Source organism: Xanthomonas vasicola pv. musacearum NCPPB 4379, from assembly GCF_000277895.2.
GTDB classification, from domain to species: Bacteria; Pseudomonadota; Gammaproteobacteria; order Xanthomonadales; family Xanthomonadaceae; genus Xanthomonas; species Xanthomonas vasicola.
Window position 1 is genome coordinate 4,333,626 of sequence record NZ_CP034655.1, and the last position, 115,343, is coordinate 4,448,968.

At 62.4% G+C, this 115,343-nt stretch carries 107 protein-coding genes, 2 other RNA genes and 3 pseudogenes (2 of these 112 cut by a window edge); 50 read left to right on the forward strand and 62 right to left on the reverse strand.

Translation table 11 applies throughout. The annotated features are described in order from the left end of the window. Positions 1-515: the 3' portion of a rhamnan synthesis F family protein gene (locus KWO_RS19920; protein ID WP_017113712.1), read on the forward strand. Its footprint begins 2,221 nt before the window's first position; 515 of the gene's 2,736 nt are visible here — the last part of the coding sequence; its start codon lies beyond the left edge, outside the window; it ends in the stop codon at positions 513-515. 23 nt (positions 516-538) lie between these two features. Here the strand turns inward: KWO_RS19920 and KWO_RS19925 are convergent, their stop codons facing one another. Both KWO_RS19925 and KWO_RS19930 read right to left on the reverse strand, forming a co-directional pair. Continuing rightward, entirely contained in the window at positions 539-1,177 is a 639-nt protein-coding gene (locus tag KWO_RS19925; protein WP_010365618.1) for a CoA transferase subunit B, read from the reverse strand. Next, the gene (locus tag KWO_RS19930) at positions 1,177-1,908 is read right to left on the reverse strand and encodes a CoA transferase subunit A (protein WP_010365620.1); all 732 of its coding nucleotides are present in this window, start codon (positions 1,906-1,908) and stop codon (positions 1,177-1,179) included. Before KWO_RS19930 ends, KWO_RS19925 begins: the two co-directional genes overlap by 1 nt. Positions 1,909-2,041: 133 nt before the next feature. On the opposite strand from KWO_RS19930, the gene KWO_RS19935 reads away from it, so the two are divergent. After that, a complete protein-coding gene (locus KWO_RS19935) occupies positions 2,042-3,388 on the forward strand; it encodes a phosphohexomutase domain-containing protein (protein ID WP_010377790.1) in 1,347 nt (448 codons plus the stop codon). Between the two features lie 45 nt (positions 3,389-3,433). Continuing rightward, positions 3,434-4,837 (forward strand): mannose-1-phosphate guanylyltransferase/mannose-6-phosphate isomerase, encoded by a 1,404-nt coding sequence (locus tag KWO_RS19940; protein WP_010365623.1) that lies wholly within the window; start codon positions 3,434-3,436, stop codon positions 4,835-4,837. A gap of 117 nt (positions 4,838-4,954) precedes the next feature. Here the strand turns inward: KWO_RS19940 and rfbD are convergent, their stop codons facing one another. From rfbD to rfbB, 4 genes are read right to left on the reverse strand one after another with little or no spacing between them, the layout of a single operon-like run. Further along, positions 4,955-5,863, reverse strand: coding sequence for a dTDP-4-dehydrorhamnose reductase (rfbD, locus tag KWO_RS19945; protein WP_010365625.1), 909 nt, complete (start codon positions 5,861-5,863; stop codon positions 4,955-4,957). Further along, entirely contained in the window at positions 5,860-6,417 is a 558-nt protein-coding gene (rfbC, locus tag KWO_RS19950; RefSeq protein ID WP_010377788.1) for a dTDP-4-dehydrorhamnose 3,5-epimerase, read from the reverse strand. Before rfbC ends, rfbD begins: the two co-directional genes overlap by 4 nt. Beyond that, positions 6,414-7,301 (reverse strand): glucose-1-phosphate thymidylyltransferase RfbA, encoded by an 888-nt coding sequence (gene rfbA / locus KWO_RS19955; RefSeq protein ID WP_010377786.1) that lies wholly within the window; start codon positions 7,299-7,301, stop codon positions 6,414-6,416. The genes rfbC and rfbA overlap by 4 nt, the downstream gene beginning before the upstream one ends. Before the next feature lie 53 nt (positions 7,302-7,354). Next, entirely contained in the window at positions 7,355-8,410 is a 1,056-nt protein-coding gene (gene rfbB / locus KWO_RS19960) for a dTDP-glucose 4,6-dehydratase (RefSeq protein ID WP_010377784.1), read from the reverse strand. A gap of 226 nt (positions 8,411-8,636) precedes the next feature. Here rfbB and KWO_RS19965 point away from each other — a divergent pair, with 226 nt between their 5' ends. The 11 genes from KWO_RS19965 (at position 8,637) to KWO_RS20015 (ending at position 21,829) form a co-directional block, all read left to right on the forward strand. Further along, complete coding sequence (locus KWO_RS19965) at positions 8,637-9,383, forward strand: electron transfer flavoprotein subunit beta/FixA family protein (RefSeq protein ID WP_010377782.1); 747 nt, start codon at positions 8,637-8,639, stop codon at positions 9,381-9,383. Next, on the forward strand, positions 9,383-10,327 hold the full coding sequence (locus KWO_RS19970) for an electron transfer flavoprotein subunit alpha/FixB family protein (RefSeq protein ID WP_010377779.1): 945 nt from the start codon (positions 9,383-9,385) through the stop codon (positions 10,325-10,327). The genes KWO_RS19965 and KWO_RS19970 overlap by 1 nt, the downstream gene beginning before the upstream one ends. A gap of 15 nt (positions 10,328-10,342) precedes the next feature. Further along, positions 10,343-11,329: a lysylphosphatidylglycerol synthase transmembrane domain-containing protein gene (locus tag KWO_RS19975; RefSeq protein ID WP_010377776.1), complete on the forward strand. Its 987-nt coding sequence runs from the start codon at positions 10,343-10,345 to the stop codon at positions 11,327-11,329. 102 nt (positions 11,330-11,431) lie between these two features. Then, positions 11,432-12,820 (forward strand): UbiA family prenyltransferase, encoded by a 1,389-nt coding sequence (locus KWO_RS19980; protein WP_010377774.1) that lies wholly within the window; start codon positions 11,432-11,434, stop codon positions 12,818-12,820. Next, complete coding sequence (locus KWO_RS19985) at positions 12,820-14,121, forward strand: FAD-binding oxidoreductase (protein WP_010377772.1); 1,302 nt, start codon at positions 12,820-12,822, stop codon at positions 14,119-14,121. The genes KWO_RS19980 and KWO_RS19985 overlap by 1 nt, the downstream gene beginning before the upstream one ends. Before the next feature lie 2 nt (positions 14,122-14,123). Continuing rightward, the gene (locus KWO_RS19990; protein ID WP_010377771.1) at positions 14,124-14,852 is read left to right on the forward strand and encodes an SDR family oxidoreductase; all 729 of its coding nucleotides are present in this window, start codon (positions 14,124-14,126) and stop codon (positions 14,850-14,852) included. A 154-nt stretch (positions 14,853-15,006) separates the two neighbouring features. After that, entirely contained in the window at positions 15,007-17,247 is a 2,241-nt protein-coding gene (locus KWO_RS19995; RefSeq protein WP_026113131.1) for a hypothetical protein, read from the forward strand. 191 nt (positions 17,248-17,438) lie between these two features. After that, positions 17,439-18,383 (forward strand): NAD-dependent epimerase/dehydratase family protein, encoded by a 945-nt coding sequence (locus KWO_RS20000; protein WP_010377766.1) that lies wholly within the window; start codon positions 17,439-17,441, stop codon positions 18,381-18,383. Between the two features lie 22 nt (positions 18,384-18,405). Further along, positions 18,406-19,692: an NAD(P)/FAD-dependent oxidoreductase gene (locus KWO_RS20005; protein ID WP_010377764.1), complete on the forward strand. Its 1,287-nt coding sequence runs from the start codon at positions 18,406-18,408 to the stop codon at positions 19,690-19,692. Next, positions 19,689-20,087 carry a GtrA family protein gene (locus tag KWO_RS20010; protein WP_010377761.1) on the forward strand — a complete coding sequence of 133 codons (399 nt, stop codon included), beginning with the start codon at positions 19,689-19,691 and terminating at the stop codon, positions 20,085-20,087. Before KWO_RS20005 ends, KWO_RS20010 begins: the two co-directional genes overlap by 4 nt. A gap of 65 nt (positions 20,088-20,152) precedes the next feature. Further along, complete coding sequence (locus KWO_RS20015) at positions 20,153-21,829, forward strand: hypothetical protein (protein ID WP_026113132.1); 1,677 nt, start codon at positions 20,153-20,155, stop codon at positions 21,827-21,829. Positions 21,830-22,088: 259 nt separating this feature from the next. On the opposite strand, the gene KWO_RS20020 is transcribed toward KWO_RS20015, so the two are convergent. The 11 genes from KWO_RS20020 to KWO_RS20070 form a co-directional block, all read right to left on the reverse strand. Further along, positions 22,089-22,940: a phytanoyl-CoA dioxygenase family protein gene (locus KWO_RS20020; protein ID WP_010377758.1), complete on the reverse strand. Its 852-nt coding sequence runs from the start codon at positions 22,938-22,940 to the stop codon at positions 22,089-22,091. A 49-nt stretch (positions 22,941-22,989) separates the two neighbouring features. Then, positions 22,990-24,192 carry a rhamnosyltransferase WsaF family glycosyltransferase gene (locus tag KWO_RS20025; protein ID WP_017112313.1) on the reverse strand — a complete coding sequence of 401 codons (1,203 nt, stop codon included), beginning with the start codon at positions 24,190-24,192 and terminating at the stop codon, positions 22,990-22,992. Between the two features lie 58 nt (positions 24,193-24,250). Continuing rightward, positions 24,251-25,903 carry a glycosyltransferase family 2 protein gene (locus KWO_RS20030; RefSeq protein ID WP_017112312.1) on the reverse strand — a complete coding sequence of 551 codons (1,653 nt, stop codon included), beginning with the start codon at positions 25,901-25,903 and terminating at the stop codon, positions 24,251-24,253. A 232-nt stretch (positions 25,904-26,135) separates the two neighbouring features. Next, a complete protein-coding gene (locus tag KWO_RS20035) occupies positions 26,136-27,791 on the reverse strand; it encodes a class I SAM-dependent methyltransferase (RefSeq protein ID WP_010377751.1) in 1,656 nt (551 codons plus the stop codon). Then, positions 27,781-29,010 (reverse strand): ATP-binding cassette domain-containing protein, encoded by a 1,230-nt coding sequence (locus KWO_RS20040; protein WP_010377749.1) that lies wholly within the window; start codon positions 29,008-29,010, stop codon positions 27,781-27,783. Before KWO_RS20040 ends, KWO_RS20035 begins: the two co-directional genes overlap by 11 nt. Continuing rightward, positions 29,007-29,789, reverse strand: a complete 783-nt coding sequence (locus KWO_RS20045; protein WP_010377747.1) for an ABC transporter permease — start codon at positions 29,787-29,789, stop codon at positions 29,007-29,009. Before KWO_RS20045 ends, KWO_RS20040 begins: the two co-directional genes overlap by 4 nt. After that, positions 29,789-30,985 (reverse strand): cystathionine gamma-synthase, encoded by a 1,197-nt coding sequence (locus KWO_RS20050; protein ID WP_010377745.1) that lies wholly within the window; start codon positions 30,983-30,985, stop codon positions 29,789-29,791. Before KWO_RS20050 ends, KWO_RS20045 begins: the two co-directional genes overlap by 1 nt. Positions 30,986-31,073: 88 nt before the next feature. After that, on the reverse strand, positions 31,074-32,444 hold the full coding sequence (locus KWO_RS20055; protein ID WP_010371860.1) for a pyridoxal-phosphate dependent enzyme: 1,371 nt from the start codon (positions 32,442-32,444) through the stop codon (positions 31,074-31,076). A 239-nt stretch (positions 32,445-32,683) separates the two neighbouring features. After that, positions 32,684-32,902 carry an HP1242/YdcH family protein gene (locus tag KWO_RS20060; RefSeq protein WP_003484103.1) on the reverse strand — a complete coding sequence of 73 codons (219 nt, stop codon included), beginning with the start codon at positions 32,900-32,902 and terminating at the stop codon, positions 32,684-32,686. A 343-nt stretch (positions 32,903-33,245) separates the two neighbouring features. Beyond that, positions 33,246-34,136 carry a membrane protein gene (locus tag KWO_RS20065; protein ID WP_010371886.1) on the reverse strand — a complete coding sequence of 297 codons (891 nt, stop codon included), beginning with the start codon at positions 34,134-34,136 and terminating at the stop codon, positions 33,246-33,248. Continuing rightward, positions 34,133-34,516, reverse strand: coding sequence for a DUF4398 domain-containing protein (locus KWO_RS20070; RefSeq protein WP_010371890.1), 384 nt, complete (start codon positions 34,514-34,516; stop codon positions 34,133-34,135). Before KWO_RS20070 ends, KWO_RS20065 begins: the two co-directional genes overlap by 4 nt. Positions 34,517-34,614: 98 nt before the next feature. On the opposite strand from KWO_RS20070, the gene KWO_RS20075 reads away from it, so the two are divergent. Next, on the forward strand, positions 34,615-35,748 hold the full coding sequence (locus KWO_RS20075; RefSeq protein ID WP_010377742.1) for a PilT/PilU family type 4a pilus ATPase: 1,134 nt from the start codon (positions 34,615-34,617) through the stop codon (positions 35,746-35,748). A 337-nt stretch (positions 35,749-36,085) separates the two neighbouring features. On the opposite strand, the gene maiA is transcribed toward KWO_RS20075, so the two are convergent. Together maiA and KWO_RS20085 are read right to left on the reverse strand one after the other, a co-directional pair. Then, on the reverse strand, positions 36,086-36,748 hold the full coding sequence (maiA, locus tag KWO_RS20080) for a maleylacetoacetate isomerase (protein WP_010377740.1): 663 nt from the start codon (positions 36,746-36,748) through the stop codon (positions 36,086-36,088). A gap of 43 nt (positions 36,749-36,791) precedes the next feature. Further along, on the reverse strand, positions 36,792-37,781 hold the full coding sequence (locus tag KWO_RS20085; protein ID WP_010371899.1) for a fumarylacetoacetate hydrolase family protein: 990 nt from the start codon (positions 37,779-37,781) through the stop codon (positions 36,792-36,794). A gap of 376 nt (positions 37,782-38,157) precedes the next feature. Between KWO_RS20085 and KWO_RS20095 the strand changes: the two genes are divergently transcribed. From KWO_RS20095 to KWO_RS20110, 3 genes are all read left to right on the forward strand, one after another. Further along, positions 38,158-39,540, forward strand: a complete 1,383-nt coding sequence (locus KWO_RS20095; protein WP_010377737.1) for a DEAD/DEAH box helicase — start codon at positions 38,158-38,160, stop codon at positions 39,538-39,540. Positions 39,541-39,853: 313 nt separating this feature from the next. Further along, a complete protein-coding gene (queD, locus tag KWO_RS20105; RefSeq protein ID WP_010371905.1) occupies positions 39,854-40,207 on the forward strand; it encodes a 6-carboxytetrahydropterin synthase QueD in 354 nt (117 codons plus the stop codon). Positions 40,208-40,399: 192 nt separating this feature from the next. Continuing rightward, entirely contained in the window at positions 40,400-40,735 is a 336-nt protein-coding gene (locus tag KWO_RS20110; protein ID WP_008576902.1) for a phasin family protein, read from the forward strand. 112 nt (positions 40,736-40,847) lie between these two features. Here the strand turns inward: KWO_RS20110 and bioD are convergent, their stop codons facing one another. Next, on the reverse strand, positions 40,848-41,522 hold the full coding sequence (gene bioD, locus KWO_RS20115; protein ID WP_019768485.1) for a dethiobiotin synthase: 675 nt from the start codon (positions 41,520-41,522) through the stop codon (positions 40,848-40,850). Positions 41,523-41,753: 231 nt separating this feature from the next. Here bioD and KWO_RS20120 point away from each other — a divergent pair, with 231 nt between their 5' ends. Together KWO_RS20120 and KWO_RS20125 are read left to right on the forward strand one after the other, a co-directional pair. Further along, positions 41,754-42,236, forward strand: a complete 483-nt coding sequence (locus tag KWO_RS20120) for a GAF domain-containing protein (RefSeq protein WP_010371915.1) — start codon at positions 41,754-41,756, stop codon at positions 42,234-42,236. Continuing rightward, positions 42,233-42,631: a TfoX/Sxy family protein gene (locus tag KWO_RS20125; RefSeq protein ID WP_010377728.1), complete on the forward strand. Its 399-nt coding sequence runs from the start codon at positions 42,233-42,235 to the stop codon at positions 42,629-42,631. The genes KWO_RS20120 and KWO_RS20125 overlap by 4 nt, the downstream gene beginning before the upstream one ends. Before the next feature lie 334 nt (positions 42,632-42,965). On the opposite strand, the gene gph is transcribed toward KWO_RS20125, so the two are convergent. Both gph and dinB read right to left on the reverse strand, forming a co-directional pair. Then, a complete protein-coding gene (gph, locus tag KWO_RS20130) occupies positions 42,966-43,616 on the reverse strand; it encodes a phosphoglycolate phosphatase (protein ID WP_010377725.1) in 651 nt (216 codons plus the stop codon). Positions 43,617-43,758: 142 nt separating this feature from the next. Next, positions 43,759-44,838, reverse strand: coding sequence for a DNA polymerase IV (gene dinB / locus KWO_RS20135; protein ID WP_010371921.1), 1,080 nt, complete (start codon positions 44,836-44,838; stop codon positions 43,759-43,761). Between the two features lie 344 nt (positions 44,839-45,182). Between dinB and fabA the strand changes: the two genes are divergently transcribed. Beyond that, positions 45,183-45,698: a 3-hydroxyacyl-[acyl-carrier-protein] dehydratase FabA gene (fabA, locus tag KWO_RS20140; RefSeq protein WP_010371924.1), complete on the forward strand. Its 516-nt coding sequence runs from the start codon at positions 45,183-45,185 to the stop codon at positions 45,696-45,698. After that, complete coding sequence (fabB, locus tag KWO_RS20145) at positions 45,698-46,906, forward strand: beta-ketoacyl-ACP synthase I (protein WP_017112833.1); 1,209 nt, start codon at positions 45,698-45,700, stop codon at positions 46,904-46,906. The genes fabA and fabB overlap by 1 nt, the downstream gene beginning before the upstream one ends. Positions 46,907-46,988: 82 nt before the next feature. On the opposite strand, the gene KWO_RS20150 is transcribed toward fabB, so the two are convergent. The 4 genes and pseudogenes from KWO_RS20150 to KWO_RS20165 form a co-directional block, all read right to left on the reverse strand. Further along, positions 46,989-47,804 (reverse strand): hypothetical protein, encoded by an 816-nt coding sequence (locus KWO_RS20150; protein WP_227479736.1) that lies wholly within the window; start codon positions 47,802-47,804, stop codon positions 46,989-46,991. Positions 47,805-48,142: 338 nt separating this feature from the next. After that, positions 48,143-49,143: pseudogene (locus tag KWO_RS20155) on the reverse strand (IS30 family transposase). Between the two features lie 146 nt (positions 49,144-49,289). Continuing rightward, the gene (locus KWO_RS20160; RefSeq protein ID WP_010371933.1) at positions 49,290-51,314 is read right to left on the reverse strand and encodes a M3 family metallopeptidase; all 2,025 of its coding nucleotides are present in this window, start codon (positions 51,312-51,314) and stop codon (positions 49,290-49,292) included. Positions 51,315-51,358: 44 nt separating this feature from the next. After that, entirely contained in the window at positions 51,359-52,462 is a 1,104-nt protein-coding gene (locus tag KWO_RS20165; protein WP_010371935.1) for a PLP-dependent cysteine synthase family protein, read from the reverse strand. A gap of 100 nt (positions 52,463-52,562) precedes the next feature. On the opposite strand from KWO_RS20165, the gene KWO_RS20170 reads away from it, so the two are divergent. From KWO_RS20170 to KWO_RS20195, 6 genes are all read left to right on the forward strand, one after another. Further along, positions 52,563-53,018, forward strand: coding sequence for a CopL family metal-binding regulatory protein (locus tag KWO_RS20170; RefSeq protein WP_026112184.1), 456 nt, complete (start codon positions 52,563-52,565; stop codon positions 53,016-53,018). Between the two features lie 107 nt (positions 53,019-53,125). After that, positions 53,126-54,943 (forward strand): copper resistance system multicopper oxidase, encoded by a 1,818-nt coding sequence (locus KWO_RS20175; RefSeq protein ID WP_010371939.1) that lies wholly within the window; start codon positions 53,126-53,128, stop codon positions 54,941-54,943. After that, positions 54,940-55,986: a copper resistance protein B gene (locus tag KWO_RS20180; protein ID WP_010377714.1), complete on the forward strand. Its 1,047-nt coding sequence runs from the start codon at positions 54,940-54,942 to the stop codon at positions 55,984-55,986. Before KWO_RS20175 ends, KWO_RS20180 begins: the two co-directional genes overlap by 4 nt. Positions 55,987-56,144: 158 nt before the next feature. After that, positions 56,145-56,669, forward strand: coding sequence for a lactoylglutathione lyase (gene gloA, locus KWO_RS20185; RefSeq protein WP_010371945.1), 525 nt, complete (start codon positions 56,145-56,147; stop codon positions 56,667-56,669). 347 nt (positions 56,670-57,016) lie between these two features. Then, complete coding sequence (locus KWO_RS20190; protein WP_010377713.1) at positions 57,017-57,775, forward strand: hypothetical protein; 759 nt, start codon at positions 57,017-57,019, stop codon at positions 57,773-57,775. Between the two features lie 106 nt (positions 57,776-57,881). Then, complete coding sequence (locus tag KWO_RS20195) at positions 57,882-59,732, forward strand: peptidoglycan-binding protein (protein WP_010377712.1); 1,851 nt, start codon at positions 57,882-57,884, stop codon at positions 59,730-59,732. 132 nt (positions 59,733-59,864) lie between these two features. Here the strand turns inward: KWO_RS20195 and KWO_RS20200 are convergent. From KWO_RS20200 to glmS, 3 genes and pseudogenes are all read right to left on the reverse strand, one after another. After that, positions 59,865-61,005: pseudogene (locus tag KWO_RS20200) on the reverse strand (hypothetical protein). A 231-nt stretch (positions 61,006-61,236) separates the two neighbouring features. Next, complete coding sequence (locus KWO_RS20205; RefSeq protein WP_010371959.1) at positions 61,237-61,710, reverse strand: hypothetical protein; 474 nt, start codon at positions 61,708-61,710, stop codon at positions 61,237-61,239. Between the two features lie 352 nt (positions 61,711-62,062). Further along, a complete protein-coding gene (gene glmS, locus KWO_RS20210) occupies positions 62,063-63,892 on the reverse strand; it encodes a glutamine--fructose-6-phosphate transaminase (isomerizing) (protein ID WP_010371960.1) in 1,830 nt (609 codons plus the stop codon). Between the two features lie 205 nt (positions 63,893-64,097). On the opposite strand from glmS, the gene KWO_RS20215 reads away from it, so the two are divergent. The 6 genes from KWO_RS20215 to KWO_RS20240 all read left to right on the forward strand — a co-directional run bounded on the left by KWO_RS20215 (position 64,098) and on the right by KWO_RS20240 (position 71,670). Beyond that, entirely contained in the window at positions 64,098-65,369 is a 1,272-nt protein-coding gene (locus KWO_RS20215) for an efflux RND transporter periplasmic adaptor subunit (protein ID WP_010377709.1), read from the forward strand. 48 nt (positions 65,370-65,417) lie between these two features. Next, positions 65,418-66,137, forward strand: coding sequence for an ABC transporter ATP-binding protein (locus tag KWO_RS20220; protein WP_010371966.1), 720 nt, complete (start codon positions 65,418-65,420; stop codon positions 66,135-66,137). Positions 66,138-66,148: 11 nt separating this feature from the next. Next, a complete protein-coding gene (locus KWO_RS20225; protein WP_010377708.1) occupies positions 66,149-67,450 on the forward strand; it encodes an ABC transporter permease in 1,302 nt (433 codons plus the stop codon). Positions 67,451-67,505: 55 nt separating this feature from the next. Next, entirely contained in the window at positions 67,506-68,738 is a 1,233-nt protein-coding gene (locus KWO_RS20230; protein ID WP_010377705.1) for an ABC transporter permease, read from the forward strand. 233 nt (positions 68,739-68,971) lie between these two features. Further along, positions 68,972-70,315: a sigma-54-dependent transcriptional regulator gene (locus KWO_RS20235; RefSeq protein ID WP_010377702.1), complete on the forward strand. Its 1,344-nt coding sequence runs from the start codon at positions 68,972-68,974 to the stop codon at positions 70,313-70,315. An 8-nt stretch (positions 70,316-70,323) separates the two neighbouring features. Continuing rightward, the gene (locus KWO_RS20240; protein ID WP_026112186.1) at positions 70,324-71,670 is read left to right on the forward strand and encodes a sensor histidine kinase; all 1,347 of its coding nucleotides are present in this window, start codon (positions 70,324-70,326) and stop codon (positions 71,668-71,670) included. A 335-nt stretch (positions 71,671-72,005) separates the two neighbouring features. On the opposite strand, the gene glmU is transcribed toward KWO_RS20240, so the two are convergent. Then, entirely contained in the window at positions 72,006-73,370 is a 1,365-nt protein-coding gene (gene glmU, locus KWO_RS20245) for a bifunctional UDP-N-acetylglucosamine diphosphorylase/glucosamine-1-phosphate N-acetyltransferase GlmU (RefSeq protein ID WP_010371982.1), read from the reverse strand. A gap of 144 nt (positions 73,371-73,514) precedes the next feature. On the opposite strand from glmU, the gene KWO_RS20250 reads away from it, so the two are divergent. Together KWO_RS20250 and KWO_RS20260 are read left to right on the forward strand one after the other, a co-directional pair. Continuing rightward, the gene (locus tag KWO_RS20250) at positions 73,515-73,898 is read left to right on the forward strand and encodes a GtrA family protein (protein ID WP_010371983.1); all 384 of its coding nucleotides are present in this window, start codon (positions 73,515-73,517) and stop codon (positions 73,896-73,898) included. A 414-nt stretch (positions 73,899-74,312) separates the two neighbouring features. After that, a non-coding RNA gene (locus KWO_RS20260) (sX9 sRNA) lies at positions 74,313-74,387 on the forward strand. A gap of 47 nt (positions 74,388-74,434) precedes the next feature. Here KWO_RS20260 and KWO_RS20265 read toward each other — a convergent pair. The 10 genes from KWO_RS20265 to KWO_RS20310 form a co-directional block, all read right to left on the reverse strand. Then, a complete protein-coding gene (locus tag KWO_RS20265; RefSeq protein ID WP_010377696.1) occupies positions 74,435-75,004 on the reverse strand; it encodes a chorismate mutase in 570 nt (189 codons plus the stop codon). 232 nt (positions 75,005-75,236) lie between these two features. Then, positions 75,237-75,659, reverse strand: coding sequence for a F0F1 ATP synthase subunit epsilon (locus tag KWO_RS20270; protein ID WP_010377694.1), 423 nt, complete (start codon positions 75,657-75,659; stop codon positions 75,237-75,239). Positions 75,660-75,828: 169 nt separating this feature from the next. Further along, entirely contained in the window at positions 75,829-77,235 is a 1,407-nt protein-coding gene (gene atpD / locus KWO_RS20275; protein ID WP_010371991.1) for a F0F1 ATP synthase subunit beta, read from the reverse strand. Between the two features lie 144 nt (positions 77,236-77,379). Next, positions 77,380-78,243, reverse strand: a complete 864-nt coding sequence (gene atpG / locus KWO_RS20280) for a F0F1 ATP synthase subunit gamma (protein WP_010371995.1) — start codon at positions 78,241-78,243, stop codon at positions 77,380-77,382. Between the two features lie 197 nt (positions 78,244-78,440). Then, complete coding sequence (atpA, locus tag KWO_RS20285; protein WP_010377692.1) at positions 78,441-79,988, reverse strand: F0F1 ATP synthase subunit alpha; 1,548 nt, start codon at positions 79,986-79,988, stop codon at positions 78,441-78,443. A 47-nt stretch (positions 79,989-80,035) separates the two neighbouring features. Next, positions 80,036-80,563, reverse strand: a complete 528-nt coding sequence (locus KWO_RS20290; RefSeq protein ID WP_010377690.1) for a F0F1 ATP synthase subunit delta — start codon at positions 80,561-80,563, stop codon at positions 80,036-80,038. A 3-nt stretch (positions 80,564-80,566) separates the two neighbouring features. Next, complete coding sequence (locus KWO_RS20295; protein WP_010372001.1) at positions 80,567-81,037, reverse strand: F0F1 ATP synthase subunit B; 471 nt, start codon at positions 81,035-81,037, stop codon at positions 80,567-80,569. Between the two features lie 114 nt (positions 81,038-81,151). Continuing rightward, positions 81,152-81,457 carry a F0F1 ATP synthase subunit C gene (gene atpE / locus KWO_RS20300; RefSeq protein WP_010372004.1) on the reverse strand — a complete coding sequence of 102 codons (306 nt, stop codon included), beginning with the start codon at positions 81,455-81,457 and terminating at the stop codon, positions 81,152-81,154. 72 nt (positions 81,458-81,529) lie between these two features. Further along, positions 81,530-82,330: a F0F1 ATP synthase subunit A gene (gene atpB, locus KWO_RS20305; protein WP_010372010.1), complete on the reverse strand. Its 801-nt coding sequence runs from the start codon at positions 82,328-82,330 to the stop codon at positions 81,530-81,532. Between the two features lie 25 nt (positions 82,331-82,355). Continuing rightward, positions 82,356-82,721 (reverse strand): hypothetical protein, encoded by a 366-nt coding sequence (locus KWO_RS20310; RefSeq protein ID WP_017114484.1) that lies wholly within the window; start codon positions 82,719-82,721, stop codon positions 82,356-82,358. A 513-nt stretch (positions 82,722-83,234) separates the two neighbouring features. On the opposite strand from KWO_RS20310, the gene KWO_RS20315 reads away from it, so the two are divergent. Continuing rightward, a complete protein-coding gene (locus KWO_RS20315) occupies positions 83,235-84,047 on the forward strand; it encodes a hypothetical protein (RefSeq protein ID WP_010372015.1) in 813 nt (270 codons plus the stop codon). 136 nt (positions 84,048-84,183) lie between these two features. Here the strand turns inward: KWO_RS20315 and KWO_RS20320 are convergent, their stop codons facing one another. The 6 genes and pseudogenes from KWO_RS20320 to KWO_RS20345 all read right to left on the reverse strand — a co-directional run bounded on the left by KWO_RS20320 (position 84,184) and on the right by KWO_RS20345 (position 90,453). After that, positions 84,184-84,471, reverse strand: a complete 288-nt coding sequence (locus KWO_RS20320; RefSeq protein WP_010377686.1) for a hypothetical protein — start codon at positions 84,469-84,471, stop codon at positions 84,184-84,186. A 58-nt stretch (positions 84,472-84,529) separates the two neighbouring features. Next, the gene (gene lpdA, locus KWO_RS20325; RefSeq protein ID WP_010377683.1) at positions 84,530-86,353 is read right to left on the reverse strand and encodes a dihydrolipoyl dehydrogenase; all 1,824 of its coding nucleotides are present in this window, start codon (positions 86,351-86,353) and stop codon (positions 84,530-84,532) included. Between the two features lie 16 nt (positions 86,354-86,369). Then, the gene (locus KWO_RS20330; RefSeq protein ID WP_010372025.1) at positions 86,370-87,017 is read right to left on the reverse strand and encodes a hypothetical protein; all 648 of its coding nucleotides are present in this window, start codon (positions 87,015-87,017) and stop codon (positions 86,370-86,372) included. Continuing rightward, a complete protein-coding gene (locus KWO_RS20335) occupies positions 87,014-88,774 on the reverse strand; it encodes a dihydrolipoyllysine-residue acetyltransferase (protein WP_010372028.1) in 1,761 nt (586 codons plus the stop codon). Before KWO_RS20335 ends, KWO_RS20330 begins: the two co-directional genes overlap by 4 nt. A gap of 129 nt (positions 88,775-88,903) precedes the next feature. Beyond that, positions 88,904-89,665, reverse strand: a pseudogene (locus KWO_RS20340) (DUF2884 family protein). Positions 89,666-89,892: 227 nt separating this feature from the next. Beyond that, a complete protein-coding gene (locus tag KWO_RS20345) occupies positions 89,893-90,453 on the reverse strand; it encodes a DNA-deoxyinosine glycosylase (RefSeq protein WP_010377681.1) in 561 nt (186 codons plus the stop codon). A 140-nt stretch (positions 90,454-90,593) separates the two neighbouring features. Here KWO_RS20345 and KWO_RS20350 point away from each other — a divergent pair, with 140 nt between their 5' ends. The 3 genes from KWO_RS20350 to KWO_RS20360 all read left to right on the forward strand — a co-directional run bounded on the left by KWO_RS20350 (position 90,594) and on the right by KWO_RS20360 (position 92,664). Beyond that, positions 90,594-91,280: an OmpW/AlkL family protein gene (locus KWO_RS20350; RefSeq protein ID WP_010377679.1), complete on the forward strand. Its 687-nt coding sequence runs from the start codon at positions 90,594-90,596 to the stop codon at positions 91,278-91,280. A gap of 162 nt (positions 91,281-91,442) precedes the next feature. After that, a complete protein-coding gene (locus KWO_RS20355; protein ID WP_080762950.1) occupies positions 91,443-92,051 on the forward strand; it encodes a hypothetical protein in 609 nt (202 codons plus the stop codon). After that, positions 92,035-92,664 carry a hypothetical protein gene (locus KWO_RS20360; protein ID WP_113623574.1) on the forward strand — a complete coding sequence of 210 codons (630 nt, stop codon included), beginning with the start codon at positions 92,035-92,037 and terminating at the stop codon, positions 92,662-92,664. Before KWO_RS20355 ends, KWO_RS20360 begins: the two co-directional genes overlap by 17 nt. Positions 92,665-92,675: 11 nt before the next feature. Here KWO_RS20360 and KWO_RS20365 read toward each other — a convergent pair whose 3' ends face one another. Both KWO_RS20365 and KWO_RS22700 read right to left on the reverse strand, forming a co-directional pair. Then, complete coding sequence (locus KWO_RS20365; protein ID WP_010377677.1) at positions 92,676-93,275, reverse strand: CcdC protein domain-containing protein; 600 nt, start codon at positions 93,273-93,275, stop codon at positions 92,676-92,678. Positions 93,276-93,588: 313 nt separating this feature from the next. Beyond that, positions 93,589-93,744 carry a hypothetical protein gene (locus KWO_RS22700; protein WP_159102197.1) on the reverse strand — a complete coding sequence of 52 codons (156 nt, stop codon included), beginning with the start codon at positions 93,742-93,744 and terminating at the stop codon, positions 93,589-93,591. Positions 93,745-93,868: 124 nt separating this feature from the next. Between KWO_RS22700 and xopAK the strand changes: the two genes are divergently transcribed. Then, complete coding sequence (gene xopAK / locus KWO_RS23205; protein ID WP_010377671.1) at positions 93,869-94,531, forward strand: XopAK family type III secretion system effector; 663 nt, start codon at positions 93,869-93,871, stop codon at positions 94,529-94,531. 29 nt (positions 94,532-94,560) lie between these two features. On the opposite strand, the gene KWO_RS20375 is transcribed toward xopAK, so the two are convergent. From KWO_RS20375 to KWO_RS20390, 4 genes are all read right to left on the reverse strand, one after another. Continuing rightward, positions 94,561-95,361 (reverse strand): MetQ/NlpA family ABC transporter substrate-binding protein, encoded by an 801-nt coding sequence (locus KWO_RS20375; protein ID WP_010377669.1) that lies wholly within the window; start codon positions 95,359-95,361, stop codon positions 94,561-94,563. Positions 95,362-95,512: 151 nt separating this feature from the next. Next, positions 95,513-96,208 carry a methionine ABC transporter permease gene (locus KWO_RS20380; protein ID WP_010372057.1) on the reverse strand — a complete coding sequence of 232 codons (696 nt, stop codon included), beginning with the start codon at positions 96,206-96,208 and terminating at the stop codon, positions 95,513-95,515. Beyond that, the gene (locus KWO_RS20385; protein ID WP_010372060.1) at positions 96,205-97,212 is read right to left on the reverse strand and encodes a methionine ABC transporter ATP-binding protein; all 1,008 of its coding nucleotides are present in this window, start codon (positions 97,210-97,212) and stop codon (positions 96,205-96,207) included. The genes KWO_RS20380 and KWO_RS20385 overlap by 4 nt, the downstream gene beginning before the upstream one ends. A 136-nt stretch (positions 97,213-97,348) precedes the next feature. Beyond that, positions 97,349-98,245 (reverse strand): DMT family transporter, encoded by an 897-nt coding sequence (locus KWO_RS20390; RefSeq protein ID WP_017112823.1) that lies wholly within the window; start codon positions 98,243-98,245, stop codon positions 97,349-97,351. Positions 98,246-98,352: 107 nt separating this feature from the next. On the opposite strand from KWO_RS20390, the gene KWO_RS20395 reads away from it, so the two are divergent. The 6 genes from KWO_RS20395 to KWO_RS20420 all read left to right on the forward strand — a co-directional run bounded on the left by KWO_RS20395 (position 98,353) and on the right by KWO_RS20420 (position 103,962). Then, entirely contained in the window at positions 98,353-98,838 is a 486-nt protein-coding gene (locus tag KWO_RS20395) for a YajQ family cyclic di-GMP-binding protein (RefSeq protein ID WP_010377662.1), read from the forward strand. A gap of 145 nt (positions 98,839-98,983) precedes the next feature. Continuing rightward, positions 98,984-99,445 (forward strand): hypothetical protein, encoded by a 462-nt coding sequence (locus KWO_RS20400; RefSeq protein ID WP_010377660.1) that lies wholly within the window; start codon positions 98,984-98,986, stop codon positions 99,443-99,445. After that, complete coding sequence (locus tag KWO_RS20405; protein WP_010377658.1) at positions 99,438-101,174, forward strand: ATP-binding response regulator; 1,737 nt, start codon at positions 99,438-99,440, stop codon at positions 101,172-101,174. The genes KWO_RS20400 and KWO_RS20405 overlap by 8 nt, the downstream gene beginning before the upstream one ends. Further along, positions 101,161-101,988, forward strand: coding sequence for an alpha/beta hydrolase (locus KWO_RS20410; RefSeq protein WP_010372078.1), 828 nt, complete (start codon positions 101,161-101,163; stop codon positions 101,986-101,988). The genes KWO_RS20405 and KWO_RS20410 overlap by 14 nt, the downstream gene beginning before the upstream one ends. Positions 101,989-102,154: 166 nt before the next feature. After that, on the forward strand, positions 102,155-102,715 hold the full coding sequence (locus KWO_RS20415; RefSeq protein ID WP_010372080.1) for a DUF1415 domain-containing protein: 561 nt from the start codon (positions 102,155-102,157) through the stop codon (positions 102,713-102,715). 440 nt (positions 102,716-103,155) lie between these two features. Further along, positions 103,156-103,962: an SDR family oxidoreductase gene (locus KWO_RS20420; RefSeq protein WP_010377656.1), complete on the forward strand. Its 807-nt coding sequence runs from the start codon at positions 103,156-103,158 to the stop codon at positions 103,960-103,962. Between the two features lie 296 nt (positions 103,963-104,258). Here KWO_RS20420 and KWO_RS20425 read toward each other — a convergent pair whose 3' ends face one another. Genes KWO_RS20425 through KWO_RS20435 form a run of 3 tightly spaced genes read right to left on the reverse strand, consistent with a single transcriptional unit; the run spans position 104,259 to position 106,719 of the window. Then, positions 104,259-104,939, reverse strand: coding sequence for an HAD family hydrolase (locus KWO_RS20425; RefSeq protein WP_010377654.1), 681 nt, complete (start codon positions 104,937-104,939; stop codon positions 104,259-104,261). Then, positions 104,936-105,649 (reverse strand): pseudouridine synthase, encoded by a 714-nt coding sequence (locus KWO_RS20430; RefSeq protein WP_010372086.1) that lies wholly within the window; start codon positions 105,647-105,649, stop codon positions 104,936-104,938. The genes KWO_RS20425 and KWO_RS20430 overlap by 4 nt, the downstream gene beginning before the upstream one ends. Beyond that, the gene (locus KWO_RS20435) at positions 105,646-106,719 is read right to left on the reverse strand and encodes a class I SAM-dependent methyltransferase (protein ID WP_010377653.1); all 1,074 of its coding nucleotides are present in this window, start codon (positions 106,717-106,719) and stop codon (positions 105,646-105,648) included. Before KWO_RS20435 ends, KWO_RS20430 begins: the two co-directional genes overlap by 4 nt. Positions 106,720-107,094: 375 nt before the next feature. Between KWO_RS20435 and KWO_RS20440 the strand changes: the two genes are divergently transcribed. Further along, positions 107,095-107,523 (forward strand): hypothetical protein, encoded by a 429-nt coding sequence (locus tag KWO_RS20440; protein ID WP_227254344.1) that lies wholly within the window; start codon positions 107,095-107,097, stop codon positions 107,521-107,523. A 284-nt stretch (positions 107,524-107,807) separates the two neighbouring features. Continuing rightward, complete coding sequence (locus KWO_RS20445) at positions 107,808-108,071, forward strand: hypothetical protein (protein ID WP_010372091.1); 264 nt, start codon at positions 107,808-107,810, stop codon at positions 108,069-108,071. 38 nt (positions 108,072-108,109) lie between these two features. Here the strand turns inward: KWO_RS20445 and KWO_RS20450 are convergent, their stop codons facing one another. The 6 genes from KWO_RS20450 to KWO_RS20475 form a co-directional block, all read right to left on the reverse strand. Further along, positions 108,110-109,447 carry a PQQ-dependent sugar dehydrogenase gene (locus tag KWO_RS20450; protein WP_010377649.1) on the reverse strand — a complete coding sequence of 446 codons (1,338 nt, stop codon included), beginning with the start codon at positions 109,445-109,447 and terminating at the stop codon, positions 108,110-108,112. Positions 109,448-109,535: 88 nt separating this feature from the next. Further along, entirely contained in the window at positions 109,536-109,844 is a 309-nt protein-coding gene (locus KWO_RS20455; protein ID WP_010372097.1) for a DUF3247 family protein, read from the reverse strand. A gap of 133 nt (positions 109,845-109,977) precedes the next feature. Continuing rightward, a non-coding RNA gene (locus KWO_RS20460) (sX9 sRNA) lies at positions 109,978-110,050 on the reverse strand. A 274-nt stretch (positions 110,051-110,324) separates the two neighbouring features. Next, positions 110,325-112,361, reverse strand: a complete 2,037-nt coding sequence (locus tag KWO_RS20465; RefSeq protein ID WP_017114486.1) for a PAS domain-containing hybrid sensor histidine kinase/response regulator — start codon at positions 112,359-112,361, stop codon at positions 110,325-110,327. A 105-nt stretch (positions 112,362-112,466) separates the two neighbouring features. Beyond that, positions 112,467-112,757: a hypothetical protein gene (locus KWO_RS20470; protein ID WP_010377645.1), complete on the reverse strand. Its 291-nt coding sequence runs from the start codon at positions 112,755-112,757 to the stop codon at positions 112,467-112,469. Beyond that, positions 112,744-113,190: a hypothetical protein gene (locus KWO_RS20475; protein ID WP_010372107.1), complete on the reverse strand. Its 447-nt coding sequence runs from the start codon at positions 113,188-113,190 to the stop codon at positions 112,744-112,746. Before KWO_RS20475 ends, KWO_RS20470 begins: the two co-directional genes overlap by 14 nt. A gap of 248 nt (positions 113,191-113,438) precedes the next feature. Here KWO_RS20475 and KWO_RS20480 point away from each other — a divergent pair, with 248 nt between their 5' ends. Then, positions 113,439-114,014, forward strand: coding sequence for a DUF3016 domain-containing protein (locus KWO_RS20480; RefSeq protein ID WP_010377644.1), 576 nt, complete (start codon positions 113,439-113,441; stop codon positions 114,012-114,014). A 325-nt stretch (positions 114,015-114,339) separates the two neighbouring features. On the opposite strand, the gene alr is transcribed toward KWO_RS20480, so the two are convergent. Continuing rightward, a protein-coding gene (gene alr / locus KWO_RS20485; RefSeq protein ID WP_010377641.1) for an alanine racemase crosses the window boundary here: on the reverse strand, positions 114,340-115,343 show its 3' portion. The gene runs 97 nt beyond the window's last position; the window shows 1,004 of its 1,101 coding nt (coding positions 98-1,101); its start codon lies beyond the right edge, outside the window — the gene reads right to left on this strand; the stop codon is at positions 114,340-114,342.

Consider the following 115,343-nt stretch of genomic DNA (forward strand, 5'->3'; position numbering starts at 1 on the left):
CGGACATAGGGTATTCGGGCAGCATCCAGGCCAACCTCGCACGGTTAACCCGGCAGCCGCTGGGTGGCGCTTATTTTGCATTGAACGCGCGTGCTACAAAGATCACTGATCAGAGTTGGGCTGCTGCCCGCTACTTCGATGAACGTACCGAAGGTGATGCGGATCAATCGACGATCCTGCGCCACGATTTGCTGCTGGAAACACTACTCACAGCTCCCTCGCCGCAGTTTTCCTACTTCGCGAGCACCTCCGAGGTTCCAACTGCGGTCTACGCCAATCCAGAGCTATCGCCAACGCAATGGGCAACACTCGCGCAGGTACATGAAGGCGCGCTAGCTTTTATTGCAGACGTTTGCAGAGTTACCCAAGACGAAAGCTATCTATTGGACTTCGACCGCGCTTCGATCCAGATCCCGCTGCAGTGCGTCGGTTCCGCGCGCTGGCAGGCGCCATGGTTGGCGGACCTACAACTCGACGATCGCTTTACCGGACGCGGATTGATTCAAGCCGGATGACCCAACGACCATCCGGCTTCTCCTCACGGCTGAGACGTCAAGATCTCCACACCGGTCTTCTGGCGCAACTCTTCCAGCGCCACACCTTCTGCAGCCTCCACCAGCACCAACCCATCTGCAGTGACATCGAACACCGCCAGGTCGGTAATGATGCGATCCACCACGCCGACGCCGGTCAGTGGCAGGTCGCATTCGCGCAGGATCTTGTGGCTGCCGTCTTTGGCGACGTGTTCCATCAGCACTACCACGCGCTTGACGCCGGCCACCAGGTCCATTGCGCCGCCCATGCCCTTGACCATCTTGCCGGGCACCATCCAGTTGGCCAGGTCACCGCGCTCGGTGACCTGCATTGCGCCGAGAATGGCCAGGTCGATATGCCCGCCACGGATCATCGCGAACGAATCGTGGCTACCGAAATAACTGGCACCCGCACGCGCGGTCACGGTCTGTTTGCCTGCGTTGATCAGGTCTGCGTCCACCTCGTCTTCGGTAGGAAACGGGCCAATGCCGAGCAGGCCGTTCTCCGATTGCAGCCACACATCCACACCGTCGGGGATGTGATTGGCTACCAACGTCGGCAAGCCGATGCCCAGGTTGACACAAGCGCCATCGGTCAGTTCGCGTGCCGCGCGTGCGGCCATCTGGTCTCTGGTCCAGGCCATTACTGCTGTCCTTGGCGCACGGTGCGCTGTTCGATGCGTTTTTCCGGCGAGGCGTTGAGCACCAGGCGGTCCACGTAAATACCAGGCAGATGCACCTGATCCGGGTCGATCACGCCCAGCTCCACGATTTCCTCCACCTCAGCAATGCACACGCGCCCGGCCATGGCGCAGGCCGGATTGAAATTGCGCGCCGTCTTGCGAAACACCAGATTGCCCGCGGTATCGGCGCGCCATGCCTTGACCAGCGCCACATCGGCGTGCAACGCAGTTTCCAGCACATAGTGCTTGCCGTCGAATTCGCGCGTTTCCTTGCCCTCGGCCACAATCGTGCCGTAGCCAGTGGCCGTGTAAAACGCAGGAATGCCCGCCCCAGCCGCACGTAAACGCTCGGCCAGGGTGCCTTGCGGATTGAACTCCAGCTCAAGTTCGCCGGCCAGGTATTGGCGCTCGAACTCCTTGTTTTCGCCCACATAGGACGAAATCATCTTGCGGATCTGCCGGGTGGCCAATAATTGACCAAGCCCGAAACCGTCGACGCCAGCGTTGTTGGAGATCACGGTCAAACCGCCGATCCCACTGTCGCGCACGGCTGCAATCAATGCCTCCGGAATGCCACACAACCCAAAGCCGCCCACTGCCAGGGTTTGACCATCGGCCAGCACCCCATCCAGCGCTGCTTTGGCATCGGCATAGCGTTTGCCGCTTGCCCCATCGCTCACTTCATTGCGCATCACCGCCCTCACCCGCTGATGTGAAGCGCTCATTCTATCCGCTGACTGTTCCCTGTCCCCGGTCGCAATTCCGCCACACCCAAGACACGGCCCAGCCGCTAAACTCGGGTGTCCCCCACTTCAGGATTTGTCCATGACGCTACCCGCCTTCAAGGCCTACGACATTCGCGGCCGTGTGCCGGATGAACTCAACGAGGACTTGGCCCGCCGCATCGGTGTGGCGCTGGCGGCGCAGCTGGATCAGGGGCCCGTGGTCCTGGGCCACGATGTGCGCCTGGCGAGCCCGGCGTTGCAGGAAGCGCTCTCGGCTGGTCTGCGCGCCAGCGGCCGTGAAGTGATCGATATCGGCCTGTGCGGCACCGAGGAGGTCTATTTCCAGACCGATTACCTCAAGGCCGCCGGCGGGGTGATGGTTACCGCCAGTCACAACCCGATGGACTACAACGGCATGAAGCTGGTCCGCGAGCAAGCGCGGCCGATCAGCTCGGACACCGGCCTGTTTGCCATTCGCGACACGGTCGCGGCCGATACCGCTGCGCCGGGCGAACCTACCGCGGGTGAGCAGAGCCGCACCGACAAGACTGCTTACCTGGAGCACCTGCTCAGCTACGTGGACCGCAGCACGCTCAAGCCGCTCAAGCTGGTGGTCAACGCCGGCAACGGCGGCGCCGGGCTGATCGTCGATCTGCTCGCGCCGCATCTGCCGTTCGAATTCGTGCGCGTGTTCCATGAGCCCGATGGCAACTTCCCCAACGGCATCCCCAATCCGCTGCTACCGGAAAACCGTGACGCCACGGCCAAGGCAGTGAAGGACCACGGCGCCGATTTCGGCATCGCGTGGGACGGCGACTTCGATCGCTGCTTCTTCTTCGATCACACCGGCCGCTTCATCGAAGGCTATTACCTGGTCGGCCTGCTCGCGCAAGCCATCCTGGCCAAGCAGCCGGGCGGCAAGGTCGTGCACGACCCGCGCCTGACCTGGAACACGGTTGAGCAGGTTGAAGAAGCCGGCGGTATTCCGGTGCTGTGCAAGAGCGGCCATGCCTTCATCAAGGAAAAAATGCGCAGCGAAAATGCCGTCTATGGCGGCGAAATGAGCGCGCACCACTATTTCCGTGAGTTCGCCTACGCCGACTCCGGCATGATTCCGTGGTTGCTGATCGCAGAGTTGGTGTCGCAGTCGGGCCGCTCGCTGGCCGATCTGGTCGAAGCGCGCATGCAGAAATTTCCCTGCAGCGGCGAGATCAACTTCAAGGTGGCCGATGCCAAGGCCTCGGTCGCCCGCGTGATGGAGCATTACGCGTCGCTGTCGCCGGAGCTCGACTACACCGATGGCATCAGCGCCGATTTTGGCGAATGGCGTTTCAACCTGCGCAGCTCCAACACCGAGCCGCTGCTGCGTCTGAACGTGGAAACGCGCGGCGATGCCGCACTGCTGGAAAGCCGCACGCAGGAAATTTCCAATCTGCTGCGCGGCTGATTGACCCCTCTCCCATCTAGACGCACTTTGGAGTTTCCCCCGCCCATGAGCGACGTCCTACCCATTATTTTGTCCGGCGGCTCCGGCACGCGCCTATGGCCGCTGTCGCGCGAGTCCTATCCGAAGCAGTTCCTGCCGCTGGTCGGCGACAAGAGCATGCTGCAGTCCACCTGGCTACGTGCAGCTCCTGTTGCAGGCCACGCCCCCATCGTGGTTGCCAATGAAGAACACCGCTTCATGGCGGCTGAGCAGTTGCAGCAGTTGGGCGTGAAGCCATCGGCGATCTTGTTGGAGCCGAAGGGACGTAATACGGCCCCGGCGATTGCGGTTGCCGCACTCGAAGCGACCCGCGACGGTGCCGACCCGTTGCTACTGGTGCTGCCTTCGGATCATGTCATCGGTAACGAGGCGGCATTCCAGGCAGCGGTGAAGGTTGCGGCCGAAGCGGCCGCACAGGGCAAACTGGTCACCTTCGGCATCAAGCCGACTGCACCTGAAACCGGCTACGGCTACATCAAGGCCGGTGCTGGCACTGGTGTGAGCGCGGTCGAGCGCTTCGTCGAGAAGCCCGATCTGGCGACTGCGCAAGGCTACCTGGCAAGCGGCGAGTACTACTGGAACAGCGGCATGTTCCTGTTCCGCGCGTCGCGTTACCTGGAAGAATTGCGCAAGTTTCATCCTGCCATCGCCGATGCGTGTCAGAAGGCGTGGGAAGGTGGCAAGCGCGATGCTGATTTCACCCGTCTGGACAAGGACGCTTTCGCTGCCAGCCCGTCGGATTCGATTGACTATGCGGTGATGGAAAAGACCGCCGACGCGGTTGTGGTGCCATTGGATGCCGGCTGGAACGATGTCGGTTCGTGGTCCTCGCTGCTGGATGTCTCCACGCAGGATGCGCAAGGCAACGCGCATCATGGCGATGTGATCCAGCTGGATTGCCAGAACACCTATGCATACGGTTCGCGCCTGATCGCAATGGTCGGGCTGGAGGATGTGGTGGTCGTCGAGACGCCGGATGCCGTACTGGTCGGTCACCGCGACCGCATCCAGGAGGTCAAGGACGTGGTCAGCCAGATCAAGACGGCCGGCCGTTCCGAGGCAACCTGGCACCGCAAGGTCTATCGTCCTTGGGGTGCTTACGATTCCATCGACATGGGCCAGCGTCATCAGGTCAAGCGCATCACCGTCAAACCCGGTGCGGTGCTGAGCCTGCAGATGCATCACCACCGTGCCGAGCACTGGATCGTGGTGAGTGGCACTGCCGAAGTGACGCGCGGTGAAGAAGTGCTGCTGCTGACCGAAAACCAGAGTACCTACATCCCGCTGGGCGTCACCCATCGCCTGCGCAATCCGGGCAAGTTGCCGCTGGAATTGATTGAAGTACAGTCCGGCAGCTATCTGGGCGAAGACGATATCGTGCGCTTTGAAGACACCTACGGCCGGGCGTGATCGGTCGTTTGTAAAAGGTTGCGCCGTATAAGCAAACAGCCGGGAATTCCCGGCTGTTTGCCTTTCGGAGGGTGGGCATTAGGCGTGAATGCCGCCCGTCTTCGACTTGCTATCGAACTACTTCTTCGCCGCAGACAACTCGGCAATCACACGCTGCAGGCCAATGCGCCACTCGGGCAATTCGATGCCGAAGTCGCTCTGCAATTTATCGATGGACAACCGCGAATACGCAGGACGCTTGGCCGGTGTCGGGTAGTCGGCCGTCGTAATCGGCACCACGCGCGGTGCACGCTCGAGCAGACCGGCACTGACCGCTTCTTCGAAGATGGCCTCGGCAAAGCCATGCCAGCTGGTCTGGCCAGCTGCGGTGAGATGCCAGGTACCGGATGTGTCGGGTGTGCGCTGACGCAGCAACTGCGCAGTGACATCGGCGATCAAAGCAGCTGGTGTCGGTGTTCCAATCTGATCGGCCACCACACGCAGCTCGTCGCGCTCTGCACCCACCCGCAACATCGTGCGCAGGAAGTTCGCGCCATGCGAGGCGTACACCCAAGCAGTGCGCAGGATCAGATGCTGCGCGCCGGAGGCACGAATGGCCTGCTCGCCAGCAAGCTTGGTTTCGCCGTACACGCCGAGTGGCGAGGTGTGTGCGTCCTCACGATATGGCGCTGTACCCTGGCCGTCGAAAACGTAATCGGTGGAGTAATGCACAAGCGGCACACGATTGGACGCGCACCAGGCTGCGATGACGCCGGGCGCCGTCGCATTGGCACGGACCGCACTTTCGCGATCCTGCTCGGCACCATCCACCGCCGTGTAAGCGGCGGCATTGACTACGCGCGATGGTCTGACCCTATCCAGCAAGGCGCTCAGCGTCTCAGGTGCATTGAAGTCTGCTGTTTCGCACGTACTGCCGTCAGGCAACTGACCACTACGGGTAGTGGCCTGAACTGGGCCATCGACTGCCAGCGCACGTAGCAATTCCGTACCCACCTGCCCATTTGCACCAAGAACCAGCGTGGTCACGGCGTATACACCGGCAAGCGTTCGGCGGGCACATCGGCCAGGAACGGCGCAGCGGCGTCCTTTGCAGAAAGCAACGGATTGCTGATCGGCCAATCGATACCAATCGCCGCATCATCCCAGCGCACGCCGGCATCGGCCTCTTTCACGTAGACGTCGGTGCATAGGTAGCTGAACACTGCTCGCTCCGACAGCACTGCAAAGCCGTGGGCAAACCCTTCTGGAATCCAGAACTGCTTTTTATTTTCTGCACTTAGCACCACCGCTGCCCACTGCCCGAAGTTGGGCGAGCCATGGCGGACATCGACCGCCACATCGTAGACCTCACCTTCCAGCACGCTGACCAGCTTGCCCTGAGGACGCGGCCACTGGTAATGCAAACCACGCAGCACGCCTTTGGCCGACGTTGAGACATTGCTCTGCACGAACTGCGTCGGCAGGCCATGTTGCCCGAAGCGCTCGGCATTCCACGTTTCAAAGAAATATCCACGCTCATCGCCGAACACTGCCGGCTCGATGACGACACAACCTGGTAAACGCGTTTCGACGATTTTCACGGTACTACTCCTCGCACAGCCAATTCGTGCAAATATTTGCCATAGTCGTTTTTCAGCAACGGAGCGGCAAGGCGCTCCAATTGCTCCGCATCGATCCAGCCCTGACCGAATGCAATTTCTTCGGGGCAGCACACCTGCAGGCCCTGACGCATCTGGATGGTCTCGATGAAGTTGGCCGCTTCGTGCAGCGATTGGTGCGTGCCGGTATCCAGCCATGCATACCCTCGCCCCAGCGGCTCAAGATGCAGGTCGCCTGCATCGAGATAGCAGCGATTGAGATCGGTAATCTCCAGCTCTCCACGCGGCGAGGGTTTCAAGGCAGCAGCATACTCGCTGGCTTTTCCATCGTAGAAATACAGACCGGTGACTGCATAATTGGAACGAGGCTTCTCCGGCTTTTCGGCGATATCGATGACTTTGCCTTGCTGATCGAATTCGGCCACGCCATAGCGCTCAGGATCGTTGACCCAATAGCCGAAGACGGTTGCTCCGTGCTCACGCGCATCCGCGCGGCGTAGCGTCTCGGTCAAACCGTGGCCATGAAAAATATTGTCGCCCAAAGCCAGGCAACTTGGCTTGCCATCGACAAAGTCGCGACCGATCAAATACGCCTGCGCAAGCCCGTCCGGGCTGGGCTGTACGGCGTATTGAATATTAATTCCCCATTGAGAGCCGTCGCCCAACAAGGATTGAAATAACGCCTGCTCATGCGGCGTATTGATGATCAAGATATCGCGAATACCCGCAAGCATCAGGACGCTAAGCGGGTAATAAATCATCGGCTTGTCATACACCGGCAACAGCTGCTTGCTGACGCCTTTGGTGATCGGATACAGGCGCGTACCCGAGCCACCAGCCAAAATAATGCCTTTACGTTGTGTCATGAGATAGTTCCTTGTGAGGCCCACACAACTGCGCGGGCTCTTGCGGGGGCGCTTTACGCCGAGGCGCCGATCCGTTCCAGCCGGTAGCTGCCATCCAGCACGCCCTGTACCCATGCCTGGTTGGTCAGGTACCACTCCACAGTCTGCGCGATGCCTTGCTCGAACGTGTAGGCAGGTTCCCAACCCAGTTCCTTCTTCAGCTTCGAGGCGTCGATCGCGTAACGGCGGTCATGACCCGGGCGATCCGTCACATAGGTGATCTGGCTCGCACGCGGCTTACCATCGTCACGTGGACGATGCTGATCCAGCAGTGCGCAGATCGCCTGCACGACTTCGATATTCTGGCGTTCCGAATTGCCGCCCACGTTGTAGGTCTCGCCGACCTTGCCCTTTGCCAGCACGGTACGAATCGCCTCGCAGTGGTCGCTGACGAACAGCCAGTCGCGCACCTGCTTGCCATCGCCGTAAACCGGCAGTGGCTCGCCGGCCAGCGCTTTGGCGATGACCAACGGAATGAGCTTTTCGGGGAAGTGGTAGGGACCGTAATTGTTCGAACAATTTGTGGTCAATACCGGTAGACCGTAGGTGTGGTGGAACGCACGCACCAGATGATCCGAGGCCGCCTTGGACGCCGAATACGGCGAGTTCGGCGCGTAAGGCGTAGTTTCTGTGAACTTTCCGGTCTCACCGAGCGTTCCATAGACCTCGTCTGTGGACACGTGCAGGAAGCGGAAGGCATCGCTACGCGCAGCAGGCAGCGCCTTCCAATAGTCGCGCACTGCTTCAAGCAAGGCCAACGTCCCGACGACGTTGGTTTGAATAAACGCGCCCGGGCCTTCGATCGAGCGATCTACATGGCTCTCGGCTGCGAAATTCAGCACTGCATCGGGCTGGTGCTCCTGCAGCAGGCGAGCGACCAGAGCGCCATCGCCGATATCGCCCTTGACGAAAACGTGGTCCGGATTACCCTCCAAGGATGCCAACGTGTTCAGGTTTCCCGCATAGGTCAGCGCATCGAGATTGACCACGCGCACCCCGCGAGCCACTGCTTCAAGAACAAAGTTGCCACCGATGAAGCCGGCACCGCCGGTCACTAGCCAAGTTGCCACTGCTGATCTCCTGGTGCGCGCGAGCCGCGCTGCGTTTTCAAACCACACAGGATATACCGGTCAAAGCGCTACCGAACCTAAGCATTGTCAACCAAGGCCGCTAGGTGCTGCTCCGCAGCAACCATACGCCATCGCATGGTGCGCCGCGCCCGGTTAGAATGACCGCACTCCCGAGCCTGCCGCCGCGGCCGGGCCTTCCCGCAATAGCTGAAGGATCTCGTACACGATGAAAATCCTCGTCGCCTACAAGCGCGTGGTGGACTACAACGTCCGCATTCAGGTCAAGCCGGATGGCTCCGGCGTGGTGACCGAGGGCGTCAAGCTCTCGCCCAACCCGTTCGACGAAATCGCCCTGGAAGAAGCATTGCGCCTGCGCGATGCCGGCATCGCCACGGAAGTCGTGGTCGCCACCCTGGCGCCGGCCGATGCGGCTGCGCACCTGCGCAACGGCCTGGCCATGGGCGCCAATCGCGCAATCCATGTGGTGACCGATGCGGCTGTTCAGCCGCTGACCGCCGCGCGCGCGCTGCTCAAATTGGTCGAGAAGGAACAGCCGGATCTGGTCATCCTCGGCAAGCAGGCCATCGACGACGACGCCAATCAGACCGGCCAGATGCTCGCCACCCTCTGGGGCCGCCCGCAGGCCACCTTCGCCGGCAAGCTCGTCGTTGCCGATGGCAAGGCCACGGTGACGCGCGAGGTCGATGCCGGCCTGGAGACGCTGGAAATTGACCTGCCGGCAGTGATCACCACCGATCTGCGCCTGAACGAGCCGCGCTTCATCAAGCTGCCGGACATCATGAAGGCCAAGAGCAAGCCACTGGAAACGCTGGCGTTTGCCGACCTGGGCGTCGACGCGCATGACAGCCTGACCACCACGCACTACGCCGCGCCGTCCAAGCGCAGCCGCGGTGTGATGGTCAAGGACGCCGCCGAGCTGGTGGCCGCACTCAAGCAGAAGGGGTTGCTGTAATGGCCAAGGTTCTCGTTGTTGCCGAACATCTCAACGGTCAGCTCAATGCGGCCACCGCCAAGACCCTCAGCGCTGCGCTGGCGATCTCGGCCGACTCAATTGATGTGGTTGTGCTGGCTGCCGACCCGGCCGCGGTTGCAGCGCAGGCCGCGCAGTTAGCCGGTGTTACCCGAGTGTTGACGGTGGCGAACGCCGCAAACGAACACGCCATCGCGCAGGTGCTGGGGCCGCAGATCGCCCAGCTTGCCGGCCAGGGCTACACGCATGTCTTCGGACCCTCCACCACCTTCGGCAAGGACCTGATGCCGGTCGTGGCTGCGCTGCTGGGCGTCAACCAGATCTCCGATCTGATGTCGGTCGAAGACGCTTACACCTTCAAGCGTCCGATCTATGCAGGCAACGCCATCATCACCGTCAAGGCCCCGGCCGAGCATATCGTGGTCGCGACAGTGCGCAGCGCCTCCTGGCCGGAAGCGGCCGGCGGTGGAAGCGCGACGGTCGAGGCGGCCACGGTGGAGGCCGCGTTGCCGACCCATACCCGTTTTGTCGGTCTGGCCGCAGGCAGCTCCGATCGCCCCGACCTGCAGAGCGCAAAGCGCGTGGTCTCCGGCGGCCGCGGCGTCGGTTCTGCAGAGAACTTCAAGCACATCTACAGCCTGGCCGACAAACTCGGCGCTGCCGTGGGCGCCTCGCGCGCTGCGGTCGATGCCGGTTACGTGCCCAACGAACTGCAGGTCGGCCAGACCGGCAAGATCATCGCCCCTGAGCTGTACATGGCAATCGGCATCAGTGGCGCCATCCAGCATCTGACCGGCATCAAAGACGCCGGCACGATCGTGGCGATCAACAAGGATCCGGAGTCGCCGATCTTTGAGATTGCGGATATTGGATTGGTGGGGGATTTGTTCACGCTGCTACCGGAGCTGGAGGCTGCGCTGGGCTGAGGTCCATCTGCTGCAATGGACTCACCCTCGCCCCCTGTCATCGACGGTGTCGCAAAATTGCGGCACCGTCTGGATTATCTGGCCGCCTTTGTTGTCCTGCTCTGCGCCAGTTACGTCGCCGTCTTGGTCTGGGTGGACAACGGAAACGGAACGTTTTCGCGTCTGAGTGACGTCTGGCACCTGATGCTGCTTGCAGTCGTGCCGGTCTCGCTGACCTACCTTTTTCGGTACTGGCGCTGGCAATGGCTGCTCGGTCGCAAAGGACATCACGTACCAATAGGACTTGGCCTGGCTGGCTATTTGGCAGGCTTCGCGCTGACCGCTACTCCCGGCAAGGCAGGCGAGCTGATGCGGATCCGTTACTTCGCGCGGATGGGTATTCCGGCCGAGCGCACCTTGGGTGTCTTCGTTTTCGAGCGCGCATCCGATCTGCTGGTCATCCTGTCGCTGTCTTTGCTGGCCGCGTCGGTATTTCCTACCTTGGGCGCGCTAGCCGCAGTAGTGCTGGGATTTGTCTGCGTGCTGTTCGGTGCGGCCGCTTGGCCAGCCTTATTGGACAACTTGGCAGATTTGACCGCGCGCCTTCCCGGCCGCTGGCTGCGACGTCTCGCTCACTTTTGCCTTGCGGCAGCCTTGGAACTGCGTAGCTGCCTGGATTTGCCAGCGTTCGGGCAAAGCATGCTTGCCGGAGTCATCGCCTGGGGACTGACATCGGCAGTTTTTTTGAGTCTGTGCATCGGCATGGGCTTGCACCTGGAGCCTATTGTCGCGTTCGGTATTTACCCGCTTGCGATGCTGATCGGCGCGCTGTCGTTCGTCCCCGGTGGCGTTGGCACGACCGAATTGGCTATCATATTGATGCTCAATCGACTCGGAGTTTCTACTGCAGACGCCATTGCAGTCGCTGTCGCGGCGCGCTTGGTGACACTGTGGTACGCCATTCTCGTGGGCGCTGTGTCCGTGCTTGCCGCAGAATTCGCCATTCGCAAGAGCGCGCGGTGATCGGCAGGTATAATCGGCGCCCCGCAATGGATCGCCAGGCAGTCGATGTCCGCCCCTACCAGCAGCTCCACCCGTCCGGTTGTTTCGGGACGCGCCTTGTGCGTGGATCTGGATGGCACGCTTTTGAATTCGGACATTCTCTACGAGTCGGTGCTGGCGTTGCTGGCACGGAACCCGCTGTACCTGTTCTTGCTGCCGTTGTGGCTGCTGCGTGGTAAGGCCGCGCTAAAGCGGGAGCTTGCCTCCCGCGTCGTCCTGCCTGCAGAGACCTTGCCCTACAACCACCAAGTGCTAGAGATGTTGCGCACCACGACGCAACGTCCGCGTGTGCTGTGCACGGCGTCCGACGCACTCTTGGTGCAGCCTATTGCAGAGCATCTAGGTCTCTTCGAGCAGGTCATTGCCAGTGATGGCAAGCGCAATCTGTCTGGTCGCAACAAGGCGGATGTGCTCGTCGAGGCGTTTGGTCAAGGCAACTTTGATTACGCGGGCAACGGCAGCGTGGATTTGCACGTGTGGGACAAAGCCGGTGGCGCCTGGGTCGTCAACAACGGTGACGCACTTGCCAAAGCGGCCGCGCAGCGCACAACGGTGCATGCGCATTGGCCTACCCCGCCGCGCGCCCGTGCATGGCTGAAAGCGTTGCGCCTGCATCAATGGTTGAAGAATCTGCTGGTATTCGTTCCTCTGCTGACCGCGCACCGCTTCCTGGATCTGGAATCGGTCCTGCAATCCACGATCGCGCTGGTCGCGTTCGGGCTATGCGCCTCTGGCGTCTATGTGCTCAATGATTTGCTGGACCTGACGCCTGACCGTCAGCATCCGCGCAAGCGCAAGCGCCCGTTTGCGGCAGGTCGGCTTCCTCTTTTGCAGGGCCTGCTGGTTGCCCCTGCACTGACAGTGGCAGGCCTGCTGCTGTCGCTGGCGTGCAACATCGAATTTACCCTGGTCTTGCTTGCTTACTACGTCATGACCTTGGCGTATTCGCTGCGCTTGAAGCGGATCGTAATGATCGACGTGGTGCTGCTCGCAGCGCTCTACACCGTCCGCATCATCGGGGGGGCGGTGGCGATTGGCATCGAACTATCGTTCTGGCTGTTGGCGTTTTCGATGTTCATGTTCCTGTCGCTTGCGCTGCTCAAGCGCTACACGGAACTGCATGCCATGTTGAGCAGCGGCAAGACCAGGGCCAGTGGCCGCGCCTATTCGGTAGAGGATCTCTCGCTGTTGCAATCGATGGGCGCAGCGGCCGGCTACATTGCGGTAATGGTGATGGCGCTGTACATCAACAGCCCCGAGAGCGTGGAGCTGTACCGCAATCCCAAGCTGCTCTGGCTGGTGTGTCCGGTGTTGCTGTACTGGGTGAGCAGGGTCTGGATCATTGCGCATCGCGGGGAGATGCATGATGACCCGATCGTATTCGCTGCCACCGACCGCGTCAGCCAGATCGTTGTGGTGCTGTGCGGGTTGTTCGCCCTGAGCGCCATCTGATGGCGGCGGGGCAGTCCTGGGGCCGCTATCCCAGAGCGCAGCACACGCTGCTACCGATCAACGATCGCGCGGCAAACCTACCACCATTCGACGGCCTTGCCCTGCCGCGTGGTAACGGACGCAGTTATGGCGACAGCTGCCTAAACCCGGACGGTGCGCTGCTGTGCGCACGCGGGCTTGATCGCTTTATCGCGTTTGATCCGGCCAGTGGCGTACTTCGCTGTGAGGCAGGCGTCACGCTTAACGAGATTATCGAACTGGTTTTGCCGCAAGGCTGGTTTCTGCCAGTAACGCCCGGCACCCGCTACGTCACCGTTGCCGGCGCAATTGCCAACGATGTGCATGGCAAGAACCACCATCGCACCGGCAATTTTGGTCACCATGTGCGCGCATTCGAACTGCTGCGTAGCGACGGCGAGCGGCGCGTGTGTATGCCAAATGATGCCGACGACTGGTTTGCAGCCACCGTCGGCGGGCTGGGGCTTACGGGCCTGATCACCTGGGCTGAAATCCAGTTACGCCGCGTCGGCAGTCCCACACTGGAAGCAGAAAACATTCGCTTCGGCTCGCTCGATGAATTCTTTGAGTTATCGAAGGCATCGGCGGAAAGCCACGAGTACAGCGTGGCCTGGATCGACTGTCTGGCAAGCGGCACGTCACGCGGACGTGGGCACTTCACCCGTGCCGATCACTGCATCGGGCTTGCTCAGGAACAGCCGAAATCGCCGGGCGCAGGTTTATCCATGCCTGTCACCCCACCAATTTCGTTGGTGAACAAGTTATCCCTGCGGCCTTTCAACGCACTTTACTACTGGCGCCAGCCCGCGCCGCGCAAACGCTTCGTCAGCCACCTCTTACCGTTTTTTTACCCACTTGACGGCATCCGTGACTGGAACCGCATGTACGGACCTTCGGGCTTTCTGCAATACCAATGTGTCTTGCCGCCCGCAACCGCGCGGGACGGCGTTGACGCGCTGCTTGCCGAGATCGCGCGCAGCGGCAGCGGCTCGTTCCTGGCTGTGTTGAAAGAATTCGGCGACACACCTTCCATCGGCATGTTGTCTTTTCCAAGGCCGGGTACGACCTTGGCGTTGGACTTTCCCAACACTGGTCCTGACGTCTTCCGCCTGCTTGAGCGACTCGACCGCATCGTCGACGAGGCAGGCGGCGCTCTGTACCCTGCCAAGGACGCACGTATGGCAGCACAGTCGTTTCAGCGTGCCTATGGTCGCTGGCGCGAGTTCGGCAGCTATCTCGATCCACGTTTTTCTTCCGGCTTTTGGCGCCGGGTCACGGAGTAGACATGCAACGCGTCCTTATTATCGGGGCCACCTCGGCCATTGCCGAAGCAACCGCCCGACGCTACGCCGCACGCGGGGCGGCCATCCATCTGCTCGGCCGCCAGGCCGCGCGCCTGCAAACAATTGCGGCCGACCTCACGACCCGCGGCGCGCGAAGCAGCATCGGCGTGCTGGATGTCAACGATAGTGCACATCATGGCGACATCCTGGATGCGGCCTGGGCTGCATTGGGCGGTGTCGATGTTGTGTTGATCGCACATGGCACGCTGCCGGATCAGGCTGCGTGTAACGCATCGGTCGAACTATCGCTGCGTGAATTTGCAACCAACGGCACCTCCACGATTGCCCTGTGCGCCGCGATTGTGCCGCGACTAACGTCGGGCGCCACGCTTGCAGTGATTTCTTCCGTGGCGGGAGACCGCGGCCGAGCCAGCAACTACCTCTATGGAAGTGCCAAGGCCGCTGTAACCGCCTACCTGAGCGGTCTGGGACAGCGCCTGCGCCCGCAAGGCATCAACGTGCTCACGATCAAGCCGGGCTTCGTCGACACCCCCATGACTGCGGCGTTCAAAAAGGGCGCACTGTGGGCAAAGCCGGACCAGATTGCCAAGGGAATCCTCAGTGCAGTGGACAAGCGGCGCGCTGTGGCGTACCTGCCTAGTTTCTGGTGGGCCATCATGCTGGTGATCAAGAACATCCCGGAATTCGTTTTTCGTAGGATCAAGCTCTGACATGAGCGGTGGACACGTTTCTGCAGGGTCGAGATCTTACATGACCCGTCGACACGCCAAGCGCTGCCTCACGGCCATCCTGTACGAACAGGAAGATACCCTAGGTGCTTTTGACGGGCTTCGCAGGATCTTCGGCTCTGCAGGACGCCGTCTCATAAACGTGGCACTGCTCATCTGCTTATTGCTTCTTGGAGGCTGCGGCTTCTATCCGGACCCTGCGTTGGGAATCGATGGCGGTTGCGCCCCGACCAACTCGCCGTTCCTGAAGCAGGATGACACCGTCGCGGGCCGTATCAGCTTCTGCGAAGGCACCGACGCCTGGGTCGGAACGCTGGAGTCGCGCCCTTACCCTCCCGGCACAAAGCACATCGAGGTCCTGCTGACCGGTTATCCGGGAAATCCCGGTGTGAGCCTCAATGCGGTCACCCGCACGGGGAAAACCGCGCGGATCGCGATTCCCGAGCAACCCCGCGAGCATTGGGAACGCTTCATGCTGGTGGTTCCCGATGACATCGCGCAGGAGGGCTACCGCATCCGGATCGACGATCAATCCCGCTCTTCTTTCGGCTGGGCCGGCCTCGGCGATTCAATCACGCAGCCCGCCGTGGACTTGGCCGGAGGCATGCTGCCGATGCTGGCCGCCGTGCTGCTGGGGAATATCTGGTTGCTCGCCGTTTGCTTGTGCCTGCCCGCAGGTGCACCTCCACGTGAGCGTCTGCTCCAGGGCCTGCTTGCTGCGGGCTGCGGCTGGTTTGCGATCTTCCTGGGCTATGTGCTCTCTGCCAAGTTAGGCAGTGCGCTGGCCCTGCTGATTCTGATACTCCCCTTCCCGCTCGCGCTGATGATCGGAAGGCGTCGACACGTCTCGCTCGCCGACATCGCCGACTTGCAGAAAGGCCTGCTCCCCGCACTCCTGCTTGTCTGCCTGGTCCTGTGGATCGGATTGTTCCCGTTCCATTGGGAGGGACAACTGGATGATGGCCCGGCATTGCGCTGGCGGCATTTCCCGACCGACGCCTGGCTGCCGATGCTGTTCGGCGACATGCTTGCACGCGGCAGGCTGGACATCCCGATGGTTGGCGACTGGCTGAGCAGCGACCGTCCTCCCCTGCAGGTTGGAATGTACCTCATGCTGTACAAGCTGCTGCCGCACAACGACGTATTGGTGTACCAGGGAATTTGCAGCTGGGCGCAGGCGCTGGTTCTGCTGCCGCTGGCTTCTCTGCTCGCGCGGTTCATGAGTAAGCGGGCGCAAGCGATGGCATTGCTCGTGCTCAGCCTGTCGGCCTTGATGTTGCTCAGCACCCTTTTCGTCTGGCCCAAGCTGCTGGCCGCGGCCTTTTCGCTCATCTACTACCTGGCGCTGTTTCCGGCCGACGGTACACCCAGGCGCTGGGGGCAGGCGGGCGTCGCCGCAGCGCTGGCCATGCTGTCGCATGGCGGCGCGCTGTTCTTCACCGTCGGCGTCGCCCTCGTACACCTGTGCTGGTACAAACGCCAAGGCCTGGCAATGCTGCTGCGGACCGGGCCGCTCGCCGCCGCGCTCTACCTTCCATGGGTGGCCTATCAGCGGCTTGTCGATCCTCCAGGCGACCGGCTTATCAAGTGGCACTTTGCCGACAAGATCGACGTCAGCGACGAGAGCGCCGCGCAGGCGATTCTCCACGCCTATTCCCAGATCACGCCCGGCGAATGGCTGACCGCACGCCTGCAGAATCTCGGCGTGGTCGTCAAAGGCACACTCTCGGCACCGTATGACGCGTGGAGGATGGCGACGCGACAGGATCCCGCATTCCTTTCCCGTTTTATCGAGGACGACTTCTACCACATGTTCCATTCGATGTGGTTTGCCTCGCCCCTGTTGCTGGTCCCTTGCATTGCCGTGATGTATTTGCGCGACCGCCGTCGAGACACTCAACCGCTCAAGAAGCTGTTGCAGGCACTGACGTCTTTTGCCGTGGTCACCCTGGTGTGGGTGATCGCCATTTTCAAGGGAGGGGTAACGACGACGCACATCGGCGCCTACGCGTCTGTACTGCTGCTGCAGCTCGCCATCCTGGCCGCCATATGGCGCACCAGTGCTCCTCTTTTCTATGCGATCTGCGTGGCCAACGTCACCGTGTCTTTGTCAGCCTATGTGTTTGATCGGCAGTTCCTCCCCGGCTTGCAGTCGGCCTACGTACTGGTGAGCGCCTTGCTGTGCGGCGGGCTGGCATTGGCAACCCTGATCGCCACAGAGAGTTGCTTCGCAAGGGCGGCACACCTGCCATCGGAAGCGCATTCCGATGGCGAGGAAGCACCGGAGGCTTTTACGCAGAGTTCGGTCGTCGGCGCCTCCCTCCTTGAGATACAGGAGCCCTCCGATTACTCGGGCAAAGAGCAGGTTTCTGTATGATTTTGGACGTGCCCGTCCTGCAATTGCGCAGACCTCCTGCACTGTTGCGATCAGAATGTCGCTGATGACCCGCAGCGATCGGCGAAAATTCTTCGCTTTCTTTCACAAACAAGCATCGACGGCGGCTCGACTAGCCACTTGCATTGCGCCGACGCACCTTGACTCCATTCATCCGCTTTCGAGTTTGATTCATGGCACAGAAGAATGACAAGATTGTCCTGACCGGCGCTGCAGGGCTGGTGGGGCAGAACCTGATCGTCGAACTGAAGCGACAGGGCTATACCCGGCTGGTAGCCATCGATAAGCACGCGCACAATCTCGACATCCTGCGAGGCTTGCATGCGGATGTGGAGACGATCCTTGCGGATCTGACCGAGCCGGGCGAATGGAGCAAGGCGTTTGAAGGCGCTCAGCTCGTTGTGCAGTTGCACGCGCAGATCACCGGCAAGACCACCGACCTGTTCACCCGCAACAACCTGACCGCGACGGCGCACGTGCTCGATGCCTGCCGCGCGGCAAACGTGTCTTACATGGTGCACATCAGCTCCTCGGTGGTCAACTCGGTGGCCAAGGACGACTACACCAACACCAAGCGCGCACAGGAAGAGATGGTGGTCGCCAGCGGCCTGCGCCACTGCGTGCTGCGCCCGACCCTGATGTTCGGCTGGTTCGATCCCAAGCACCTGGGCTGGCTGTCGCGCTTCATGGCAAAGACGCCGGTGTTCCCGATTCCGGGCGACGGCCGGTTCATGCGCCAGCCGCTGTACGAACGCGACTTCTGCCGCTGCATCGCCACCTGCATCGAACGCGAGCCCGAGGGTCAGGTCTACGACATCGTCGGCGACACCCGTGTGGACTACGTCGATATCATCAAGACGATCAAGCGGGTCAAGAAACTGCACACCTTGATCGTGCATATCCCGATCGGCTTCTTCGCCTTCCTGCTGCGTGTGTATTCGCTCTTCAGTTCCAAGCCGCCGTTCACCGCCGACCAGTTGAAGGCGCTGAGCGCCGGCGACGACTTCAAGGGCGTCGATACCGAAGCGGTGTTCGGCGTACGCCAGACGCCGTTCGAAGACGCCATCCGCGAAAGCTATACCGACCCGCGCTACAGCCACATCGTGCTCAAGCGCTGAACCGTCATACGAGACTAGAACCATGAGTAGATTCGCGATCGTCGGCAGCGGCCCCATGGGCCTGATGGCTGCCATGGAACTGTTGAAAAAGGGCCACCAGGTCGACGTCTACGAACGCGACGACCGCATCGGCGGCATGTCTGCGGACTTCGATTTCGACGGCCTGCGCATCGAGCGTTACTACCACTTCATCTGCAAGACCGATTTCCCGCTGTTCAAGCTGCTCGAGGACCTGCAGCTGTCCGACCGCCTGCACTGGACGGACACCAAGATGGGGTACTACTACCAGGGCAAGCTGCACAAGTGGGGAACGCCGTTCGCGCTGCTCGGCTTCCCGCACCTGGGGCTGGTCGACAAGATCCGCTACGCTTTGCACGTCATGCACACCAAGGGCATCAGCGACTGGACTGCGCTGGACAAGGAAAATGCTCGTGACTGGATCACCCGCTGGATCGGCCCCCAGGCTTACAAGGTGATGTGGGAGAAGGCCTTCGCGCTGAAGTTCTTCGAGTACCAGAACGACCTGTCCGCCTCGTGGATCGGCACCCGCATCAAGCGCGTGGCCCTGTCGCGGCGCAACCTGTTCAACGAAAGCATGGGCTATCTGGAGGGCGGTTCGGCCGTGCTGCTGCAACGCATGGCCGCGGAAGTCACGCGCCTGGGCGGACGCATCCTGCTGTCGCAGCCCATCGAGGAAGTCGCCTCGGTCGACGGCAAGGTCGCCGGCATCCGCACCCGCGATGGCCATCATGCCTACGACGGCGTGGTGTCGACGGCACCGATCCAGTACGTACCTGGCATGGTCCCCGGCCTGCCCAAGACCTTCGCCGACCAGGTCGCCGCGATCGAGAACATCCCGGTCGCCTGCGTGATCCTGAAGCTGTCCAAGCCGGTCAGCGAGAACTTCTGGATAAACATCAGCGACGACTGCATCGCCATTCCCGGCCTGATCGAGTACAGCAACCTCAATCCCGGCAAAGGCCCGGGCGAACATATCGTGTACGCGCCCTATTACATGCCCAAGACTCATCCGAAGTGGCAGTGGAGCAATCAGCAACTGATCGACGAAGTCGTCAGCTACCTTCAGATGATTAACCCGGACTTCAAGCCGGAGTGGATTCGCGCCACTCACTGCCATCGCTACGAGTATGCGCAGACCATCTGCCCGCCGGGCTTCCAGGACATGCTGCCGCCGATGAAGACGCCGCTGCAAGGCTTCTACATGGCGGATACGGCGTATTACTACCCGGAGGATCGCTCGATCAACGAGAGCATCGCTGTCGGAGCCAAGCTGGTGGCTGATCTGTGATCGATCAGAAGTTCTTCAAGTTCCTGGTGGCGGGCGGTCTTGCGGCGCTCGTCAATTTTGGATCGAGAATCCTGCTGAACGAGTTTATGCCGTATGCGCAGGCCATCATCATTGCCTACTGCATCGGCATGCTGACTGCCTTTTTGCTGAACCGACTTTTCGTATTCAAGGAATCCAGCAACCACATCCACCAGCAGGCAGCTTGGTTCATCCTCATCAACGTGGCTGCAGCACTGCAGACGCTGCTAATCAGTTTGCTTTTCGCCAAGATTATCTTTCCGAAAATGCAGATGAACTTTTATCCTCAGGCCGTTGCTCATGCGATAGGCGTCATTGCCCCGGTTGCAATCAGCTATCTGGGCCACAAGCATTTCACTTTTCGGGGGCATCGATGAATCAGGCAGCTCAACAGGGCGCGCCATCACGGCTGCGCGACAGGACGCTGGCTGCGTTCACATTGATGGTGTCGCAGCCCGCGCTTGCGGCGATCGCCGCATTGGCCGCTCTTTATGCGCTATTGGCCGTAGTGGGTGGAATTCTCACGTTCAGCCCCGTCCCGTTCTGGGACATGTGGGATGGCGGACTGGGATTTTATGTCCGTCAGATGACCGATGTCTCGCAGTGGTGGGCGCAGCACAACGAACATCGCATCGTGCTGTCAAGAATCCTTTTCTTCCTCGACTATCGCTATTTCGATAGCAATGGCGCCGTACTGGTTGTTATCAACTACCTGCTTGCGTGCTCGACCTTTGGGCTACTCGCTTGGTGCGCCCTGCAACGCGACGCAAGTCGGAGACGGGATGGGCGCATGATCGCAGCCTTCATCTTGTGCTGTGCACTGCTGTGGACCCAAAGCAACAATCTGACATGGGCATTCCAGAGTCAGTTCTTCCTCGCGAATCTACTGCCCCTGCTCGCCCTGGTGTTGCTGCATGCCTCATGCCGCACGCGCATTCGCGGAAATGCCATCGTGTTCCTGGGAGCCCTGACCGTGGCCGCAATGGCCGCCGTCAGCATGGCAAATGGTGTATTGGCGGGGGGCGTCGTCGCTGCCGCCTGCCTGCTGGGGCGCCAAAGCTGGCGTCGCAATCTGCTGGCCTGGGCCGTGGCGATTGCCGTTCCGGCATTGTACTTCCACCATTACACGGCGCCCGCCGGACATGGCTCGATCCTCACATCGCTTCGGACTGAGCCGCTCGAAGTCATCAAGTTCTTCTTCGCGTACATCGGCAGCCCATTCGCCCACTTGGACGCGAGTGGCTCGCTCCATCTCGGCTGGGCCATCCTCGCCGGTGTTGTGCTATTGACCGCAGGAGCGATCCTGTCCTGGCGCACGATATTCAAGCGCCATGACACGGTTGATGTCGATCTTGTCGTCACCCTTTTCCTTGGATACCTCGTCGCCTCCGCATTTGCGACGGCGGGTAGCCGAGCGCTATTTGGCCTCGATGCCGCCGTGGCGAGTCGCTACACGACACCTGGCCTATTGGTGCTTGGTTGCGTCCTGATCTTGGCATCACGAAACTTCTTTCGCGATCGCGCGCTGACCATGCCTTATCAGATCGGCCTGGCGCTGATGGCGCTCGCTTTCCTGCCTTCGCAGTTGACAGCGACGCGTCCGCAACCCTATCTGGACTTCGAGTGGCGCTTCGCCGCCCTGGCGCTCGAATTGGGAGTCAAGGATGAAAAGCAGATCGGGTGGATTTTCCCCGACGCAGCTTGGGCACAGAAAATCGCCGAGCCTGCAGCGAACATGGGTATCGGCATATTCGCGAAGCCCGGGATTTACGATGCGAAACTCACCTTAGGCGGCAGCTATCCCACGTTACCGCTGCAGACCTGTAGCTTGGCGGGGCTGGAAAGCGAGGCTGTGGATGCGTCGACGAACGATTGGATCCCCTTGAAGGGCGGACTGATGAATTCCATCCTGCCTCGGAAGATATCCACCGTATTGCTGGTGGACGCAAACAACACCATCGTGGGTCGAGGCCTGCTGGCCGAGCCCAAACAGGATAGTCGAGGCGCTCCCTTCGGCGCTCCCTTCAAGGCCTACCTGATGGGACGCGCGCAATCATCCGTTTACAAGATCGTAATACCGGGGTTTTGCGCAACCACAGTCGCTCCCAAAAGCCCATAAGATTTTAGAAGTTGGACCTGGGCGGGCACAGCATCATTGCCATGGCCCGCTCGTTCCATAGGTCGGCCAGGGGCTTCTCCAAACTTTATGCTCCAACATCGCGACGGTGTCGCCTGGATCTCGCAGTAGCCCGGGGCCGGGGAAACTGCGACATTGGGATCGCGGCGCTCACCAAGGCGATCATGTGCAGCTGCCAGGGAGCAACTGGTGTAACTCACTGCCTCCAGCCAGCTGAGCCACTACCACTGACGTAGTGGCGCTAGCTATTTGGTGCGAACATCGGGCGCTCAAGCTGGAGCATGAGTCGACCACGGGTCATCGGCACCTTACGGATGTCCTTCGACGCGAAAAGACGTACGCCAAAAAACTCTTCGATGCCATACATGGTCTCCCGTTCGGGCGCACAGTGGAACACCATGCTCTTACGGGTCATACCAGCCGAAAGAATGGGGGTTCCCCCGTGAGGAAGCTCGGGATGCCAAATGAAGCAATCGCCCTTCTTGATCAGCGCAATTTCCGGCTTGATGCCTCGCTTGTGCACTTCCTCAGCCACGCGTCCAATGTAGTGGTTGAACGCCTCGCCCAATTGATCGGCACCAGTGGCCTGAATGGATTCGATCTCGATCAGATGGCCACCGGGATAGTATTGGAGCGGCCCTGCTTCGGCGTGCACATCCTCTAGCGCAAACCAGATGCCAGCAAAAATGTTGTGAGGACGCGTATGGAAAAATGGCGTATCGCGGTGGAGTGTCTGTTCGCTCGACTGTTCGAAGAAAAGAGAGGTCGCAACAAACGCTCGGTCGCCAAAGAACGCATCAAGGGTTTTCATCACCACAGGCTTCGCAATGGCAGCACGCGCCCTGTCGCTCACGAGGTGCATGTTGGTCAGGCGCGAATGACGCCCTGTCCCCATGACATGCTTATCCGCCTCCTGGCGGTGTTTCGCCACGTAGCGCGTGAAGTCGTCACAAATGGCATCGCATTCTTTGTCAGACAAGACCCCTGGCAAATGCGCATAGCCATGCTCATGCAGGGAGCTGACTGCGGCAACTGCGGCGGCGTCGCTTTCCGACGACCCGCACTCACTGTGCAACATCTTAAAAAACTTCATCACTGCGCCCCTGTATCGTAACAAACCACTCAACCCTTAACGACAACGCCTACACCCGGTCAACCTGGTTTGCACCCCACAGTATCGCCGCCTCATCCACCATCCCGGAGAATGCATCGCGCCCTTGGCACACATAGGCATTGTCCAAGGCCGCCAATCGCCCCGAAAGCATCTGCCTCGATTCGCAGACATCGATCTGTCGACTCAGCTCGGCAGCAATAGCCTCAGGTGTCATCGTCTCCAACGACACGATGTTTGCATGGCTTGATGACAAATCCTTGTTGGCGAACCGATTGGTAATCACCGACATACCGAATGCATCCATCTCCAACGGCGGATAGCTGGGATGGGGGGAAACCATCAATGAGATTCCGAGCGACGACGTAGAAAGCAGCTCGGCATACTGATCGATCGAAAGTTTGCCCAGCGCCTGCAGGACGAACGGCCCGAGATCGACGTCTGAATCCAGCTCGCCGACCGCGAGAACACGCCAGTCGGCACAGCGTGAGTCTGCCCAACCCCACTTCCTCAAGCCCTCGCACAGGAGCTCAAACGCATTACGAGGCGTACCCGGACGCGCGTACGTGAGGATCACGCGCTGGCGTGGCGTCTGCTGCGTTGAACGCACACGCTCCAGCGCCGCTTTCAGTCCATCATGAAGCACCGGTTCGAACGTCACCGCCCGCTGATAGTCGAATCCTTGGCACGCGAAATAGTCCCGCAGAAGCGACGTATTGAAAATTGCGATATCGCGATCTTTGCGGTACGTACTCATCGCGAGTGCCGACTGGCTGGACCATGCATAGAATCCCGGCTCATAGTCCTGGATCAGGTACATCACAGGTCGGTCACTTGCCTGCATCGCCGATTGCCAGGTCGCAAGACGTTGAGCCGAATAAGCCGTCCACCACGCGGTCGCCAACCAATGATCACCCGCAGCGACCGGCAACGTCTGCCCATACCTATCATTGAATGCAACGATCTGACGCGGCGCCTCGCTTTCCTCCCCGCAGTTGACGAGTTGGTGATCCCCAAACCTCGCCAGCGCCTCATCGTCGGGTGCCGAGTCGACAAGGATGATCCGCGACTCATCGAAGTAGCGGCAGAGTTCACGATAGATGAGGACCGCGGTGTGAATGCCACCGAAGTAATGCTGCTTGTTGATGGAAGGCAGTATCAAATTAAGCCTGCGATCATGCCGCTCCTCCGCCCTGGGTTCACAAGGCGTGATCTCTCCGACGCTCGTGCGCACTGGGTCGGATGCGACAACTGCTGTCCTCAACCCACGTGCGGCGCGCCGTAGCAAACGATCAAGCATCTGCCTGCGCTCCTCGCAAGGCCGGCGACGGCGACATGTAATCCAGGTTCGGGCTGTAGAACGGATCTCCGGATTCACGATAAGGCGAATAGGCCTGCGCCGATCGCACGAAATCACTCTCTGGAATTACGCGCGGATCTCGCGTCTTGGATTCGTGGTGGATAAGGATCGCCTCCGGCACATACACGGTGCGCTTGCCATTCGCTATGGCACGAAGGCACAGTTCCACGTCGCTACCGCAGACGACGAATGACTCGTCGAATCCGCCAATGGCATCGAAGTTAGCGCGCGAGATGGCGACACACGCCCCTGTCACCGCCAGTACTTCGCGGCGCAGAATCGGCGATACAAACAGGTGCTGGTGGTGGATCGGCTGCTGCCCCTTGAACACGTGATCGGCCCAGCCCCCCATGCCGACAACCACGCCCGCATGCTGGATGCTGCCATCTGCATACAGGAGCAATGCGCCACATGCGCCGACATCCGGCCTGAGCGCGTTTTCCACCAAACGTTGCAGCCAATCCGCTGAAGCGACTTCGGTGTCATTGTTCAGGAATACGAGCACTTCGCCCTCGGCGCTCGCCGCGGCAAGGTTATTGAGCGCAGACCAGTTGAACGGCACATCCGCCTGCAGCACGCGAAACCACGGCTCGTTGGACATCGCATCAAGCCATTCGAGCGTGGCAGGGTCCTTAGACCCGTTATCGACAACGATTATTTCGAAATTCGCGTAATCGGTTCTTCCCTGGATCGACTCGATGCATGGCCGCAACAGATCGAGCCCGTCCCGAGTCGGGATGATGATGCTCGCCTTCGGCGCATGCTGTGCGTAGGGGTAGCGCACGTCATAACAGAACAAGTGCGGACCGTCCTCCACCTGGGCGCCGGGATAGACCGCATCCACATGGTACTGAATCGCACGCTTGCCCGAATCATGCGCATATGGCTTTGAATCGGCGTTCGCGGCGGTGGAGCCTGCGTGCATGCGCCAGTGATACAGCACGCGCGGAACATGCCCAACCTTGGCTCCTTCCGCCACGCAACGCAGCACCAAATCATAGTCCTGCGAACCGTCGCACTCGCTACGCGTCAAGCCTACTCGCTTGATGAGATCGTGTTCGAAACTGACCAGGTGTCCCAGGTACATCTGCGCCAGGAACAAGTCGTAGTTCCAATCCGGCTTGAAGTACGGATTACGCAACCGGCCATCCTCACCCAACATGTCGTGGTCGGTATAGACGACCGCGCTTCCTGTCTTGATATGGCAATCCACTACCGCCGCCAACGCATTGCAGTCGAGCACGTCGTCGTGATCGAGGAACGTCACCCACCTTCCGCGGGCTGACGCAAGTGCTGCATTGGTGGTGGCCGCGATGCCCGAGCGCGTTTCCGACCGAGTGACCCACAGGTTGGGGATGTGCTTCTTGAACTCGGCCAGTATACGGCCCACGTGGGGCTCGTTGGACGCGTCGTCATGGATGCAAATTTCCCAGTTCTGGTAGGTTTGCGTGCGCACGCTCTCGATCGCTTCCCTGAGGAATAGCTCGGGCGTATTGCAGACAGGGATGATGACGCTGATCATCCCGCTGTCAGCGGAAACTTCCAGCTGCGGCAATGCGGCGTGCCAACTTTCGTAGGCATCCAAAGACACCTGTGGTGCGGGGGCCGATCCGCCAGAAGCATATGCCGCCATCCGCCTCGCGAAGTGCCGGGGCCCCTTTGCGCCCTCACGAAGACAGGCGCGCACGAGTTGAAAAGAGGATATCCCCTGCAGACGAGCACGACGCCACGCCCAGAGCAGCGCGCTAAGCAGGGCGCGAATTTGCCGAACTACCATGAAACCCCCCATCTCCAATACATCAAATCAATTTGGCGCTTCAATTGGCCAATAAGCGGCCAAGCATAAACGCCGCGGTCATTGCCACACACAAGGCGGTCACGCCGTATCCTATCGCCTTCAACTTGAAGCTCTTTATCGCTGCCGCGTGCTGGCGAGATTGTTCCTGCTGTGCCAAAACCGCTGCCATCAGCTTGGCTTCCAGACGTGCATGCAGATCGCACATCTCGGTTTCGACGGCCTCTCGGAGGGATTCGGAAGTATCGCGCGCAAGCAATGCCCCCCCGATCTCTTCGTCTCTGCTACGAACGGCATCCACAGAAGCACTGAGCGCCTCTTTCGTTTCCATCAATTCCCGGCGCAGCTCTTCGAGCGACTCCGGCGCAAGGGCGTGATTGCGCTGCGCCTGAGAAGTTTCGTCGCTCGCCTCGGCGACAGAAAGTTCTTGCTCTCTTTGTTCCAACTGATGCGCTAATGCCATCCGGCCCTGTTCGGCCTCCGCTGCCTTCTGTTCCGACAATCTCAGCAGCTCGGCGGTCGACTGCCATTCCCCCACAGCGACCCGCAAGTCCTCGTCCTTTTGGCGACAGGCATCTATTGTCTGCCTCCACCCTTCGGATGCATTCAAAGCGTCTTGCTGCGCGCGCTTGAATAGGGCGACCGTCTGCTCCCATTCGTGCTTGATTTCTTTGATCTGGGCCTGTAACCCCGCATTAGCTTCGGCTGTGGACTTCCATTCCGAAATGACTTTCGCAACATCTGCTTCTGCGGTCTCCAGCCGCTGGATCGTCGCGCTCCACTCCCGTGTCGCCACCTCCAGATCCTTCGCATGGCTCTTGGCAACGTCGGCGGTAGCGGCCCATTCCAGTTCTGAATTGAGCGTGCGGAGCGCGAGCTCTCTCAGGCCAGACGCCAACTGTTCCAGCAAACCTACGGCTTGATCATCCGAGGCGCCACGGGAGACCCACCAATCGCGCAGTTCCTGGGCCTTTTCCGCATTGCGAAGCCCGACGAAATAGGTTCGGTAACATGGTCCAACGCAATCGCCAGCGAACACCCGCGTGTTGTAGAGCCTGTCTGCAGCTGTTGAAAGGCCTTCTAGTTCGGGAAACTTCACCTTCATGAAGTGAACGCCCATTAGGCTTTCCCACAACGTCGCGCATCCCTGCGTCAGCACGACTACGTGCAATCCCTGACTTTCCAGGATGGAAACCACTTCTGCGGCATTCACGAGCCCGTAATCACGATGCTCCTGCAGCCACTCGTAGTCGTGGCCAAAAAGCTCTTTCCAACGATCATTGGCGGCCGCGTCGGCCTGAACCACCCACTCTTCATCCGTAGGACAGCCAATGACCAAGGCATCCCCGGCGACGCGCCCCATTTCCGACACGGCCGCTGCACGGAGTTCGCGAGGGATATGTTCAAGCACATCAAGTGACACAACGGCGCCATATTCGCCTGATTGGAAAGGCAGCGCAGTGGCGTCGGCTACGACGAAATCCTGCTCATCCCCTTCCACACGTATGTCGGTATACAGCAGGCTTGACTTCGGCAGAAATTCACCCAGCAACCGCTGCCTGTTCGCACCGACTTCGAGTATCCGGCAATCGCCGCAGCCCAGCGTGCTCAATATCGCAGAAGCCGCGCCGTAGCGCTGGTAATGATCAAACGCGATGGCTTGGAGATCAACGCCCATGGACACGCCACTCATGAGAAATATAGACCAGCCCCTCGCTGAAGTACGGCGCAGCGACGGTGAACTCATTTACCGAAGACAGGTAATCCAAGCACACCAGGCCCTTGTCAGTAAAAAGACCGACATCGATGCGATATGTGCCTGTCAACAACGGCATGGAAGGAATGTGGTACGTAATACCGTGAGTTCCACGGCTAGCAGGAATATCGATCTGCTCAAGATGCGTATTCGGGCCAAAGATGTGCTGACCATCCAGGCCTTTTATTGCAACGCCCAAGAGCAAGCCCTCGATCATGTCGTCATTGACCGCGTATTCGATCTCGACTGTCAAAGGTTCAAAGGGCGCCAACATGTCGGTAGACATCGTTGTACGCTCGATGTGAGCGGGAACCGAATCTCGTTTTGCAGGAGCCTTTTCCGCAACGGGATTCGCTTCGCCTGACGGGGGCGCCAGTCGCCCCAGTTCGTAGTCCCGAAACCGGTCCGCGACAAAACTCGCCTCGCCATGCAATTTCACGTGCCCCTGCTCGAGCCAGATTGCGGTTTGGCAGAACCGCTTCACCTGCTCCAGCGAATGCGAGACAAACAGGACGGTGGCTCCACGCGCGCGGATCTGCTCGATTCGCGCCAGACACTTCATCTGAAAGCGGATATCACCCACAGACAGTGCCTCGTCAATGATCAGCACGTCAGGCTCTGTGTGAATGGCGACGGAAAAAGCCAGCCGCACGTACATGCCGCTGGAATAGGTTTTGACCGGGCGGTCGATGAATTCACCGATATCGGCGAACTCAATGATCTTGTCCAGGCTTTGATCGACTTCCGCATGGGTCAGGCCAAGCAGAGACGCGCTGAGATAGACGTTCTCACGGCCGCTGAAGTCAGGGTTGAAGCCGGCCCCCAACTCCAGCAGTGCCGCAAAACGCCCCCGTATGCGGACGGTGCCCTTGGTCGGCGAAAGCGTGCCGCACAGGATCTGTAGAAGGGTCGATTTTCCGGCACCGTTCCGCCCGATGATGCCGACGGTTTCGCCCCTTGGTACAAGGAGGGTCACATCCTCCAGCGCACGAAAGTTGTGGGATGCACGATCACTCGATGGGCGCAACAACGAGAATAGACGCTTGAGAGGATGCCCATAGACTGGGTAGTCCTTGGTAACTCCTCGCATTTCAAGCGCAAGCTTGTTGTCTGGAATTTGGGGAAGCGCAGTGCTAGTCATAGGACGTCCGCAAAACCTCGTGATAGACGCTTGAAAAGCGCGTACGCCAGCAGCGCAGCGATGATGGAAATTACGAAATGATTTCCAAGCGACACCAAATCCAGCGCTTCATGGCCCAATGTTGCTGCACGCAACTGACTGATCGGCGTGACCAAGGGATTGAACGCAATAAGACCTGAGACAGACGCCGGCATGGCGCTGGGCGGGAAGAAAATCGGGCTCAAGAAAAGCAGAACGCTGCTCAGAATGCCGACGAACTGACCTACGTCACGCAGATAGACGCCGAGCGCTGACAGTATCCAGCCGATCGCAAGCAGCATCGGGACCATTTCAAGCAGGATGACAGGCGCCAACAGCGCCTTTGCAGACGGCGCCTCGGAAAGAAATGCCTGAGCCATCAACAGGATAAGTAGGCTGATCGCCGCCGTGACCAAGCCACCCGCCACCTTGACAACTACGAGCATGGGAAGCGGGAAGACCACCTTTTTCACGAAGTTCGGCTGCCCAACCACCAGCGTCGGCGACGTGATAAGCACTTCGGAAAGAAACGAAAACGGGATCAACCCCGCGAAGAGCATCAAGGCAAAATCGCCCGAATTCTGCGCACCAGCCCATCGGGCCTTGAAAATGCCGCTGAACACCAGCGTGTAGACGCACAGCATCAGGATTGGGAGAAGAACCAGCCAAAGCGCGCCGAGAACCGTCGTTTTATACTTTAATGCAAGTTCGCGCGCGAGCAATTGACGAAACAAGAAAATCAGATTTGCATGGCTCTGCATTACCCTTCATCTCCCGCCAAAGCAGCCTGCAAATCCGTACGCAAATCCCCCACATCCTCAATCCCCACACTCAGCCGCACCAGCGCATCGCTGATACCAAGCTGTTCACGGCGGGCAACCGGAATGGAGGCGTGCGTCATGACGGCAGGATGGTTCACCAGGCTTTCCACGCCACCAAGCGATTCGGCGAGGGTGAACAGTTCGGTCTTTTCGCAGAAACGCTTGGCTGCGTCGAAACCGCCCTTGAGCACAATGGAGACGATGCCGCCGAAGCCGGACATCTGGCGTTTTGCGAGCGCGTGCTGCGGGTGCGAGGCCAGGCCTGGGTAAATTACTTTTTCAATGGCGGGGTGCGTTTCCAGCCATTGCGCAAGCGCCAGGGCGTTGTCGCAGTGCGCGCGCATGCGCAGCGGCAGGGTCTTGAGACCGCGCAAGGCGAGGAAGCTGTCGAACGGGCCTTGTACGCCACCGATGGAGTTCTGCAGGAAGGCCATTTGCTCGGCGAGCTCGGCGTTGTCGCCGACCACGGCAATGCCGCCGACCATGTCCGAGTGGCCGTTGAGGTACTTGGTGGCCGAGTGCACGACGATGTCGGCGCCCAGCTCCAGCGGGCGCTGCAGCATCGGCGAGGCAAAGGTATTGTCGACCACGATCAGCAGGCCGTGCTTGCGCGCGATTGCGGCAATGGCGGCGATGTCGACCAGCTTGAGCATGGGGTTGGTCGGGGTTTCGATCCACACCATCTTGGTGTCGGGGCGGATCGCAGCCTCAAACGCGGACGGGTCGGTCAGGTCGACAAAGCTGAAATCCAGGCCGGCGGTGCGGCGACGCACACGCTCGAACAGGCGGAAGGTGCCGCCGTACAAGTCGTCCATCGCCACAACGTGGCTGCCGGCGTCCAGCAATTCCATCACCGTGGAAGTCGCCGCCATGCCGGAGGCGAACGCGAATGCACGCGTGCCGCCTTCCAGCGCGGCAACGCACCGCTCGTAGGCGAAGCGTGTGGGGTTGTGGGTGCGCGAATATTCGAAGCCCTGGTGCTCGCCAGGACTGGATTGCGCATAGGTGGACGTCGCGTAGATCGGCGGCATCACTGCGCCGGTGCTCGGATCTGGCGACTGCCCTCCATGGATCGCCAGCGTTGCAAGCGACAGCGCGCGCGCGCCGTCATGGCTATGAGTAGTGCGATTGGACATGGAGGTTCCCGAAAAAGTGGGCGATTGTAACAAGCAGGTCTGAATGGCCCGTGCCACGCGTCTCATCCGAGCGCGCGGCGGTGCGGGGTCACTGCACGCGGCGGCGCAGGTAATTGAGCAGGTCGATGCGGGTGATCAGGCCAAGGAACTGATTGCCGTCCATGACGATGGCGACCTGGCCGCGGTCGAACACCGGCAGCAGCGCTTCGATCGGCGATGCGACGTCCAGACGATCCAGCTTGCTGACCATGGCAGTGGAAATCGGGTCGCGGAAGCGCGCCTCGTCGCCATACACATGCAGCAGCACGTCGCTTTCGTCCACGATGCCCACCAGTTCGCCGTCGTCGATCACCGGCAACTGCGAGACGTCGTACAACTTCATGCGCTGGTAGGCGGTGGTCAGCAGATCCTTCGGGCCCACCACCACGGTGTCGCGCTTGTTGTACGGGCGCAGGATCAGGTCGCGCAGATCGCCGTGTTGCGGGCGCTCCAGGAAGCCGTTGTCGAGCATCCAGTAGTCGTTGTACATCTTGGACAGATACTTGTTGCCGGTATCGCAGACGAACACCAGCACGCGCTTGGGCGTGGTCTGCTCGCGGCAGTACTTCAGCGCCGCAGCCAGCAGGGTGCCGGTGGACGAGCCACCGAGGATGCCCTCTTTGGCCAGCAATTCGCGTGCGGTGTGGAAGCTTTCCGCATCACTGATGGAATAGGCCTTTCTGACGCGCGAGAAGTCGGAGATATCTGGCAAAAAGTCTTCGCCAATGCCTTCGACCAGCCAGCTGCCGGACTTTTCGCTGACCGTACCTTCTTCGATGTACTGGGTCAGGATCGAGCCGACCGGGTCGGCCAGCACCAGTTCGGTGTGCGGCGAGGCACTGGCGAAGGCGCGCGACAGGCCGGTCATGGTGCCGGAGCTGCCGCAGCCGAACACGATGGCGTCCAGTTGGCCATCCATCTGCGCCAGGATCTCCGGGCCGGTGCCGAATTCGTGCGCGGCCGGGTTGTCCGGGTTGCCGAACTGGTTGATGAAGTAGGCCCCCGGCGTTTCGGCAGCAATCTTGGCGGCCAGGTCCTGGTAGTACTCCGGGTGGCCCTTGGCCACGTCCGAGCGGGTCAACACCACGTTGGCGCCCATGGCCTTGAGATTGAAGATCTTCTCGCGGCTCATCTTGTCCGGCACCACCAGGATCAGCTGGTAGCCCTTCTGCTGCGCAACCAGGGCCAGGCCCAGACCCGTGTTGCCGGCAGTGCCCTCCACCAGAGTAGCGCCGGGCTTGAGATCGCCGCGCTGTTCGGCCGCTTCGATCATCGACAGACCGATGCGGTCCTTGATCGATCCGCCAGGATTATTCGCCTCCAGCTTGAGGAACAGCTCGCAGACGCCGGTGTCCAGGCGCTGGGCCTTGACGATCGGCGTGTTGCCAATCAGTTCGAGTACGGAGGAATGAATCGCCATCGGGATATCGTCGCTGCGCCACGCGGGCTAGACCGGTCATTATCCGACGAACAGCTGGGGAATGCTCATTCAGCCTTGAAACGATTGCGCGGACCTATGAACGAGCAGGCTCAGCCGCTGCAAGAATGCGCCACAAGCCCGAAGGCACAGCGGCACAAATAAAGACGCGGACGGTGGCAAGCCGACGAGGAGGCCGCCACCGCCCGCGACGGTGAACTAGTTCTAACGGTGGGGAAGGATCAGTGGGTGAGCTGGTCGTACATGCGAGTGAGCTTTTCTTTGGCCTGCAACTTCTCGCGCTTCATCTGGCCCAAGGTCACGTCGTCGATCGGGAGCACCCCGAGTTCGGCATCCATGCATTTCTTGTTCAATAGCTTGTGGCGTTGGTAGAGCTGCTTGAACTGGGGATCGGACTTCATCAATGCGTCGATTTCGGTCTGCGGTTGCCCTTCGAACATGGCGTTACCTCCTTCACTTAAAACAAGAACGCCCCGGCCAGCGAAGGCACGGGGCGCAGCTTGGGGATGGAAGACCAACGCGTTGCACAGGCCGACACACGGGCGGAACCACCAACAACCACTCCGCCATCTTGTCTCGTTGCGTGCCTCTGCATCACTGACCCGGCCCTCCGTACTTCCCCGGGCGGCGAAGTTGCTGCCGGGAGGTACGACCCTACGCCGGTCGCGGTGGGGGTTCAAGACCGAAACGGCCGCATTTGCCCTTCCTTGGCGCAACCAGTGACCGCGGTTCAACCACGCGTCATGCCCGGGTTAAAAGGCTTTAACTTCCAATCACTTGCCATCATGGAGCAACGACGACCTCGGCCGCACGTGTCTTGCTGGCCGCGCCCTTGGTGCCGGTGACCTGCAGCCGCGAGGCCGCGACGCCGCCTGCCACCAAGGCATCGCGGAGTGCTTCAGCACGCTTCTTGGCAGTGGCTGCATCGTTGTCGAAGCCGACGATATTGACCCGGCCCTTCTTGCCGATGTTCAGATATTCGGCCAAGGCCTTGGCCTGACCGGCGGCATCGCCAGACAGCGCGGCCTTGCCTCCGAAGGCAGCACTGCCCAGCGAAAACACTTCGCCGCGGCTGTCGAACGTGGCGGCCGGCAACTTGGCCCCGGCCACGAGCTCGGCTTCCTCATGCGCCAGCTGTACTGCCTTCTGCTGGGCCGCGTTGAGCTTGGCGGTCTGCTTGCCGGCCACGCTGGTCAAGGCCAACTCGGCGTCCTGGCGGGCGAGCGCCTCCTGTTCGGCGGCCTGGCGTGCCTGCTCGGCGGCCTCGGCCTGGATCTGCGCCTGCACACGCAGACGTTCGGCCTCCTGGCGCGCACGTGCGGCATCGCGGCGACTGGCTTCGATCAGCAAGTCGTTGCGGGTGCCTTCCAGGCGGTCCAGCTCACGCCGCGCCAGCGCGGTACGGGCAGTGAGTTCGGCGATCTCGACCCGGCGGTCGGCCAGAAACACCAGCTCGTCGCGGTCGCGCCGCTTGGCCTCGGCCAGCGCAGCCACGCTCTGCTGGGCCTGCAACCGTTCGAAGCGGGCCAGATCGTTGGTCTGCGGGTCGTTTTGCAGCGCGGCCAAGCGCCGGTTGAGCGCGTCGGCCTGCGGGTCGTCCTTGGCCGCCATCGCCAGCGGCGGCAACGCGGCCAAGCTCAGGACACCGAGGTAGAGCAGTGGGCGCAGTTTCATCGGCCACTTTCCCCGGTGTTGAGGGTGTTCTGCAACTGCGCCACTTCCTTCTTGCGCTGTTCCAGCTGGGCGGTGACCACCGCCTCTTCGCTGCGTGCCTTGGCCAGGTCGGCGTCGGCCGCTGCGCGTAAGGCGATCTGGGGTACCTGCTTGCGTTGGCGCTTGTCCAGTTGAGCCTGCTGAGCCTGCATCAATTCCTGGCGTGCCAGATTCACCAGATCGGGTGCGTATTGGTCGGCATCGGCCTGCGTGGCGCGTTGCACGGCCTGTTCGGCAGCAGTGAGCTCCGGCGCCACCTGGGCGGCGGCCGGAGAGGAAAGAACCATGAAACAGGCGATGCCATACAGGGATCGCCGCAAGTATGCGAAGCTAGCCGTCATTAGGGGAGCCGTAGCGAGAAGTCTCGAGCACGGCCATTGTCGGAAGCCTGCGGCGTACTTGCAACGAGACGCTGCTGTTTGTTGGGGAACCATTGCGCATGGATATCGGCTACTTCCTGAAGCTGATGACCGAAAAGAATGCCTCGGACATGTTCTTGACCACCGGCGCGCCGGTGTACATCAAGATCGAAGGCAAGCTTTACCCGCTCGGCAATACGGGGTTGCCGCCGGGGATGGTCAAGAAAATCGCTTACTCATTAATGGACGAAGGCCAAGTGCCGCAGTTCGAGCGCGAGCTCGAGCTCAACATGGCCATCGCCTTGTCCGATGCCGGCCGCTTCCGCGTGAACGTGTTCAAGCAGCGCGGCGAAGTGGGCATGGTGATCCGCGCCATCCGCAGCCGGATCCCCAGCATCGAGGAGCTCAACCTGCCGCAGGTGCTCAAGGACGTCATCATGACCCCGCGCGGGCTGGTGCTGGTGGTGGGCTCGACCGGCTCGGGCAAGTCGACCTCGCTTGCCTCGATGATCGACCACCGCAACAGCACCACCACCGGGCACATCCTCACCATCGAGGACCCGATCGAATATCTGCACAAGCACAAGATGTCGATCGTGAACCAGCGCGAGGTGGGCCTGGACACGCATGCGTTCCAAAGCGCGCTGAAGAATGCGATGCGCGAGGCGCCGGACGTAATCCTGATCGGCGAGATCCTGGACGCCGAGACCATGGAGGCAGCGATCGCCTTCGCCGAAACAGGTCACCTGTGCCTGGCCACGCTGCACTCCAACAATGCCGACCAGACCATCGAGCGCATCCTCAATTTCTTCCCGGAAAGCGCGCACAAGAACGTGCTGATGAATCTGGCGCTGAACCTGCGCGCAGTGGTGTCGCAGCGCTTGGTCAAGGGCGTGGATGGACGCCGCCGCCCGGCGACCGAAGTGCTGCTCAACACGCCGATGATTCGCGACCTGCTGCGCCGCGGCCAGGTGCACGAGGTCAAGCAGGCGATGGAAGAGTCGCTGGAAGAAGGCATGCAGACCTTCGACCAGTGCCTGTTCCGGATGGTGAAGTCGGGCGAAATCGAGCAGGAAGAAGCACTACGTGCCGCCGACTCGCGCGATGGCCTCGCCCTGAAGTTCCGCCTCTCCGAAGGTGGCTCCGGCGAGCACGACCCGTACGCGGATTACGAAACGCCGGCTGCGCCGAAGATCAGCCACGGGTTTATTTAAGCGGCCTCGTCACGGTTTTCGACCAGCGACTGGCGCCGTGGCGCTGATCGATTGACACGCTGATAGATGAGTTTGGTCGCGATTAGGTTGCAACTTGCATCCTCATCCAATACCGCATCTCTTCTTGCGCTCGCGAAGGACTCGCGAAGGAAGGGATGCGGGGACCATGCGTGCCTTCAGGCCTGCTTTGAGGCAAGCGCTAGCTCTCATCTTCAGCACGGACCCAGCAATGGGCCGACCTCGGATTGAGCAATTGCCCCGCAAGCCGCGCTTGTTTTCCGCTTACCAGGAAAGCTGCCGCGGCGCAGACGAGAGCGACTACCCTCGCCCGCCCGCCTCAAACAACTGCATCAATCTGCATTTCCGGCCGCGCCGCGTCGAATGCCGGCAGTGCCAGACAGGCCTGTTCAATGCTTTGCACCTTGGGATATGGCGCGAGATCGACCTCAAACCGGCGCGCGTTGTAGAGCTGCGGAATCAGCACGCAATCCGCCAGGCCCGGTGTGTCGCCGTGGCAGAAGCTTGCGGTGTGCGGATCGTTGGCCAGTTGCAGTTCCAGCGCCGCAAACCCTTGCTGCATCCAGTGCTGCGTCCAATACAGGCGCTGTGCGGCATCGCGTTGCCACTCTCGCTCAAGCAACTGCATCACGCGTAGGTTATTGAGCGGGTGCACATCGCATGCGATGGCTTGGGCAAGTGCGCGCACGCGGGCGCGTTCGGACGGCGCTGCCGGCAGCAGCTGCGCGCTGCCTGGAAACGCTTCTTCCAGATATTCCAGAATCGCCAGCGACTGCGGAACCACCACTGCGCCGTGGCGCAGCGCCGGAACTAGCTGCTGTGGATTGAGCTGCGCATAGGCCGGCGCATGCTGCTCGCCGCCGTCGCGCACCAGATGCACCGGGTGCGTGACGTACGCCAGCGCCTTTATGTTCAGCCCGATGCGCACGCGATAGGCCGCGCTCGAACGCCAGTACGAAAACAGCTCCAAGGGTGCGCTCATACGCCAGCCTGCCTGTGAGCGCTTACGGAAGGTGAGCAACCGGTCATGGCAGCGGTTGCCGCTCAACGCGCTGTTCGATCGCGCCGAAGATGCTGACGCCATCAGCATCGAACATCTCGATCCGCACCATGTCGCCGAACGCCATGAACGGTGTGCTCGGCTTGCCGTCTCGCAAGGTCTCCACCACGCGCTGTTCGGCAAAACACGAGGCGCCCAGCGTGGTGTCCTGATTGGCGATGGTGCCCGAGCCCACGATCGTGCCGGCCGACAACGGACGAGTTTTGGCGGCATGGGCAATCAGCTGAGCGAAGTTGAACTGCATGTCCTCGCCAGCTTCGGGCGCGCCGAACCAGGCGCCGTTGACATGGGTCACCAGCGGTAGGTGCACCTTGTTGTCGCGCCAGGCATCGTCCAGTTCGTCGGGGGTGACGAACACCGGCGACAGCGCCGAACGCGGCTTGGATTGCACAAAACCGAAGCCCTTGGCGAGCTCGGCCGGAATAAGGTTGCGCAGCGAGACGTCGTTAACCAAACCGATCAACTGGATATGCGCGGCCGCCTGCTCGGGCGAGGCGCCCATCGGTACGTCGTCGGTAATGACCACGATTTCCGCTTCCAGATCGATGCCGTGCTCCTCGCTGATCACCTTGATGGCATCGCGCGGGCCGTAGAAGCCGGCGCTGGTGGCTTGGTACATCAGCGGGTCGGTGTAGAAGCTTTCCGGCACCTCGGCATTGCGCGCGCGGCGCACCCGCTCCACGTGCGGCAGGTAGGCGCTGCCGTCGACGAACTCGTAGGCGCGCGGCAGCGGCGCGGCCAAGGCGTGCATGTCCAGGTCGAAGACGCCGTCGGCACTGCCGTCGTTGAGCGAGGCCGATAAGGCGTTCAGGCGCGGCGCCACATTGCTCCAGTCTTCCAGCGCGCGCTGCAGTGTGGGCGCGATGCCGGTGGCGCGCACGGCGGTGCGCAGGTCGCGCGAGACCACGATCAGGCTGCCGTCGCGGCCGCCTTCCTTCAGGGAACCTAGCTTCATGACCATCCTGTGCTGTGGCTGATTGGGTGATTGTACGGCCTGCCACAACAGTAGTTACACCTGAAACAACTGACCAGTACCACAACCGCAGTGACGGGATTTTGTGCAGCGCGCCAAACGCGGGTACACTTGCCGGGTCTGCATGCGGCCGTCCGTTTCCCTTAGGGACAGCCGGCGAGACCAGGATCGATCGATCCGCTCGCCCGCCCCACCCGACGCCTTTCGTGGTGCCGACAAACCCATCGCTCTTTGATCGGGTTGATCCACCATCTCGCAGCGCGGTTCACGGGAACGCTCCGAGCCTCACTTTTTGCATCTGCAATGCGTTTGCGCTCCGGGCTTGGCTTGGTGGCGACGCTTTACTTGGAGCTTCCTGATGTCTTTTGAATCCCTGGGCCTTGCGCCCTTCCTGCTGCGCGCGTTGGCCGAGCAGGGCTATGAAACCCCCACTGCGATCCAGCAGCAGGCAATTCCGCTGGTGCTGGCCGATCACGATCTGCTGGCCGGCGCGCAGACCGGCACCGGCAAGACGGCTGCGTTCGGCCTGCCGCTGCTGCAGCACCTGGGCACCTCGCCGCAGCCGGTCAACGGCCCGCGCAAGCCGCGCGCGTTGATCCTGACCCCGACCCGCGAACTTGCCACCCAGGTGCATGACAGCCTGCGGGGCTACAGCAAGTACCTACGCATCCCCAGCGCGGTGATCTACGGCGGCGTGGGCATGGGCAACCAGCTCGACGCGCTGCGTCGTGGCGTGGACCTGCTGATCGCCTGCCCGGGCCGCCTGATCGACCATATCGAGCGTCGCAGCGTGGACCTGTCCGGCATCGAAGTGCTGATCCTGGACGAAGCCGACCGCATGCTCGACATGGGCTTCTTGCCGTCGATCAAGCGCATCCTGACCAAGCTGCCGCGCCAGGACCGTCAAACCCTGCTGTTCTCGGCGACCTTCGAAGAGAACATCAAGCAGCTGGCGCTGGAGTTCATGCGCAACCCGATGCAGATCCAGGTCACCCCGAGCAACACTGTGGCCGAGAGCATCACCCACCGCGTGCACCCGGTCGATGGCGCGCGCAAGCGCGATCTGCTGCTGCACCTGCTGGCGCAGGACAGCCGCGAGCAGACCCTGGTCTTCGCGCGCACCAAGCACGGCAGCGACAAACTGGCGCTGTTTCTGGAGAAGTCCGGCATCAAGACCGCGGCGATCCACGGCAACAAGAGCCAGGGTCAGCGCATGCGTGCCTTGAGCGACTTCAAGGCCGGCCGCGTGACCGTGCTGGTGGCCACCGATATCGCCGCGCGTGGTATCGATATCGACCAGCTGCCGAAGGTCATCAACTACGACCTGCCGATGGTGGCCGAGGATTACGTGCACCGCATCGGCCGCACCGGCCGTAACGGCTCCACCGGCGAGGCGATTTCGCTGGTGGCGCAGGACGAAGCCAAGCTGCTGCGCCAGATCGTGCGCATGCTGGGCCGCGACGTGGAAATCCGCGACGTGCCGGGCTACGAGCCGCAAACCCCGATCCGTTGGGGCAATAGCGCACCGGGACGTGCCGAGCAGCCGGGTGGCGATCGCGCTCCGCGCAAGAGCCACGCCCGTCGCCCGCATGGCGATGCACCGCGTCAGGCGCATGCACATGCCGGCCCGAAGAAGCCGGGTGGCCAGCGCAGCAGTGGTCCGCGTCAGGCCAATGCCGGTGCTGGCGCAGGCCGTCGCGACGGCGGCCGCGGTGGCCAGCGTCCGAGCGGCACGCGCTAAATCCTGAGCGCCGGTACTTCCGGCGCCAGGTTGGCGTTGAACTGAAAAGCCGCCCTTTCGGGGCGGCTTTTTTGTGGGCCATGCGCGTGTGTCAGCAAACATGCTTGATCCGCGTGCGACTAGGCAGCGCAAGAGCGCGCGGCAATGCCGCACCTTGGTGACGGACGCGGGAGTCAGCGCGCCAGGCATGCGCGCTGCGCTGCATACCGGTGTGACACTCCAACTGCCACCGTGGCTTTGGAATGCCGAAAAGCACCGCAGCGTTGCGCTTGCCGTCGGCTTCAGAGGGCCCGGCGCACTTACAATGCCGCACATGGATATCTTCAAAGTCTTTACGCTTGAAGCCGCGCACCGGCTTCCCAATGTGCCGCCTGGGCACAAATGCGCGCGCCTGCACGGGCATTCGTTTCGAGTGGAGCTGCATGTCAGCGGCGAACCCGGCGCCGAGACCGGCTGGATCATGGATTTCGGCGATATCAAGGCCGCCTTTCAGCCGATCTACGACCGCCTGGATCACCACTATCTCAACGATATCGACGGGCTGGAAAATCCCACCAGCGAACGCCTGGCAATCTGGATCTGGCAGCAGCTCAAGCCAGCATTGCCGCAGCTCAGCGAGATCGTGGTGCATGAAACCTGCACCTCCGGGTGTCGCTATCGCGGTTGACCGGTAGCGCAGTCCTGTGACCTAGGGCCGCCCGCTGGGCGGCTTTTGTCATTTACGGAGCTGGCTAACCCGTTGATGACAAAGCATTTCTGCAGCCGCTTGGAAAATCTTCAGAAAACATGTTGCATCGCAGCAGCAACGGCGTATGCTGCAACGCAACAAACGGTCACGGCTTTCCCCAAGGGGTTCGCAATGTCGGCGCAGTTCGAAAACAGCTTCACCAGTCAGTTCGCGTCTGTCGCAGCACGTGCCAACCAGTTGGCCTTGGAGACGCTGGAACGCAACGTCAACGCGACCAGCAGCTTCTTCGGCGAGTTCGCGCAGGCGCGCGATCTGGGCGCCTACCAGACGCTCTGGCCGAAAGGCTTGCAGGTTGCGCGCGACAACCTGGAACGCCTGGCCTCGGTCAATCAGGAAGTGGTCGGGCTGGGATTGAAGATGTCCAGCGAGCTTGGGCAGTTTGCCAAGCAGCAGTTCGAAAACGGCAGCGACCAGGCCGGCGCATCTGGCAAGACCCGGCGTAAGTAAGCGCCAATAAATTCAGCGTCTTTGCATGGGTCCCTCCCCCCGTGCAATCCGGCCCGACAGATCCCTCCCTCTGTCGGGCTTTTTTATTGCCCGCGCGAGCGCGCCGTGCCATCTAGCGCGGCAACTCCAGCCCGTGTGCCTGGGCGACAGCGTCGGCACCCGGCCGCCACGGGATCCGGCCCCAGCACGGCATCGCCAGGCGCTGGCGCAGCATGCCGATGTTCTCTTCGATGCGCTCCATCTGCGGATCGATTTCATTGGCGATCCACCCGATGCACTGCAGCCCATCGGCGGCGATGGCCGCAGCAGTGAGCCGCGTGTGGTTGATGCAGCCCAGCCGCACGCCGACCACCAGCACCACCGGCAGCTGCAAGGCGCGCACCAGATCGGCTTGATCCAGGGTCGCGCTCAGCGGCGCGGCCCACCCGCCCACCCCTTCCACCACCACCACCTCGGCCTGCGTGCGCAATTGCGCGAACGCGTGCGCGATGGGCTCCAGCGCCAGCGTCACGCCGACATCAGCCGCCGCCAGTTCCGGTGCCAGCGGCGCCGGCAAGGCGTAGGGATTGAGCGTGGCGTAGTCCGGCTGCGGATCGCTGGCCGCCTGCAGCGCCAGCGCGTCTTCGTTACGCCAACCCTGCGGCGTGTGCTCGCAGCCGCTGGCCACCGGCTTCATGCCGACGGCGCGATGGCCGCGTGCGCGCAAGGCGTGCAACAGCGCGGTGCTGCCCATGGTCTTGCCGATGCCGGTATCGGTGCCGGTGACATAAAAAGCTGAATGCTGCATACGCCTGATCCTGCGGCCGCGCCGCCATTGCCGTGAGGGCGCGCAGCATAGCGTGCGCACTGCACGTGCGGCTGAGGACGGTTGGTTGTCGTTTGCCTGCGGGGCCACGTTGCCCCTGTGCGCGCCGCTGGCTGCCTCGGCCAATGATCGCGACTCAGTGCTGGAAAGCTCCTGCGCGTTCCTTGCCCGATCGCAACCACGCTGCAAGACGGCCACTGCTAAACTTTGCCGATGTTCGCCACCTCTTCGCTGACCGGCAGCAAGCCGGAACAATATGCCCAGCTCACCGCCCAGGCCCAGGCACTGGTGCACGGCGAGCCGGACCGGATCGCCAATGCCGCCAATCTGGCCGCGCTGATCTTCCATTCGTTGCCGTCGCTCAACTGGGCCGGCTTCTACTTCTACGACGGCCGCGAGCTGGTGGTGGGGCCGTTCCAGGGCCTGCCGGCGTGCGTGCGCATCCCGCTGGACAAGGGCGTGTGCGGTGCGGCCGCCAGTACCCGGCAGAGCCAGCGCATTGCCGATGTGGACGCGTTTCCGGGGCATATCGCCTGCGATTCGGCGTCGCGCTCGGAGCTGGTGATTCCGCTGGTCAAGGGCGATGTATTGATCGGCGTGCTGGACCTTGACAGCCCGGAGCTGGACCGCTTCGATGCCGACGACCAACGTGGCCTGGAAGCGATCGCGCAGCTGTTTGTGGACGCGCTGGCGTGACCACCGAGCGGATGCGCAACATCGGCCCGAAGAGCGCAGCGTGGCTGCGCCAGGTCGGGCTGCGCACGCAGCAGGACCTGCAGGCGGTGGGTGCGGTGGGCGCGTTCGTCAAAGTGCGCCGCGCGGGCTTCAAGCCCAGCCTCAATCTGCTGTATTCGCTGGAAGGCGCGTTGACCGATTGTCATTGGCAGGATGTGCCGGAAGCACGACGCCATGCGTTGCTGGCCGAATACGAAGCCGCCAGCGCACTGCTGCCGGTGCGCGGCCGCGCCATCGGCGGGCCGGTGGAAACCGTGCACTACGCAAGCGCCGATAACGACGATACGCACGGCGATGCAGACATTGCGTCCGACTTCGATGACGCAGCAGATGCAGACCACGCACGGGACGATTGAGTTAGCTCAAGCGATCGGTGATCGGTGATCGGTGATCGGTGATCGGTGCGGTACGCTCTTGTTTAGGTTCATGCGCGCGCTGATGCATGCAGTATCGCCTTGAACTTCGCGTGACCCGTTTAGAGCACGACGCGGCATTGACTGATCACATCACATGTTGGCTGTGGTGGCTCACCGCGGTGTGCCGATGCTGCTAGTCGCTCAGCGGAACAGGCCGGTCGGCTCAATATTCGGCTCGACATAGTGATCCGCTTCAGTGCAAACGCCTGACCTTGCGCCTGCTGCAGTCATGCACGCTGGCGCCGCATTGGTTGATGCGACGCGCAATTCCAAATTACGTCAACGCAAGCAGCTCACGCATGTCGTCCATGATGGCCACCGCACCGGAGGTCTGCACATCGAAGCCGCGCAGGTAACCGTAACGCACCATCGCCAGCGGCATATCGGCGGCGTTTGCGGCAGCAGCGTCGGTGGCCGAATCGCCGACCATCAGGCATTGCTGCGGGCTGCGCTGGAAGTGTCTGGCAAGCTGCAGCAGCGGTGCCGGGTCAGGCTTGCGCTGCGGCAAGGAATCGCCGCCCAGCACACTGCTGAAGTGCGCGGCGATGCCCAGATGTTCCAGCAACGGTGCGATAAAACGCGAGGGCTTGTTGGTGCATAACGCCAGCGTGACGCCGGCATCGCGCAAGCCCGTCAGCGCCTCGGCAACGCCGGGATACAACTGCGGATTGTGCAGCAGACTCGCTTCGTAATGGCGCATCATCACCGGCATTGCCGCATCGGCGTCGCGCGTACTGCCGGCTTCGCGCAATGCGGTGGCAAGCAACACATGCACGCCTTCGCCGATCCAACTGCGGATCGTGGCTTCGCTGAAATGCTGCAGCCCGAGCTCCTGCAAGGTGCCGTTGAGCGCCTCGGCGATATTGGGCGCGCTGTCCACGAGCGTGCCGTCCAGATCGAAGATCACCAGCGAATACGCAAACATTCGGACGGTCTCGTGTGTGGGGGAGCCGCAGTGTACGCAGTGCCGCATGCAGCGCGCGTCACCGTGAGCACTGTGGATTACTCGCTGCACACATTGATGCAGTCAGCGACACATGCCGCACGCAACGCACAGTGGCTTGCAGTCACTCCGCCTGCGGCATTTCGCCAAACAGCTGCCCCTGCACCGCACCTTCTTCGACATCGCTGAAACCGCTCAGGCCAACACCGACCAGGCGGTAGCGCGTCTGCGCAGGCATCTCCACGCGGCGGGTCAGCGACAACGCGATCTGTGCCAGCGCCTCCTGCGAGGCAGGTGGCTGCTCGGGCGTGTAGGAGCGCGTCAGGATACGAAAGTTGGAGGTCTTCAATTTCAGCACCACCGTGCGGCCGATGCGCTCGGTGCGGCGCGTGGCGAGCCAGGTTTTTCCCGCCAGCCGCAGGATGTGCGGATCCAACGCATCAAGCGGGAGATCTTCGCTGAAGGTGTCTTCCGAGGAGACCGATTGCACCTCTTGATCTGGCTCGACCGGGCGCTCGTCGATGCCACGCGCGCGGCGATACAGGCTCTGCCCGAAACTGCCGAAATGCGCCTGCAATTCTTCCAATGGCCGCAGGCGCAGATCGGCCACGGTGACGATGCCCAGTGCCGCCAGCTTGCCATCCATCACCTTGCCCACGCCGGGAATGCGATTGACCTTGAGCGGCAGCAAAAATGCGTCGATGCGACTGGGTGCGATCACGAACTGGCCATCGGGCTTGCGCCAATCCGACGCGATCTTGGCCAGGAACTTGTTCGGGGCGATGCCGGCCGATGCGGTGAGTTGGGTTTCTTCGCGAATCTGCGTGCGGATCAGCTGCGCGATCTCGGTAGCCAGTTGCATGCCGGTCTTGGCGTGCGTGACATCCAGATAGGCCTCGTCCAGCGACAATGGCTCCACCAGATCGGTATGCCGGTGGAAGATCTCGCGCACTTGCCGCGACACCGCCTTGTAGCGCGCAAAATCCGGCGGCACGAAGATCGCATCCGGGCACAGACGCTCGGCGCGCACGGCCGGCATCGCCGAGCGAATGCCGAAAGTGCGCGCTTCGTAGGAGGCCGCGCACACCACCGAGCGCGCACCGCGCCAGGCCACCACCACCGGCTTGCCGCGCAGGCTAGGGTCGTCACGTTGCTCCACGGACGCGTAGAACGCATCCATGTCCACGTGCACGATCTTGCGCATCAAACGGGTTTCTCTGTCGCAGGCCTGCGCTCATGATAGGCCAGCGCTGTCTCACACCTTGCGTCGAGATGGACCACGACCCTGCCTGAAAACAAGCGCGACCGCTCATCGAACGTCAACGGGTACGCATTGATTCTGCCAACGTCACAGCCGACCGCACACGTCCACCGTCAACCCGTCAACGCAAGCCCGAGCGTTGCGATTGCGCGCGCAGCACGACTTGCGGCACTGCGCAACCAGCTGAAAACAGCACGCATGCGTACGGATAAAACGTTTGATTGAACCGCGCGACCTCATGCACCCTTCCCGGCCTCGCCTTTCGCTCCTTGCAGGAAACGTTCGTCATGACTCGTCAAAGCACGTACTCGCGCGACCAATTGCTGGCCAGCGCGCGTGGGGAATTGTTTGCACCCGACAGCGGCCGCTTGCCCAATGATCCGATGCTGATGTTCGACCGCATCACCGAGATCAGCGACACCGGCGGTGCGCATGGCAAGGGCGTGATTCGTGCCGAACTGGATATTCGCCCGGACCTGTGGTTCTTCGGTTGCCACTTCATCGGCGACCCGGTGATGCCAGGCTGCCTGGGCCTGGATGCAATGTGGCAGCTCACCGGCTTTTTCCTCACCTGGATCGGCGCGGGGGGCCGTGGCCGCGCGTTGGGCTGCGGCGAGGTCAAGTTCACCGGCCAGGTGTTGCCGAGCGCCAAATTGGTCAGTTACGAAATCGATATCAGCCGGGTGATCAACCGCAAGCTGGTGATGGCCCAGTCCGATGCACGCATGCTGGTGGACGGGCGCGAGATCTACGTCGCCAAGGATCTGCGTGTGGGCATGTTCACTTCAACGGAGAATTTCTGATGCGTCGCGTCGTCGTCACCGGAATGGGCATCACTTCCTGCCTGGGCAATGATCTGGACACCGTCTCCAGCGCCTTGCGCGAGGGCCGCTCCGGCATCACCGCGCTCCCCGATCACGCTGAAGCAGGTCTGCGCAGCCAGGTAGGCGGTGCGGTGGCGCTGGATCTGGACAGCCTGATCGACCGCAAGCTCAAGCGCTTCATGGGCGACGCCTCGGCTTACGCCTATCTGGCAATGCGCGATGCGATCGCCGATGCCGGGCTGGACGCCGAGCAGGTCAGCGGGCTGCGCACCGGCGTGATTGCCGGCTCCGGCGGCGGCTCCAGCCAGTGGCAGGTGGAAACCGCCGATCTGCTGCGCAACCGTGGCGTGCGCAAGGTGGGCCCGTACATGGTGCCGCGTACGATGTGTTCGGCGGTGTCAGCATCGTTGGCGACCGCGTTCAAGATCCGTGGCCTGAGCTATTCGCTATCGGCTGCCTGCGCGACGTCGGCGCATTGCATCGGCGCGGCGGCGGATCTGATCCGGCATGACGCCCAAGATGTGATGTTCGCCGGTGGCGGCGAAGAATTGCACTGGACCATGAGCGTGATGTTCGATGCGATGGGCGCGCTGTCCACCGGCTTCAACGATCGCCCCGCCGTGGCCTCGCGCCCGTACGATGCGCAGCGCGATGGCTTCGTCATCGGCAGCGGCGGCGGCATGCTGGTGCTGGAAGACTACGACCACGCCATCGCGCGCGGCGCACGCATCCATGCCGAGCTGCTCGGCTATGGCGTGACCTCCGATGGTGCCGACATGGTCGCGCCCAGCGGCGAAGGTGCCGTGCGCTGCATGCACATGGCGATGCAGGGGCTGGATCGCCCAATCGATTACCTCAACACGCACGGCACCTCCACCCCACTGGGCGATGTCACCGAACTGGGCGCGGTGCGCGAGGTGTTCGGCGACAACGTACCGCCGCTGTCCTCAACCAAGGGGCTGTCCGGGCACTCGCTAGGCGCTGCCAGCGTGCACGAGGCAATCTACAGCCTGCTGATGCTGCGCGATGGCTTCATGGCCGGCTCGGCGCATATCGAAGAACTCGATCCGCGCGCCGAAGGTTCCCCGATCCTGCGGCAGACCCGGGAAGCGACGTTGAACACGGTGATGTCCAATAGCTTCGGCTTTGGCGGCACCAACGCGGCACTTGTGTTCGGCCGGGTGTAAACATCTTTCCGCCAGTACAGGACCATCACCGCTGCCAGTCATGTAGACCGCCTTGATTGCCTACATGATGGCGCTTGGATCTCTACGAATGACTGGGCGGTACGGGGACATGATCGGGCGACTCAATCGCTGCAGACGGCGCTTCACGCTGACCTGCCATCCATGCCGATCCCAATGCGGCAACCGCGCCGACCCCCCAAAGCACGGATGAAGCAGTGCCGAGATTGACCGCCTCGACCGGCGCATCCTTTTCAGCGGCCGCAGTGGCGGCAGCGGCAAGTCCGGCAGCTGCGATATTGGCTGCACCACTGACACCCTGCAGCACCCGGCTCGGCAGAACGGAAGCGGTGTCGGTGGCAGCACGCACCAAGTTGGCTCCCCCATTCAATGCCCAGGCAGACGCCGATGCATACGCCACGCGGCTGCTGTCGCTTCCAGTCATCGATGTTGCCAGAGCGCTGAGTACGCCAGCGGCAGCGCCTACCGCATTGGCGCTTGAGACCAACGAATTAGCGGGCACTTTGCCGCACTGGCTGATGGCCGCGCCAGCAGCCCACAATGCACCACTGACGATACCGGTGAGCTTGGCGGGCTGCTGCTGCGACGCGGACAATTGCGCAGCGGCCAGCGAGAGCCCGGATGCGGCCCCGTCCACCAGCGGCCCGCCATAGGTGCCCACCTGCTGCAGCAAACCTGGCGCATCAGCCTGCTGAGACTGCGCCGAAGCGTCCGCACGCGCTCGAGCCGCCGCACGGGACGGTGCACGCCCAAGTCCAGACAACGCATTTTTCCCAGGCGAGGTGGTGGACACCGATGCTGTCTGATCGGGAATATCCACTGCCGCGTCAATACCGCCGGTCGGATGCGAGGTAACGGATAAAACGTTGCCAATAACCATGGTTGTACTCCCGACTTGTTTTGATACAAGCGGACTCTAGAAATTTCTTACATAAGAAAACAGCAATTTCATAAGGTCGCAGCATAAATTCCTTGTAAGCCTGCATCGATCACTTCACTGATGATGTATCGACGCATTAAGGATCGATTAAATTTTAAATAATAAAAGTGCACTATCAAAAATAATCAGCCGATTGCATGGCGCTCACAACGACCACTGTGCACATAATTGATTATATTTAACTATCAAAGAGAGCGACCTCAATAATCAAGTGCACCGCTAACAGAATCAGATTTCTGCATGGCTTTTACAACAAAATTCGTGCACATACGGCAGTCTCAACTTGCAAGTGCGACATGTGAGTTGAATTGGGCGATCTCTTCTTCCAGCGCCTGGTTGGGCGTCTTCCAGCCAAGCGTCTGCCGTGGCCGGGCGTTCATCAGGTCGGCGACGTTGTCGAGAGACTCCTGGCTCACCTTGGACAAGTCCGCGCCTTTTGGCATGAATTGGCGCAGCAGGCCGTTGCTGTTCTCATTGCTGCCGCGCTGCCAGGGCGCATGTGGATCGGCGGACCCAAGATCGATGTTGAGCCGCTTCATCAGCTCTGGATAACACCTCATCTCGGTTCCGCGGTCATCGGTGAGACTTCCCAGCAGGAAATGCGGCAGCGTCTTCATCTGTCGCGCGAAGCCCTCCAGCGCATCTTGTGCAGTACAACCATCCATCTTGCGCGTCTTTCGCTCCACCAGCGTGCCTACGCACGAGCGGTTGAAAGCCCCGTTGATCAGGCCGCCTTCCCAGTGCCCAGGAATCAAGCGCTGTGCCACCTCTTCAGGCCGATGGACGAGACGCAGCTACTCCGGCACCCACGTGCGCTTGGCAGCGGTTGTACGGCGCAAGCCTCGCGCCGGCTTGTGCTGACCAAGCGCTTCCACAAGCTCTTTCTTCAAACCACCACGCGGATGCGCGTAGAGCGCGGAGTAGATTGTTTCCTGGCTCACGCGTTGACTTGGATCATCCGGATGCATGGCCTTGAGCTTGGCAGAAATTTGCTGGGGCGACCAACGATACAGAACCAAGTCGTCACCCACCCCCTGAAAGAGCGCACTGCTTCAACACGCCGGCGCCTTCGAACGCACGCCCTGCGGCGCAGCCGATAGTTGCTGGCTGCGCTGGTTGCCGCATAGACAGCTTCGCCCTGTCGCCTTATCTCGCGCGAGAGTGTGGACGCTCTGCGATTGAGTCGCCTTGCAAGGGAGTTTATGCTCATTCCGTTACCGAGTTCGATTTGAGGCAAAGCGCGTTCTTCGGAACCCAGGTGCCTGTACCGTGTGCCCATGCCAATACCCTACGTCAAGGCGGGGTGTTGCACTTGGACGTTGATTCTAATTACTTGATTATATTTAAATGGAAGAGAGGACGTACTGATAGAAACTCAGGTTTTCAATACAAAAGTATTGCACCTGAAACCTGAGTCGACCTCTCTCAGCCCGCCATACCGTTGTGCCGCAGCAACGCATCGATGCTCGGCGCACGCCCACGGAAGGCGCGGAAGTTATCGGCCGCACTGCGGCTGCCGCCGCGCGACAACACCTCATGGCGGAAACGTGCACCAGTGTCGGCCACCTGGTCGGGTGCTTCTTCGAACGCAGCGTAGGCATCGGCACTGAGCACTTCGGCCCATTTGTAGCTGTAATAGCCGGCTGCGTAGCCGCCCGCGAAGATGTGGCTGAACTGATGCGGGAAGCGATTCCACGCCGGAGGCCGATTGACGGCCACTTCGTCGCGCACGCGCTCAATCAGCTGCAGCACGCTGTCTTGCGTCGGGTCGAAACTGCTGTGCAGCTGCATGTCGAACAAAGCGAATTCCAGCTGGCGCACGGTGAACATGCCGCTCTGGAAATTGCGCGCCGCCAGCAAACGGTCGAACAGGTTGCGTGGCAGCGGTTCGCCGGTCTGCACATGCGCGGTCATCGCCTGCACGCGTTCCCATTCCCAGCAGAAGTTTTCCATGAACTGGCTCGGCAGCTCCACCGCATCCCACTCCACGCCGTTGATACCCGCTACGCCCAGCTCGCCGATACGTGTCAGCAACTGATGCAGGCCGTGGCCCATTTCATGGAACAGCGTGGTGACTTCGCCATGACGGAAGGTGGCCGGTGCGTCGCCGCTGCCACGGCCGAAGTTGCACACCAGATACACCAATGGCGTCTGCACGCCGTTGGCGGTTTCGCGGCGATTGCGGCAGTCGTCCATCCATGCACCACCGCGCTTGCCTTCACGCGCGTACAGGTCCAGATAGAACTGGCCAACCAGGGTGCCTTGCGCATCTTCCAGCCGGTAAAACCGCACATCCGGATGCCAGACCGGCGCGCTATCGGGTTTGACGGAGAGCCCGTACAAGCTGCGAATCACATCGAATAGGCCAGCCAGCACCTTCGGTTCGGTGAAGTACTGCTTCACTTCCTGCTCGGAGAAGCTGTAACGCGCCTGCTTGAGCTTTTCCGATGCGTACGCCAGATCCCAGGCCTGCAGTTCGTGCAGACCCAGTTCGTCGCGCGCAAAGGCTTCCAGCTCGGCACGGTCGCACTGCGCATGCGGCTTGGCACGCACGGCCAGATCGCGCAGAAAGCCCATCACTTCATCGGGGCTTTGCGCCATCTTGGTGGCGACGGAATAGTCCGCGTAACTGGCAAAGCCAAGCAGCTGCGCCAACTCGGCGCGCAAGGCCAGAATGCGATCGATGTTGGCGCTGTTGTCCAGCGCGGCATCGCCAAATTCGGACGCGCGCTCGGCATTGGCGCGATACAGCAGCGCGCGCAACTCGCGGCTGTCCGCATCACTTTGCACCGGCAGATAACACGGCATTTGCAAGGTGAATTTCCAGCCTGGCACGCCGTCCTTTTCTGCGGCAGCGCGTGCGGCGGCGACGACTTCAGCCGGCAGGCCGGAGAGCTGCGCTTCGTCTTCGGTGACGTAGGACCACGCATCGGTGGCGTCGAGCACGTTCTGCGAAAACTTGGCCGCCAATGCCGACAGTTCTTCCTGGATTTGCGCAAACCGCGCCTTGGCGTCGTCATCGAGCTCGGCACCGCCCAGGCGGAAATCGCGCAGCGCGTTTGCCAGCACCTTGCGACGCGCTTCATCGAAGTGCGCCGCTTCCGGCGATTGCGCCAGCGCCTTGTATTGCGCATACAGCGCCAGATTCTGGCCCAGCGCGCTGCCGAAGCGGCTCACCTTGGGCAGATTGCTGTTATAGGCCTCGCGCAGCTCCGGCGTGTTGACCACCGCCTGCAGATGCCCCACCTGCCCCCACGCACGCCACAGCCGCTCGGTGGCATCGTCCAACGGCGTCACGAAGCTGTCCCAGCGCACTGGGCTGACCTGTTCGGCTGCTTTCACTGCCGCCTCGGCCTCGGCGAGCAATTGGTCGATTGCCGGGCCCACGTGTTCAGGGCGGATCGCATCGAAGGACGGCAGTCCGGACAGATCGAGCAGCGGGTTGGTCATGGAGGCGCTCCGGCAGTGGACTGGGTGATTGCCCGATATGGCGGTCATTCCAGCGCCGCACAAGGCAAGGCGGGCAAATCGCCGCCGTTCACGGCCAGCGCAATGGCGGCATCGCTGTCGCTGACATCGATCTCGCGAGCCACGTACCAGGCCGGGTCGTAATAGCTGTGCGCGTACCGTTCGCCGGCATCGCACAGGATGGTGACGATGGAGCCCTGCCGCCCCTCCTCGCGCATGCGGCGGGCGGCCTGCAATACGCCGACGAAATTGGTGCCGGTGGAGCCACCGACGCGGCGGCCGAGCGTGGCGCTGACATGCCGCATCGCGGCCAGGCTCAGCGCATCGGGCACCTTGATCATCACATCCACGCAGCTGGCAATGAAGCTCGATTCCACCCGCGGGCGGCCAATGCCTTCGATGCGCGAGCCGCCGGTGATGGCCAACTCCTTCGGACACTGCCCGTCCACCGCGCGGCAATAGCCGTCGAAGAACACCGACACTTCCGGGTCCGCGCACAGGATGCGGGTGGCATGGCGTCGATAGCGCACGTAGCGACCCAAGGTGGCGCTGGTACCGCCGGTGCCGGGGCTGCAGACGATCCAGTCCGGAATCGGGTGCGGCTCTTCGGTCAGTTGCTTGAAGATCGATTCGGCGATGTTGTTGTTGGCGCGCCAGTCGGTGGCACGCTCGGCGTAGGTGAACTGGTCCATGAAGTGCCCGCCGGTCTCGTGTGCGAGCTGGTGCGAGGCGCTGTCCAGATCGCAGGCACGCTCGACCAGGTGGCAACGGCCGCCCTGGAATTCGATCGCGGCGATTTTTTCCGGCGAGGTCGAGGCTGGCATCACCGCAATGAAGGGTACGCCCAGCAAGCGCGCGAAATACGCTTCGGAAATAGCGGTGGAACCACTGGACGCCTCGATCACCGGGCGCCCGGCACGCAGCCAGCCATTGGTCAGCGCGTACAAAAACAACGAGCGCGCCAGACGGTGCTTGAGACTGCCAGTGGGGTGGCTCGATTCGTCCTTGAAGTACAGGTCGATGCCCGGATAGCCCGGCAGGTTCATCGGAATCAGGTGGGTGTCGGCCGAACGATTGAAATCGGCTTCGATCTTCTGGATGGCGGCGGCCACCCACTGGCGCTGCGACATGGCAGGACTTGGCTGCGAAAGTGGCCGCAATTCTACCGCCCTCGCCCGCGCGCCTACGCGCCCACGCCAGCTGGGTCATCGGGCGGACAGCTGGGGGCCGATGCTATGCTCGTCGTACCTGTCCACTGCCCGATCACCCGTGCTGTATCGCCTGCTCCGCTTGCTGCTGTGCCTGTGTCTGGTTGCCAATACGGCCACCGGCGCGTGGGCGTCGGTGGGCATGGCGATGCCGGCGATGGCGTCGGATGCGATGCCCGCTGCTGCGATGGCGAGTACCGCATCGATGGTTCATCAGGCGATGCCGGACGCCATGCCGTGCCATGACGCCATGCCGCCGCCCGCCACAGCGCAGTTGCCCGACAAGGCCACGCTTGCGCACGCGCATGACTGCTGCAAGCTGGGCAGCTGTGATTGCCTGCAGCACTGCAGCCTCGCCTTGCTGACCTTGCCTGCGGTGCCCGTGGGCCAGCTCGGCCACCTGGCAGTACCGGCCACCCTGGCCGAAGGGCGCAGCAGCCCGCTGCCCGACCAACCGGTGCGACCTCCCATCGCTTGAGCGCTGACGGCCTTGCCTTGGCCGTCATCGGCCCCACGCGCGTGTTGCGCGGGTTCTCTCAGCTATGCGATGCGCCCGTCTTGCCGACGGAGCGCGCCGGAGATGTCATGTCGTTCGATCCCCTGTTTTCCGATGGCTCACGCACCAACGGTCTGAGCCGGCGCCGTTTCGTGCAAGGATTGGCACTGGGCGGCATTGCCGCTGCTGGCGGGCTGTGCCGCCGCGATGCACGCGCGGCGACTCCAGCCAGCACGCCAGTGCTGCGTGGTGGCAGCCAGTCCCTGCAGATCGGCCGCATGCCGGTCAACTTCACCGGCCGCACCCGCTCCGCGATCACCGTCAACCAGAGCTTGCCTGCACCGACCCTGCGCTGGCGCGAGGGCGACACGGTGAGCGTGCGCGTGCGCAACGCGCTGACCGACCAACCCACCTCGGTGCATTGGCATGGCCTGTTGCTGCCGGCCAACATGGATGGCGTGCCGGGCATGAGTTTCGATGGCATCGCCCCGGGCCAGGAGTATCACTACCGCTTTGCGCTGCGCCAATCTGGCACTTACTGGTACCACAGCCATTCGATGTTTCAGGAGCAGGCCGGGCTGTATGGCGCCATCGTCATCGATCCGCTGACCCCGCCGCCGTATCGGCACGATCGCGAACATGTGGTGCTTCTCTCGGACTGGACCGATCTGGACCCGGCCGCGTTGTTTCGCCGTTTGAAGCAGATGCCCAGCCACGATAACTACGCGCAGCGTACCGTGGGCGATTTTCTACGCGATGCGCGCAACGACGGCCTGCGCGCCACGCGGGCCGACCGCGGCATGTGGGGGCGCATGCGCATGACGCCTACCGACCTCTCCGACGTCAACGCAAATACCTACACGTACCTGCTCAATGGTGTGACGCCGGCCGGCAACTGGACCGGGTTGTTCAAGCCGGGCGAAAAGCTGTTGCTACGTTTCATCAACGGCGCGTCGATGACTTACTTCGATATCCGCATCCCCGGCTTGCGCATGACCGTGGTGGCCGCCGATGGGCAGTACGTGCATCCGGTCAGCGTGGATGAGTTGCGCATCGCCGCGGCCGAAACCTTCGACGTGATCGTCGAACCGCTCGGCCAGGATGCGTTTACGTTATTCGCGCAGGACATGGGCCGCACCGGCTTTGCCTGCGGCACGCTGGCAGTGCAACACGGATTGCAGGCGCCGATTCCTGCGCTGGATCCGCGCGCCATTCTGACCATGCAGGACATGGGACATGGCGATGGAATGGCCCATGGCGACGACCACACGGTGCATGGCAACGGTGCGCCGCAGAGCGAGCCGCATGCGGCGCACGCGATGGCAATGCCGATGGCAGAAATGCAGTCGCATAACCATACGAGCGACGAAGCCAAGAGCAAAACACCACATCACCCCGCCAGCGAAGACGGCAACCCGTTGATCGACATGCGCAGCAATGCCACTGCACCGCGCCTGGACGACCCCGGCGTGGGCTTGCGCGGCAACGGCCGCCGCGTGCTGTGCTACGCCGACCTGCACAGCGTGTTCGACGACCCGGATGGGCGCGAACCCGGCCGTGAGATCGAGCTGCATCTGACCGGGCATATGGAAAAATTCGCGTGGTCGTTCGATGGCATTGCTTTCGCTTCCGCAAAGCCCTTGCGCCTGCAGTACGGCGAGCGACTGCGCATCGTGCTGGTCAACGACACCATGATGCAGCACCCCATCCATCTGCATGGCATGTGGAGCGATCTGGAAGATGCCGACGGTAATTTCCAGGTGCGCAAGCACACCATCGACATGCCGCCTGGTGCCCGCCGCACCTACCGCGTGCGCGCCGACGCGCTCGGCCGCTGGGCGTATCACTGCCATCTGCTGTACCACATGGAAGCAGGCATGATGCGCGAAGTACGGGTGCAAGCATGAGCCGCTTTCGCATGCAGGCGTGGTTGGCGACCGCGTGTTTGGCAAGTGCATCTGCGGTTGCGCAGGAGCATCGGCACGATGCGATGGAGGACGCACCACAGGCGATGCAGGACCATGCGATGCAGATGACCGATGGCGTGCATAAGACGCCTGCATCATCTCAGGCTGCACGCATGGACCACGCCGCCATGTCGCACGATGACATGGAGACTGGCGCCATGAACCACCAGGCAATGGATCATGCCTGGATGGACCACTCGAAGATGGACCACACGCGGCCCACCAACACCGCAATCACCGGCAACCTTGCCAATACAGGCAGTACCGCACTTCCACGCGAGCCTATCCCTACACCCACCGCGGACGACATCGCCGCCGCATTCGCGCCATTGCAATCGCACGCGATGCACTCGGCAGGCATCAACCACTACGTCCTGGTTGATCGGCTGGAAGCTTCCAACACAGATCGCGGTAGCGGCCGGGCGTGGGAATCACGCGCATGGATCGGCGGCGACATCGACCGGCTCTGGCTGCGCAGCGAAGGCGAGCGGCACGACGGGCGCACCGAATCCGCCTCGCTGGAAGCCTTCTACGGCCATGCGATCTCGCCGTGGTGGGATCTGCTCGTCGGCGCGCGTCAGGACATCGGCACAGGCGAACATCGCAGCTGGGCGGCCTTCGGCGTGCAGGGCCTGGCGCCGTACAAGTTCGAAACCGAAGCCACGTTGTATGTGGGCAACGGCAGCCGCGCAGCCCTGCGGCTGGAAGGCGAATACGAAGTACTGCTGACCAACCGATTGATCCTGCAACCGCACGTGGAAGCCGACATCGCGCTCACCGACGACAACCGCCGCGGGATTGGCAGCGGCCTGGAAGAAGTCGAGCTTGGCCTGCGCCTGCGCTACGAAATCACCCGCCGCTTCGCGCCGTACATCGGCTGGGTGCATAGCCGCCGCTTCGGCGATAGCGCACAACGTGCGGCGATGGACGATACGCCAGCACGCGACAGCCGCTTCGTTGCCGGTTTCCGCATGTGGTTCTGAGGTAACGGCGTCGTACAGCGGCCGCTGCGTTCGGCACCCTCATCAACGCCAACGCATCAGACACGCTGCCACAGGCCATGACACGCCAACTACTCCGCCCTCGCTAGCATCAACAGTGACGCAGCACGCTGCGCCCTTATTCAACCCAGGAAACCGCCATGCCTTTGAACGATCTGCAACACGTACCTGGTGCCACCACCGCGCCCACCGAAACGCACGGCTTTGTGTTCAACCACACCATGCTGCGCGTCAAGGATGCCAAGCAGTCGCTGGATTTTTACACACGCGTGCTGGGCTTCCGCCTGCTTGACGCACGCGATTTTGCCGACGCAAAATTCAGCCTGTATTTTCTCGCGCTGCTACCGGAAGGCACCGCTATTCCCGATGACGACGCGCAGCGTCGCCTGTGGATGGCCGGCATCCCCGGCGTGCTCGAACTCACCCACAACCACGGCACCGAAACCCAGGACGGGCCGGTCTACCACGACGGCAACAGCGACCCGCGCGGCTTCGGCCACATCTGCGTTTCAGTGCCGGACATCCATGCCGCCTGCGCACGCTTCGACAGCCTCAACGTGCCCTACCAGAAACGTCTGGAAGACGGCCGCATGAAGCACCTGGCCTTCATCAAGGACCCGGATGGTTACTGGGTAGAGATCATTTCCAATACGCCATTGGCATAAATCCGCGGCTTACGCGGCAGGCTGGCGTCTTGGCAGGGATGGGCATGGAAACCAGCGGATGCGCAGGCGAAAAGGCCACGCGTCCGCTACCCGAAGGCCACACGGCACCAAGGCGCGCGGGCACCGCCGTATCCGGCGCAACGACTGGACACATCGCCGGGCTGGAGTAGACTTTCGCCGCCCTCCGCAATGGATGCACCCGAATGCTTGTCAGGAAGATTCCACTGATTCTTGCGCTAGCAACCATCGCCGCCTGCAAGCCGGCGACACCGGACACCACAGCTCCGAAGACTGCCGCAGCCGCGGCCAGTACCACTCCCAAACCTTCAGACAAGGATGCATCTCCCATGCAGGACGCAACCCAGGGATCGACCCAGCAATTGCAGCCGCCGCGGACCGACAGCGTGCTGTATTTCATCAGCAACGTGGACGGCGATGGTGCCACCTCCTACGAGGTCGCCAATGGCAGCTGGATCAATTATTGGTACGGCTTTCAGTTCGAACTCGGCGGTACGCGCTATTACACCGGCTTTGCGTGGGAAACGCCCGAGCGCTTCGGCGCTGAAAGCGACGACCACTCTCCCGCGCCCGGCACCAAGGTGACCTTGGCCCATGCCACCTTCGTGACCAGTGAACCAGGAAGCAAAACCCCTTGGAAGCTGCTTGGCGCAGAGCCTTACATCGGCGAATTCGGCGGCATGGAACAAGGCAACACCGTCGACACCAAACGTAAGCCGGAGACCTTTGCCACCGACGACGGCCGGCTGGTCCTTGCGGTGCCGACCTGGAGCCTGCAGTCGGGCGTACGCATCCTTTCTTACGACACGCTGGTGTTCAACCCGAAGGACACCGATAACGTCAACGACAAGCATTGGACCTATATCGGCAATGTCCCGGCGGGGCAGGACAACAGTGCAGATTGTGACGAGGATGCGCCTGGGAAGATTGCCTGCGTCAAGAACAGCAGCAAGCTCGCGTTCGTTAAGCAGCCCGGCCTGCCTGCACTGCGGGTGACCGTTTCCGCAGATCCGCCGACGAGCGGGGGTGACGAGACGGTTGAATATCGCTACGATGCGGCCCGCAAATCGTATTTGCCGACCCCTTAATACAGGACCAAAGGAATTGGTTCGGGCGGCGTACCGCTGCAGCCGCGTGGCTGCAGCACTCAATCAAGGACCTTGAGCGATGCCGACGAACTACTCACGAGCCCAAGTGCTCGATATCATCGAACGCGAAGCGGCCGAGCGGAATATTCCGCGTGACGACTTCCTGCGTTTTGCCCACGTAGAGACCGGCGGCGCCTTCGACGAGTTGGCCAGCCGCGGCCCCGGTGGTGCAAAAGGACTGTTCCAGTTCACTCCGCCAACCGCCCAGCAGTACGGCATTGCCGGACGCGAGCTGGACGCGGTGGTCAACACCGACGCAGCAGCGCGGCTGTATCTGGATAACCGGACGAGCCTGGTTAATCGGCACGAACGCGATGGGCGGCCTTATCTGTCGGGCAAGCCGAAGCCCGATGGCCTGGATATGTACCTGGCCCATCAGCAAGGCGCCGGTGGCTACCGCTCTCTGCAGACCGCGATTGCCACGGGATCTTTTGGCCTGGAAAGCACACGCGCCAACATTCTCAACAGTGTCGGCGAGAGAGAGCTGAAGTCGTTGACCGGCGTGGATGCGGCAACGTTCCGGCGCATGTCCGACAAGGATATGGCGCAGACGTTTGTGCAGTACTGGGATACGAAGATGGACCGTATCCGTATTCCCGAAAAAGGCATCGAGCCCATTTCGGCCACGCAGCAGGGACCGTCGCAGTCTGCACCTGCCCAGCCGGCGAACGCTGCAGCGCACGGTATCGCGCTTCACGCGGCCTATGACCTCACCAACAAATACGATCACGTCAAATACGGGCTGGGCGCAAAAGATCCAGACAAAGGCAGGGTCGATTGTTCCGGCTGGGTGGTCGAGATGCAGAACGCGACCATGGATGAGATCAACAAGGGCGCCGGCAAGGCCATCTTCACCAAGGACGAAAAGTTCAGCACTGGTTTCGACAGTGCATCCGAATTGCTGCACAAAGCCGAGCTGCGCTCTGGTGTACTGATCCAAGGTAAGGACGTCACTGCGCAGACCCTCAAAGAGGGCATGATCATCGGTGAGGACAATGGCCCGCAGAGTTGGGACAAGGGACGCTACAAGGGCATCGACCACATCACGATGGTGGTGCGTGACCCCAAGGATGGCCAGCTCAAGATCAGCCAATCGCGCGGCGGCGAAGGTGTCGAACTCAGTTCGCTGGATTCCTACCTGGAGCGCAAGCACGCCAAGGGCGTCAAGCTCTACGCCAGCGACCCGCTGTCTGAGGCGCGCGACTTGTTGCAGGAGCGCAGCCAGACCAAGCAGCAATCTCACGCAGCGACCGAGCACAAACCCAGCCAGGCATATGCCGCCGCTGATGCGTCGGGTGTCCTGCGCGAAAATGTATGTGGCGCAGACGTACGCACGTTGCAGCAGACGCTCCAGCAACTGGGTTACAAGGATGCTCACGGCCACGAGCTCAAGCCGGACGGCGTCTATGGCCAGCGGACGAGCGAAGCTGTCAAGGCGTTCCAGCGTGCGCATGGGCTACAGGACGACGGCGTGGTTGGCCGCGATACGCAAGCTGCGCTGAGGCAGGCGGAAAAAACGCCACTGCTCTCTGAGAAAACCAACCCCGATCACCCGCTGTTCAATCAAGCCGTCAGCAAGCTGGAACAGCTGGGTCCGAATGCTTTCGCCAACCGGCAGCAGTTGTTGAACACTGCCGGCCACATGACTTTCGAAGCTAAAGTCAGCGGCTTGCAGCGCATCGACGCGGTGGCGCCGAGCAAGGATGGCAAGGGACTGTTCGGCGTGCTGGGTCAGCTAAACGACCCAGCGCATCAGCGGGTTTACACCGACAAGGCAGCCGCTGCGGAACGCCCGTTGGAGCAAAGCAGCAATGCCGTGCGCCAAGAAGCGCAGTCGCAAACGCAGGCACAGAATCAGCACGAGCAACAACGTAACCAGGCGCGCAGCGTCGGTTGATTGTGCTGCGGTAGAAAAGACAGAAGGGGCACTGATCGATGGATCGGTGCCCCTTCTGGTTTAGCGCTGTGTTGCACGATCCTTGCAGATCACGTCAGGCGACGGACATAGGGCGTCCGCCAATCTGAGACGTCAGTTGGACGTTGCAACAACACCTCTGTCTGGAAACCATTGCGGCAAGCGCTCGGCGAATTTCGTTGCGCATTCGTCGCTATAGGCTTGTGCAGCTTCTTTGACCAAGGCGTAATCGTTGGCTTCCCATTCTTCTAGCGAGGCGGTTCGCGGTGTCGGCGCACAGTCCAGGCTGATCGGGCTCGCCTTGCGCTTCAGAAAACCACTGCGCTCACCACCGATCGTGACCGCATAGCGCAGCTCATAAGGCGATTTGGTATCGGCCAGGCTTTGATAGACGAGCAGCCAGTCGGACATCAGCACCTGCAACGGGAACGGGTCCACTGGCAGTGCGGCTGGATGTCCGGTGAAGTAGGTCTTCAAATGCGCGTTGACTGCATCGCGCTGCAATTGATAGCCAGGATTCCCCAGGCCTTCCATCTTTTCGCCTTTCAGCTGGTCTTTTCCGAAGGTCGACACTGCAACACCGCGCGCAAACAGGCTGGTCGCGATTTGCAAGCCGACGACCACTCCGGTGTGACCGCGGCGCACCACACGCAACATTTTCATCGCCGTTGGGCAGACCGTTGGAGCCCACTCGCATGCTGGAATGTAAGGGAAGCTGCAAGGCCCAATCCGCCGATGGCGCAACGATGGCGCCCGCAGCGGACTGCAGACTTGGCTGCTCGGCTGTCGAAGCGACCGACACAGTGCCTGCAACTGCAGCAGCGGCATAGGCCGTTGCTGTCGAAAAATCACCAGCCGCGCACGCTGGCGCCACTGCCGTGGCTTCGGTAATGCGCGCAGGCGTACAGAACGCGCCAGCCGCACGCATCTGCGCTTCATGGAAGCCGATGCCGTTGACCTGATGCACCCCGGCATCCTTGCCGTACTGCTCCACCAGCTTGCCGATCAATGCATCGGACGGCGATTGCTGTGCGCAGACCTTGGCGGCCGCAATGCGCGACCAGGCAAATTGCAGCGCAGGATCCCAGCCCATCGCATCTTCGCCCACGAATCCATGGTCGTAGTGATACGCGTAGATGGCAGGGTCGATCTCCTGCAGCGTCATTCCACCCTGACCGGCATAGCCCAGCGGCACGTCTTGCGCAACGGCAAGCCCAGGCAGTGCCAATAGCACCGCCGCGATACACGTCTTCATGAATCCCTGTCCCTATGGATTAGTGCGACGCGCTGCATGTCCCCCATGCAGCGCGACCGATGCACCAACGCTTGCACGCGCTGATCTACAACATGCAGGGTTCTGATCGACGGGTAATGGCACAACGCACCCGCCGGATCGACCTGCAGGGATAGTGTGCCCGCACAACGCGGCCATCGCAGTCGGGGCGGTCCCGACGCATGTGGGGACCGCCCCTCAGATGCTCACTGCTCAGGCATGCAAAATGCCACCCGCGCTCGGTTGCCAATCGCGCGGGGTGCGCAGTGCAGCGAGTGTGCGCACTAGTTCGCGATAGCTCTCGGCCAGTTGCGCGAACAGACCTGCATCGCTGCAGCGGGTATCGGCCACTTCGGCGTAAGCGCCTCTACCCAGGTCGATGAAGTAATCCACACTCAGCCGCCGGCGTTGCGCCACGCCTGGGAACAGGCCTGCAATTAGCAGGCAGCCGTCGCCCACATCGCGCAATGCGTCGGCGCGCACGCTACCGATCTGGTCCTGCGCATGCAGCCATGCCAGTGCCTGTGTACGCGACAGCAGATGCGCATCGCGCTGGAAGCGCAGCAACACGAACACCAAGTAGTGCTCGCGCGATTCGTCCAGCGGACGCGCCGTCCGCTGCCCCGCCTCGCGCACCAACGCCTGCCACAATTCGGCCGGCGCCCCCTGTTTGAAAGACTCGTGCATACGTCCTCCTGCGTGGTGTAGACCCTCGCAAGGAGCTTATGCATATCTTGGGCCACTGGGTTGGCAGAGGCGGTGGAGGAGCGCTAAGAGCGGCTATTGGCAGTGCTGCCGCGCCTTTGCCTGACGGATACGGTCATTTCCTGGAATCAGCATGCGCCACGTGCAAAGGCAAAGATGTCGCGACTGCTTCGCGAGGGACTGAACGTCGTACGCGTTGCCCGTTGGCGCGGCCAGCAGGACGTCGCAATCAATCGCCATCCTGCGAGTGGCAGGGACAGAGCCGCATACGCCATGTGTGCGTGCGCCGACTGCCCGCAGCTGGCAGTGCATGCAGCCGCCATCGCGACTGCACTTACTCCACCGTCACCGACTTGGCCAGATTGCGCGGTTTGTCCACATCGGTGCCGCGTGCCAGGGCCGTGTGGTAGGCCAGCAACTGCACCGGGATGGTGTGGATCACCGGCGAGAGCACGCCCGCATGGCGTGGCGTGCGGATGACATGCACGCCTTCGGATTCGCTGAAGTGGCTGTCCTGGTCGGCAAACACAAACAGCTCGCCGCCACGTGCGCGCACTTCCTGCATGTTGGATTTGACCTTCTCCAACAAGCGGTCGTTCGGTGCGATCACCACCACCGGCATCGCCGCATCCACCAGCGCCAACGGGCCGTGCTTCAACTCGCCGGCTGGATACGCCTCAGCGTGGATGTACGAGATTTCCTTGAGCTTGAGCGCGCCTTCCAGCGCGATCGGGTAATGCAGGCCGCGGCCGAGAAACAGCGCATTTTCCTTCGTTGAAAACCGCTCGGCCCAGGCCATGATCTGCGGTTCAAGATTCAAGGCGTGTTGCACGCTGCCGGGCAGAAAACGCAGCTGCTCCAGATACTCCGCTTCTTCGGCGTCGCTGATGCGGCCCTGCAACTTGCCCAGCACCATGGTGAGCTGGAACAACACCGCCAACTGGGTGGTGAACGCCTTGGTGGAGGCCACGCCAATCTCCGCGCCGGCACGCGTGTAGCAGACCAGTTCGCTGGCGCGCGGGATCGCGCTTTCCGGCACGTTGCAGATCGACAGCGTGTGCAGATGCCCGAGCGATTTGGCGTATTTCAGCGCTTCCATCGTGTCCAGCGTTTCGCCGGACTGGGAAATGGTTACGATCAAATGCTTGGGGTTGGCATACGCGGCGCGGTAGCGGTATTCGCTGGCGATCTCCACGCTGCACGGCAGCCCGGCGATGGCTTCGATCCAGTAACGCGCGGTCATGCCGGCGTAGTAGCTGGTACCACAGGCCAGGATCTGTACGCCTTCGATATCGCGCAACACCGCCTCTGCGTTGGCGCCGAACAGCGATGCCGGGAAGCCCTTTGCATCGATCGCCGCTTCGATGGTGTCGGCCAGCGCGCGTGGCTGCTCGTGGATTTCCTTCTGCATGAAATGGCGGAACGGGCCCAGTTCCAGCGAGGCTAGCGACACGTCTGACAAATGAAGAGGCCGCTCGACGGGCGCATCGTTGCCGTCGAAGATGCGCACGCCATCGCGGCGCAGTTCGGCGGTGTCGCCTTCCTCAAGGAAGATCACCTGGCGGGTGGCCTGCACAATGGCCGACACGTCGGAGGCGACGAAGTTCTCACCCTCGCCCACCCCGATCAGCAACGGGCAGCCCATGCGTGCGCAGACGAAGCGCTCCGGCTCGGCCTGGCTCATCACTGCCAGTGCGTAGGCACCGGTCAGTTCCTTGACGGTGCGCTGCAGCGCGGTGAGCAAATTGCCAGCGCTGCCCAGATGATGATGGATCAGGTGCGCGATGACCTCGGTGTCGGTCTGCGACTCGAAGGTGTAGCCAAGCGCGCGCAGTTTTTCGCGCTGCTCTTCGTGGTTTTCGATGATGCCGTTATGCACCAGCGCCACGCCGGCACTGATGTGCGGATGCGCGTTGGCTTCGGTGACGCCGCCGTGGGTGGCCCAGCGGGTGTGGCCGATGCCCAGCGTGGCGCCGAACTGTTCGGCCTGCGCGGCCTGCGCCATCTCCGCCACCCGTCCGGTGCGACGCACCCGGCGTACCTGCGTGCCATCGAGCACTGCAATGCCGGAGGAATCGTAGCCGCGGTATTCCAGGCGCTTGAGTCCCTCGATCAGGACCGGGACCACATCGCGCCCGGCGATCGCTCCGACAATGCCGCACATAGGACAGCTCTCGCAAAAGAAGTCGGACATTTTAGCGTGTCCGCTCTTGTCCGCTGCATGACCATGCCCGGACAGCGTGTCCGCCGCCAGTGTCCGCGGACACTGCGGACACTGCTCGTCACTCAATAAAAAACATTTCTTTCAATGACTTGAAGGTTGGCACGCACCCTGCTCTATCGCAGTGACGCCACCGAGCCAGCCGATCATGATTCGCGATACCTCTGCCCAGGACCAGGTTCTCCGTACACCCGCCCAGAGCGCGCCGTGGCGCCGTTGGCTGTGGCCCGGCATCGCCGCGGTGACGGTGCTGGCCGGCATTGGCTGGGCAGTGACGGCCTGGAGCGCCGGCAGCCGCTCGTTCGACGCCAGCCGGGTGCGCATCGCGACCGTCAGCCAGGGCGACCTGGTGCGCGACATCGCCGCCGACGGCCGCGTGATCGCCGCCAACAGCCCGGTGCTGTACGCCATCTCGGCCGGCACGGTGACGTTGAGCGTGGTCGCCGGCGACGTGGTCAAGCAGGGCCAGGAACTGGCGCGCATCGACAGCCCCGAGTTACGCAGCAAGCTGGCGCAGGAGCAGGCCACCCTGGCCGGGCTGGAAGCCGAATCCAGCCGCGCCGCCCTGGATGCCACCCTGGCGCGTGCCAACGCCAGCAAGCTCACTGACCAGGCCAAGATCGACAAGCAGGCCGCTGCACGCGACCTGGAGCGCTATCAGCGCGGTTACGACGGCGGCGCCGTGCCGCAGGTGGAGTTGGCAAAAGCGCAGGACACGCTGAAGAAGACCGACATCGACCTGCAGCACGCCCAACGCGATGCCTCGCTAAAGAGCCAGGGCGCAGATCTGGATTCGCGCAACAAGCGCCTGCTGGCGGATCGCCAACGCGCGGTGGTGGCCGAGGTGCAGCGCCAGGTGGACGCACTCACGCTGCTGTCGCCGTTCGATGGCCAGGTCGGCCAGGTGCAGGCGGTGCAGCACACGCAAGTGGCGGCGAACGCGCCGATTCTGGGCGTGGTGGATTTGTCCAAGTTCGAAGTCGAGATCAAGGTGCCCGAGAGTTTCGCGCGCGATCTGGCGATCGGCATGCCCGCCCAGCTCACCAGCGGCAGCGGCGAACCGTTCCCGGGCGCCATCTCGGCGGTGTCGCCGGAAGTCGTCAACGGCGAAGTCACCGCGCGCATCCGCTTCACCGGCAAGCAGCCGCCGGGCCTGCGCCAGAGCCAGCGCATGAGCGCACGCGTGGTGATGGACACGCGCCGCAACGTACTCAAGGTCGAACGCGGCCCGTTTGTCGAACAATCCGGCGGCAGCTACGCCTACGTGATGGATGGCAACACCGCGCTACGCCGCCCGGTGCGCATCGGCGTCAGCAGCCTGGGCGAAGTGCAGGTGCTCTCCGGGCTACAGGTCGGCGACCGCGTGGTGGTCTCCGGCGCAGACAACTTTGGCGATGCGCCGCGCGTCACCGTGCATTGATTCACTCATTCCACCTCGTCGCACTCTCTCTTCGCAAAGGAATTGGCAATGCTCAAGATGCAAGCAGTCTCCAAGGTCTTCCGCACCGAACAGGTGGAAACGCACGCGCTGCGATCGCTTGACCTGCATGTGCGCGAAGGCGAGTTCGTCGCGGTCACCGGCCCCTCCGGCTCGGGCAAGACCACCTTCCTCAACCTGGCCGGGCTGCTGGAAACCTTCACCAGCGGGCAGTATCTGCTGGATGGCGAAGACGTCAGCCATCTGTCTGACGACGCGCGTTCGCGCCTGCGCAATCAGAAGATCGGTTTCATCTTCCAGGGCTTCAATCTGATTCCGGATCTCAATCTGTTCGACAACGTCGATGTGCCGCTGCGTTATCGCGGCATGGCCGCAGCCGAGCGCAAGCAGCGCATCGAAGAGGCGCTGACCAAGGTCGGCCTGGGCGCGCGCCTGAAGCATTACCCCACCGAACTGTCTGGCGGCCAGCAACAGCGCGCTGCAATTGCGCGCGCATTGGCCGGCAGCCCACGTCTGCTGCTGGCCGACGAACCCACCGGCAACCTCGACTCGCAAATGGCACGCGGCGTGATGGAACTGCTGGAAGAGATCAACAGCCAGGGCACCACCATCGTCATGGTCACCCACGACCCGGAGCTGGCCGCACGCGCACAGCGCAACGTGCACATCGTCGATGGTCAGGCCACCGACCTGGAACGCAATCCCAGTCTGATGCGTGCACCTGCCGCCGCTGCAACGCTGGCCGACTAAGGAGCCCACCCATGTTCGGCTACTACTTCAATCTTGCGCTGCGCAGCTTCCGCCGCAATAGGGTGCTTACCGCATTGATGGTGCTGGCCATCGCACTCGGCATCGGCGCCAGCATGACCACGCTGACGGTGTTCTATGTGTTGTCTGGCGATCCGATTCCGCAGAAGAGCGACCGGTTGTTCAACGTGCTGGTCGACCCACAACCGAAGGCAGGTTTTCAGCCAGGCGAAGAGCCGGACGATCAAGTCACCCGCTTCGATGCCGAAGCGCTACTACGTGAAAAGCGCGCCAAACGCCAGGCACTGATGACCGGCGGGCAAGTGGCCATCGAGCCAGACAAGAACGGCATCGCCGCGTTCAAGTCGGTGGTTCGCTTTACTTCGGCCGATTTCTTTCCGATGTTCGAAGCACCGTTCCTGTACGGACAGGCCTGGTCAGCCGGCAGCGACGAAAAACACGAACGCGTTGCCGTCATCACCAAGAAACTCAACGACAAACTGTTCGACGGTGGCAACAGCGTCGGCCGCGACTTGCGGATGGACAAGAGCACCTTCCGCATCGTTGGCGTACTCAAGGAATGGAATGTCAATCCACGTTTCTATGACCTCAGCAATAGCTACGGCTCGGACGAACAGGTGTACTTGCCGTTCTCGGTAGCGATCGATTTAAAGATGGACCATTACGGCGGCATGAACTGCTTCGGCAAGAACGATAACAGCGATCAAACTGCGCTCAACGCATCTTGCACATGGATGCAGTATTGGGTGGAGCTGGACAGCCCGGCGAAGGCTGGCAACTACAAGGCCTACCTGGACAACTACTCCGATCAACAACGCGCTGCGGGACGTTTCCAGCGGCCAAACAATACCCGCCTGCGCAACGTGATGGAGTGGCTGGACTACAAAGAGGTGGTTCCCGGCGACGTGCGCCTGCAGTTGTGGCTGGCAATGGGATTCCTGCTGGTGTGCCTGCTCAATACCGTTGGTTTGCTGCTCGCCAAGTTCCTGCGCCGAAGTGGCGAAATTGGTGTGCGTCGCGCCCTCGGCGCCTCGCGCGGCGCCATCTTTGCGCAGTGCCTGGTCGAAGCCGGAACCATCGGGCTTGCAGGCGGCATTGCGGGGCTGGGACTGGCCTGGTTGGGACTGTGGGTCGTGCGCCAACAACCCGTGGATTACGCCAAGCTTGCGCATCTGGATCCGAAGATGCTGCTACTGACCTTCGCGATTGCACTGATTGCCAGCCTATTGGCCGGCTTGCTGCCCTCCTGGCGCGCTATCCAGGTCACGCCCGCGCTACAGCTCAAAGCGTCCTGACCACCACGCCCGCCGCGCTGCGGCGGGCACGGCCTCTTATCCGAAGGTACCGCCCATGGACATCCGCCCCATCGTTTCCACGTTGCGCCGTCACAAGACCGCAGCAGCATTGATCGTGCTCGAGATCGCACTCGCCTGCGCAATCATCTGCAATTCCCTGTTTTTGATTGGCAACCGTATCGAAACGCTGCAGGAGCCAAGCGGCATCGCCGAATCGGAACTGGTCAGCATCCAGCTTGGGGGGATCGGCACTCAGGTCAACGCAGAGGCACGCACCCGTGAAGATCTTGCAGCGCTGCGCAACCTGCCAGGTGTCCGCAACGCGATTGCCATCAATCAGATTCCGTTTGTTCACTACTCGTGGAACAGCAGCGTCTCCCTGACGCGTGAACAAGAGCGACCGACACTGAGTGCCGCGCAATACATGGCCAGCGAAGGCACTGTCGGCACACTTGGCCTGCAACTGGTGGCAGGGCGCGATTTCACCGCAAGCGAATTCATCGATATGGCACAGGCAAATAAGGACAGGTCCCTGGACGAGAAAGGTCTTTCGGTGATCATCACTCAGCGCATGGCCGACAAGCTGTTTCCCTCGCAACATGCATTGGGAAAGACAGTTTATGCCGGCGATACTGCACTACACATCATCGGCATCGTGCAGAGACTGGCGCGCCCCACTAACAATAGTGCAGGCGGTGTTGATCAGGGCAATTACTCGATGTTGCTGCCACTGCGCATTAATTACACCGCAGGCCAGTACATCATTCGTGTCACCGATCAAACACGTCGTGCGGAGGTAATGAAATCTGCAGTCGCTGCACTGATGAAATTGGATAACAGCCGGCTGGTCCTGAAGCAGCAGACATATAGCGAAATCCGCGCAGAGTATTTCGAGAACGATCGCGCAATGGTGTGGCTACTTGGCGCAGTGTGCATCGCGTTACTGGTCGTCACCGCACTGGGCATCGTCGGTCTTGCCAGCTTCTGGGTGCAGCAACGTACCAAACAGATCGGCATCCGCCGTGCACTAGGCGCCACACGCGGCCAGATCCTGCGTTATTTCCAGATCGAAAATTTCCTGCTTGCCTCGATCGGCATCGTACTCGGCATGCTGATGGCCTACTCGATCAATCTGTGGTTGATGGCTCGTTATGAGCTACCACGCTTGCCAGTGATCTACCTGCCGATCGGCGCATTGCTGCTGTGGGCACTCGGCCAGATCGCGGTGTACTGGCCGGCACGCCGCGCCGCGCTGGTGCCGCCGGCGGTGGCGACGCGGAGCGCGTGAGAGTTAGGGGCCGGGTGCTACCGGCTTCTTCTATCTGGGATGTGCGCATGGATGCGCACCGCGCTTGAGCCTGCGGCTTTGCGACGCGCTGTACCCACTAAACGATCCAGACATGCCTAGGTCCGAGCCGGATGGCGGCCCCCAATCCGGCAGCCCACCACGCGCGCAGTTCCGCCCCGCACTGAATCCTGTTCTGATACCCCTTCTCTCTGCGCCTTTCATCGAGCCATGCGATGCCGCAAATCCTGATCATCGACGACAACACGGCCGTGGCCACGGCATTGGAAGTGCTGTTTTCGTTGCACTACATCGAGGCGCGGCACGCGCACTCGCAGCAGGCCGGGTTGGCGTTGCTGGACGAGCAGGCGTTCGATCTGGTGATCCAGGACATGAACTTCACCGCCGACACCACCTCCGGCGAAGAAGGCGAGGCGCTGTTTACCCAACTGCGTCAGCGTCACCCGGACCTGCCGGTGATTCTGCTCACCGCGTGGACCCATCTGGGCAGCGCGGTGGGCCTGGTCAAGGCCGGCGCAGCCGATTACATCGCCAAGCCCTGGGACGACACCAAGCTGCTGACCACGGTCAACAACCTGCTGGAACTTTCCGAAGCACGCCGCGAACTGGAACGTCGTCGCGAACGCGAACGGCGCGGTCGCGAGCAGCTGACCCAACGCTACGACCTGCGCGGTGCGGTGTTCGCCGATCCGGCCAGCGAACGCGCCATCGCCCTTGCCTGCCAGGTCGCACGCTCCGACCTGCCGGTGCTGATTACCGGCCCCAACGGCAGTGGCAAGGAAAAAATCGCCGAAATCATCCAAGCCAACTCGACCGCCAAGCACGGACCGTTCATTGCACTCAATTGCGGTGCATTGCCAGGCGAATTGATCGAAGCCGAATTATTCGGCGCAGAAGCCGGTGCCTACACAGGCGCCAATAAGGCGCGCGAAGGCAAGTTCGAAGCGGCCGATGGCGGCACGCTGTTTCTCGATGAGATCGGCAACCTGCCGCTGGCCGGGCAAATGAAACTGCTGCGCGTATTGGAAACCGGCCGCTACGAGCGGCTGGGCTCCAACCGCGAACGCCACGCCAAGGTGCGCGTGATCAGCGCGACCAATGCCGATCTGGCAGCGATGATCCGCGACGGCAGTTTTCGCGAGGATCTGTATTACCGACTCAACACCGTGGAAATCGCGCTGCCCGCACTGGCCGAGCGCCCCGGCGATATCGGCCCGCTGGCCGACCATTTCCTCGCTGGCGAAAAGCCGCTCTCCACGCAAGCGCGCGATGCATTGCAACGGCATGCCTGGCCAGGCAACGTGCGCGAACTGCGTAATGTGCTGCAACGTGCCGCCTTGCTCGCACAAGGGGCGCGCATCGAAGCCAGCGATCTGCATCTGCCGCGTGCTGCGGCGCCACGGCCGGTAACGCCTGCTGCAGGCGAGCCGGATCGCGCGCGCATCGAGCAGGCGCTGGCACGTGCGCAAGGCGTGATCGCACAAGCCGCCGCCGAGTTGGGGCTGAGCCGCCAGGCGCTGTATCGGCGCATGGACCGCTACGGCATCACCTCGGAATGAACCTGCGTATGTGGAACCGCTCTTTCACGTTTTCGCTGTTTTTACGCTTGTTGCCGGTGCTTGCGCTGGCAGCAGCCTTGCCATGGCTCATGGCGTACTGGCTGGACCGCGGCTGGCAAGTGGCGGCGATTTCGATCGTCGTACTGCTGGCAGCGATGTGGTTCAGCCTCACCCGCGCCACCGCGCCGATGCGCTCGCTGTTTCGTGCGCTGGCCGGCACCACCAGTAGCTATCGTGATGGCGAGTACAACTTCGGCGTGTATTGGCGCGGCAACGACGAACTGGCGCAACTGGTGCAGGCGCATGCCGAACTTGGCGATGTCTTGCGTGCGCAGCGAAGCCATCTGGTGCAGCGCGAGTTGATGCTCGACACCATGCTGCAGAACACGCCGGTGGCCATGCTGCTGGTGGTGGCCGGCGGCGATGGCCTGCGGCGGATCGGCTTTTCCAATAACGCCGCACGCAAACTGCTCTACGACGGACGCAAGCTTGAAGGCCAGCATCTGGACGATGTGCTCGGCCGCATGCCCGGCGAATTACGCGACGCCCTGGCACGTGGCGGCGATTGCCTGTTCGCGGTACGCGAAGATGGCGATGACGAAGAAGACGAGCAGATCTACCACCTGTCGCGCCGCAGCTTTCACATCAACGGGCGCGGACACGAGCTGCTGTTGATCCGCAAATTGACCACTGAGTTGCGCCGCCAGGAAGTGCAGACCTGGAAAAAGGTCATCCGCGTGATCAGCCACGAATTGAATAACTCGCTGGCACCGATCGCCTCGCTGGCGCATTCCGGTGCCGAGCTGCTGCGCCGCGAACGCACCGATCGGCTGGGCACCGTATTCGAAACCATCGAAGAGCGCGCGCGCCACCTGGAAGGCTTCATCCGCGGCTACGCGCGCTTTGCCAAATTGCCGCAACCGCAGTTGCAGACTATCGAATGGGCACCGTTTCTGGAGCGCTTGCGGCAACAGATCCCCTTCCAGGTGCAGGGCACGCTCACCGATGTTTCCAGTCGCATCGACGCAGCGCAGATCGAGCAGGCGCTGCTCAATCTGCTGAAAAATGCCCACGAAGCCTGCAGCGAAGCGCAGCCGCCCAACCGCGACGTGGCGCTGCGGGTGACGCGCGTACCGCAGTGGCTACGCATCGAAGTGCTCGACCGTGGCAACGGCATGAACGAAGCGGTGCTGCACAACGCACTCATGCCGTTCTATTCGACCAAGCGCAACGGCACCGGTCTCGGCCTTGCACTCACCCGCGAAATTGCCGAAGCGCATGGCGGCCGCATCTCGCTGCACAACCGCGAACACGGTGGATTGTGCGTGACCCTGCTGTTGCCGTTGGCGGCTTGAACCTAGCAAGGGGCTCAGGACTGAATAGCACTTGGGATCCATGCAATCCATGGGTTGCATCACACCGCCGCTAGCAGACGCGCCCCGCGCACGTCATAGCGGCGCCCTTGGGCGCGATGGGCGTTACCGGTAATACCGGTCACGCCCGGGTGTGCTCCTACACGTTCAATGCGGGGCGGCACTACGCCGGCGGCCGAGCCCCCTGGGGCCCGCTAGCAGCCCTTGACGCATCGCGCCGAAAACGACGGAGCTGTCGCGCGCTTCCGATGGGTCGCGCCAGTAGCGCAACCAGCGCCAGCGCGGCGCTGTTCTCCACGATCCAGAGTGCAGCGCAGCTATTTCTTGGTCGGCCGCTCCCAGCCTTCGATCACGGTCTGCCGCGCACGTGTCACGCTGAGCTGGCCCGGCGGCGCATCGCGCGTGATCACCGACCCGGCCCCGATGGTGGAATTTGCGCCAATCTCGATCGGCGCCACCAACGCACTGTTGGAGCCGACAAACGCACCATCGCCGATAGTGGTCTGCGACTTGTTCACTCCGTCGTAGTTGCAGGTGATGGTGCCGGCACCGATGTTGACCTTGCTGCCGATCACCGCATCGCCCAAATAGGTCAGATGGTTGGCCTTGCTGCCCACGCCCATGGTGACCTTTTTGGTCTCCACAAAATTGCCGATATGGACGCCATCGGCCAATACGGTGCCGGGGCGCAGACGCGCGAAAGGCCCGATCTGCACTGCGCCCTCGGTGATCACGCCTTCCAGGTCGCTGTGCGCGCGCACTTGGGTGCCGGCCCCGAGCGTCACGTCGCGCAAGCGCACGAACGGGCCGATCACCACGTCATCGCCCAGCGTCACCTCGCCTTCCAGGATCACATCGATATCCAGCTGCACATCGCGGCCCACCTGCACGCTGCCACGCTGCTCCACGCGCGCCGGGTCGGCCATGCGCACGCCCTGCAGGCACAGCGCACGCGCAGCGCGCAGTTGCCAGGCACGTTCGAGCTGGGCCAGTTGCCACGGGTCGTTGGCACCTTCCACCTCCTGCGGATCGGCCACATGCACCATGTCGGCCGGCGTGAAATCGGCAGCGGCGCGGGCGAACACGTCGGTGAGATAGAACTCGCCCTGCGCATTGTCGTTGGACAAGCCACCCAACCAGCGGCGCAGTGCGGTGGATTCGGCGGTGAGGATGCCGGTATTGATGGTGCGGATGCGGCGCTGTTCGTCGTTGGCATCCTTCTGCTCGACGATGGCGGCCACCTTGCCTTCGGCATCGCGCAGGATGCGCCCGTAGCCGGTGGGATTGGCCAGCTCGGCCACCAGCACCGCCATGCGGCCCGGTGCATGCAGCAACTGCAACAGGCTGTCACTGCGGATCAGCGGCACATCGCCGTACAGCACCAGCACCGTCGCCGCGTCGGGAATCGCAGGCATCGCTTGCTGCACCGCATGCCCGGTGCCGAGCTGCTCGCGCTGCTCGGCCCAGCGCAGATCGCTTTGATCGGCGAAGGCGGCCTGCACCTGATCGCCGCCGTGCCCGTGCACGATATGGATCGCCGCCGGCTGCAGCTGCCGCGCAGTGGCGATGACCTGCGCCAGCATCGGCTGGCCCGCTAGCGGCTGCAGCACTTTGGGCAGGGACGAGCGCATGCGCTTACCCTCGCCCGCGGCCAGGATCACAACGTGCAGGGGCAGAGTCATCAAGACATTCCAGGCAATATGATGGCTAAATTCTAGTCGCTGCACCCGGTCACGTCGTTGCCCGGATGCAGTGTTCGTCTGCGATAACAGCGTTTGGGTCTCGCTGCCGCTAGGATGGGCGCCCCTTCCCTCTGTCCGACACGCATGAGTCTGTTCCGCCAAGGCAGCCAGTTCATGATGATTGGTGCCCTGCAGCTGGCTGTAGATTGCGGCATCTTCATCGCCGCCACCGCCGCAGGCATGCCTGCGGTGCCGGCCAATCTGCTTGGACGTATCGGCGGCGCCATGCTCGGCTTCTGGCTAAATGGCCGTTACACCTTCGCCCAGCAGGGCGATGCGCGACTGGGTTGGCAACGCTTCTGCCGCTTCGCGCTGATGTGGCTGGCACTCACCGTGATCAGCACCTGGCTGCTCTCGACCACGGTAAACCTACTCGGGCTACGTCAGGCGTGGCTGGCAAAACCGCTGGTCGAAGGCGGCCTGGCGATCGTGTCGTTCTTTCTGGGCCGGCATGTGGTGTATCGCTGATCGCAGCATGCGCAGGCAGTGAGTGGTCGTTGGGCTTTGTGGCGACCGTACACGGAAACAATGGAGGTCGCTTTGCGTGGACCTAGCGTTTCCGAAGCGACCACGTTTCCTCAAGTGCCGATCAACGCAGCGTCCCCCTCCTAAGGGGACGCCAATGAGCTCCTCGCTCCCACATCAATTTACCAGTGGAGCTGTGCGATGCCATGACAAGCGACAGGCAGGCTCTGTCGGTGTCGTGCAGCAGCCAGGCGCATGGCCGCAAAGTCAATCGCGTACAGGTTCGGCAATTCAACGATCCAGCCCTGTGCCGCGATTTCAAACAGCAAAAACCGCGTTGGGCGCCGTGCAGTAAGACCAGCTCCCTGAGCTAACGCGTTCAACGCCAGGCAGGCGCGGCCTGCACTGGGACGCCTCATGTCCAACCCGTACCCTGCGGTTCATGCACGCAGTCCACGCCCACCTGATGACTGCTCGCTACGTTTGTCAGCCGCTCTAAACCGCGCGACAGCGTCGCAAACCAATTCCACCGCGCGGAATCAGTGGCAAAAATCGCCCAGGCCGCGCACCAGTGCTGCGTGATGCAGCGCATCCAGCTGCCACTGCTCGGCGTAATGCGATGCGGCACGTGCCGTGGCGGCCGGGCAGTCGGGCGCGCTGCGCGCTGATGCCACATCGGCCAGCGCATCGAGCAATTCGCCCTGCAGTTGATCCAGGCGTGCGCGCAGCGCTGTGAGATCCGGACGTGCGGTGTTCGGCGCACGTCCGCGCTCGTGCCAACGGTTCAACAGCGCGTACTGCACCAACTTGTTGGCTTCGATTTGCGCGCCAAAGAAACGCGCCGCGTCGTCGACATCCAGCCCATGCGCCGGCGCCTGATCGCGCACGCTTTGCAGCACTGCCGCCTCGCGCGCCTGGTCCAGCACCGGCTTGCCGCTGTCCCACTTGCTCAGCGCCACCGCATCGCCAATGGCATTGCGCTGCACGATGCGGTCCATCAACAGATCCAGCGGCGGCTGGCTGCGCGCAGGCAATGCGCACCCCAGCAGTCCGGCGGCCAACAGGCCGGTCACTATGTAAGCGCGAATGCCATCGATCGAGCGGGTCATGCCATGTTCCTCAACGTGCCTGGATCACTTTGCCATGCACCACTGCCGGGCAGTGGTGCGCTAAGGCACGCAGTGTGCCTATCGCACGCCACGGCCGGTTCGTGGACCCGCAGACGGATCTCCAAAAACGAAAACGCCGACACGATGGCCGGCGTTTCCAAATTTCTCATCTGCAGATGACCTTGCAGCTGATCGCGGTGCTTGCCCACCCATTGGGTCGGCACGCAGCCACTTAGTGCTTGAGGTTGCGACGCAAGCGCTCCAGCGCCTGCAATTGCACCGTCGCTTCAGCCAGCCGACGCTGTGCCTCGGCCACGTCCACCGTGTTGCCACGGTTGGCCAGCTGCCGCTCGGCCTCTTCCTTGACCTTTCGCACTGCGGCTTCGTCGATGTCCTGCGCACGCACTGCGGTGTCGACCAGGATGGTCACCACCTGCGGCTGCACTTCCAGGATGCCGCCAGAGATAGCGAAATCCAGATGTTCGCCATTGGCGGTGGTCACCACCACCTTGCCCGGCTTCAGGCGCGTGATCAGCGGCGCGTGCTTGGGCGCAATACCCAACTCGCCCAACTCGCCGGTGGCCACGACCAGCGTCGCCTCACCGTGGAAGATTTCCTTCTCGGCGCTGACGATGTCGCAACGGATAGTGCTCATGCTGCCTCACTGTAGTGAGGCGGGGAATGGGGAGTCGGGAATCGGGAATGGGAAGAGCGGTTGGCTACGCACTCTTCGTGATTCCCGTCTTTCCAACTCGCCGACAACCCGCCTTTACGATTCCCGATTCCCGATTCCCGATTCCAGCCGCGTAGCGGCTGGGATCGCATCAGGCCTTGGCGCTCATCTTGTTGGCTTTCTCGACGGCTTCTTCGATGCTGCCGACCATGTAGAACGCCTGCTCCGGCAGGTGGTCGTATTCGCCGTCGCAGATCGCCTTGAAGCCGCGAATGGTGTCCTTCAGCGACACGTACTTGCCCGGCGAGCCGGTGAACACTTCGGCCACGTGGAAGGGCTGACTGAAGAAGCGCTCGATCTTGCGTGCGCGCGACACCGACTGCTTGTCTTCTTCGCTCAGCTCGTCCATGCCCAGGATCGCGATGATGTCCTTCAGTTCCTTGTACTTCTGCAAGGTCTGCTGCACGCGCTGGGCGGTGTCGTAATGTTCGTGACCGATCACCAGCGGGTCCATCTGACGGCTGGTGGAGTCCAGCGGATCCACGGCCGGGTAGATACCCAGCGAAGCGATGTTACGGCTCAGCGTCACGGTCGAGTCCAAGTGGGCGAAGGTGGTCGCCGGCGACGGGTCGGTCAGGTCGTCCGCAGGCACGTACACGGCCTGGATCGAGGTGATCGAACCGCTCTTGGTCGAGGTGATGCGTTCCTGCAGCACGCCCATTTCTTCGGCCAGGGTCGGCTGGTAACCCACCGCCGACGGCATACGGCCGAGCAGCGCGGACACTTCGGTACCGGCCAGCGTGTAGCGGTAGATGTTGTCTACGAACAACAGCACGTCCTTGCCCTTGCCGTTCTCGTCCTTCTCGTCGCGGAAATACTCGGCCATGGTCAGGCCGGTCAGCGCCACGCGCAGACGGTTGCCCGGCGGCTCGTTCATCTGGCCGTACACCATCGCGACCTTGTCCAGGACGTTGGAGTCCTTCATCTCGTGGTAGAAGTCGTTGCCCTCACGGGTACGCTCGCCCACGCCGGCGAACACGGACAAGCCGCTGTGCGCCTTGGCGATGTTGTTGATCAGTTCCATCATGTTGACGGTCTTGCCGACGCCGGCGCCGCCGAACAGGCCGACCTTGCCGCCCTTGGCGAACGGGCACATCAGGTCGATGACCTTGATGCCGGTTTCCAGCAATTCGGTGCTGGACGACTGGTCTTCATACGACGGCGCGCCGCGATGGATTTCCCAATGGTCCGAAGCCTGCACGTCGCCGGCTTCGTCGATCGGACGACCCAACACGTCCATGATGCGGCCCAGCGTACCGGCACCGACCGGCACCGAAATGGCGCGCTCGGTGTTGGTGGCCAGCAGGTTGCGCTTCAAGCCGTCGGTGGAGCCGAGCGCAATCGTGCGCACCACGCCGTCGCCGAGCTGCTGCTGCACTTCCAGGGTGATTTCGGTGCCTTCGACCTTCAGTGCGTGATACACCTTCGGCACTTCATTGCGCGGGAATTCGACGTCGACGACCGCGCCGATGATCTGAACGATCTTGCCCTGACTCATTTTGCTGCTCCGGTTAGCTTTGTTCTGTCCGAGTGGCCAATGCCATCTCGTGGAATTTTGTGATTTGGGATTCGTGATTGGGGATTCGCAAGGGCGCGATTCGCTGCGCTCCAACCAATCCCGAATCCCCAATCCCGGCGGTACTTATACGGCGGCCGCGCCGCTGACGATTTCCGAAATTTCCTGGGTAATCGCCGCCTGGCGTGCCTTGTTGTAGACCAGTTGCAAGGTGCCGATCATCTTGTTGGCGTTGTCGCTGGCGGCCTTCATCGCCACCATGCGCGCGGCATGTTCGGAGGCCACGTTTTCCAGCACGGCCTGGTACACCAGCGACTCGATGTAACGCGTCATCACGTGCTCCAGCACGGTGGCGGCATCGGGTTCGTACAGGTAGTCCCAATCGTGGTGCGCCACCTTGTGCTCAGCGGCCGGCAACGGCAGCAGCTGATCGAAGCTGGCCTTCTGCGTCATCGTGTTCACGAAACGGTTGTAGACCAGATACACGCGGTCGACCTTGCCTTCGATGAAGGCATCGATCATCACCTTGATCACGCCGATCAACTGCTCCACCTGCGGGCTGTCGCCCAGGTGGGTCACGCTGCCGACCATGTTGACCTTGATGCGACGGAAGAAGGCCGACGCCTTCTGGCCGATGGTCACCAAGTCGATCTCCGCACCCTTGTCCTGCCAGGGGCGTACTTCGCCCAGCATCTTGCGGAACAGGTTGTTGTTCAAACCGCCGGCCAGGCCGCGGTCGGAAGAGATCACGATGTAACCGACCCGCTTGACCTGTTCGCGCTCGATCAGGAACGGATGCTGGAAATCGGTGCTGGCCTGCGCCAGATGGCCGATCACCTGCTTCATCGCCTGCGCATACGGACGCGAGGTCTTCATGCGCTCTTGCGCCTTGCGGATCTTGGAGGCCGAGACCATTTCGAGCGCGCGTGTCACCTTGCGGGTGTTCTGCACGCTCTTGATCTTGGTTTTGATTTCGCGTCCGCCTGCCATACTCGCTCGCTTCGCTCGCTTAGTGGGATTCGGGAATCGGGAATCGGGATTGGCCAAAGCCTCCCCACCTCACCGCTTCCGCGAACCCCGGATGCCTAACTTCTGGGAATGGAAGACGATGGCTCGGTATCAACCAAAGCCCCGAACCACCGCTCCTACCAATCCCGAATGCCCAATCCCAAATCGCGGCGACTGACTTACCAGCTGCCCGTGGTCTTGAACTCTTCGATGCCTTTCTTGAAGCTGGCTTCGATGTCGTTGTCCCAACCGCCAGTGCTATTGATCTTGGAGACCAGCTCGCCCTGGGTGTTGGCGAAGTGCGCGTGCAGGCCTTCTTCGAACGCCAGCAGCTTGTTGACCGGCACGTCGTCGAGGTAGCCCTCGTTGACGGCGTAGATCGACAGCGCCTGATTAGCGATGGACATCGGCGCGTACTGCTTCTGCTTCATCAGTTCGGTGACGCGCTGACCGCGCTCGAGCTGCTTGCGGGTCGCTTCGTCCAGGTCCGAGGCGAACTGCGCGAACGCCGCCAGCTCACGGTACTGCGCCAGCGAGATACGGATGCCGCCGGACAGCTTCTTGATGATCTTGGTCTGGGCTGCACCACCGACACGCGACACCGAGATACCGGCGTTGACGGCCGGACGGATACCGGCGTTGAACAGGTCGGTTTCCAGGAAGATCTGGCCGTCGGTGATCGAGATCACGTTGGTCGGCACGAAGGCAGACACGTCGCCGGCCTGCGTTTCGATGATCGGCAGCGCGGTCAGCGAGCCGGTCTTGCCGGTCACCGCACCGTTGGTGAACTTCTCCACGTATTCCTCGGACACGCGCGCTGCGCGTTCCAGCAGGCGGGAGTGCAGATAGAACACGTCGCCCGGGTAGGCTTCGCGACCAGGCGGGCGCTTGAGCAGCAGCGAGATCTGGCGGTAGGCCACCGCCTGCTTGGACAGATCGTCGTACACGATCAACGCGTCTTCGCCGCGGTCCATGAAGTATTCGCCCATGGTGCAGCCGGCGTAGGGGCTGATGTACTGCATCGCAGCCGATTCGGACGCGGTCGCAGCCACCACCACGGTGTGCGCCAGCGCGCCGTTTTCTTCCAGCTTGCGCACGATGTTGGCAACGGTCGAGGCCTTCTGGCCGATCGCCACGTACACGCACTTGATGCCGGTGCCCTTCTGGTTGATCACCGCGTCGATCGCCAGCGCGGTCTTGCCGGTCTGACGGTCGCCGATCACCAGTTCGCGCTGGCCACGGCCGATCGGGATCATCGCATCGACCGATTTGTATCCAGTCTGCACCGGCTGGTCGACCGACTTACGCCAGATCACGCCGGGCGCAACACGCTCCACCGGTGCGGTCTGGGTGGCGCCCAGCGGGCCCTTGCCGTCGATCGGCTCGCCCAGTGCGTTTACCACGCGACCCAGCAGTTCCGGACCCACCGGCACTTCCAGGATGCGGCCAGTGGTCTTGGCCACGTCGCCTTCGCGCAGGTTTTCGTAGTCGCCCAGCACCACGGCGCCGACCGAATCGCGCTCCAGGTTCAGTGCGAGCGCGAACGTGTTGTGCGGCAGTTCGATCATTTCGCCCTGCATCACGTCGGCCAGGCCGAAGATGCGCACGATGCCGTCGGACACGCTGGTCACGGAGCCTTCGTTGCGCGACTCTGCGGACAGCTTGACCGCTTCGATGCGGGTCTTGATCAGGTCGCTGATTTCGGAGGGGTTGAGCGTGGTTGCCATCGTTCAGTCCTAGGTGCCGGCCGCAGGGGCCATGCGTTTATGTGAATTCAGTGGGCGAGCGAGCTTTGCAGACGCGCGAGCTTGCCCTTCAGCGAGCCGTCGATGACCACGTCGCCGGTGTCGATCACCGCGCCGCCGATCAGCGAGGCATCGACTGCGGTGGTGATGTCCACTTCGCGGCCGAAGCGCTTCTGCAGCGCAGCAGCGATCGTGTCGAGTTCCGTCTGGCTCATTGCAACGGCAGATGTGACCGTCGCCTTGACGACGTGTTCGGCATCGGCACGCATTTGTTCGTACAAGCCTGCAATTTCCGGCAGCAGCGACAACCGCTGCGCATCGGCGAGCACGCCGAGGAAACGCAGATAGTCCTCGCCCGCCTGCGGCGGCGCCAGCAGCGCCACTGCCTGCTCCTGGCCCAGGGCCGGGTTGAGCAGCAATGCGGCCACGCGCGGGTCGCCGGCCACCTGCGCCGAAAACGCCAGCGCATCGGACCAGGGGGCGAAGTTGCCGCCCTCACGCGCGATCGCAAACGCGGCATGGCCGTAGGGACGGGCAAGGGTGAGGGCCTGACTCATCGCTTAAATCTCCGCCGCCAGCTCGTCGAGCAGCGCCTTGTGGGCGTTGGCGTCGATTTCGCGCTTGAGCAGCTTTTCTGCACCGCTGACGGCCAGCAACGAGACCTGCTTGCGCAGCTCCTCGCGGGCACGCGTGGCGGATGCATCGATTTCGGTCTGCGCCAGATCCTTCTGACGGTTAGCTTCGGCAATTGCCTCATGCTTGGCCGCTTCGATGATCTGGTTGGCGCGCGCATGGGCCTGATCGATGATCTCGTTGGCCTTGGTGCGTGCGTCCTTCAGTGCTTCGTTGACCTTTTCCTGCGCCTGCGCCAGATCCTTCTGACTACGATCAGCCGCAGCCAGACCTTCAGCGATCTTTTGCTGACGCTCTTCGATCGCCTGCAGCAGCGGCGGCCAGATTTTGGTCGCGACGATCCAGATCAGGCCGGCGAATGCCAGCGCCTGGGCAAAGATGGTAAGGGTGATATCCATGGGTCGCTCAATCGCTGTTTAGGGGTGAAAGCGCCACCGCAGGGGCGGCGCTTTCCGACCTTCATCCGCGGATGCAACCGCACGCGGCTGCATCCACATCCTGCTACCGCTGGATCAGCCGGCCAGCGCCTTGGAGACGGCTTCGGTGAACACAGCGGACAGTGGGTTGGCGAAAGCCAGCAGCAAACCAACAGCGACCGAGATGATGAACGCGGCGTCGATCAGGCCGGCGGTGATGAACATACGAACCTGCAGCACCGGGATCAGCTCCGGCTGGCGCGCAGCCGATTCCAGGAACTTCCCGGCCATGATGGCCAGACCGAGACCGGCGCCCAGCGCGGCCAGGCCGATCATGATGCCGACGGCGAGGACGGTGGAGCTCTGGATCTGGGCGAAATTGGTCAGGACGGCAAGGTACATGGTGATCTCCGAACGAAAGTTTCTAAGGGTGATGGATGAAGCGGAATGAAGCAGATGAAGGGTGACGCAAACTCAGTGGCTGTCTTCGGCCAGGCTCAGATACACGATCGACAGCATCATGAAGATGAAAGCCTGCAGCGGAATCACCAGCAAGTGGAACAGCATCCAGCCGAGGCCGAATACGCCGCCTGCGAACATGCCGGCGATGCCTGCACCACCCAGCACCCAGATCAGCAGGAAAACGATCTCGCCGCCGAACATGTTGCCGAACAATCGCATCGCCAACGAAATCGGCTTGCTCAGCCACTCGACGGTATTCAAAAGCAGGTTGAACGGCAGCATCCACTTGCCGAACGGCGCCGTCAGGAATTCCTTGGTCATGCCGCCCACGCCCTTGGAGCGCAGCGAGAACACGATCATCAGGAAGAACACGCTGATCGACATGCCCAAGGTGGCATTGACGTCGGCAGTGGGCACCGGCTTCCAGGCATGCACGCCGACCCAACTCAGCGGAATGGCGATGAAATCGGCCGGGATCATCTTGATGAGGTTCATCAACAGGATCCAGAAGAAGATGGTGATCGCAATCGGCGTCACCAGCTTGCTGCTGCCGTGATAGGTGTCCTTGGCCTGGCGGTCGACGAACTCTAGGCAGATTTCCACGAACGCCTGCCACTTGCCCGGCACGCCGGCCGTCGCATTGCGGGTTGCGGTCCAGAACGCCAGGACCATGACCAACCCCATCAACACCGCCATGACCAGGGTATCGACGTGGATGGTCCAAAACGTGCCGCCACCATCGCGAACCGGAAGGATCAGGTTCTGCAAGTGATGCTGGATATAGGAGGTAGGTGTTGCTGCCTCGCCCGCCATGTGTCCGGAGCCCTTTAAGTTCGAATCAACGTCTGGCCAGAGCCAGAACCTGAAAAATCAGCCCGATGGCGATACCCGCCAACAAAGCCAGAGGAGGTAGCCGCCACAGGCCGAAGCCGAGCGCCAGCGCCACGAAAACCAACACCCACTTCAGCACCATCGCCAGAATCAGCCGCACCATGGCGATGCCCGCTGCCTGGATACCGCCACCTAGCGCGGTACGTGCCGCGACCCAACCGCCCAGCACCGTCGCAAATCCGGTCAATGCCAGACCTGCAGAGTAACGGGGACCGACCAACAGCAACCCCAGACTGGTTATAGCTACGGCGGAAAGCGGATATACCGCAGCGCGCAGCATCAACCGCCGACCCGCGTCAACGGAGTTCAGCACTACGGTTACCTTACGTGTGAATGAGTGGGAAGCGCAGTTGCGCCTCGTCTAGCCGCGAAAGTATAGCAATGGGACAAATTGCGAGACAACCGGCAGAGGCCATCACTTGCTGCGATGCACCACGTGGTGACCGCGGCGGCGGGTGGGAACTTTGCCACAAACCGGCGGTCAGAACTTGTGAGGCCTGCACATCCTCGTCGAAAGGTATCGCCGCAGGCCGCGTCTAGGAGCCCCGGGAGACCGGGGCTCCTGCTTTTTTACGCATTTTGTCGCACCCTGCGACCTTCCCATTGGTGGTCCAATCTTGGCGTCGTGTACTCCGGGTCGATGGCACTCACAGACGCGTGACTCGACGAAGGATTAGAGCGCCGCAAAGCGGACCGTTTTGTCCGATTGCTATGTCCGCCTTCACAGCGATTGGACACCTCCTTCACTTTTGAAAGACGCCGCCTTACCGACTATGCGCGGCACAGGCCGAACTGCCTGATCATTCTTAAGAATTCGGAGCTCCCCATGAAACACCTCCTCGCACTGGCCATTCCGTGCGCTCTGGCTGCCGCCTATGCCGCGCCCGCGCACGCCGAAGACACCGATGACCGTTTCCAGATCCGTCTCGGCGCGATGAATGTCGACAACGACAACACCATCCGCGGTAACACCCTGCTGGCTGGCAACAATGTGTCGGTCAATGAAGACTTCAAGCTGGGCGGCAAGGAATGGGAGCCACGCGTGGACGGCGTGTTCCGCATCAGCACCCGCCAGCGCTTGATCTTCGACTACTTCAAGTACGACAAGGATCGCCGCGAGACCTTGTCACAGGATGTGAGCGCCGGTGGTGTGACCGTGCCGTCGGGCAGCTTCATCAAGGGTGAGCTGAAGTATCAGGTTGCGACCTTCGTGTACGACTACTCAGTGATCGATTCGCCGGAATTCAGCCTTGGCCTGCAGATCGGTGCCGAGTACGCCAAGGTCGAAGCCAACGCGTATGCCGACCTGGGTAGCGCGTTCACTGGCGACGTCCTGGACGAAAGCGAAGACGGCGTTGCGCCGGTCGTCGGTATCCGCTTCACCGCACGTCCGAGCGAACACTGGCTGTTCAACGTGCAGGGCCAGTACCTCAACACCAGCTGGGGCGACTTCGGCGACTACGACGGCGACCTGAGCCGCGCCAACGCCATTGCCGAATACCGCTTCACCAAGAACTTCGGCATTTTTGCAGGCTACGACTGGTTCAGGCTGGACGTCGACAAGAGCGGCAGCGATGGCCTCATCGGCCTGAAGCAGGAGTTCAAGGGCCCGGTGGCAGGCGTGACGTTCGCGTTCTGATCTTTTCGGGACCCGGAACCCGGTACCCGAACAGCAGCTTCATGCAGAACCCCGCAGCGATGCGGGGTTCTGCCGTTTGACGGGTGCTCGGCACGTAAGCGACGCGGCGGCAGCCACAGCAGCAGCGGATACACGCTCAGGGCGGCTTGGTGGCACCCGCTACCAACAGATGCTGGTGCGTGGTGCAGTAGCATTCGTCGTGCCAACCGTAGTGCGGATCGGTGCAGATCGCATGCCGCACCGTCGCCGGCAGCGACGCCACGTCGCTGCGCAAGTCGCGCTTCAGCGAGACGAACACCGAGCCCGGATGTGGCCAGTCGGTCCGCCGCGGCGGCTCGGCGATACGGTTGCCGCTGGCCAGTTCGCGCTGCAGCAGCGCCTGCAGTTCGGGACACAGATTGCCCTGCCCTATAGCGACCTCCATCCGTCGGATCACCAGCGCGGCGACCGTGCCACGCGTGGCACGGTCGTGCGGAGCGACGTCACTTCTTCTTCGGGATGTACAGATCGGTGATGGTGCCGTCGTACACCTCGGCGGCCATGCCGACCGACTCGCTCAGCGTCGGGTGCGCGTGGATGGTGTGGCCGATGTCTTCGGCTTCGGCGCCCATCTCGATCGCCAGACCAATTTCGGCCAGTAGGTCGCCGGCATGCACGCCGACGATGGCACCACCGATCACCCGGTGCGTCTCTTCATCGAAGATCAGCTTGGTGAAACCTTCGGTGCGGCCAATGCCGATCGCGCGGCCACTGGCGGCCCACGGGAACTTGGCCACGCCGACCTTCAGACCCTTGGCCTTGGCTTCGGTTTCGGTGACGCCGACCCAGGCAACTTCCGGGTTGGTGTACGCCACCGACGGGATCACCCGCGCCACCCATTCCTTCTTCTCGCCGGCAGCCACTTCGGCGGCCAGCTTGCCTTCGTGCGCAGCCTTGTGCGCCAGCATCGGGTTACCGACGATGTCGCCGATGGCGAAGATGTGCGGCACGTTGGTGCGCATCTGCCGATCGACCGGAATGAAGCCGCGCTCGGTGATGCTGACGCCGGCCTTCTCCGCGCCGATCTTCTTGCCGTTGGGGGTGCGGCCCACGGCGACCAGCACGCGGTCGTACGCAGTGGCCTGCAAGCCGGGCTTTTCACCTTCCACGGCCGCTTCGAACGACACGGTGATGCCGGCCTTGTCGGCCTTGACATCGGTGGCCTTGGTCTTGAGATGGACTTCGACGCCCTGCTTTTTCAGGCGGTCTGCCAGCGGCTTGACCAGGTCCTTGTCGGCGCCCGGCATCAGCTGGTCCATGAACTCGACCACGGTGACCTTGCTGCCGAGCGCGCTGTACACCGTCGCCATTTCCAGGCCGATGATGCCGCCGCCGACCACCAGCAGGGTCTTGGGAATGTCGTGCAGCTCCAGCGCGTCGGTGGAGTCCATCACGCGCTTGTCGTCCCACGGGAAGTTGGGCAGCTTCACCGCCTGCGAGCCGGCCGCGATGATGCAATGCTCGAAGCGCAGCAGCTGGGTCTTGCCATCGTCGCCGACGATTTCAAGCTCATTGGGCGAGACGAAGCTGGCCACACCGGTGACGGTGCGCACCTTGCGCTGCTTGGCCATGCTGGCCAGGCCGCCGGTGAGTTTGCCGACCACTTTTTCCTTGTACTCGCGCAGCTTGTCCAGGGTGATCTTGGCCTGACCGAAGTCCACGCCGAAGTCGCCGGCATGGGCTACTTCGTCGATCACCGCGGCGGCATGCAGCAGCGCCTTGGACGGAATGCAGCCAACGTTGAGGCAGACGCCGCCCAGGCTGGCGTAGCGCTCGATCAGCACCGTGTCCAGGCCCAGATCGGCCGCGCGGAATGCTGCCGTGTAGCCACCGGGGCCGGCGCCGAGCACAACCATCTTGCATTCGATGTCGGCCGGCTTGCCGCTGGCCAGTGCCGGCTTGGACGGCGCCGGTTCGGCCGGGGCGCGGTGCGACGGCGTCACTGGCGGCTTGCTGCCCGGGGCGGCGGCAGGCGCTGCAGCGGCCGGGGCGGCTTTGGTCTCGGCCTTGGCTGGCGCAGCGGCCTCGCCTTCGGACTCGAGCAGCAGCACGAGCGCACCTTCGGAGAGGGTGTCGCCGACCTTGACCTTGAGTTCCTTGACCACACCGGCAGCCGAGGACGGCACTTCCAGCGTGGCCTTGTCCGATTCCAGCGTTACCAGGCCCTGGTCCTTGGCCACGCTGTCGCCAACGGCGACCAGCACTTCGATGACGGGGACATCGCTGTAATCGCCGATGTCGGGAACCTTGATTTCAATGACCGCCATTTGCTTCTCCTGTAGCTCAACCGGCCGTGCCGGCAAGCGTCTGCTGGAGTTCATCCAGCGACGATTCGATTTGGGTCCAGCGCTTGTCGCGCTTCTTTTCCTTGCCTTCGCTGGCTTCGATCAGCAACGCGGCCTGTTGCAGCAGCAACTCGCCGGCGCCGCAGCTCGGGCGCGCGCCGCTGTAGCGCACGCCATCGATCTGGAACGAGAACACTTCGCCCTCGCTCACCGGGGCAGTGCGTCCGTCAGGCGCGAGCTGGGTCAGCGTGTTGGTCCAGTTGCTGACCAGACGCTTGGCCAGGGCCGCCGGAATCGGGATCTCGACCGTTTCCGGGGTTTGCTCGGTGCGGAACTGCACGCTGCCGCGGTCGCTCTGGCTGACCCAGCTATAGACGCGCTCATCGGCGCGGCTATGTCGCAGGGTCCAGTCGGCGCCGTCCTTGCCCGGCACCAGCGACACCGCGCTCTCCACACCACGTGTGGGCAGCGTCAGCAACGACAAGGCCGGCTTGATGCCGCCATCCAGCAGCGTGGTGACAGCAGTGCCGTAGTTGCCCACGGCCGGCGGCCAGCCACGTCCGAGCGTGCTCTCGCATTCGCGTGCAGCAGCCGTTGTCCACGGCAGTACACCGAGCACGGCGATGGTCAGCAGCGCAGCCCTCACAGCAGGACGCGACGCATGTCGGCCAGCACCTGGCTGAGGTAGGTGGTGAAGCGGGCCGCCAGCGCGCCGTCGATGACGCGGTGGTCGTAGCTCAGCGACAACGGCAGCATCAACTTCGGCGAGAAATCCTTGCCGTTCCAGACCGGCTGCATCGCCGACTTGGACACGCCCAGGATCGCCACTTCCGGCGCATTGATGATCGGCGTGAACGCCGTACCGCCAATACCGCCAAGCGAGCTGATCGAGAAGCAGCCGCCGCTCATGTCGGCCGGGCCCAGCTTGCCGTCGCGCGCCTTCTTGGCCAGCTCACCGCTTTCCTGCGCGATCTGCAGCACGCCCTTCTTGTCGACGTCGCGGATCACCGGCACCACCAAGCCGTTCGGTGTATCGGCCGCGAAGCCAATGTTGATGTACTTCTTCAGCGTGAGGTTTTCACCGGCCGCATCCAGCGAGGCATTGAACTCGGGGAACTTCTTCAGTGCTGCGGCGCTGGCCTTGACCAGGAACGCGAGCATGGTGAGCTTGATGCCCGCCTTCTCGTTTTCCTTGTTGAGCGCCACGCGCAGGGCTTCCAGGTCGGTGATGTCGGCCGATTCGAACTGCGTGACATGCGGAATCATCGCCCAGTTGCGCGCCAGGTTGGCCCCGGAAATCTTCTTGATGCGCGACAGCGGCTGGGTCTCGGTTTCGCCGAACTTGCTGAAGTCCACCTTCGGCCAGGCCAGCAGGTTCAGCCCATTGCCGCCACCGGCCGGCGCAGCACCGGCTGCGGCAGGTGTGCCGCCGCTGAGTGCGGCCTTCACAAAGCGCTGCACGTCTTCACGGGTGATGCGGCCGCCCTTTTCGCTGCCCTTGAGTTGGTTCAGATCCACGCCCAACTCGCGTGCGAACACGCGCACCACCGGGCTGGCGTACGGCACCTTGGAGGGGAGCACGCTATCGGCATCGAAGGTGACCGGCGGGCTGCTCGGGTTGCCGGCCGACGGCTGGCCAGCCTGCGCTGCCTGCGTGCCGGAACCCTGCACCTGCGCGATTTCACGCTGGGCCAGCTTGTCCGGCACCGCAGACACGGCGACCGGCTCGACCTTGCCTGCCGTTTCCGCGGTATCGGTGGTGGGCTTGGCCGGCGACTGCGCTGCACCGGCGCCACCATCGCTGGCCGCGATGATCGCCACCACATTGCCCTGCGACAGCGTGTCGCCAACCTTGACCTTGAGCTCCTTGACCACCCCGGCGGCCGAGGACGGCACTTCCATCGTGGCCTTGTCCGATTCCAGCGTGACCAGGCTCTGATCCTTGGCGACGGTATCGCCGACGGCAACTAGCACTTCGATCACCGGAATGTCGGTGTAATCGCCGATATCGGGCACGCGCGCTTCGATCAGGCCCCCGTTCGAGGAGGCCGCAGGCGTAGCAGCTTCGGCCTTGGCAGCGGGTGCCGGGGCAGCGGCGGGAGCGGCCTTGGCCGGTGCGGCGGGCGCAGCTGCTGCTGGCTTGGCGGCCTCGGCGCCGGCATCGGCGACTTCGATCAACGCCACCAGCGCGCCCTGCGAAAGCGAATCGCCGACCTTGACCCTGATCTCCTTGACCACGCCGGACACCGATGAAGGCACTTCCATGGTGGCCTTGTCCGATTCCAGCGTGACCAGGCTCTGGTCCTTGCTGACCGTATCGCCGACGGACACCAGCACCTCGATTACCGGGACGTCGCTGTAGTCACCGATATCGGGGACAAGTGCTTCCTTGATTTCGGCCATACGGGGAACTCCGGCAACAGAATGGGGAAATCCCTATTGTGGCGGGCTGCGGGCCGCAGCGCCAACCATTGCCGTGCAAAAAATTGCACGCCCGGCGGGATGCAGCGTCCGCATGCGTACGTGCGCCGATCATTTCGCTGCGCGTCGATCGACCCGCAACAGTTGCAGTGGCTCGCCCGACGGCAAACGATACGCCAGCGCATTGTCTAGCCCATCGAGCGCTTCCAGGCGCTGGCACAACTGCTGCGCGTGCGGCCGCAATGCACGCGCTTGCGGCTCGATCAGGCGCTTGATGCGCGCTTCCACCCCATCGAGCGAACGCAGCTGCACGTCATTTCATTTCCGGCAATTGCGGACTGCACCGCACCGGCCACCACATCGCCGATCAGCTGCGGCAGCAGCTCGGCGACCAATGCGCCGATGTCGTCGTCGATATCGACCAGGGTCAACTGGCTTTTGCTGAAACTCTGCTTCAAGCGCACGTCGATCTTCTCGCGCACCTTTGCCAGCTGCACGCGCGTGGCCTCCGGGCTGCGGCTGAAGCCAGCGGCCACCTCGCCCAGTGCGGTGACTGCGATATCGGCCGCCTCGCCACCGACTGCCTGCGCCAGCGGCGCGACATCGCGGGTCTGGCGCTCGAACTGGATCAGGCGAGCGCGATCATCCGCACTCAGGTCCACCCAACGGTCGTCGACGAACAGAGCGCCCTGGCCGCTGCGGCGTGCCTGATTCGCGGATCAGGATCAGGCTGCGTGGGTTGAGCGTGAGGTCGTAATCGCTGCTGATCTCGCAGTGCGTGTCGTCTGCACTGGCTGCATTGGCAGCGCCTACGGCGCCCAGCAGGCCGAGTAGCACGCCGGCTGCCATCGTGATTGCGGGCTTGATCGTCATGTCGCCACTCCGTTGTGCGCTGGCTGCAGCATGCCTGCGCGTGTGGCACGCAGGCCTGTGCCGGACGCTGGCATGACTTCTGGTCCGTGGCGCCGATGCACACAACTCGCGTGTCGGCAGCTGTGCCAGCGGTGTGCATCCGCACTCAGAGCGAGGTGTTGCGACCGTCGCGTCGTTCAATGCACGGCGCTCGCCTTCCACACTGACCCGACGTCATCCCACCTCGGCTAGCGCACCGCATCGCACAGCGGTTGCCAGGCTGTCGCCAGCCGCGGCAGCGACCAGGCAGCATTGGCCGGGCTGGTGGACGGCAATGCGATAACTGGCAGCGCGCACAGCTCCACCGATAGCAGCGGCTGCACAAGCCGGCGCCACGCCTGTGCTGCCGCAGTGCCATTGCACGCCACCATGCGCAGCTGCGGCAGCGTGGCCAGCAGCGCGGGCAGCGGATTGACCACGATGCTCGCCGCCACGATGGCCGTATCCAGACTGCCGCGCCGCTCGCATTGGCCGATGACATCCCACAAGCCCACACGATGATCGAGCAACGCTTGCAGGCGCGTTGCATAGCTTGCAGCTGTATCAATCCCCAATAGGGCATGCATCAGTGGCCAGAAACGATTGCGCGGATGTGCGTAGTAACGCGCCGCTTCTAACGAGGCGACACCGGGCATCGAGCCAAGCAGCAATACCCTGCAATCGCTGCGAATGTGCGCTGGCAGGCCTTGGCTGAGATGTTTTTTCGTCACGGCGATCGCATCTGCGTGAATGTCTTTTTCAGGCTGCATGACGTAACGACGGCCTTCTTGAGAGACTTCCTGAACAAACGAAATTTTAGCGAGCCATAGGTGGGCGTGGATTCAGATTTTTAGGAATAGTTTTGGCCCGGCCCACTCCACGGGCCTAACAACAAGACGAGGAGACCCTCATGCGTTCCATTTCCATCCTGAGCCTGGCTGCTGTATCTGCACTTGCGATTGCACCGTCCGCGTTCGCGCAGGACACCACCTATACCGGCGACACCTCCTCGACTTCCTCCAGCACGATGCCCACCAGCGGCGATACCGCCTCGGGTAAGCATTGGGCCGTGGTCGGCGGCGTGGCGCTGCTGAACCCGAAGAACAACCCGGCTCCGGGCCTGGACGTCGATGGCGGCCCGGCACCGACGCTGAGCGCCAACTACTACATCAACGACAACTGGGCCGTTGAACTGTGGGGCGCAGCCGACAAGTTCAACCACCGCGTCACCGCCGACGGCGTGGGCAAGGTCGGTACTGTCGATCAGCAGCCGATCGCCATCAGCGGCCAGTACCACTTCGGCGAAGCCGACAACGTGTTCCGTCCGTTCGTAGGCGTGGGCTACTACGAGTCGAACTTCAGCAACGAGAAGATCGACGGGGCGTCGACCACCGGCGATCACGTGGGTCTGAGCACCGCCAAGGGCGTCATCGGCACCGTTGGTGTGGACATGAACATCAACTCCACCTGGTTCGCACGCGCCGACGCACGCTACATGCGTTCGCGTCCGGAACTGCGCGTGGGCGGCCAGGGCACCGGAAGCGAGCTGGAACTGGATCCGTGGACCGTTGGCTTCGGCATCGGCGCGCGCTTCTAAGCAGACCGCTTCACTAAGCACCTCCACCAAACAGGCCCGCAAGGGCCTGTTTTTTTGATCAAAACCTAAGTTTAAAGGGGATTTTACGTTTAGGATTTCGCTGAAGGGGGGATAGATCGTGTAGAAATCAGCACGAATTCTTCAATTAAATATGGAGACACCATGAGCATAAGGTGCCATGTAGCCGCCGCGATATTTCTTTTCTCGCTCGTTTCCTTTGGAACTCAGGCTCAGACAACTGTCCCTACCACAGGACTTGGAACCTGCATTGACTTCATAACTTCCCAGTCAACGACACTTACTGGACAGATAAACAGCAGCCCTGATTTTACGATCGCTTACGGCTCGGCCAGCTATGCGGACATGCCAAATAAAGCTGTGTATATCCAAAATTATAGCTGCGAGAGTCAAGATATGCCGGGCATGTATTTTACAGTCTCAGCCCTAGCCCATGAGTTTGGCCATGTGAAATTCAACTATTCGTTTGCCAAAACGACTCGGCAAGCATATATAGATGAAGCATGCAAGATGGAAGGACTTGCCGTAACAAATAACATAGTTGCAAGGAATGAAATATGGAGTTCCACTCAAAATAGCATAGACATTAACCTTGCAGCATCAAATCCCGATCAGCTTTTCGGGATTTACTATGCTGGAGGACCCAATGTTGCCTCAAACGTTGGAAAATCCTTCTGCGCGAATAACGTAACTTCAACCACAGGACAGAACTATAACGTATATTACGGAGAGCAGTATGACAAACTTCCTTAACAGATCATCATATTTCCGCCTTGCAATAACGCTACTTGCTGCTCTGATTGCACCTTCATTATATGCAAATAAAATTTCAGCAGCGACAGCAGCGACAGCAGCGACAGCAGCGACAGCAGCGACAGCAGCGACAGCAGCGACAGCAGCGGATGCTGCCCGTACCTTTGAACTAGCCGAAGAAATTTCGAGAAATCTCAAAAAATCACCCTCTGAATTTATTAATTCATGGCCTGGGGCCAGAATTTCGACGCCGAATCTGAAAAACGAAGGAACGTATAAGGTTAGCGGAGGAATATTAAAAATAGGCGACCATCTTACTGCCAAGAACTCTTCCATATCAATATCAGCAGATAAAAAAAATATCGAGTCAGTCTTACTGAGTCTGGAAGGTTCCTGCGTCTCTCGTCAGGATTTCAAGAGTCGATATCCGAATTATCTGGTTTCAAATATTCCGAGGGGACAGAGCAGTTCAGAGACATTGACTTTGGCCGTTGTTAAAAATCAGGAGAAGATGGAGTTTTCCTTCCCGGAGGCCTCTCCAGATTGCCTAAGTTCCATTCGCCTAGCACCAGCAGACCCGCAGACGCTTAAAGCTGCGGAAGCAATCAATTAATTAGGCGCACTTTAAATTGTTACTGCCAGCACCGAGGGCTGGCAGTAACAGGACCACCGCCAATAAACGCTGCCGCGCAGACGCGCGCTGCGCCAGCGCCACCACAACAAGGCGGCATACGCGAGCGCATAACCGAGCAGAACACCGGCCGCGCCGAGCAGGCTGGCATGACTGAGCCACCCCTCGGTGGGCCAGGCCACGCCCTGCCAGGCGCTACGCCAGCCCTGCACCATGCCGGCAATCACCCGCACCACCACCAGCGCGGTCAAGGCCACCACCAGCCACAGGTTGGGTCGGTAAAACAGTCCTTGCGGGGTGCGTTCGAAGCGGGTCAGACGTAGCGCCAATGCCCCCAGCGCCAACCCGCAGGCCCAGCCGAATGCTGCGTGGCTGATCGCGCCGGGCCAGAACGCCGCCGCGATCAAGCTGAAGACTACAAACAGCACGCTGGAGATGCCCGCCGACACCAGGTTGATCAGCAGCAGCCAGCCACGTGCCTGACGACGTGCAGTGCCCATGCGGAAGCGCTGCAGCAGCGACAACGGGAACACCACCACGAACACCGCCAGGGCAATGATCACAGCCAGCGGGATGGCAAGCAGCAAAGGCATCGGGAGACTGCCGGAGAAATGATGGCCGATGACGCTACTACGCAGACGTGCAGCGGCGCGTGTTCGGCGTTAATCAATGTCCATCTGCAGCACCGCGAACGCGCTCGGCCGGGGCGAACGTGGCAGCTTGATAAACGCTGGAAAGGACCGAGCGCATCCTGCCGAAAATCGGCAACGACCACACAGACATCATTGGCGAGTTGAACGCCGAGCTGCGATTTGCGCGCCGTTTAGCAGTGACGGCACACTCGCCTGGCGAGTTGACACTGGATCGGTGGACTGTTGACCTCGGTACCGGCGCGCCTCCAAGCAATCAAAACGATGTTCGAAGAAACGGATCCTGCGGGATCGGGTCTTCTTTGATGAAGAACACTTCGTTTTCCAGATCCATCGGTTCGGCACCGGGCACGTCTTCATGCAGGGGCGATGCGAGGATCGATACGTGTATCGCGGACGGTCTTGACCCCATGAAGCCGGCTTCCATCAGGCCCGACACATCCGCCAGCACCGCTTACACTGCGGAGCCGCCTTCTTCGGCCAATCCAACCGACGGGACTGCGGAATGGCCAGCGCCCCATCCCGACTGCCAGGGGTTGCCGCGCCAAAGACCCGGAAAGCGTGTTGCCGACACCGCGGGCGATTCCGATGGCGCACGGGCCGCCAGCCGTGGGCGCCCATGCAGCCCCGACGCATTCGCCATCCCGGACGGCTTTACCCGGGAGCAGATCCAGCCATTTCACGATCTGGAAAGGCAATACGCCACGCTGTTCCAAACACCCTATATCTGCGCAGTCGGTTCTGCACGCGATATCAGAGCCAGCCGGACACTGGATGTGGATATGGACGAATGTGCCATCATCAATCTCGCGCAAGATGGATTTGATTCGATCGGCACGCACGGCTTGTCTTCATGCGTCTGCATTTGTGCGAAAGGAAAGAATCCTCGCGGCCACGACATCCTGGGCCTGCTGCATTATTCCGGTATACAAGATGCACAGGATGCGCTTTCCGAAATCCGGGAAGACATGCGGGAAGAAGGCGTGCATGAACCCGAAATATTCCTGGTTGGCGGCATGATCTCCAACCAAGACGAGCTAGGCAGCTTCGAAATTGAGAGAAATTTGCTGGCGCTGCAGCGCCCTTTCAATATCGTAGGCGCCAAGCTTCATCCCAGTATGAGCGATCACGATGGTGAGGAAAATGCCATCAACCTGGTCATGACGGCCAATGGCATCTACTACTACAAGTCGTGGTAAGGACGCTGCGGTGCCCAGGCGCCGCTGCCTCAAAACGCCGGTAGCACCGCGCCCTTGTACTTCTGCTCGATAAAGGCTTTTACTTCCGGGCTGGTCAGCGCTTTGGCCAGTTTCTGCACGCGCGGGTCGTCCTTGTTGTCGGCACGCGCCACCAGGAAGTTGACGTACGGCGAGTCCTTGCTTTCGATCGCCAGCGCATCGCGGGTGGGGTTGAGCCCGGCGTCGAGCGCGTAGTTGGTGTTGATCAGCGCTAGATCGACCTGGTCCAGTACGCGCGGCAGCATGGCAGAATCGAGCTCGCGGAATTTGAGCTGCTTGGGGTTTTCGACGATGTCGCGTTGGCTGGACAGCGCGTTGCTCGGGTCCTTGAGTTTGATCACCCCGGCCTTGTCGAGCAGGATCAGCGCACGGCTGTTGTTGCTGGGGTCGTTGGGGATCACCACATCGGCGCCGGTGGGAAGATCGGCCAGCGCCTTGAAGCGGCGCGAATACGCGCCGAACGGTTCGATATGCACGCCGACCACGGTCACCAGTTGGCTCTTGCGGTCGCGGTTGTACTCATCAAGATAGGGCTCGGTCTGGAAGTAGTTGACGTCGATCTGCTTCTGCACGACCTGGTCGTTCGGCTGCACGTAATCGTTGAACACGCGCACATCGAGCTTGACGCCCTGCTTGGCCAGCAGCGGTTCAACCACTTCCAGGATTTCAGCATGCGGCACCGCCGTGGCGGCCACGGTCAGGGTGCCGCCGCTGCTGCTGCCACCGCCGCCACAGGACGCCAAGGCCAGCGTGGCGGCCGCCAGGAGGGAACGAAACGCGAATGTGCTCATGTAAGGATCCGTGGGGGAAGAATGCGGCGCTGCCGCAGGGGTTCAACCTAGCAGAGCCTGCGTGCAACGGCGATGCATCGGCGCGGTGCGGTGCGGGCGGAGCGATGAGGCTGCGGGCGCCCGACGTGCGATCCAACCGCCGGGCACGGGCTCAACGCCGGCTGTAATGCGCTACCAGGCGGTCGCCCAGCATCTGCAGCACCTGCACCAGCACCAGCAAGGCGATGACGGTGATCAGCGCCACGTCCGAATGCGAGCGCAGGTAGCCCTCGCGGTAGGCCACATCGCCCAGGCCGCCCGAGCCGATGGCACCGCCCATCGCGGTGAAGCCGATCAGCGCGATGGTGGTGACGGTGGCGCCGGCGATCAGGCCGGGGCGCGCTTCGGGCAGCAACACCCGCAGCACCAGCTGGCGGGTGGTGGCGCCCATCGCCTGGGTGGCTTCGATGATCCCGCGGTCGACTTCGCGCAGCGCAGTTTCCACCAGGCGGGCGTAGAACGGTGCGGCACCAACCACCAGCGGCAGGATCGCGCCACGCACGCCGAGCGAGGTGCCCATCAGCATCAGCGTGAGCGGGATCATCGCGATCATCAAAATAATGAAGGGCACCGAGCGCAGCAGGTTGATCAGCGCGGCGAGCGCGCCATACAGCACCGGGCGGCGGCGCAACTGCGGCGCCCCGCACAGGAACAGCGCAACCCCCAACGGCAGGCCGATCAGCAGCGTCAGCGGCAACGCACCGGCCAGCATCAACAACGTGTCGAGGGTGGCCTGGCCGATATCGCCCCACTTGGCAGCATCGAGATTGCGGAAGAAACCGCCGGCGGCGGCAACGATCGGATTCATACGCATAGATCCTCCACCTGCACGCCGGCGGCGACGAAGCCGGCGCGCGCAGCGTTATGGTCGCCGCCGGTCAGGGCCACGATGAGCTGGCCGTACGGCGTGTCCTTGATGCGATCCACCCGCCCGGACAGGATGTTGTAGTCCACCCCGGTTTCGCGCGCGATGCGGCCCAGCACCGGCTCGTAGGTACCGTTGCCAAGGAAGGTCAGCCGCACGATGCGCCCGCCGACCGCAGCGAAATCGCGGTGCAGTTCGGCTTCGTCCACATGCTCGGCTTCGGAGACGAAGCGTCGGGTGGTGGCGTGCCTGGGATGCAGGAAGACCTCGGTCACCGGGCCGGTTTCCACCAGTTTGCCGGCGTCCAGCACCGCGACGCGGTCGCAGACACGGCGGATCACGTCCATCTCATGGGTGATCAGCACGATGGTCAGGCCGAGCTCGCGGTTGATCTGCGCCAGCAGCTGCAGCACCGAGGCGGTGGTCTGCGGGTCCAGCGCGCTGGTGGCCTCGTCGCATAGCAAAATCTGCGGCCGGGTGGACAGCGCGCGCGCAATACCCACGCGCTGCTTCTGCCCGCCGGACAGTTGCGCCGGATACTTGTGGGCGTGCTCCTGCAGACCCACCCGTGCCAACAACTCAGCCACGCGCGCATCGATTTCGGCGCGCGGCGTGCCGGCCAGTTCCAGCGGGAACGCGACATTGCCGGCCACGGTGCGCGAGGACAGCAGGTTGAAGTGCTGGAAAATCATGCCGATGCGGCGGCGCACGGCGCGCAGGCCCTGGCTGTCCAGTGCGGTGACGTCCTCGTCGCCGATCAGCAGGCGGCCGCCGCTGGGCTCTTCCAGCCGGTTGATCAGCCGGATCAGCGTGGATTTGCCGGCGCCGGAGTGGCCGATGATGCCAAACACTTCGCCGGGGCCGATCCACAGATCGAGCGGGTGCAGCGCCACGATCTGGCGACCGTCAACGGAATAGGACTTGTGCAGGCGCTGAAACTGGATCACCGCGCGTGGCCGATTGGTGGGGGGTCGTGAAGCCTAACAGTCAATGTTCACGACCGGGAGTCGGGATTGGGGAGTCGGGATTCGCAAGGACAACAGCGTCCCCGCTGTTGCCAATCCCGAATCCCGAATCTCGTCCTCACGGCCTGTCTAGCGGCGGCGGACGGTCAGCCTGCCGTATCCGCTCCCGGCGCAACAAATACAACCCGCTGGCAACGATGATGCCGGCGCCGGTCCAGGTCCAGCTGTCGGGCAGGGTCTGCCACAGCAGCCAGTCCCAGCCCATCACCCAGACCAGCCCGGTGTATTCGAGCGGGGCGATCATCGAGGCCTCGCCGCGCATGAAGGCCTGGGTCAGCGCCACCTGGCCCAGAGCACCGGCCAGGCCCATGCCGGTGATCAACCCGGCGTGCCCGGCCTGCAGCGGCACCCAGCCGGGGATGGCCAGCAGCCCGGCGCCGATCGCCATAAACAGCAGAAACCACACCACCATGGCCTGCGGGGTGTCGGTGCGGGTGAGCAGGCTCACGGTGATCGCCGCGATGGCGTAGGCCGTGGCTGCCAGCAGCACCATCAGGCCGGGCAGCGAGATCAGCCCGTCCACCCCCGGGCGCAGCACCACGATCACCCCGACCAGGCCAATGCCAATCGCGGTCCAGCGGCGTGGGCCGACATGCTCGCCCAGCAGCGGCACCGACAGCGCGGCCACCAGCAGCGGCGCCACGAAATACAGCGTGTAGGCGGTGGACAGCGGCATGCGCTTCAAGCCGTACACAAAGCAGTCGATCATTACCATGCCCAGCGCCCCGCGTAGCAAATGCAGGCCCCAGCGCACCGGCACGATCGCGCGCGGCCCGGCGGTGGCGAACACCCACACCAGCACGAACGGCAGCGAGGCGGCGCCGCGCAACAAGGTGACCTGCAGCGGTGGGTAGTGCGCCGAGAGCAGCTTCATTCCCGCATCCATCAGCGAGAAGCAAGCCACGGCGGCCACCATCCAGGCGATGGCGGGAAGCGGGGAACGGGTGGTGCGCATGCGCGCATTATCGCCGCGGCGCCGACACGCCCGCCAATGCGCGGATCACGGCCGGGACGGCACGATGCCCTAGAATGGCGACTGTTTTCGAATTGCAGGAGCTTTGCATGCCTTCCTTCGACGTCGTGTCCGAAGTAGACAAGCACGAACTGACCAATGCGGTGGATCAGGCCAACCGCGAGCTGGGCACGCGTTTCGACTTCAAGGGAGTCGAGGCCAGGTTCGAGCTGGAAGACGGCAAGGTGATCAACCAGTCCGCCCCCAGCGATTTCCAGGTCAAGCAGATGACCGACATCCTGCGCGCGCGGCTGCTGGCCCGCGGTATCGATGTGCGCTGTCTGGAGTTCGGCGACATGGAAACCAACCTGGCCGGCGCGCGGCAAAAAGTGACCGTCAAGCAGGGCATCGAGCAGAAGCAGGCCAAGCAGCTGGTGGCCAAGTTGAAGGAAGCCAAGCTCAAGGTCGAAGCGCAGATCAATGGCGACAAGCTGCGTGTCAGTGCCAAGAAGCGCGACGACCTGCAGGACGCGATCGCGCTGCTGAAAAAGGCCGATTTCGAGCTGCCGCTGCAGTTCGACAACTTCCGCGATTGAGTGCGCCTGGGTGATTGCAACGATCGGTGCGGCGCTGTTCATGCATGCGGTGCAGCGCGATGCGCCAGGTTGGCGCATGCGGCCTGCAGGGCGCCTGCGTGGCGGTTGCCACCGTCACGTCATCGCGCTGACATAGCTGGCGATCGTGCGCGGCTCCTTTGCCAGCCTGTTGCAACGCCTGCGTCTCCACAGGCCGACCAACGCATCGGGCGATAGTGCGAGCAACAGCCTCGCCCACGCACCACCCCGCATCGAAGCCGGTTCGACGCTGCACACCATGGCCGGGCTTGACCCGGTGGCGGCAGTCGCATTTGCCGATGCCGTCGTGGTGGAAATCGAACATGCCATCGCCACCTGCACGCTCGGCGATGCCGACACGCCCCAGGGACAGGCCTTGCAGCAGATCCATGCGTTGAAGAACACCATTTCGCTGACCGGCTCGCAGCAGCTGCTGAAAGCCTGCGACCAATTGCGCGATGCCGTCAGCCACGACGCGCCGGGCGACACGCTGGCGCAGCGCTTCACTGCCGTGGCGAACGCGGCTGGTCTACTGGTCAAGTATTACCGCCGTACCTTGCCCTCCGACAACGCGGACCCTCATGCGTAGCACTCCCAACCGCGCAGCGCCCGGCCTGATCCTGGCCGCCAGGCGGTTGCGCAACGACAGACTGGTGCGGCTGTTCGAGTTGTTCCTGGAATACCGCGCCTGCGTTGGCCGGGTGATCGTACAGACCATCGTGACCACGTGGTGCCTGGGCTGGCTGTACGGGCCGCAGCCGGTGCTGGTGGCGGACGCACAGCATGTGTTCCCCACTGCGGTGAGCCTGTGGGCGCTATCGGTGGTGTGGATGCTGCTGGTGCGCCGCCGGATCGTTCCGCCGAGCGAATGGCTGGATGCGATGGGCTTTGCGATGAACGTTTTGTTCATCGGCATCCAGACCTATCTGGCCTTCATCCTGCTGATGTCGTTGAACGCATTTTTGCCGTTCATCACCATCGCTGCGGTGGCGCGCTATGGTCAGCGCGCGATCTTTCCGGTGTTGCTCACTACCTTCGTGCTGATGCTGTTGACGGCGCCGGCAGGCTACTGGCTGTCGCGGCCGGCGTATTTCGTCTATGCCGTGGCGCTCATCATCGTGCTGCCTTTGCTGGTGGCGCGCATCGTGCTTGCGATGCAGGAAGTGGCGCTGCAGGCGCTGGCCTCGCGCGATGCGCAAAGCCGTTTCATCAGCACCATGAGTCACGAATTGCGCACGCCGTTGAATGCGGTGATCAACTGCGCGCAGTTGATCGACACCGAGCAAATGCCGGCGCAGCAACGCGAGCTGCTGCAGGCAGTGACGGTGAATGCAAGCGCGCTGCGGCATCGCGTCAACGAAGTGCTGGATGTGGCCAGCATTGATGGCGGACGCCTGCAGCTGCAGAGCAAACCCTTAAACCTGCTGGACGTGGTCACCACGGTAAAGGCCGTGTGCTCAACCGCGGCGTCCAGCAAGGGCATCACCCTCGACGTACGTGTGGATAGCCCGCAAACACCACACGTGATGGGCGACGAAGGCCGCATCGAACAGGTGATCAGTAACCTGGTGATCAACGCCATCAAGTTCACTCCAGCCGGCGGCACGGTGGATCTGCTGATCGACGCGACACAGGTGCAGGAGCGCTGGAGCATCGCGGTCACTGTGACCGACACCGGTATCGGCGTACCCGACGATCAGAAGGCCTACATCTTCACTCCGTTCACCCAGCTCAGTACCGGCTTCAGTCGCGTCGAAGGCGGCGTGGGTTTAGGGCTGTACATCGCGCTGTCGGTGTCCGATGCGATGGGCGGCAGTCTGACGGTGAGCGACAACCCGGCCGGCGGCAGCATCTTCCGCTGGATCTTCGAGCTGCCCGGCGCTGCAGCTGGCAGCAACACGCTGGCGCTGCGCGATGCGCTGGCGCAGCACGCGCAACAGGTTCCTTCGCTGCATTGCCTGGTGTTCGAGGACATGGATACCAATCGCTTGGTGATTGGCAACCTGCTGACCCGCGCCGGGCATCGCGTGAGTTTCCAGATCGATGGCACCGATGCAGTGCAGCGCATCCGCGAGGCAGCGCCGGATCTGGTGTTTCTGGATCTGCACATGCCCGGCACGACCGGTTGGGATGCGCTGCGCGAAGCGCGCGATGCGATGTGGGCACTCCCGCCGATCATCGTGCTGACCGCCGACACGCGCACCGATTCGATGCGCGAGGCCAGCGCGGCCGGTGTGGCCGGCTATCTGCCCAAACCGATCAACGCACACGAATTGCTGGCATTGCTCGCCCAGCACGCCAGCCATGCACGCCCCTGAGCTCAAACCCGGCAATGCCGCACGTGGCCACTGGCAGCATGCGGCGGATATCCGCACACCGCTGGCACTGCTCTATCTGCACGGCTTCAGTGCCAGCCCTGGCGAAGCTGGCGCGTTACCCGAGCAGATGGCCGATGCGCTGGCCGCCAATGCCTATGTGCATCGCTGGCCGGGACACGGACTCAACAGCCCCAATGCAATGCAGGGGCTGACTCCAGCGGTGTTGCAAGCCTCGGCGCTGGAGGCGCTGGCCCAGGCGCAGCGCATGGGCCAGCGGGTTGTGATTATTGGTTCGTCGATGGGCGCCACGCTGGGCTTGTGGTTGGCCGTGCAGCACCCGGACGCGGTTGCCGCAGTGGTCGCCTGGTCGCCAGGCATCCAGCCCGCAGATCCGGCCTTGCTCGACCAGGTCTGCGCCGCGCAGGCGCCGCTGACCGACCCGCGCCCACGTACGCCAGCAGCGCGCGCCTTCTGGTCGGAGACCATCCACCCGGATGGATTTCGCGCATTGCGCAGCTTATTTCGGATAGTTGCTACCGACCCACCCTGGCCACGCGTGCGCTGCCCGGTATTGCTGGGCTATTACCGCGCCACCGATGGTCGCGAAGATGCGACCGCCTCGGTCCCGGCGATGCTGGAGATGTTTGCGGCGCTGGGCACTGCGCCTGCACACAAGCGAGCGATTGCCTTCGACAGTGGCGCGCATGCGATCGGGTCGCCGCACAAGACGCCGCTGGCCGGCACCGTTGCGCAGGCGTCCGTCGCGTTCTTGCAGGCGCAGCTCGGCGCTGCGCCGCACGCCGGCAACGCTTGAGCACAACGCAGTGCGCAACGGTCGCTGCAGGCGCGAACCGCAGTGCTCGCGTCTTGGTGAACACGCGCCGTTAGCGCTTGCTGCTGCACCCGGCACCCGGCACCCACGCTCGGGGCTCGCTGCATGTCGATCGCATACACTGGCGCACCATCCCGCTGCCGCCACGATGACCACGACGCCTGCCACGCCCGATCCCATCGTCGCCACCCGCAAATGGATCGAGCGCGCGGTGATCGGATTGAATCTATGCCCGTTCGCCAAGGCGGTGTACGTCAAGGATCAGGTACGTCTGGTGCTCAGCGATGCCAGCACGCCCGAAGCCTTGCTGGAACAGCTGGCCGAGGAACTGGTGCTGCTGCGCGATACGCCGGCAGAACAGATCGACACCACGCTGATCGTGCACCCGGACGTACTCACCGATTTCCTGGAGTACAACGACTTCCTCGACAACGCCGATGCGGCGGTAGAAGCCCTGGATCTGCAAGGCATCTTGCAGGTGGCCAGCTTCCATCCGGATTACCAATTCGCAGGCGCCGCGCTGGACGATGTGGCCAACTTCACCAACCGCTCGCCCTTCCCCACCTTGCATCTGCTGCGCGAAGACAGCGTAGAGCGTGCGGTGGCGGCGTTCCCGGACCCGGACGTGATTGTCGAACGCAATATCCAAACGCTCGAACGCCTGGGCAGCGATGGCTGGGAGCGCGTGTTGAACGGTGCCGAGCACTGAGTGCTGCGCCTGCTGCGCGTTAGCGCGGTCGGCAGCGCGTCATTGCCGAGCTGTGATTGGCCGGGAGTGGACGGCAAGGTCTGGATATCTGCGCACGACGCGCGAATGGCACGCTCAGGGTCCAAGCGTCCCCGAGTGACACATGCCACACCCCGCAATTTCCTGCGGATGCTTGACGCTGGGCACCGCCATCTTCTTAAACCGCTATTGCTACGCGAGCAACGCTGCCCAGGTTGTGACCGTTGTGCGACGTGCATTGCGTGGCATTTGGGAGGACGACGGCATAGTTCCTCCGGCCCGACCTCGATAACAACGATCAAGGGGCGCGCCATCATTTGCGATGAGCGCAATCACTGACCCCTCGTGCGCGCACTGCCTTGCTGCAACGACGACAGCGCGCACGCTACAGTGCGGCAACCTTCACCGATGTGCAGCGTGCCATGGCCCTGACTCCCGCAATTTCCGCATGGCACCCGTCACCATTGCAGGACCGCGTGGTGGTGATCACCGGTGGCGCGCAAGGCATCGGCCGCGGCATTGCGCAGGCGGTGCTTGGCGCCGGCGGCAGCGTGGTGATCGGCGATCTGGATACCGACGCCGGCAAGGCCTGCCTGCAGGAATGGGCGCTACCGCGTCGTAGCGCTTTCGTGCGTTGCGATGCCGCGCGTGAGGTACAGGCCGCGCGCCTGATCGCCACTGCGCTCAAGCGTTTCGGGCGCATCGATGGCCTGGTCAACAATGCCGGCGTGCCGGATCCGCATAGCGCAGCACTGCCGCAACTGGGCTGGGACGAGTGGAACCGCCGCCTTTCCAGCCTGCACGGCGCCTTCCTGTGCAGCAAGCACGCGCTGCCTGCGTTGACGCAGGCGCCCGGTGGCGGTGCGATCGTCAATATTGCGTCCACCCGCGCCTGGCAATCGGAGCCGCATAGCGAAGCCTACGCCGCAGCCAAAGGTGGCTTGGTGGCGTTTACGCATGCACTGGCACTGAGCGAAGGCCCGCAAGTGCGCGTCAACAGCATCAGCCCCGGCTGGATCAGCACCGATGCGTGGCGCGCGCCGCAGCGTCGGCGTGCGCCCAAATTGTCGCGTCGCGATCATGCGCAGCATCCTGCCGGACGCGTCGGCATGCCGGAAGATATCGCGCAGCTGACGGTCTATTTGCTCGCACCGCAGCTCTCCGGTTTCGTCACCGGGCAGGACTTCATCGTCGACGGTGGTATGTCGCGCAAGATGCAGTATGTGTAAGTGCGGACTGGATGTTGATGTACGCCGCACGTGCACGATGCTGCCAACACGCCTGCGTGTCATGCAGCCACATCGCTGCCAGCGTGAGCGCTGCTCTGCGCATGTGTCGCGCGGGGTGCACGGGGTTTCAGGTGCGGGCGCTCCAACGCGCATGCCTTAATGCAAAACACCGTTGATTAGCGTCACGCAGTAAAGGGCTCGGGTTGACGCCGCGCCTCGAATTTACCTGTAGCGACGCCGTGATTGGAAGCCCGCTAGCAACATGGCTGCGCCGATACTCAGCATGGCCAAACGCATCAACCCGACAAGCACGCTTTCAGCAAACGCTGCGCATCGCTTAGCGAAGGCAGGATGCGATGGCCGAGTGCGCGTACCGCGGCATCGGGTTCGAGCAGGTCCGGAATCTGGATCGGTGTCATGCCGGCCGCCAATGCCGCGCGCACGCCGATGGGCGAATCTTCCAGCACCAGGCAGTGCGTAGGGTCCACGGCCAGCGTGCGTGCTGCCAGCAGGTAGATATCCGGTGCAGGTTTTGGATGGACGACATCGCTGGCGGTGCACACCGCATCGAAGCGCCATAGCAGATCGGCCGCTTCTAGCTTGCGCAGCGCCAGCGGGCGCTGGGTGGAGGTGGCCACCGCACGCGGCATGCCCTGCGCGGCCAGGTACTCCAGCAACGCGATGATGCCGGGCCGGTGCGGAATGCCGCGTTCGACCACAGCGGCATACAGCTGTTGCGCGTGCACCAGCATGGTCTCGGCGGCGGCATCGCCGATGCGTTCGCCCAGCAACAGGCGGCAAGCTACATCGTCGGTGCCCACCATGCGCAACCAGAATGTCGGCTCGATCTGAAGGCCCTGATCGGCGGCGGCCTGCGCCAGGCAGGCGGTGATGGCGCGCTCGCTGTCGAGCATCAAGCCATCCATGTCGAAGATCACCGCCCGCGGGCGGAACGGCAGCGTTGCGATCTGCGTCATGCGACAGCACCGCGGCCGAACAACACCTCAAGATCGCTCGCTTCCAGCGCACGCCATTGCCCGGACGGCAATCCATCCAGCAACAACCCGCCGATGCGGCTGCGATGTAGAGCGACCACGTGATTGCCGGCGGCCGCGAACATGCGCCGTACCTGGTGGTAGCGGCCTTCGTGCAGGGTCAGCCGCGCCTCGCGTAGGCCAAGCACTTCTAGCTCGGCCGGCAAGAGCGGCTTGGTTTCGCCTTCCAGCAGCAAGGTGCCACTGGCAAACAGTGCGGCTTCATCGCCACGCAGGTCTTCGGCCAGGGTGATGTCGTACACCTTATCCAGGGCGGATTTGGGCGAAATGATCCGGTGCAACAACGCCCCGTCATCGGTCATCAACAGCATGCCGCTGGTGTCGCGGTCCAGTCGCCCCACCGGCGCCAGCACCGGCGCACGCGAGCGGAAGCGTGGCGGCAGCAATTCGTAGATCAGCCGCCCGGTGTCCTTGGTCGAGCAGGTGTAGCCGCTGGGTTTATGCAGCAACAGGCTGAAGCCTGGTGGCGGATCGAGCGGTTCGCCGTCGATGCGGATGGCGTCGTGCTCCACCTGGTCGTCGGCGTACACCACCTCGCCCTGCGCATCGGTGACCGCGCCCTGCCGAAACAGCTGGGTCACCTGCTTGCGGCTGCCATAGCCCAGATTGGCGATATGTTTGACCAGCTTCATACGCGCGCTCCACGGCCGCGGATGGCCAAGATCAGCTTGAAACCATCGCGCTCTGCAGCCACGCGCACCTGTCCGAAACTTTCGTTGAGCACCTGTTCGTAGGGCAGATGCCGATTGGCCACCAACAACAGTTGCCCGCCTGGGCGCAACGCCTGTGCAGCCACCGCGATGAAGCGCTGCCCGATATCCGGGCGGTCGGCACGCGACGGCGTGTGGAACGGCGGATTGCTGACGATGAAATCGTATTGCGCCACCAGCCCGGCGGTGACATCGCGCCAGTGGTAGTGCAGCTGCGCCGGATGCGTAATGTCCTGCAGATTGCGCCGCGCCAGCGTCAGCGCGCGCGCCTCGGCCTCGTACAGATCCAATGCGGTGACCTTGGGACAACGCGCCAGCACTTCGGCCGACAGATAACCGAAGCCCGCGCCCAGATCGGCACCATGCCCGGCCAGCGTGGTGGGCAGATGCTCGACCAGCAGCGCCGACGCGGGGTCGATGCGATCCCAGGCAAACACGCCGGGACGGCTGACAAAGCGACCGTCCAGGATCTTGCGTGGCGCATCCAGCGCGGCCCAGCGCGCCTGGAGCGCGGCGTCGGTATCGGCCGGCAGCGGCGCGCTCCAGTAGGTGCGGCAGTGGTGCTTGGTCAGGCTGCCGGCCAGGCCGGTGAGCTGACGCAGATCGGCTTCCCCCGAGCGTGCGCCTTCGTTGTTGGACTGGCAGGCAACCACACGGCCACCGGGGGCAGTCAGCGCCACCGCACGTGCGAACAGCGTACGTGCCTCTTCGCGCTGCCGCGGCGGCAGCACCAGCACCAGTGCATAGCGCGTGCTGTCGGCCTCGATCTCGCTTTCTTCGCGCACGTTCCAACCGTTGCGCTCCAGCGCCTCGGCAAACGGGCGAAAGCTCTGCTCGCAGGTCAGCGTCTCGGCCACCACCTGCTCGCGCAGTGGGAAGCCGTCGCGTGCGCGCAGGAACAGGAACAACACCGGTCCTTCCGGCCACGGCAGCACACCTTGGGCGAAGGGCAGGAACAGGGCTTGCAGCGGTGCATCGTGCGGGCTAGCCATTGGTCGTCGGAGCGGAAATGGGCGGCCATTGTAAGGGAGCGGTGGCGGTGTGCCGCCCGCTGCGGTTGCATACTGACTGTCCGCAACAGAAGGGGAGGCTTGCGTGGCATCCAGATGATTCCATTTGACTGATAAGTAACAAAATATGGTGTTGAGCGCGAAGCGATAATGCGATAGCGATCACGCGATTCAATCTCATCCACAGGCTGCCTTCGAATGGCTTACCGACGCTTGGATGGCTTCTTTAATGAGCGCGTTGACAGCGGTAGAGCAAAGGCCCACGCTTGAGCTCGCAGGAAGACCCGCCGATCATCAATAGGGATACTGGATATGAGATATAGGAAATATTTCGGACTGTTTTCCGTAACACTTCTCTTGGCGACATCCGCATATGGTCAGAATTATCGTACGGCGACGGCGCCATCCATCTCGCTGGTAACAACGCAGAAAAGTTTATATCGCGCCGGATCTAACGAATCGCAATCCATCGTCGCTTGGATCAAGCAGCACTCACCAAAGTATCCGCCGCTGTTACCGGCGAGTAGCCTGAGTGTCTCCCGCAGCATAGTCTCGACCGGATTGATGAGTATTCAGTCCGGGCCGTATGGTCCACCGGTTCCTTTGCCCGCCAGCGGCGTCCCTGGCGAGAAAATTACAATCCGTAACGAATTTCCTGGCGGGGCATTTGAACAATGGGATTACGAATGGGCTGGTCAGTCAGGTGGATCATGGCAACTGACAGGCTATCAATTCAGTGCCCCGACAAGTAAAGGCGACAACGACAGCCCGCGGCAGCCTTTCTAATTTCTTTTCCTCCGCATAATTGTCGGCCAGCTCCTCTCGCTTGTTTGGGAAGAGGAGCTTGGGATATTTGCAGAAGTTCCGGCGAGGCCGAGCATCGCGCCAGAGTCAGCGCTTTCAGTCAACTTTGCGAAGCACTTGGCAATAGACCGTCTTGCGGGCCGGCTATTGCAGGGGATCGATGGGGCCACACCGCCCACTGTGTTGCCGCGACTGCACAGGCCATTGATGCGCACGCAACATTCAGCCACCTAGGCTGAGGTCAAGCACACACCGGAGAAAGCATCATGACGCGCGCCTTATTCGTAGGTGGAGTGGTCGATAACAGCGAAATGGACTTGGACGACATGCCCCCGCCCATGCACTACCCCGCCAATACCGGCGCAGGTCGCCCCCGATACCGCCTGCACCAGATAGGCGAGCGCGCCGATGGCAGCGTGGCCTACGCAGTCTATGGCGCGCCAGAATTGGCCGATGAGGAAATCCAGCGCGTTGCCGAAGAAAGGGGATATGCGCGTCGCTTCAGCGCCTCACCGGAGGTGCCTCGCTAAAGGGGCTAGTCCACTTGGCCATGCGGCCCGCTGCCGGCTCAACGCGACTTCGGCGTTACCCGCCAGATCACATTGCCCACGTCGTCAGCGACCAGCAGCGCGCCGCCATTGTCGGACGCCACGCCGACCGGGCGGCCCTGCGCATTGCCTTCTGCATCCAGGAATCCGTCCAGCACGGTGATCGGCGTGCCGCTGGGCTTGCCGATGGCAAACGGGACGAACAGCACCTTGTAACCGCTGGGCGGGTCGCGATTCCACGAGCCGTGCTGGCCAATAAAGGCGCCCTGGCGAAAACGCTCAGGCAGCAAGCTTCCGTTGGCGAACGTCAGACCGAGCGACGCGGTATGCGGCCCCAGCGCGTAATCGGGCTTGATCGCCTTGGCCACCAGCGCGGCATTTTGCGGTTTAACGCGCTCATCCACGTGCTGAACGTAGTAGCTATACGGCCAGCCGTAGAAGCCGCCGTCACGCACCGAGGTCAAGTAATCCGGCACCAGATCGCTGCCGATTTCGTCGCGCTCGTTGACCACCACCCACAGCGATTTGCTCTGTGGCTCCCACGCGGTGCCCACCGGGTTGCGCAAGCCACTGGCGAACACGCGGCTGTTGCCGGTGGCCGGGTCGATCTCCAGAATCGCTGCACGATTCAACTCGGCTTCTATGCCATTTTCGGCAACGTTGCTGTTGGAGCCGACGCCCACGTACAGCTTGCTGCCGTCCGGGCTGGCCAGCAGCGACTTGGTCCAATGGTGATTGATGCCGCCAGGCAGATTGGCCACGAAGGTCGGCTTGGCGGTGATGTGGGTGTCACCAGGCTTGTACGGAAAACTCACCAGCGCATCGGCATTGGCGACATAGAAACGGTCCCCAATCAAGGCCATGCCGAACGGCGAAAACAGGCCACTGACGAACTGCGTACGCACCTCTGCCAAACCGTCGCCATCGGCATCGCGCAGCAAGGTGATGCGATTGGCGCTGGCCACCGCCGCGCCGGCCTTTTTCATCATCGCGCCCTGCACCTTCTTGCGCAGTCCACCGCCGGTGTCGGCATCTTCAGGCTTGGGCGGCTCGGCAGTTTCGGCCACCAACACATCGCCATTGGGCAGCACATAAATCCAACGCGGGTGATCCAGATCGCGCGCAAACGCAGCAACCTGCAGATCATCGGCAGCAATAGGCTTGGCGTTGGCTGCCCAGCGTTTGACCGGCGCTGTCTTGACGGTGGGAATCAGACGCTTCACCGGCTCGGGCAATTGCGGATTCGGCCCGGTCCCCTGTTCGATGGCCAACGTGGCGGTATCGCCACAGCCGGCAAGAACGGCGAGCGCCATCAACGACAGCGGCCAGCGAGCGAACTTCAATACGGGTGCATTCATTGCGGCGAAATCCTGAACGGCTGCGGCAGCTGGTCATCATGCCGGCAACGCGACGGTGAGAAGTAAACACATCGTCAACACGCCGCCTTCACGGCATCACTTGCGGATCGGCACCCAGCGGCATCGGGTGCACCGCGACGATCCGGTCCATCCAGATCCATTGCGGCTCTTGCGAGGCATCCAGCTGATCCAGACGCAGTTGTCCGTTGACGCCTTCGTTGTCGTATTCGTCGAGGTAGGTCTGGAGACTTGGGCGCACGGCAACCGTTCCGCTGATCGTGCTGCCGTCGTCGAGTTCAATGCGCACGCGTTCCTGGCCATCAAGCAGAGATACCCAGTGTTCGAGCGTGGCGATCTGGACCTGTTCGGAATACACATGCGGGGCATATTTTGGCATTGCGCTATCTCCATGAGCAAAGCGCATCACGCTAGGCCAGCATGTGTGAAAGAGGCGGAAAACACGTTACTTGCCGTCGACTGCTTTTGCATAACGTTCGCACTGCGCCTGCGTCGACAGGTGTTCCTAGAGCGGCTAACAAGACCTAGCGAGCAGCCCTCAGGTGAGCGGACGGCGCTCAGAACCGCAGTGTACGAGTGGTACATGCCGATTCCGAGCACCGGCCGCGCCCGCCTGGCGGCTGCGCAGTGGTCTTGTTAGCTGCTTCTAATTGCTGCAGACATACTGGTCGGCAGTTGAGACGACAGATCAATCAAAAAAACGGCCATTGCGAACGGCTGGCTGTTTTCATTGCGAAGGCAGCGGCGGCGGTGACGCCTCAGCACACCGGATCCGGATGACCTGCTGCAGGCATCCGACGGTGGCGCCGTACGCCGCTCGCCGATACGCGTCTTACGCTCGGCATAACGCCGTACGCAGTTACTCCAACGCTTCACGCGCCGCGCGCACGGCGGTGACCAGTTGCGCCACGCTATACGGCTTGGCCAGATGCTCCTGAAACCCAGACTCCAACGCGCGCTTACGGTCGTCTTCCCGGGCCAGCGCGGTCACTGCCACGGCCGGCAGCGCGGTGGCGTCCAATCCGAGGTCTTCGCGCACGGTGCGGATCAAGCCGTACCCGTCCATGCCCGGCATGCCAATATCGGTGAGCATCAGATCGAAGCGGGCGTGGCCACGATGATCGATCAAGGCCAATGCGTCGGTGGCGCTGCCAGCGGTGACCACCTCGGCGCCCTGCTCTTCGAGCAGACGCCGCAGATAATCGAGCATATCCGGTTGGTCTTCGACCGCCAGCAAGCGCAGGCCATTGAGCGCGCGCGCCTCGACAATCTGTTCGGACATCAGGCGCCGCCGCAATTCGCGACGCGGGCGCTTTGCTTGATCGGGAATATGTTCCGGCAGGCGCACGGTAAAGGTCGCGCCCTTGCCGCGGCCGCCGCTGGTCGCACCGACCTGGCCACCGTGCATTTCCACCAACTGTTGCACGATCGCCAAGCCCAGCCCAAGGCCGCCATGCTGGCGCGTGGTGGTGCCGTCAGCCTGACGGAAGCGGCCGAACAGATGCGGCAGGAATTCAGCTGCAATGCCGTCACCAGAGTCGGAGACCGACACCACCAGATGCCCGTCGTCGCGCTCGATACTGACGTCGATACGGCCATGCGCCGGGGTGAACTTGATCGCGTTGGACAGCAGATTCCACAACACCTGCTGCAAGCGCGTGGCATCGCCAAGCACCAGGCATGGCGTGGGCGGCACGTGCAGCTCCAGTATCTGGTCCTTGCCTTCGGCGGCCAGCTCCTGGGTGTTCAAGGCTTCGCGTACCTGCTCGACCAGATCCAGCGATTCGACTTCCAGCTGCACCTTGCCCAGCAACATGCTGCTGAGATCGAGCATGTCGGAAATCAGCCGCTTCTGCGCGCGTGCGCTGCTGGCAATCACCGACAGGCCCTTGTAATTGGGTTGCCCTTCTTCCACGCGCTGCAGCAGCAACTCGCTCCAGCCCAGAATGGTGGTCAGCGGAGTGCGCAGTTCGTGCGAGAGCGTGGCCAGAAACTCGTCCTTCAGCCGCGCCATGCTTTCGGCTTCGTTACGTGCGCTGCGCTCGGATTCGAGCAGTTGCTCGCGCGCCAGCTCGATCTCGCGCTGCTCGGTCACGTCCGGGCTGCTGCCGGCCAGGCCGATGAACCGGCCGTCGGCCGAATAACGCGGCGTGGCAGTCATTTCGATCCAGCGCCACTGCCCATCATGGCGGCGCGCGCGTACCAACGCGCGCAGGCCGTGTTGTTCCTGCAGCGAAGCCGTCAGCTCAAACTGGAACGTCGGCAGGTCGTCCGGATGCAGCAATTCTCTCCACGCCGACACCGTGCCACTGGAAATATCCAGGCCGAAGAATTCGCCATACGCGCTGTTGACGAAGCGCACGACGCCCTGCGCGTCCAGCACCCACACCGGCATCGGCAGTCCGTCGGCCAGCGCGCTGAAACGCGCCTCGCTCTCGGCCAGTTCGCGTTCGACGCGTTTGCGCTCGGTGATGTCCATGAACAGGATCGCGACCCGCCCCTGCTCCGGTGGCCCGACCCGGAATGCATCCACCGAATACCAGCGCTTGAGCGCTTTGGCCTGCATTTCGAAATGGATGCGGTTGCCGGTGCGGGCCACGTGGCCGTAGCGATCGAACCACTCCTGTTCGTGCTCCGGCAGCAGGTTGCGGATGGAAACGTTCAATGCGTTGGTGGACAGACCGGTGTAGCGCTCAAAGGCGCCATTAGTGGTGCGGATCAGATAATCCACCGCCTGCTCACCGTCGAACACCATATCGATGACGCAGAACCCGGCATCGATGTTGTGGAAGATTTCGTGATACATCGCCGGGTCGAGAAACGGCTCGGCGATGGCGGCCGGCAGTGCGGCAGCCAGCGAAGGGCTGGGAGGAGAAGTGCTCAAATCGGAGACCACGGATGCTGCCGGAGCGGATGACGGGCAGATCAAACCATGCCCGATGTCGTCAGCGGGTGCACGGTACGCTGCTTAAGTTCACGCTTTGCTTGCCAATGCCCACACTCACCATAAGGTGATGGCAGCCAATCCAATGCAGGTTGCCAGCACCACGATCCCGGCGATCACGCCGCGCAGCACCCATTCCCCCTCGCGCCGCAGCTGTTCGTCCATCCAGTGCTGCGCTTCCTCGCGCCAGGCGGTGGAGCGTGCGTCATCCGCATCCAGCAGCAACAAGCGGACCCGCGACACGCCCATCTCGGCGCATTCGTCGCGGCAGCGCTGGCTGAAGCCGTCTTCGCCGCTGGCGATCCGCGCGCCCACCGGCAATTGCAATTGGAGTTCATGCCTGGACATAACGGGGGCGCTCCTGATCAAGCTCATGTTCCAGCGCCATGCGCGCCAGCTGGGTGTAGTTAGCACGCGGACCCTGTCCACGGCCGGTAAGCATCCCCTGGTAATCCAGGTCCTGCCAGACCCGGCCGGTCCACTCGACGCAGTCTTCGGCAATGACCAGCATCAGCGAATAGCGATACTCCAGGCCATTGGCAGCGGTGTAGGTGTAGACAGGCGGAAACTGCACCGCCACATCGACCTGCCGCGCCAGCGCAGCCAGATGCTCGCGCAGCGCAGCGCGTGGGTCGGCGCCCGGCTCCAGCTGCAACGCGCGGGTGGCCAGATCCAGGTCGACCTCGCTCTGCAGGGCGACGAAGGCGGCCGCACCGGAGGCGGGGTTATGACCGTGCTGCTTGGCCCAGTCGATGAATTGCAAACGCACGTCCGACGGCATGTATGCCGGCGCCAAAGACGCTGATTTTGTGCGGAAGGAGTGGGTGTCCATGTCGGTGATCTTCCGGGCTGTGCCGTGAAGCGCGGGCGCAGGCGCAGTGAACCCGCCGTCATGGCCTGCAGCGGCGGATTAACCGCGCGGCAACGCGGTCACGAGCCCAGGCGTGCAGTGCGTTGCAGGCGCTCAGGGGCACCCCCACACTGCTGAAATGCCCGGTACGTCACGTACCTTCCGTTTGGAGGCTTTCAATGAAACTTTCCAATCTTTCCGGCGCCGGCCTGCTGCTGGCTGGCTTGCTCGCGGCGACCGGTGTGCAGGCCGGGGTACGCAACGTCACCGACCCCGCAGCACCCCGCGCGCTGAGCAGCGACGGCAAGGTGGACGTGCGCTGGACCGACCCGGCGCAGTTCTCCGAAGTGCGCTTCAGCGGCAACCGTTGGGAGGCCCAGCGTGGCGACTGGGTGACCCAGCTGGCAACCCATTTTCAGAAGAGCGCAGCGCGCCAGTTGCCCGACGGCCAGCACCTCAGCGTCACCATCACCGACATCCGCCGCGCCGGCCAGTACGAGCCCTGGCACGGGCCACGTATGCAGGACGTGCGTGTGGTGAAGGACATCTACCCGCCGCGCCTGAGCTTCACCTACACGCTCACTGGCGCCGACGGCCGGGTGATCGACCAGGGCGAACGCAAGCTGGTGGATTCGGCCTTTCTGATGAGCGGCCCACGGCTCACCGACAGCGACCCGCTGCGCTTCGAGAAGGCGATGATCGACGACTGGGTGCGCAAGCAGTTCCGCGCTGATCGCAGTACGGCCGGGGTGTGATGGGTTGGTGCTGACGGCGCCGGAAAAGCAATTCGGCCTGAATGAAAACGGCGCGTGGCAACGCGCCGTTTTTGTTTGTCGGCGCGCTAAAGCCCCTCTCCCGTCGGGGCGGAAAGGCACTGCTTGGGCGCCACTGGCGCGCGTGCCTTGGAGCGCCCGCGCCGCAAGCGCCGGCCGGGGCGCGGAGCGGCGGTTGGGGTGAGGGTACGAGCCAAGCCCAGGTGTTGTTCCAAGTGCATGTGGCTTCGCACGTACGCTCATCCGCCCCTTCGGGCAGCTTCTCCCCCATGAAGGAGCACAATGTCCCGGTGGGAGAAAAGACACCTCACCGCGTGACTCCCTCGCGCACTGCCGCCTCGCCCACATACACCCGCGGTACCCGCTTGAGTCCGCACAGCAGTTGATATGCGCTGACGTTGCATTGCGCGGCCAGCGGGCTGACCTGCGGGGCATCGCCCCAGAGCTGCACCGGCGTGCCGATGTCCGCGTGCGGGTGGTCGGTGAGGTCCACGGTGAGCATGTCCATCGAGACACGACCGATCAACGGGCAGACCTTGCCGTCCACCAGCACCGGGGTGCCGTTCGGCGCGAACTGTGGATAGCCGTCGGCATAGCCCATTGCCACCACGCCGACGCGCGTCGGTCGTTCGGCGACAAAGCGGGCGCCGTAGCCCACCGGCTCGCCCACCGGCAGCTCGCGTACCGAAATGATGCGCGAGCGCAGGGTCATCACCGGGCGCAGTTGCGCAGTGTTCTCGGTGTCCTGCCGGAACGGGTTGGCGCCGTACAACATCAACCCCGGGCGCGACCAGTCGTTGCGCAGCGCTGGCCAGCCGAGCAGGCCGGGCGAATTGCGCAGGCTGGTTTCCGCGCGCATGCCGCCGGCAGTCAGCGCAAAGGCCACCGCCTGTTCGTCAGTGCGGCTGCAGTCCAATTCGTCGGCGCGCGCCAGATGGGTCATCAGCACCAGCGAGGCGATCTGCGGCAGCCCGCGCAGGCGCAGCCATGCGGCACGGAAATCTTCCGGCGACAGGCCCAGCCGATGCATGCCGCTGTCCATCTTCAACCACACCCGCAACGGTCGCGGGCTCTGGAACTCGGCCAGCGCGCGCACCTGCTGCGGCGTGGCCGCCACCGTCCACAGGTCGTGTTCGGCGATCAGGCGTAATTCGTCGTGCTCGAAGAAACCCTCCAGCAACAGGATCGGCGCACGGATGCCGGCCTGGCGCAATTCCAGCGCTTCTTCGATGCAGGCCACTGCGAAGCCGTCCGCCTCCGGCTCCAAGGCTTGCGCGCAGCGCACCGCGCCATGCCCGTAGGCATCGGCCT

Coding starts and splice junctions, on each gene's coding strand:
- KWO_RS19935 (WP_010377790.1), top strand. CDS start 2,042: ATGACGCTACCCGCCTTCAAGGCCTACGACATTCGCGGCCGTGTGCCG.
- KWO_RS20175 (WP_010371939.1), top strand. CDS start 53,126: ATGTCGTTCGATCCCCTGTTTTCCGATGGCTCACGCACCAACGGTCTG.
- KWO_RS20120 (WP_010371915.1), top strand. CDS start 41,754: ATGTTCGCCACCTCTTCGCTGACCGGCAGCAAGCCGGAACAATATGCC.
- KWO_RS20250 (WP_010371983.1), top strand. CDS start 73,515: ATGAGTCTGTTCCGCCAAGGCAGCCAGTTCATGATGATTGGTGCCCTG.
- KWO_RS20180 (WP_010377714.1), top strand. CDS start 54,940: ATGAGCCGCTTTCGCATGCAGGCGTGGTTGGCGACCGCGTGTTTGGCA.
- KWO_RS20070 (WP_010371890.1), bottom strand. CDS start 34,516: ATGACGGCTAGCTTCGCATACTTGCGGCGATCCCTGTATGGCATCGCC.
- KWO_RS20315 (WP_010372015.1), top strand. CDS start 83,235: ATGAAACACCTCCTCGCACTGGCCATTCCGTGCGCTCTGGCTGCCGCC.
- KWO_RS20435 (WP_010377653.1), bottom strand. CDS start 106,719: ATGGCTAGCCCGCACGATGCACCGCTGCAAGCCCTGTTCCTGCCCTTC.
- KWO_RS20355 (WP_080762950.1), top strand. CDS start 91,443: ATGAGCATAAGGTGCCATGTAGCCGCCGCGATATTTCTTTTCTCGCTC.
- KWO_RS20430 (WP_010372086.1), bottom strand. CDS start 105,649: ATGAAGCTGGTCAAACATATCGCCAATCTGGGCTATGGCAGCCGCAAG.
- KWO_RS20425 (WP_010377654.1), bottom strand. CDS start 104,939: ATGACGCAGATCGCAACGCTGCCGTTCCGCCCGCGGGCGGTGATCTTC.
- glmU (WP_010371982.1), bottom strand. CDS start 73,370: ATGACTCTGCCCCTGCACGTTGTGATCCTGGCCGCGGGCGAGGGTAAG.
- KWO_RS20040 (WP_010377749.1), bottom strand. CDS start 29,010: ATGACTAGCACTGCGCTTCCCCAAATTCCAGACAACAAGCTTGCGCTT.
- KWO_RS20345 (WP_010377681.1), bottom strand. CDS start 90,453: ATGCAGCCTGAAAAAGACATTCACGCAGATGCGATCGCCGTGACGAAA.
- KWO_RS19975 (WP_010377776.1), top strand. CDS start 10,343: ATGGACTCACCCTCGCCCCCTGTCATCGACGGTGTCGCAAAATTGCGG.
- KWO_RS19940 (WP_010365623.1), top strand. CDS start 3,434: ATGAGCGACGTCCTACCCATTATTTTGTCCGGCGGCTCCGGCACGCGC.
- KWO_RS20005 (WP_010377764.1), top strand. CDS start 18,406: ATGAGTAGATTCGCGATCGTCGGCAGCGGCCCCATGGGCCTGATGGCT.
- KWO_RS20190 (WP_010377713.1), top strand. CDS start 57,017: ATGCAGGACGCAACCCAGGGATCGACCCAGCAATTGCAGCCGCCGCGG.
- KWO_RS20475 (WP_010372107.1), bottom strand. CDS start 113,190: ATGCCGTCGGACGTGCGTTTGCAATTCATCGACTGGGCCAAGCAGCAC.
- glmS (WP_010371960.1), bottom strand. CDS start 63,892: ATGTGCGGCATTGTCGGAGCGATCGCCGGGCGCGATGTGGTCCCGGTC.
- KWO_RS20000 (WP_010377766.1), top strand. CDS start 17,439: ATGGCACAGAAGAATGACAAGATTGTCCTGACCGGCGCTGCAGGGCTG.
- lpdA (WP_010377683.1), bottom strand. CDS start 86,353: ATGGCGGTCATTGAAATCAAGGTTCCCGACATCGGCGATTACAGCGAT.
- KWO_RS20455 (WP_010372097.1), bottom strand. CDS start 109,844: ATGCCAAAATATGCCCCGCATGTGTATTCCGAACAGGTCCAGATCGCC.
- KWO_RS20020 (WP_010377758.1), bottom strand. CDS start 22,940: ATGAAGTTTTTTAAGATGTTGCACAGTGAGTGCGGGTCGTCGGAAAGC.
- KWO_RS20085 (WP_010371899.1), bottom strand. CDS start 37,781: ATGAAGCTAGGTTCCCTGAAGGAAGGCGGCCGCGACGGCAGCCTGATC.
- KWO_RS20240 (WP_026112186.1), top strand. CDS start 70,324: ATGTGGAACCGCTCTTTCACGTTTTCGCTGTTTTTACGCTTGTTGCCG.
- KWO_RS20150 (WP_227479736.1), bottom strand. CDS start 47,804: ATGGTTATTGGCAACGTTTTATCCGTTACCTCGCATCCGACCGGCGGT.
- KWO_RS19965 (WP_010377782.1), top strand. CDS start 8,637: ATGAAAATCCTCGTCGCCTACAAGCGCGTGGTGGACTACAACGTCCGC.
- atpG (WP_010371995.1), bottom strand. CDS start 78,243: ATGGCAGGCGGACGCGAAATCAAAACCAAGATCAAGAGCGTGCAGAAC.
- KWO_RS19990 (WP_010377771.1), top strand. CDS start 14,124: ATGCAACGCGTCCTTATTATCGGGGCCACCTCGGCCATTGCCGAAGCA.
- maiA (WP_010377740.1), bottom strand. CDS start 36,748: ATGAGCGCACCCTTGGAGCTGTTTTCGTACTGGCGTTCGAGCGCGGCC.
- KWO_RS20420 (WP_010377656.1), top strand. CDS start 103,156: ATGGCCCTGACTCCCGCAATTTCCGCATGGCACCCGTCACCATTGCAG.
- KWO_RS20235 (WP_010377702.1), top strand. CDS start 68,972: ATGCCGCAAATCCTGATCATCGACGACAACACGGCCGTGGCCACGGCA.
- KWO_RS20395 (WP_010377662.1), top strand. CDS start 98,353: ATGCCTTCCTTCGACGTCGTGTCCGAAGTAGACAAGCACGAACTGACC.
- bioD (WP_019768485.1), bottom strand. CDS start 41,522: ATGCAGCATTCAGCTTTTTATGTCACCGGCACCGATACCGGCATCGGC.
- KWO_RS20415 (WP_010372080.1), top strand. CDS start 102,155: ATGACCACGACGCCTGCCACGCCCGATCCCATCGTCGCCACCCGCAAA.
- KWO_RS20230 (WP_010377705.1), top strand. CDS start 67,506: ATGGACATCCGCCCCATCGTTTCCACGTTGCGCCGTCACAAGACCGCA.
- KWO_RS20265 (WP_010377696.1), bottom strand. CDS start 75,004: ATGACCCGCTCGATCGATGGCATTCGCGCTTACATAGTGACCGGCCTG.
- KWO_RS20320 (WP_010377686.1), bottom strand. CDS start 84,471: ATGGAGGTCGCTATAGGGCAGGGCAATCTGTGTCCCGAACTGCAGGCG.
- KWO_RS20290 (WP_010377690.1), bottom strand. CDS start 80,563: ATGAGTCAGGCCCTCACCCTTGCCCGTCCCTACGGCCATGCCGCGTTT.
- KWO_RS19970 (WP_010377779.1), top strand. CDS start 9,383: ATGGCCAAGGTTCTCGTTGTTGCCGAACATCTCAACGGTCAGCTCAAT.
- KWO_RS20405 (WP_010377658.1), top strand. CDS start 99,438: ATGCGTAGCACTCCCAACCGCGCAGCGCCCGGCCTGATCCTGGCCGCC.
- KWO_RS20015 (WP_026113132.1), top strand. CDS start 20,153: ATGGTGTCGCAGCCCGCGCTTGCGGCGATCGCCGCATTGGCCGCTCTT.
- KWO_RS20165 (WP_010371935.1), bottom strand. CDS start 52,462: ATGTCGCAGCGCCAGTGGGTGGCCGCCGCCATCCAGAAGATCGAAGCC.
- KWO_RS20060 (WP_003484103.1), bottom strand. CDS start 32,902: ATGTTCGAAGGGCAACCGCAGACCGAAATCGACGCATTGATGAAGTCC.
- fabA (WP_010371924.1), top strand. CDS start 45,183: ATGACTCGTCAAAGCACGTACTCGCGCGACCAATTGCTGGCCAGCGCG.
- atpD (WP_010371991.1), bottom strand. CDS start 77,235: ATGAGTCAGGGCAAGATCGTTCAGATCATCGGCGCGGTCGTCGACGTC.
- fabB (WP_017112833.1), top strand. CDS start 45,698: ATGCGTCGCGTCGTCGTCACCGGAATGGGCATCACTTCCTGCCTGGGC.
- KWO_RS20110 (WP_008576902.1), top strand. CDS start 40,400: ATGTCGGCGCAGTTCGAAAACAGCTTCACCAGTCAGTTCGCGTCTGTC.
- KWO_RS20295 (WP_010372001.1), bottom strand. CDS start 81,037: ATGGATATCACCCTTACCATCTTTGCCCAGGCGCTGGCATTCGCCGGC.
- KWO_RS20365 (WP_010377677.1), bottom strand. CDS start 93,275: ATGCCTTTGCTGCTTGCCATCCCGCTGGCTGTGATCATTGCCCTGGCG.
- KWO_RS20270 (WP_010377694.1), bottom strand. CDS start 75,659: ATGAGCACTATCCGTTGCGACATCGTCAGCGCCGAGAAGGAAATCTTC.
- KWO_RS20215 (WP_010377709.1), top strand. CDS start 64,098: ATGATTCGCGATACCTCTGCCCAGGACCAGGTTCTCCGTACACCCGCC.
- KWO_RS19985 (WP_010377772.1), top strand. CDS start 12,820: ATGGCGGCGGGGCAGTCCTGGGGCCGCTATCCCAGAGCGCAGCACACG.
- gloA (WP_010371945.1), top strand. CDS start 56,145: ATGCCTTTGAACGATCTGCAACACGTACCTGGTGCCACCACCGCGCCC.
- atpE (WP_010372004.1), bottom strand. CDS start 81,457: ATGTACCTTGCCGTCCTGACCAATTTCGCCCAGATCCAGAGCTCCACC.
- atpB (WP_010372010.1), bottom strand. CDS start 82,330: ATGGCGGGCGAGGCAGCAACACCTACCTCCTATATCCAGCATCACTTG.
- KWO_RS20065 (WP_010371886.1), bottom strand. CDS start 34,136: ATGAAACTGCGCCCACTGCTCTACCTCGGTGTCCTGAGCTTGGCCGCG.
- KWO_RS20350 (WP_010377679.1), top strand. CDS start 90,594: ATGCGTTCCATTTCCATCCTGAGCCTGGCTGCTGTATCTGCACTTGCG.
- KWO_RS20035 (WP_010377751.1), bottom strand. CDS start 27,791: ATGGGCGTTGATCTCCAAGCCATCGCGTTTGATCATTACCAGCGCTAC.
- KWO_RS20410 (WP_010372078.1), top strand. CDS start 101,161: ATGCACGCCCCTGAGCTCAAACCCGGCAATGCCGCACGTGGCCACTGG.
- KWO_RS20380 (WP_010372057.1), bottom strand. CDS start 96,208: ATGAATCCGATCGTTGCCGCCGCCGGCGGTTTCTTCCGCAATCTCGAT.
- KWO_RS20220 (WP_010371966.1), top strand. CDS start 65,418: ATGCTCAAGATGCAAGCAGTCTCCAAGGTCTTCCGCACCGAACAGGTG.
- KWO_RS20050 (WP_010377745.1), bottom strand. CDS start 30,985: ATGTCCAATCGCACTACTCATAGCCATGACGGCGCGCGCGCGCTGTCG.
- KWO_RS20445 (WP_010372091.1), top strand. CDS start 107,808: ATGACGCGCGCCTTATTCGTAGGTGGAGTGGTCGATAACAGCGAAATG.
- queD (WP_010371905.1), top strand. CDS start 39,854: ATGGATATCTTCAAAGTCTTTACGCTTGAAGCCGCGCACCGGCTTCCC.
- KWO_RS20335 (WP_010372028.1), bottom strand. CDS start 88,774: ATGGCCGAAATCAAGGAAGCACTTGTCCCCGATATCGGTGACTACAGC.
- KWO_RS20205 (WP_010371959.1), bottom strand. CDS start 61,710: ATGCACGAGTCTTTCAAACAGGGGGCGCCGGCCGAATTGTGGCAGGCG.
- KWO_RS19930 (WP_010365620.1), bottom strand. CDS start 1,908: ATGCGCAATGAAGTGAGCGATGGGGCAAGCGGCAAACGCTATGCCGAT.
- rfbA (WP_010377786.1), bottom strand. CDS start 7,301: ATGACACAACGTAAAGGCATTATTTTGGCTGGTGGCTCGGGTACGCGC.
- KWO_RS20095 (WP_010377737.1), top strand. CDS start 38,158: ATGTCTTTTGAATCCCTGGGCCTTGCGCCCTTCCTGCTGCGCGCGTTG.
- KWO_RS22700 (WP_159102197.1), bottom strand. CDS start 93,744: ATGGGGTCAAGACCGTCCGCGATACACGTATCGATCCTCGCATCGCCC.
- KWO_RS20480 (WP_010377644.1), top strand. CDS start 113,439: ATGAAACTTTCCAATCTTTCCGGCGCCGGCCTGCTGCTGGCTGGCTTG.
- KWO_RS20055 (WP_010371860.1), bottom strand. CDS start 32,444: ATGGCGATTCATTCCTCCGTACTCGAACTGATTGGCAACACGCCGATC.
- dinB (WP_010371921.1), bottom strand. CDS start 44,838: ATGCGCAAGATCGTGCACGTGGACATGGATGCGTTCTACGCGTCCGTG.
- KWO_RS20075 (WP_010377742.1), top strand. CDS start 34,615: ATGGATATCGGCTACTTCCTGAAGCTGATGACCGAAAAGAATGCCTCG.
- KWO_RS20450 (WP_010377649.1), bottom strand. CDS start 109,447: ATGAATGCACCCGTATTGAAGTTCGCTCGCTGGCCGCTGTCGTTGATG.
- KWO_RS20470 (WP_010377645.1), bottom strand. CDS start 112,757: ATGTCCAGGCATGAACTCCAATTGCAATTGCCGGTGGGCGCGCGGATC.
- KWO_RS20045 (WP_010377747.1), bottom strand. CDS start 29,789: ATGCAGAGCCATGCAAATCTGATTTTCTTGTTTCGTCAATTGCTCGCG.
- gph (WP_010377725.1), bottom strand. CDS start 43,616: ATGTTTGCGTATTCGCTGGTGATCTTCGATCTGGACGGCACGCTCGTG.
- KWO_RS20375 (WP_010377669.1), bottom strand. CDS start 95,361: ATGAGCACATTCGCGTTTCGTTCCCTCCTGGCGGCCGCCACGCTGGCC.
- KWO_RS20360 (WP_113623574.1), top strand. CDS start 92,035: ATGACAAACTTCCTTAACAGATCATCATATTTCCGCCTTGCAATAACG.
- atpA (WP_010377692.1), bottom strand. CDS start 79,988: ATGGCAACCACGCTCAACCCCTCCGAAATCAGCGACCTGATCAAGACC.
- KWO_RS20160 (WP_010371933.1), bottom strand. CDS start 51,314: ATGACCAACCCGCTGCTCGATCTGTCCGGACTGCCGTCCTTCGATGCG.
- KWO_RS20170 (WP_026112184.1), top strand. CDS start 52,563: ATGCTATGCTCGTCGTACCTGTCCACTGCCCGATCACCCGTGCTGTAT.
- KWO_RS19925 (WP_010365618.1), bottom strand. CDS start 1,177: ATGGCCTGGACCAGAGACCAGATGGCCGCACGCGCGGCACGCGAACTG.
- KWO_RS20225 (WP_010377708.1), top strand. CDS start 66,149: ATGTTCGGCTACTACTTCAATCTTGCGCTGCGCAGCTTCCGCCGCAAT.
- KWO_RS20390 (WP_017112823.1), bottom strand. CDS start 98,245: ATGCGCACCACCCGTTCCCCGCTTCCCGCCATCGCCTGGATGGTGGCC.